This is a genomic window from Caulobacter sp. GW821-FHT05F04 (assembly GCF_059419665.1).
Window position 1 is genome coordinate 272,654 of the sequence record NZ_JBWKSF010000002.1, and the last position, 115,343, is coordinate 387,996.

Genomic DNA, 115,343 nt, shown 5'->3' on the forward strand with positions numbered 1-115,343 from the left:
GTTGAACGCCACCGGCTTCCTCTACGACTATCGTGACTTCCAAGTCACGGCGGTCGGGACCATCGCCGGGCAGAACGCGTCGGTCACGCTAAACGCCGACAAGGCCCGGGTGTACGGCTTTGAGTTCGAGAGCAATCTCGTCGTCACCGAGCACGATCGCATCGACGCCACCCTGGGCTGGCTGCATGCCCGCTACACCGACTTCGTACTGCCGCTGGGCGACGCCTTCGCTAACAACAACGCCAACGCTGGCGGCACGGGCTGCTTCAAGACCAACTTCGCGGCCGCCGCGCCTCGGTCGACCGACTTCTCCGGTTGCCGCATGGCCCGCACCCCGACCTGGAGCGTCAACGTCGGCTACCAACACACCTGGGAGATCGCCTCGGGCGCCAAGGTCGTCGGCCGCGTCCAGACCCATTACGAGAGCGGCAAGAACCTCGAATACCACGGCTTCGCCCAGAACCGGCAGGACAGCTTCACCAAGACCGACGTCAGCCTGACCTACACCAGCGCCGACGATCGCTGGACCCTGCAGGGCTATGTCCGCAACCTCGAGAATGACGACGTGCGCACCGCCTCGTCGCCGAACTCGACCACCGGCCTGGCGACCAACGGCAATGGCGAGTTCTACGCGCCGCCGCGGACCTACGGCCTGCGTCTGGGGGTCAATTTCTAAGCTTCCCAATGACCTTGCGCCCCCGGCGTATCCTGCGCGCCGGGGGGGCCTTCTTTGTATGGAGTTCAACGTGCTCGCCCTTCGAAGTCTCCTGATCTCGACCGCCGTCCTGGCCGCCTTCAGCCCGGCGGCCGCCGCCGCAACCCAGCCTGACCTCGGCGTTCGCGACGGCAAGATCATCAGTGTCGAGGGCTTGCGCTTTCGGGACCTCGATCGCGACGGCAAGCTTTCGCCGTTCGAGGATTGGCGACTGTCGAGCGCCCAGCGCGCGGCTGACCTCGTCGCCCGGATGACGCTGGAGGAAAAGGCTGGCGAGATGATGCACGGCACCTTGCCTGCCTTGGGCGGCATGGTTCCGGGGCGAGGGCAGGGCTATGACCTCGCCAAGCTGAAACCTCTGATCCTGGACCGTTACGTCACCACCTTCATCACCCGCCTTTCCGGCGACCCAGCCTGGCTGGCCGAACAGAACAACGCCGTCCAGGCGATCGCCGAGCGGGGTCGTCTAGGCGTGCCCGTCACGATCAGCACCGATCCGCGCCACCACTTCCAGTTCTTGGCGGGCGCCAGCGTCGCCGCCGCCGGCTTCTCGCAATGGCCCGAAGCCACCGGCCTGGCGGCGATCGGCGACGACAAGCTCGTGCGCCGCTTCGGCGACATCGCTCGCCAGGAATATCGCGCTGTCGGCATTCATCAGGCCCTGTCGCCGATGGCCGACCTCGCCACCGAGCCGCGCTGGTCGCGGATCAACGGCACGTTCGGCGAGGACGCCGACCTCGTCGGCCGCATGGTCAAGGCCTATGTCCAAGGCTTCCAGGGCGGCGATACCAACCTGGCGCCGAACGGCGTCTCGGCGGTGGTCAAGCACTGGGTCGGCTACGGCGCCTCGGCCAAGGGTTTCGACGGCCACAACAGCTACGGCCGCTACGCCGTCTTCCCGGCCGGTCAGTTCGACCTGCACGTCAGGCCGTTCGACGAGGCCTTCGCGGCCGGCGTGGTCGGCGTGATGCCCACCTATGCGATCCTCAAGGACCTGGCGCTGGACGGCCAGCCGGCCGAGCAGGTCGGGTCCGGCTTCTCCAGGCAACTGCTGACCGACCAACTACGGACCAAGCACGGCTTCAAGGGCATCGTCGTCTCGGACTGGGCGATCACCAACGATTGCGGCGAGACCTGTCTGAATGGCTTCCCGGCCGGAGTGAAGCCCAGTTTCGCGGGCCTCTCCACCGCCTGGGGCGTCGAGGGCCTGAGCAAGGTCGACCGCTACGCCAAGGGCGTGAACGCGGGGCTCGACCAGTTCGGCGGCGTCGAGGACACGGCCGAGCTGGTCGCGGCGGTCAAGGCCGGCAAGATTCCGCAGGGCCGCATTGATGACGCGGCGCGCCGCATCCTGGCGATCAAGTTCGAGCAGGGACTGTTCGAGAACCCCTATGTCGATCCCAAGTCCGCGGCCACGGTGGTCGGCTCGAAGGCTTTCGTCGCCGAGGGGCTGGCCGCGCAGAGCGCGGCGTTGACGCTGCTGGAGAACAAGAACGGCCTGTTGCCGCTGAAGGCCAGCGGCAAGAAGGTCTGGCTGAGGGGCGTCTCGGCCGAGGTCGCCCGCGCCCATGGCCTGGTTTCGGTCGAGGATCTGGCCCAGGCCGACTTGGCCATCATCCGGACGGCGGCCCCCTTCGAGACCCTGCATCCAAATTTCGTGTTCGGCGCCATGCAGCACGAGGGCGACCTGTCGTTCAAGGATGGAACGGCCGACTACGAGGCCATCAAGACGGCCTCGGCCAAGGTACCGACCATCGTCGCCGTCTACCTCGATCGGCCGGCGATCCTGACCAATCTGCGCGACAAGGCGACCGCCCTGATCGGCGACTTCGGATCCAGCGACGAAGCCTTCCTGGACGCCCTGACGGGCAAGGCCGCGCCGCGCGGCCGGCTGCCATTCGAGCTGCCCTCGTCGATGGCGGCCGTCGAGGCTCAGGCCGAGGACGCGCCTCACGACTCCAGGGCTCCGCTGTACCCGATCCATTTCGGCCTGACCTACTGAGGACGACCGCATGAACCGCCCCCTGATCGCCGCCGCCAGCCTTGCGGTGCTCGCCGTGGCGTCCGCCGCCGAAGCGCAGGCCCCCTCGCGGCCTTGGATGAACGGCAAGCTTTCTCCGGACGAACGCGCGGCGCTGCTGGAAAAGGAGATGACGCTCGACGAGCGCATCGGTCTGCTACACGGCCCGATGTCGATGCCGATCTTCGGCATCAAGAAGCCCGAGGGCGCGATCGGTTCGGCCGGCTACATTCCCGGCGTTCCGCGCCTGGGCGTGCCGGCCGTCAATGAGAGCGACGCCAGCCTGGGCGTGACCAATCCTCTGAACGTGCGCCCGGGCGACGGGGCCACGGCGCTGCCGTCAGGGCTGTCGCTGGCGGCGACCTTCAGCACCAAGCTGGCCTATGACGGCGGGGCTGTGGTTGGCCGCGAGGCGCGGGCCAAGGGCTTCAACGTCCAGCTGGCCGGCGGCGTCAACCTGGCCCGCGACCCGCGCAACGGCCGGAACTTCGAGTATCTCGGCGAGGATCCCTGGCTGGCCGGCAACCTGGCCGGCGCGGCGATCAAGGGCATCGAGGACCAGGGGATCGTCTCCACGGTCAAGCACTTCTCGCTGAACGGCCAGGAGACCAAGCGCCACTTCGCCAACTCGGTGATCGACGAGGCCGCCCATCGCGAAAGCGACCTGCTGGCCTTCCAGATCGCCATCGAGAAGGGCCAACCCGGGTCGGTGATGTGCGCCTACAACCTGGTCAACGGCGACTACAGCTGCGGTAACCCGCACCTGCTGAACGACGTGCTCAAGCGCGACTGGGGCTACAAGGGCTGGGTGATGTCCGACTGGGGCGCGGTCCACGCCACCGACTACATTCTCAAGGGCCTGGACCAGCAGTCCGGCGAGCAACTGGACGGAACCACCTGGTTTGGCGAACCGCTGAAGGCGGCCGTCCAGAAGGGCGAGGTCCCCGCCGCTCGTATCTCCGACGCCGCGCGCCGCATCCTGCGCTCGATGTTCGCCGCAGGACTGTTTGACAAGCCGGTCGAGCCGGGCGGCGCGATCGACTACGACGCCGGCGCCGCTGTCGCTCAGGCCGCCGCCGCCGAAGGGATCGTCTTGCTCAAGAACCGCGACGGTCTGTTGCCGTTGGCCAAGACCGTCAAGACGATCGCCGTGATCGGCGGACACGCCGACGCCGGCGTGCTGTCGGGCGGCGGCTCCTCCCAGGTCGTGCCGCCCGGCGGCGCCAAGCGCGTCGTGCCGCTGGGCGGGGAGGGCATGATGGGCCCGTTCCGCAGCCAGTACTTCAATGGCTCCTCGCCGCTGGCGGCGCTGCGCAAAGCGCTGCCCGAGGCCAAGGTGACCTTCGACGACGGCCGCTATGTCGCTTCCGCCGTGGCCGCCGCCAAGGCCGCCGACGTGGTCGTGGTGTTCGGTAACCAGTGGATGGGCGAGGGCGAGGACGCGCCGGATCTGTCGCTGCCGGACGGCCAGGACGCCCTGATCGCCGCTGTCACCGCCGCCAATCCGAACGCGATCGTGGTGCTGCAGACCGGCGGTCCGGTGTCGATGCCGTGGCTGGACCAGGCCGGCGCGGTGGTCGAGGCCTGGTACTCGGGCGCGAAGGGCGGCGAGGCGATCGCCAACGTGCTGCTGGGGGTGGTCAATCCGTCGGGCCGCCTGCCGATGACCTTCCCCGCCGCGATCGACCAGTATCCGCGCGCGCAACTGCCGGGCCTGACCGTTCCGGAGAAGACCCGGTTCGACGTCGTCTATTCCGAGGGCGCGGACGTCGGCTACCGCCGCTTCGCCAAGACCGGCGCCAAGCCGCTGTTCCCGTTCGGCTACGGCCTGTCCTACACGACGTTCGCCTACGCCAACCTGAAGGTCACGGGCGGCGAGACCCTGAGCGTCAGCTTCGACGTCACCAACACCGGCCAGCGTCCAGGCAAGGACGCGCCGCAGGTCTATTTGACGGCGGCGGCGGGCAAGGCGACCCAGCGGCTGATCGGCTTCGACAAGATCGACCTCAAGGCTGGCGAGACACGCCGCGTCACGCTGACCGCCGACCCGCGCGTACTGGCCAGCTTCGACGCCAAGGCCAATCGCTGGGCCTTGACCGGCGGCGACTATCAGGTCGCCGTAGGCGCCTCCTCGGCCGACCCGACCCTGAAGGGCGCGGCCAAGGTCAAGGCGCGGACGCTGAAGCCGTGAGCGGGAGGAAAGCCATGAACATCCGTATCGCCAGTCTGGCGGCCATCTTAGTTTTTGGCGCCGGTCTGGGCGCGAGCCAGGCCCTGGCCGCCGACCCGACCGTGGCCACCACCTCGGGCCCGGTCGTGGGCGAAAGCGCCCATGGCGTCGCCGCCTTCAAGGGCGTGCCGTTCGCCGCCCCGCCGCTGGGCGCCCTACGCTGGCGCGCGCCGCAGCCGCCGGCCGCCTGGACCGCGCCGCGGGACGCCAAGGCCTACGGTCCCGACTGCATGCAGAACCCGTTCCCCGGCGACGCCGCCCCCCTGGGCGTCCAGCCGGCGGAGGACTGTCTGTACATGAACGTCTGGGCGCCCGAGGCGGCGTTGAAGAGCAAGACCCAGCGGCCCGTCATGGTTTGGATATACGGCGGCGGCTTCGTCAACGGCGGGAGCTCGCCGGCGGTGTACGCCGGGGACCGGTTCGCTCGCGACGGCGTGGTGCTGGTCAGCTTCAACTATCGCGTCGGCCGGTTCGGCTTCTTCGCCCATCCGGCTCTGACGGCGGTCGGCGCCGATGGCGGGATGCTGGGCAACTACGGGCTGATGGACCAGATCGCGGCGCTGAAATGGGTGCGCGACAACATCGCCGCCTTCGGGGGCGATCCCAACAACGTCACGGTCTTCGGCGAGTCGGCTGGCGGCATGTCGGTCCACGCCCTGCTGACCGCGCCCCAGGCCAAGGGCCTGTTCCACAAGGCCATTATCCAGTCTGGCGGCGGACGCCCGCGCCTGCTGCCGACCCTGCCGCTGACCGCCCCGGCCGGACAGCGCTCGGCCGAGGCCGCAGGTCTGGCCTTCGCGGCCAAGGCGGGGGTCTCCGGGACCGACGCCGCGGCGCTGGAGGCCCTGCGCGCCCTGCCGGCCGAGACCGTGGTCGACGGCCTGAACATGGCGACGTCCAGCACCCCGACGTGGGGCGGCGGACCGATGCTGGACGGCAAGATCATGACCCGCGAGCCATTGCAGGCCTACAAGGCCGGCGCCTGGACGAAGATGCCGGTGATGGTCGGGGCGACCAGCGCCGACGGCTTCTTCTTCGGCGGAAGCCGCGATCAGGTCTTCGCGCCGTTCGGCGCCCGCCGCGCCGAGGCCGAGGCGCTCTACGATCCCAAGGGTGACGGCGATATCAAGGTCTATGGCTGGGCCGCCGCCGGCGACCGCATGTTCATCGAGCCCGCTCGCGCGGTGTCGCGCGTGATGGCGGAGCAGGGCATGCCCGTCTATCAGTTCCGCTTCTCGTACGTGGCCGAGAGCATGAGGAGCCAGTGGTGGGGCGCGCCGCACGCCACCGAGATCCCCTTTGTGTTCGACACGGTCGACGCCCGCTATGGCGCGGCGCTGACCCAGGCCGACGCGGCCGCGGCCAAAGCGGCCCACGCCTACTGGATTGGGTTCGCCAAGAGCGGCGTCCCCAGCGCCTCGGGGCAGCCAGCCTGGCCGCGCTACGAGGCCGCCACCGACCAGATCCTGGACTTCGCCGCGCAAGGGCCGAAGGCGGAAGCCGATCCGCTCCGGGCGCGCCTCGATCTGGTGGAGGCGACCACGCGGTGATGATAGTCGTTGTCGACGCTCACCAGTGTTCCTGGACCCGATCCGACGTCGGCTCCTGGCGCGAGACCATCGGACGCTCGGAAGGTCGTCGAACCGAGCCCTACGAGACGTAGCGACAGCGAGAGTGATCTCGGTCGAGGCCCGCCCTTGCTACTTCGCGCCCGCTCACGTCAAAAAGGGGGATGGTCGGAGTTTCGATGCGGGCATGACCCAGAGACGTTTGAAGGGGGCGGAACGACGCGAACGCTTCTTGGATGCGGCGGCGCAGATCGTCATCGAACACGGGGTCGCGGCCGTCACCATGGATGGCGTCGCAGCGCTCACGGGCGTCACCAAAGCCCTAGGCTACCGCTATTTCAGCGATCGCGACGACCTGCTGACCGCTCTGTTCGACCGCGAAACCAAGATCTATGTCGAGCGCCTGGCAAGCGAGGTCGGCCCGGCCTCCACCTTCGAGGAGTGGGTCCGCGGCGCCCTGAAATACTGGTGCCGGCGCGCCGACGAGCGGGGCGAGCTGTTCCTGCGTCTGGTCAGGGACTGCGGCCCCCTGGCGGAGCGGGCGCGCGCCAACCGCAAGGCCGACGCCGACGCTTGGGCGCTGGGTCTGCAGAAGGCCTTCGGCTTGCCCGCGCGTCAGGCCAAGCAATACGCCTGGTTCATGGTCGCCGGCACCGCGGGCGCGCTGGACGCGCGAGATGGCGACGACGAAGCCATGATCGACGCGATCACCCTGGCGGTGGTCGCCGGCGCCAAGGCCCTGGCCAAGAAGTACGGCGAGCCTCGCCCCGCCAAGACCGCCTGATCCTTTCCGCGCAGACGACGGTTGTCTCCGCCATTAAGTGACGATACCGTTACTTAATGGCGGGCGTTGAGACCCCGCGCACGGCGCAAAGCCGTAGGGGAGGCGACCACATGAAGCTCTATGGCGAAGACAATCCCGCGCCCAATCCGCGCCGGGTCCGCATCTTCCTGGCCGAGAAGGGCCTGACCCTGGAGGAGGAACGCGTGCCGCTGGCCGAGCGCGCTCACAAGGCCGCCGCCTTCCTGGAGAAGAACCCGCTGGGCCAAGTGCCTGTTCTGGAGCTCGACGACGGCGCGTTCCTGAGCGAGAGCGTCAGCATCTGCCGCTACCTGGAGGGCCTGCATCCGCGGCCGCCGCTGTTCGGCGAAACCGCCCTGGAGCAGGCGACCATCGACATGTGGATTCGGCGCATCGAGTTCCAGCTGATGGCGCCCATCGCCCACATCTGGCGGCACACCCATCCGCTGACCGCCGGCCTGCTGACCCAGTACAAGGATTTCGGCGAGTCCAATCGCGCCCATGCCGATCGGATCTACCGCTGGCTGGATGGCGAGCTGGCCGACAAGGCCTTCATCGCCGGTCCCGCCTACAGCATGGCCGACATCGTCGCCCTGACCACGGTGGACTTCGGGCGGATGATCGGCGTCGCCATCCCCGAGGACTGCGGCCACGTCCGCGCCTGGCTCGAACGCGTCGCCCAACGGCCCAGCGCCACGGCCTGACGAACAATCGTTCGAAAGCAGTTGCCAGTCCCATTAAGTGACGATAGCGTTACTTAAGCGTTTCGGGCCCGGACGCTGATCCACATCCCGGCGAACCGCACGGCTCGCCCCGCCCTTCACGACCGCGTCTTGGCGGGCGGCGAGGGCGTGCGCCCGACAGATCACAAAAGAAGCCGCGCAGCGGCTCAAGGAGGAATGCGCCATGCCCTTCCAAACCCGCCGATCGCGAGTCCAGGCGCGAGGTCCGAGGACGGATCTGCTGACGGGGGCGTCGGTCGGCGTCGCCATGATGCTCGCCGCCGGCGGCGCCCTGGCCGAGGACGACGCCTCGCGCACCGCCGGTCCCGTCGTCGACGAGATCATGGTCACCGCCCAGAAACGGGCCGAAAACGTCCAGGACGTGCCGCTGGCCATCACCGCCGTGCGCGGCGAGACGCTGGCCTCGATGAACATCACCCAGCCCCAGCAGCTGTCGCTGATCGATCCCAGCGTCCGCTTCAAGCAGAGCCTCAGCAGCAGCGCCTCGGGCCTGACGATTCGAGGGGTCGGCACCAGCAGCTTCTCGGCGGGGATCGAGCAGAGCATCTCCACGGTCGTCGACGGCGTGGTGCTGGCCGATCCCGCCAGCCTGGCCACCCTGGCCGATGTCGAGCGGGTCGAGATCCTGCGTGGGCCTCAGGGCATGCTGTTCGGCAAAAACGCCTCGGCGGGCCTGGTCCACTTCATCACCAATCGGCCCAAGCTGAACGAAAACAGCGGCCAGCTGCACCTGCAATATGGCGAGCGCGGCGAACAGGTCCTGCAGGCGATCGGCAACCTGGCGGTCAGCGACACCCTGGCCCTGCGCCTGGTGGCCACGCACAATCAGCGTGACGGCCTGATCCGCAATGTCGCCAAGGACAATGTCTTCACCGATCCCCAGGACGTCAGCACCCTGACCCTGAAGGCGCTGTGGCGTCCCAGCGACGACCTGACCGTCTATTTCTCGGCCGACCGCACCGACAACGACGCCTTCTGTTGCTCATCGACCTGGCGCAAGGTCACGCCGGGCTACGCGCCGGCGGTGACGAACGCCCGCTACGGCATCGTCGCGGGGCCGAAGAACCTGCAGGTCGCCGCCAATGGCCCATCGCAAGGCAAGTCAAACGCCCAGGGCGGCACGCTGCAGGTCGACTACGGGCTGGGCGACCTGACCCTCACCTCGATCAGCGCCTACCGCTCGGTCAAGCGCGAGGCGTTCTATGACGGCGACCTGACGCCGGTCAGCTATGTCGACACCAATGGCGGGGCGGGGAAGACCGACTGGCTCAGCCAGGAACTGCGCCTGACCTCGCCGATCGGCGAGCGGTTCGATTATGTCGCCGGCCTCTATCTCTACCACTCCAAGGCCTCGTCGCTGATCCGCCAGCGGGGCCAGCTCAGCTGGATCACGCCCGCGACCAATGGCGTTGTCGCGCCGATCATCCCCGGCGCGCCGCTAGGCACGATCTTCGAGACCTCGACCTACAACGACATCAACTCGACCAGCTTCGCGGGCTTTGGCCAGGTCGGCCTGCACATCACGCCCAAGCTCGATCTGATCGCAGGGGCTCGGATCACGCGCGACGAGATCACCCTGGACTATCACCGCGCCCCGACGCCCGGCGCGGTCTACATCCCAGGCTCGGTCACGCTCGACCTGCACCAGGAGGTGGAAAACACCAACATCTCGTGGCGGATCGGGCCGCGCTATAACTTTAGCGATGACATCATGGCCTATGCGACGGTGTCGCGCGGCTACAAGGGACCTGGCTTCAGCGGCCTGAGCGCGGCCAACAGCCTGGCCGACCAGCGCGTGCAGCCGGAGATTCCCACCAGTTACGAGGTCGGCATGAAGGCCGCGTTCCTCGACCGCCGCCTGATCGTCAACGCCAACGTCTACAGCACCACGGTCAAGAACTTCCAGGCCCAGGTCTCCGACCTGACCAGCGCCACCTATTCCTCGCGGATCACCAATGCCGGCGAGATCAAGACGCGGGGCTTCGAGGCCAACCTGATGGCTCGGCCGGCCAACGGCCTTAGCCTCACGGCCGGTCTGGCCTACACGCACGCCCGCTATGCCGACTTCAACGGCGTGCAGTGCTATTTCGGCCAGCCCAAGATCGCCCAAGGCGGGCCGTGCAGCGCGCCGCCGGCCACCCCTGCCTCGCTGGATGGCTTCTTCAACGCCAAGGGTCTGAGCTTGGCGGGCGTGCCCGACTGGGTCTACGGCGTCAGCGCGGTCTATGAGCGGTCCTTGAGCCCGGGCCTGCGCGGCTTCTTCCAGGCCAACTGGAACTGGCAGAGCGACATCAACTACTCGATCAGCGGCGACCCGGGGACGATCCAGAAGGCCTATGGCCTGCTCGGCGGCCGCGTCGGCGTCTCGGCGCCGGACAAGGCCTGGAGCGTGGCGCTGTACGCGAGCAACCTGCTGGACAAGCGCTACGCCGCCCAGATCACCCCGTCGCCGGTGACCGCCCTGAACCCTGGCGGCTATGTCCAGTATTTCAGCCCGGACTCCGTGCGCCGGGCCGGGATCAGCCTGGACGTGGCCTTCTAGGACCCTTTTCGCGGCGCTCTTGCCGGCGCCGCGAGGGGGCGAGACGACCGGCGCGGACGCCGCGGCTGCAGACGTCTCGCCCCGCCTTCCTCAATCACGTTATCTCTCTGGGAGAGCCCTATGAAACAGTCCATGGGACGCCGCGCCTGGCTGGGCGCTCTGGCCGGCCTGGCCGCCGCGCCGCTGACCGCCTCGAAGGCCAAAGCCAAGCCCGCCACGCCTCTGCCGCCGATCACGATCTACCATCTGGAGGGGCGCCGTTCCGAGCGGATTGTCTGGCTGATGGAAGAGCTGGGCTTTCCCTATGAGCTCAAGTTCAAGCGCGGCGACCTGGCCGGCTCCATGGCCCTGATCCGCGAATTCAGCCCGGTCGTGCCAATGGCGCCGACGGTGAAGTACGGCGACCAGGTCCTGGTCGAGTCCGGCGCGATCATCGAGTTGATCCTCAACCGACACGCTCCGGGGCGCCTGCAACCGGCGCTGGACAGCCGCGACTATCCCGACCACCTGATGTGGATGCACTATGCCGAGGGCAGCCTGGCCGCGCGCCTGTTCTCCGACTATCGCGCCTGGACCGCCCAGCCGCCCAAACAGCGCTCGCGCCTGGTTGACTCCGAGGCCGTGGTGCAGTTCGCCGAGAACTTTCTGGGCCAGCATCCCTGGTTCGGCGGCGCGGCCTTCTCCAGCGCCGACATCATGATGATGTTCCCGCTCAACGCCGCGACCGGCTTGAACCTGGTCGAGGAGTCGCAGTTTTCGAACGTGGCGGCCTGGAAGGCCAGGATCGAAGCGCGTCCCGCCTATCAGCGCATGCTGGCCAAGGCGCGTCCGGACGGCATGATCGGGGGCCTGCCGCGCTTGCCCCAGCACGCGCCCGCCGGCCCGCGGGAGACGCCGAAGGCCCCGGGATAGCTCACGCTGCTGCGCGTCTCGCCGCGTGCGGGCTTTGGAAATGAAGCCTGCCGAGCGTCCGCTTTCAGAGGGCCAGCCGGGCTTCACTCTAGCCTTGTTGGCGGCCTCCTCGCATGACGCGCAGGATTGGCGAGCGTCGTGTTCTCGGAAGGATGTCGATGTCAGAAAATGGCGCACGACCGCACTCACCCAAGATCGGAAACCCGGACCTAGTTGGCCAACTGCCAAGTCCGCGGCGCCATTCCCGTGGAGCGTTTGAAGAGTCTGGTCATGTGACTCTGGTCTGCAAAGCCGCACGCCAGAGCAACGTGCGCCAAGGGAACGCGTTGGCGAACTTCGCTTTGTCCAGGAACAGGTAGCCGTCCACCGGAGGGAGGATCGGCGGAACAGCGGCGCCCGGCGGCGGATTGGCGATCAGCGACGACACAGCCTCCCCTTTGTCGGGCGCGAAGGCGGCGATGTAGACGAGCGCCTTGACCTTGGGATCTAGGCCGGCTTCTGAAATGACGACACCGCCGTAGGAGTGCCCAACCAGCACAACGTCGCCCGACGCCGAGGCGATCGCTCGCGTGGTGACGGCGACGTCGTCAGCCAGTGACGTCGTCGGGTTTTGAACGACCACGACACTGTAGCCGTCCTGCACAAGAATGCGGTGAACGCCCTCCCATCCCGAACCATCAACGAAGCCGCCGTGAACAAGCACCACGGTCTTATCGATATGCGGCGCCTTCGGCGCGGCTCCGGCGGTGGATGCAAGCGCGAGCGCGGCGACACCAACAACCGTCCTGAGTGCCCCAACCATAGAAATTCTCCCGTTCATTCAAGTCGCGGATGCGACGTGGTGTGACGGGTAGGAGGCAGCGGGACCAAGCTATTGAACGATCTTGCACCGCCCCATTGCCGAAGGCGGGTCTGCTTTGGGGTCTAGGTCGACGACGTGCTGGGGTGTCCCAGCAAATCGACCCGGTGCAACGGCTCACCGGCCTCAGCGCGGTCCGAGCACGAGGCGCCTCTATTGCACGTCGCGTTTCTGGAGGGTTGCCGACGTCCACACTTGGCGCGGACCGGCCGCCAGTTTGTGCTGGGCGCAGCCGATCTTCTGTCATCGAACCGTTTCTGTCGCGCGCCATAGACGCGGCATGGCGTCCATCCAACAGCGCTTTCGAGCGAATGGTCCCGCGAACGCGACCCTGCTGCGGGGGGCCTACGGCGCGGGCCATTTCGCCAAGAGCCTAGCCTGGACCTTCACCGACCTGCTGCTGGCCTACTACGCCAACATGCGGCTCGGACTGTCGGCGGCCGAGACGGGCCTGCTGTTGTTCTTCTCGATGGCCTATGGCGCGGTGCTGGACATCGGCGTCGCCTTCGTGCTGCGCCGGGACGAGGGCAGCCGCCGGCGGATTCTCTTGATCCAGTTCGCCGCCGGCCTGGCCACGGCGACGGCGCTGGTGATCGTCTTCAGCCCGGTTCGCGGCGCCTTGCCGCCGTTCGCCTATCTCGTCATCGCGCTGGGCCTGCTGCGCACCGCCTACGCGGTCTACGACGTCGCCCAGAATGCGCTGGTGTCGCTGCTGCCGAGCGACGAGGTCGACGCCCACCGGTACGTGGTGGTGCGCCAGACGCTTAGCGCCGTCGCCAGACTTTGCGTGGCGGCGCTCTCATTTCTGATCATAGACAAGAGCGCGCCAGCCGGGCGAGAGGTCCTGCTGGCGAGCGTGATCGCGATGTCGATCGTCGCGACGGCGAGCTGGATTCTGGCTTGGGCCGGTCCGGTGCGCGCGGTTGACCCGCCACCGGCCGCGGGCGGCCTGCGGCTGCCGGTCGGGGCGGGGCGCCTGCTGTTGGCCGCAGCGTTCCATTCCGGGCCCTTCAACATGACGGCCCGCATGGTGACCTTCGTCGAACGGAGCAGCGGAAGCGATCATACTGGCGCGTCTTTGCTGTTCGCCATGGTGCTGGGAACCCTGATCGGCCCGATCGTCATCGGCCGCCTGCGCGGCGACTTGGGCGGACCTTGGGCGGCGCGGGCCTTCACGGCGCTGGGGATCGCCGCCGGCGCTGGGTTTTTGGTCGATCCCCGGTCGGGCCTAGCCGCCTTGGTCACCTGTTGCGCGTACGGCGTTAGCCTGGGCGCGACCACCACGCTCTTCTGGCGCGGCATGAGCGCGGCGATCCGCGACCATGCGCGTCTCACCGGCGAACGCACCGACCTGACCGCGTTCGCCCTGCTCACCGCCACGCTGAAGTTGGCGTCGGCGGTGTTCGGGGGCGCGGTGGGGCTGGCGCTGGACGGATTCCGGGCGGCTCAGTGGACGACGTCGCTGGGTCTGGGCGTGGTGATGACGCTGGGGGGCGTCTGTTTCATCGCGCTGATCGCGCCGATGCGGCGGGGCCGCGCGCCAGTGCGCGTTTAATAGTTCACGCAAAAGAAATATGTGCGGAAGCCCATCCGCCGGATCTGAAATGCTCATGCGCCCTTCGCCCGCCATCCATCTCTCGGAGGACCAGAAGCGCATCGTCTGGAGGCTGAGGACCGGCGGTCCGGCGTCGCGCACGGAGCTCGCGCGCGATCTGGGGATCCACAACGGCGCGCTCACCCGCCTTAGCCGGGAGTTGATCGCGCTCGGCGTCGTTCAAGAGCAGGATCAGAGCGAGCGCACGGCCCGGGGGCGGCCCACCGTGCCGCTGACGATTTCGGATCGCGCGGGTTACGCCGCCGGCGCCACGGTTCACCCCGGCTGGCTGGAGCTTTCCCTGGTCAATTTCTCCGGGGAGGTCATCGCACGCGATATCGAGCCGATCGAGAGCGACGATCCGGCCGATTTCGCCGAAGCCGTGGGGCGCCGACTGCGGGGTCTGGCGGTGAACCACAACATGCTGCGATCACGGTTCCTGGGTTTGGGGATCGGTATTCCGGGGCCGGCGATCGTCGGTCGCCCGAACCACTGGTGGGCCGTCGACTGGCTGCGGGGATGGCGCGATCTGGATCTCGCCGCCTTTCTCGGCGACCGTCTCGGCCTGCCGGTCTGGCTGCAAAACGACTCCAGCGCCGCGGCCCTGGCGGAATACTACACGGGTCGCCTGATCCGGGTCTGCAACTCGGCGCTGGTGCTGTTCATCGGGCATGGCGTGGGCGGCGGGGTCATCGCCGGCCGCGAGATGTTTGTCGGCGAGTACGGCAATGCCGGCGAGGTCGGGCGGCTCTATCCCGGGGGAGGGCGGCCTCGCCCCTCGGGCATTGACCTGCTGGCCACGCTGCGCGCGGCCGGGGCGGAGGTCTCGTCCTTGCTTGAGGTCGAGGACTGCCTGCGGACCCATCCCGAGGTGATCGCCACATGGATCGACCGGTCGGCGGCGCAGCTGGAGTTGGTGGTCAATGCGGGTCTGGTTTGGATGGACCCCGGAGCCGTGGTGATCTCCGGCGCCCTGCCACTTTCGGTTCTGGACGGCCTGGCGCGGCGTCTTGAGCGCTCAACGCGCGCCTTCATGACGCCAGAAGATCCGCCGCATCTGCCGCCTCCGCTGGTCAAGGCTTCGACATTGGGCAGCAGCGCGGTGTCGATCGGCGCGGCGCTGTTGCCGATCCACGAGATCGGCCGCCCGGGCTCCAACGACTGATCCGATTTATTTCAGAAGAAATAAATAAATGTGTCGCCGGCCCCCCTTACTCGGCCCCCCGTAGCGCCGTCCGGCGCATGAAATATCGGGGTCGGGCCATGAAAAAGCATCTCATCCACAGCGTGGCGCTTTGCACGCTTCTAACCGCTGCGGCGCCCGCCTTGGCGCAAACGCAAGACGATCCCGCCGCTGCGGTCGACGCGATCGTCGTTACCGGCATCCGCCGCGCCAACGTCAAGGCGATCGACAGCAAGCTGAAGGCGGCGGGCGTCGTCGACGTCATCAGCTCCAATGAAGTCCAGGCCCTGCCGGACTTGACGATCGTCGAGGCGCTGCGCCGCGTGCCGGGCCTTTCGGTCCTGCCGGCGACGGACAACGAGCATCCGCGCGACGAAGCGGCGACGCCGGTGATCAGGGGCCTGGGCCCGGCCTATAACAATGTCACGATCGACGGTTCTCCGATCGCCTCGCCCGGCACGCCGAACGGCAATCTGGGCTCGATCGGCCGGGGCGTGCGCCTCGACATCCTGCCCTCTTCGATGATCAGTGAGCTGGCGGTGACCAAGACCTTCACCGCCGACCTCGACCCCAACGCCGTGGGCGGCGCGATCGACCTGCGCACCCGCAGCGCCTTCGCCGGCGGCGGCAAGCCGTTCTTCACGTTCGAGATCGCCGGCGGCGGCGCCAACGACCAGGGCCAGCCGCGCAAGCAGTCGCCGATCGGCGGACGCGTCCAGACCACGGGCAGCTTCACCTTCGGTCCGGACGCCAAGTACGGTCTGACGGCCTCGGCCAACTATCAGAAGCTGGACACCTTCACCGAAACGCATATGACCACCGACACGGTCCATGCGGGCTTCTACAACGACGCGGGCGTCCTTCAGAGCGGTGAGAACCTTGGTAACGGCTTCGCCGTGCCGCAGCAGGACAAGTACTGGTATGTCCAGGATCGCCGCGCCCGCTACGGCCTGACCCTGAAGGGCGAGGCCAACTTCACCGAGGCGCTCTACGGCTTCATCACCGGCGGCCTCTACCGCTTCCAGGACACCATGGAGCGCAACGAGCTGCTGATGGACTCCAATCAGCGCGGAACGGTCCTGAACCAGACCGCCACCAGCGGCCAGTACGCCAAGGGCGACGTCGAGGTCGGCTTCGAACACGCCAACATCATCACCAACACGCAACTGATCCAGGCCGGGCTGGACTGGAAGATCGCCGACGACCAGGTCCTGACCGCTCGCGGCTCGATCTCGCGCGCGACCTATCGCGAGCCGATAACGATGATCAAATATATCACGAACGCCGCCTATGGCGCGCCGGGCACGAGCACGGGCGCCAGCGTCGTTCCCACCGCGGCCTACGCCTTTACCTACGACACCAGCCGTTTCAATCAGCGGTTCAACATGAACCCGGCGGCGTTCTACGACCTGTCGGCCTACAAGGCCTTCTACTATCGTCCCGACTACAAGCGCTCGGCCAGCGACAACATCTATAGCGGCCGGGTCGACTGGCGGAAGAACATCGGACGCGACGCTCGCGGCTGGGGTTTCTCGGCCGGCGCCAGCTACACGCAGGATACGCCCGAATACAATGTCTACCGCGTCGAGTACGCCCCCAACACCAGCGCGACGCCATTCACGCTGGCGACGGCGGCCGGCCCGGCCGGCGCGCCGATGCGCTACTCCGATGGCCTGTTCCTTTTGACCCTGGACCCGGTCAAGGCCTCCGCGCAGTGGGAAGCCGCCCGCGCCGCCGGCGGCCTCAACCGCACCGACCAGAGCGGCTTCAGCAATCAGGACAATTTCGAACACCGCGAGCGGACCCTGGGCGCCTACGGCGTCGTGGCCTACGCCAGCGACAAGCTGCGCGCGCAGTTCGGCCTGCACGAGGACTCGACCCGGCAGGACACCACCGGCCGCGCCCGGGTGGCCAATGTGTGGACCAAGCTGCCGACCAAGTCATCTTACGACTTCCTGCTGCCGTCGGGTCTGATCACCTACGACGTCACGCCCAGCCTCGACATCCGCTTCGGCGCCAGTCAGACGATCGGCCGCCCCAGCTATGACAGCTACGCGGCCCGCACCGCGATCAACTTCACGCAGGTCAGCGACAAGGGTAATCCGAACGCCACCGGCGTCAGCGTCACGGTCGGCAACCCGGACATCAAGCCGCGCCTGTCGACCAATCTCGACCTCGCCGTCGACTGGCGTCTGTCCAACCGTTACGGCGGCCTGGTCTCGCTGGCGGTGTTCGACAAGGACATCAAGGACGAGATCTTCAACGCGTCCTCGCAGGGCTTCACCTATGACGGTGTCACCTATGTCAACGCGGTGGTCACCCGGCCCCTCAACGCCAGCAAGGCCTCGATCCGCGGCGTCGAGGCCAATGTCATCGTCAACTCGCTGGAGTGGGTCCACCCCTGGCTTAAGGACTTCGGCGTCAGCGGCAACTGGAGCCAACTGGACGGCGAACTGAAGGTGCTGCGCGGCAACGGCGCCTCCCGCACCCTGGACCGCCTGACCGGCCAGCCGGACCAGACCCGCAACGCCACCATCTTCTACAGCCACGCAGGTCTGGAAGTGCGGGCGGCCTACAACCACCAGGGCAAGGCGCTGCGCTCGATCACCCCGGACATCGCCTGGCAGGACCTCTACTGGGCCGCGCGCGACCAGGTCGACCTTCAGGCCAGCTATGAGGTGCGTCCCGGCTTCACGGTCTACGGGCAGGCCAGCAACCTGACCCATACGCGCCTGACCAGCTTCTACGGGCCGGACAAGAACCTTTTAAAGGACACCTATTCGGTGCCCACCGTCTACTGGCTGGGCGTGCGCTTCACGCCGCGCTTCTAGTCCGAACGGGGCGCGCGGCCCTGGTCGCGCGCCCTCGCGACCATTGTCGATCCCCGTCCCGGAGAGTGTTCCGCATGCGTATTCACGCCCAAGGTCTCGTCGTCGCCGTGACCCTTCTTCTGGCGGCGTCGCCCGTCGCCGCGTCGCCGCGCGCGAACTCGGCCGAGGCCTTGCGCAAGCTGCGCGACCTGAACGGCGGCGTCTTCGTCGTCGCCCACCGCGGCTGCCACAACCCGGCGCCCTCGCGGGGCCTTTTCGACCCGACCCCGGAGAACTCGCTGCAGGCGCTGGAACGCTGCATCGCGCTGGGCGTGGACATGGTCGAGGTTGACGTGCGCCGCACCAAGGACGGGGTGCTGGTGATCCTTCACGATGCGACGGTCGACCGGACCACCAACGGAACCGGGCGTCTAGCCGACATGACCGCGGCCGAGTTCAAGCGCCTGCGGCTGCGCCAGAATTTCGGCGGGTCGATGTCGCCGATGCTGACCGACGAGGCGCCGTCAACGCTCGACGAGTTCCTGGCCCGGGCCAAGGGTCGGATGATGCTGAACCTCGACATCAAGGAGCCGATCCAGGCCGAGGTCGCCGCCGCCGTAGTCAAGGCCGGCGTCGCCGACGAGATGCTGATCAAGGCCGACGCCGGTCCGGAAGCGCCGCCGATGGCCGACCAGGCGCCGTTCAACGATCTGCCGTTCATGCCCATGCTCCGGTCGTCGCCGATGGGCAAGGCGACAGACGTCGGCGCGATCGTCGCCCGCCAGGCTTCGGCTACCCACAGGATCCCGGCGGTGGAGATGATCTTCCTGCGGCCCGAGGAGTTCCAAGCCGTGCGCGCCTCCGCCCGCCAGGCTGGCGTACGCCTGTGGAACAACGTCCTGACTTCCGTGGGGGTGATCGGCGTGGTGGGTTACGGTGGCGATCTCGACGCGTTGCGGACGCCGGACGGGATCTGGGGGCGGCAGATCTCGGAGGGGATCTCGATCTTCCAGACCGACGAACCGGCCCCGCTGCTCGACTATATCGCGTCCCGGCGCTTCAAGTCCGTTGGGCGCTAAAGCGAGTTTGTGACTGGGTGATGCACAAGGTCCGCTTTCTGGAGGTGCGCCAACGGCGGCAAATGGCGCGACCCGGCCGAAGGCACGACCTTCGGTGCGGTTGGCGGGGGTGGGAAGCTAACTGACATGAGGCGCCTTCATGACGTCATAAGCGACGATGTCGACCGAGGCGTCGGCGCCGTCTCCTACCACCCTCCGCTTCAATGACCGCCGCTCGTATTGATCGGACCTTTCGGCTTAGGCGCCAGCCAGATCAAAGCCCCGGTGAAGGCAAGGCACAACGCCACCACGGCGAACATGTTGAGCGTGGCGAGCATCACGCTCTGGCTTTCGACGACATTGGTCAGCAAGGCGGTCGCCGTTTCGCGCGACAGGCCAGACCCAACCATCGTCTCGATCGTGGCGGGCCCCTGTTGCATCGCGCCAACCAATCCGGACTGATTGACTCGGGCGGCGTTGATCCAACCCGTCTGCACCAGAGACGCGGCGAAGGCGGTGGCGAGCGTGCGCAGAAAATTGGAGATGCCGGCGGCGTCGGCCTGTTCGTTCGGATCGACGCTGGCGATACACAAGCCGGTGATAGGAATGAACAACATCATCAGGAACGGGCCCGTCAGTAGCATCGGCCAGGCCATCTGCAGAAAAGTCATATCGGGCGTGAAGCCGATGCGCCAAACCGAGATGAGCGCCAGCCCTCCTATGCCGGTCGAGATGATCAAGCGCGGGTCGATTTTTGCCGAAGCAGCACCGATGATCGGTGAAGCGAACACCGCGAAAATACCCATTATTCCGGTGGCATAGCCGGCCCAGGTCGCGGTGTAGCCCATGTTCTGCTGCAGCCACAGCGGGATAAGGACGATGGTCGCGAAGAAGGCGCCAAAGCTCATGGCATAGGTGACCGACGCCACGACGAAGCCGCGGTGCCGAAACACCCGCAGGTTAACAATGGGGTGTTTTTCGGTCAGCTCCCAGATCAGGAACGCGATGAAACCGATGGCCGCGACAACGGCCAGGGCGCGGATTTCGGTCGCCGCGAACCAATCGAGATTACGCCCCTCGTCGAGTAAAAGTTGGAGGGAGGTAACCCACGTGACGAGAAGGGCTAGTCCGACCACGTCGATCGGCGATCGGGCTGTTTCCTCGCGTCGCCCACGCAGCAGATATAACAGGCTCGCCGCGCCAAAGGCGGCCAATGGGACGTTGATGAAAAATATCCACGCCCAGCCGGCGTTGTCGGAGATCACGCCGCCCAGGATGGGCCCGGCAATAGGCGCGACCGTGGTGGTCATCGCCCAGATGATCGTCGCGAGCGTCGCTTTCTCCGAGGGAAAGACGCGCAGCAGCAGCGTCAGCGAGAGAGGTCGCATCATTCCGCCGGCAAGGCCCAGCAGGATCCGGCCCGCGATCAGCATCTCGATCGAGCGCGACAGGCCGCACAGCAACGAAATAGCGCCAAAGGCGATAAAAGCCGAAATGAACATCCTCTGTTCGCCGAAGCGCCGGGCCAGCCAGCCCGCCAGTGGGACGGTTATGGCGTCGGCGACGGCATAGAAGGTGATGACCCTGGTCGCCTCCGTCACCGACACGCCGAGCGAACCGGCGATGTGCGGGATGGACACGTTCGCGATGCTCGAGTCGAGAACGACGATGAAATTGCCAAGGCCAATCAGCAACGCCGCGAAAATAAGGGTCGCGCCGGTGAGCGGCTTCGCCATGGCCGGCGCGGCAGCAGTGTCCGTCATGTCCGGGTTCCGCTTAGTTCGAGAGATTCACGGTGGCGTTCATCGACAATCCGACCCGCAGCGGATGTTCGGCCAGTTCCTTCGGATCGAGCGCGATCCGCACGGGCAGGCGCTGAACCACCTTGATCCAGTTGCCCGTGGCGTTCTGGGCGGGGACAACCGCGAAGGCGGCGCCGGTGCCGCCCGAGAAGCCGATGACGCGGCCGTGATACTCAACACCCTCGCCGTAGAGATCGGAGGTGAGGGTGACGCGCTGGCCTGGCTTGACGCGGGCCAGCTGGCCTTCCTTGAAGTTGGCGTCGACGAACGCGGCTTGGACAGGCACCACCATCATCATCGACGCGCCCGCCGGGACACGCTGTCCGACCTGAACCTGGCGACGGGAAACAACGCCGTCGACCGGCGCGCGCACCACCGTGCGATCAAGGTCCACCCGCGCCTGATCGCGCGCGGCGCGCGCGGCCAGAACTTCCGGATTGGCTTCGGGGGCGGCGCCGGCGATCAGGGCGCGATTGGCGTCGCGGCTGCCCACCGCTGAGGTCTGGTTGGCCTGCGCCTGGGCGTTCTCGGCCTGTGCGACCTTCAGGTTCGCGGTGGCCGTGCTGTAGGCGTTGCGCGCGATGGTCAGTTCATCGCCGGAGACGGAACCCGACGCCGCGAGCGTTTCGCGACGGTCAAGATCGATCTTGGCCTTGGCGAGATCGGCGCGCGCCGCGACGATCCGTGCTTCAGCGCGGGCCTGATCGGCGACGCGCGCCGTCACCTGGGCGCCAAGGCCGCTATCGGTCGCGAGGAGCCCGCGAACCCGGCGTTCAGTCAGCGAAAGCTCGGCTTCGGCGCGGGCCAGCGCGAGGCGGGCGTCCGTGTCGTCGAGCCGCACAAGGATGTCGCCGCGCTTCACACGCTGTGCGTCGTCGACCAGCACCTCGCGCACCGGACCGCCGATCAGCGGCGTCACCTGGGCGACATTGGCGCCAACATAGGCGTTGTCGGTCGAGACCCGTCGCGAGGCGATAAAATGGACGTAGGCCCAATAGAGAATGGCGAGGCCGACCACCACCATCGCGAAAATCGCGAACATCTTTCGGCGCTTGGCTTTTGCAGCGGAGGCAGTCGGGGCTTCGGCGGCCAAGGGAGCCGCCGCCAGGTTTTGAGTGGACATCTGGAGATCCTTCAGGAACGGAAGCCGCCGCCGAGCGCGCGGATAAGGCCGACATTGAGGACGAATTTGCGATTGCGGAGCGTGGCGAGGTTGCGCCGCGCATCGATCAGGGCGTCTTCGGCCACGAGCACATCGAGAGACGTGGCAAGCCCGCCCTGGTAGCGATTGTTGGCGACTGTCCAGGCCGCCGCCGCGGCGCGCTCGGCTTCATCGGCCCTGCCGATGCGTTCGGCGAGCGCCCGTTCGCTGGCGGCGGCGTCGGCGACCTCGCGCAGGGCCTGGGCGAGCGCGCCGTCATATTCGGCGACGGCGCCGCGATAGTCGGCTTCAGCGGCGCGATAAGCGCCGGTCAGTCGTCCCCCGTCGAAGATCGGCAGGCTGACGGCCGGTCCGGCCGTGCCGAAGGTCGAGCCCGACTTGACGAGATCGCCAATGCCGATCGACTGAAACCCGATCAGCCCGGCAAGGTTGACGTTCGGATAGAAAGCGGTGCGCGCCTGCTTGATCCGGCTTGCGGCCGCCTGCGCCCTGAGCCGCGCGGCGATCACGTCGGGACGGCGCCCGATAAGGTCGGCCGGCAAGTTGGCGGGGAGACCGAAGTCCTCCGCCGCGCGCGCGGTCGGCCGCTCGATGGAAAGGCCTCTATCGGGCCCCGCACCGAGCAGCACAGCGATCCGATTGCGCGTGAGCGAGACGGTTTCATTCAGCGCGGCAAGCTCTCCCTGAGAGGCGGCGAGCGCCGAACGCGCCCGCTCGACGGCGCCGGCGTTTTCAAGCCCCTGCGCCCGTCGCCCATCCATCAGTTCGACAGTGCGTCGCCGCACCTCGACGGCGCGCCGCGCCGCATCGGCTTGCGCGAAGAGATCGGCGAGATCGGCATAGGCTTGCGCGATACCGGCCGATAAGATCAGGCGGGTCGCGGCCGCCTCGGCCTGGGCCGCCGCGGCATCTGAACGCGCCGCGGCAAGCGCGGCCCGGTTCCGCCCCCAGAAATCCAGCTCCCAATCCAGCCGCGCCGTCGCCTGGCCATAGTCTTGCCAGCCTTGGGGTGCGAGCGCGCGTGGGGTGAGGTAGTTGTAGCTCTGCTTGGTCCCGCCGATCTCCCCATTGGCCTGGATCGATGGCAGCAGTCGGCTGCGTGCTTGCCGTACCAGCGCCTCGGCCCGTTCGAACCGCGCCTGCGCGACGCGCAGATCGGTCGCGGCCAACAGGCCTTCTTCGATCAGCGCCGTCAGTTGCGGATCGCCGAAGCCTTCCCACCAACGATCTGACGGCCAGGATGTCTCGGGCGCCGCCAGACTTGCGGCGCTTGCGAAGGCGCTCGCTGGCCGCATCGCCGGCGCCGCGCCTTGTTTCGGCAGGCCCGCGCAGCCGCCAAGCAGCAAAACCGCCAAAATCGAGGTGGAGCAGATCGGGCTCTTACGCATCGGGCTGCTCCGCCTCGATCTGGGCGGCCAGTTCGCCCGCGAGCAGCCGTGCGGCGACACCTTCGGCTTCCGCTTCGGAAGCGGAGACGAGGATCGGATAGCCCCAGAATTTCTGGAAGACGGGCGCCGAGGTCTTGGCGAGGAAGCGCTTCGCCGGGCTCGGCTCGACATACACCATCGCCCGGACATAGGCGTGGAGCGCCTGGCGGTTGCGCTTCATCCACAGCGTCACCCGCTTTCGTTCCTCGGCCGACTGAACCTGGTCAGGTTCCGCGCCGAGACCGATCAAGACGAAGGGCGTCTTACGCTCGAGGAGATTCTCGAAAAGCTGGAAGCTGACGTCATCGCCTCGGTCATCGGTGCGATTATAGTGCATCCGCACTATCGGAAACTGCGTGTCGTCCACCAGCATGGCCTGAATCCAACAAGTTCATCATTCCAAGCCTTCCTAGGCTCTTGATGTCATTTTGGATTTGGCCGCTCGGGCAGATGATTTATCGAAACCGCCAATCTTCTAGATCCGTGCGGGCGCCTGGCGGTCCGTCGGCCGGATCAAGCAAGGCCGCGCATCAAAGCCCCAGCGCTCTCTGAGCCTCCATCATCGTGGATATGATTTTGGGCTTGCTCTGTTGCGGCGTCGCCGTGGGCGCCGCGCTCCGCCGCGCGGCCAGGAACTGCCCCGGCGGCTGCCCCATGACCTTCTTGAACATCGTGATGAAAGCGCTGGCGCTTTCGTAACCGAGATCGAACGAGACGGTCTGCACGGGCGCGCCTTCGGTCAGACGCTCGATCGCGAACATCACCTGGAACTGCTGGCGCCACCGCCCAAAGCTCATGCCGGTCTGGCTCACGATGAGCCTGAACAGGCTGCGCTCGCTCATGGCGACGATCCGGGCCCATTCCCCGATGGTCGTACGATTGGCGGGATCGGCCGATAGGGTCTTGGCGATGGTTCGCAACCGCGGGTCGGCCGGCATGGGCAGATGGAGCGTTCCCATTGGCGCGCGCTCGAGCTGGTCGAGCATGGCCTGAACAAGACGACCGTCAGCGCCGTCGACATCATAGAGGGACGGGAGGCGGGACACGGCGATCAGCAGCTCGCGCAACAGCGGCCCCGTCGAGAAGGTGCTGCAGGCCGCGGGCAGGTTGCGGGCAAGTTCGGGATCGATGAAGAGCGTGTAGACCTCGAGGTCGCCAGCGCAGCGCACGCTATGCTCCATGTCGCCAGGGATCCACAGCGCGCATTGCCGTGGGACCATCCACAGACCGTGCGCCACTTCGCACGTGATCAGGCCGCGGACCGCCAGGATGAGTTGCGCTTTGCGATGGTGATGCGGCGGTTGCTCGAAACCTTCCGTGAAAAGCTCCATCCCCACCGCCGAAACGGGCCGGGGAATCTCCTCGGGCTCGAAAATTTCGTAGTCGTCGCTTTGCATCGCTCTGCTCCCCAGGGGCAGCCTTCAATCTGCCGGCAAAGCTCCAAAAGTGCGAGCAATTCTCAACTAGGTGGCGGTATTGCGAAACTCTTTGGCGATATCGCTCAATCCGGCAGAGCTACAGGCGCCTGATCACGGTCCGCCATCGCCACGGCGCGGGGGGAACGGCGATGCTTCAGCATCGGCCGGGCGACGAAGAAGGCTGTTAGGAGCAGCGTGGCGTCGACCGCCCAGCTCATCGGGTCGATGGCGGGAAGGCCGCCCGCCGCGCTGATCGCGGCATGGACGAGCGCCAGTCCCGCCAGCGCCACCGCCGTCGCCGCGCGCAAGCCGCCCCCCAGGCGCGCCTGCATCGAGGGCAAACAGGCCAATGCGTAGGCTGCTATCGTGCCCGCGGCCCAGCCGAGCAGCGGCGCGGCCTTCGCGTCCGTCGCCAGCGACGGGACCGCGGCGAGCACGAGGGCTAACGGTTGCCCCCAGATCGTGGCTGTCCACAGCCGCTCCATGACCGGCGCGGGGCGGCCCTTGTCGCGCCGACGCGCCAACCAGATCCGGAAGCCGCTTGCCGTGACGACGCACATCGACAGGCCAAGGACGCCGTAGGCAAGCTTGACGAAGATCCCGCCGAACCAGCCGAAGTGGAGCGGCTGAATGGCGAAGATCATCTGTTGGCCGAGTGACCGCTTGGCGACGTCTGACGCGAAGACCTTCCGACCCTGGCTATCGAAGACGACGCGCTCGCTAAGAACGAGACTGCGCGGGTCGCGCAGGCCGATCCCGATCAACTGACCCTTGGCGCCCGGCTGCTGGATGTCGACCGACTGGAGCGTGAGGCCCGGAGCGGCGGCGGTCGCCGCGGCGATGAATGGCGCGACGGATGGAACCTGATCGTCATGAGACGCGTGAGCCGCCGAGCGTGCGGAAGGACCCGCGAAATCGGTGAAGGCCTTGGCCATGTCGCCCTTGTACGTGGTCGCGGCGACACTGCCGAAAACGATGATGAAGACGCCGAGGAAGGCGGCGGTGAAGGCGATGATGAAGTGGAAAGGCAAGCCCCAGACGCCGATGCGGTTATGGAGGTCAGCCTGACCCAACCGCTCAGACCCGCCGCTGCGAAGCCGGAAAGCATCTTTGATGATGCGCGGATGGGCAAGAACGCCGGAGATCACCAGCGCCAGCAACGCCATCCCCGCCAGCGCCACGATCACCGTGCCGATGCCGAAGGGGAGATGAAGGTTGACATGCAGCCCCACGAGAAAGTCGCTGACATCGTGGCGCACCTTCATGGCCGGGTGACCGGATGCGTCGGCGTACCAGCTCCCGCCACCCGCGCTCTCACGACCTCTCGCCGAGAGCAGAAGATGCGGATTGGAGGGGGAGGGGAGGGTCACCGAAATCGATGGCGCCGCTTCCTTGGGCGCTTTCTCGCGGAGCATTGCTATGCCCCGATCAATCGCGCCGGGTGCGACGGCGACCACCCGAGGAGCCGCGGGCTGTTCCCAGAGTTGCAGCTCCTGCACGAAGACGACGACGCTTCCAGTCAGGCAAATCAGGTAAATGGCGGCGCTGAGCGCGAGGCCCAGTGCGGAATGACCCGCCAGCATGGCGCTGACCCAGCTATTGGAAATCAGCGGTTTGCGCGTGGCGGGGCCGAGGCGATTGTTCATGCGAGCAAGATCCAGGCAATGGCGACGCCGGCGATCGCGGACGCCCCGGTCATGCCGAGGACAGGGCGCAGCAGGACGCGATCGCTCAGCATCCAAATAACGAGGCATGCCCAGAGCAGCGGTACGAGGACGACGGCGACGGCGAAGCGGTCGAGCCGCGCCCCCGGCGCTACGCCGGCCACCGCCGCGCCGATCGCGTTGGCGGTGATCGCGGTGAGAAGGAGCGCGGCCAAGCCTCTCGCCCAGCCCCGCCAGCGTATCCGGGGCCGCTCGTCGGGCTCGATCGACTTTTCGTCAATGGCGCGTAGCGCCGATCGTCGGGCCGGCCGGCGCTCCTCGCCGAGTTTGACGACGGTCATCGCGCACAGGCTGAAGGCGAGGAGAGCCGCGACCAGGCCGACGACCATCCCGAGCCAGAAGGCGTAAAGAGCAACGGCCAGGATCAGCATCAGCCAACCGGCCGCCGCCCAAAGCTTGCGCCGCGTTCCCGCGCCTTTCCATGCTGTCCGCAGCATCAGGACCGACGCAACGCACGCCGCCATCCCAAAGGCCCCCACTATCTGCTCGATCGGGAAATCTCCGTACCTTCAGTTCTGAAAACGCGAATTGATTGCAACAAGGTGATAGGGCGGCTCGCCGGCGAGCGCGTTGCGCGAGTCCGCCAAAGAGTTTCGAGATGCCGCCAAGCCCGCCATGGCTTCGCGCGACGAAGAGGATTGGAGCCCGAGCGGCCCAAATTGGCGGGATTGCAAAAGAAGCTGACGGGCGAGGCGGATGCTCGAAGGCAGGGCCTGGCCTAAGCCTTCACTGCGACTGAGTTGCATGTGCTGCCGAGGCCTTTCGGCGCCTAACAGGACAGGATGTCATGAGCCGAGTTGCTTCGACCCGCATTTCGCTCCGCTATTGGGGTTAACGACAGTGATGCACGCCAAGCCGACCAGCATGAGGGCGCGCCATTGGCATGAGCGTCTGATCATAAAGGCGATGCGCCTGCTGGCGGCGCCGACGCCTGGGCCATCCGCGGGCGAGGAACTGCTCCGTGGCGCTGGCATGGATGAGGATGGAATATCGGCGCTGGCCGCCGTCGTCGCCCTCTTGCCGCGGTTCTTGCCCGCGGCGCGTCTTCACGACATCGACTCGCCCTTCGTCTCGTCGGGCGAGATCCTCCTTCTTGGCGAACTCGCGCGTCGTCAGCGCTCCGAGTTTGCGCGCGGGGCCCTACGCTGGCCGCTCAAGGTCGCGCCGTCGCTCGATCGGCTGCTCGACGCCTCGGCTTGCGCGCTCGCCGCGGCCGACCTCTTCCTATTTTATCGGACCATTTCCGCCGCGCTCGATCACGCCCGGGAAATCCCCCGCCAAGGAACAATTCCGTGACCGATGCCTCGCCATGCTTCCGGCTCGCGCGCCAACTGTCCAGACTATGAATGTGAACCCCACGCGGCGCCCGCTGCTGGCGGCGTGCGTCGACTCCATGACCGACGGCTTCGACCTTCACGAGCATCGGCACCCAGAGTGCGCGCTGATCTATACGGCGAAGGGCGTGCTCAACTGCGAGGCGGACGGCCAGATCTGGACCATTCCGCCCAAGTGCGCGATCTGGATTCCGTCGAACGTCCCTCACCGATCCTGGGCGTTTGGCCGGATCGAGTCTTACGCGTTGTTCGTCGATCCAAAGCTTGATCCTCGCCCAGGCGAAAGCTGCTGCGCCATCGCGGTGTCGCCGCTGTTGCGGGAGTTGCTGTTTCGTGTCGCCGCGTTCCCCGCGCTCTATGCGATGGACGGGCCCGAAGCGCGCTTGCTGCCGGTCGTTCTCGACGAACTCGGCGCGGCGCGCCGGGAGCATCTGCGTTTGCCGCTGCCCGCGGATCCCGAGCTGCGGCGATTGACCGACCTCATCATGTCGGACCCGTCGCGCAAGGCTTCGGTGGCGCAGTGGGCGGCGCTGATGTCCATGACCGAGCGCACCTTGGCCCGGAGGCTCAACCGGGAAATCGGGATGAGCCTGGGACAGTGGCGCCGCCAGTTTCACGTGGCCCGCGCCATGCAATGGATGGCCGATGGACGCAGCATCAAGTCCATAGCCTTCGATCTCGGCTACGAAAGTACGAGCAGTTTCGTGACCATGTTCAGGAAGATGGTAGGGGCGTCTCCCGCCCGCTATTTTTCTGGCCTGGAAGGGGAGGGCGGCGATTAGATCAGGCCGGCTTGACCTGACTTGGCGCACAGGCGTCAACGCAAAAGCGCATGGCGTCTCCACTCGAAGGTTCCCGTGAAGACGCCATGCGGGTGCGGGCCTCAGTACCGGAAGTTCAGCGTCAGCATGGCGTTTCGCGGCGCTCCCACGGCCGCGGTGTCGTAGAAGCCAGCCCGCATCCAATAACGCTTGTCGAGCAGGTTGTTGACGTTCACCGAAGCAGACACACGATCGCTCAGCGCATAGCGCGCCAGGACATTGACCAGCACGTAGCTTCCTTGGACGACGGTTACGCCCCGCTGGAGCCCGCCCTGACCATTCGGCCGGTTGATCCCCGTGAACTGAATGTCGCTTTGCCAGTGGACACCGCCGCCAATCGTCAGCCGGTCCAAGGCTCCCGGCAGGTTATAGCTCGTAAAGAGCTTCAGCGTCCGGCGAGGTTCTTGCGGATTGAGGCGCGCGCCGTCGGGGGTTTCGCTTTTCAGCCAGCTGAAGCCGCCTGACACGTTCCAGCCCGGCAGAATTTCGCCGTTCGCTTCCAGCTCGAAGCCTCTGGTCTTGGTTCCGTCGACCGCGACATAGGCGGTGTTCAGCGGATTGGTCGGATCGAAGAACCCGACATCCTGCTGCGCCAGTTTGTCCAGCCGCGTGTCGAACAGGGTCAGGGAGGTGTTCAGTTTGCCGCCGAAGAACTCGCCTTTGACGCCGGCTTCTCGACTATTGCCTCTGGTGGGGTCCAGGATGTCGCCGTTACGGTCCCGCCGCTCCGGCTGCGGCTTGAATATCTCGGTATAGCTCGCGAACAGCGTGACATTTTTAGTCAGGTCATAGGTCGCGCCGACATAGGGCGTGAACCTGTTTTGCCGATACCTGACGCTTGCGGAACCGACCTCATCGTCATTCAGCTCAAACCGATTGAAACGGCCGCCGAGGATGATCTTGAGGTCATCCGTGGGCGAGAGGCGGGTCGCCGCGTAGACCCCATATCTTCTGGTCCTGACATTCGAGTCCATGGACCAGGGCATCGAGTTGTTCTCGAAGTCGAAGCGAGGAATCGCGCCCACCTGGTCGATTGACGGCGCGGGCGTCGCCGAGAAGGGAAAATACAGGTTGGTCGCAAGGCGAGATCCTGGCGTGTCCTGTTTCGTTCGCGACAGCGTCGTGCCGACAATCAGCTCGTGCCGCTTGCCGAAAAGTTCGACCGGCCCGTTCGTTTGCACGTCCAGCGTATCCTGGCTCGTCTTGCCGCTGAATTTCGTGCCGGCGCCCATCACCGGGACGCTGGAGAAACCCGTCTGCCGATCCGGATAGAAGCCGATAGACCTTCTGGGATTGGCGGGATCGATCCCCGCCAGCGCGAACAACTCCCCGTCATGGTTCAGTTGCGAGTGGGTCAGCGCGCTCTTGAACTTCCAGCCATTGGCGAACTCGTGGGACAGGTTTACGAACGCCGTCTTGGATTCGACCTCATAATAGGTCCATGGCGGCGACAGGCTCGCTGAACGACGCAGATCCGTCGTCAAGGCGCCGTCGCTGTAGAAAAGCGGGGCGGCGCCCCAGGTCGAGCCCTTGGGCTTGTTGTGCTGATATTCGAAGCCCGCGGTCAGGATCGTGTGGTCGGTCAGATCAGCTTCGATCACCCCGTAGCCGATGGCCTTCTTCTGCTGGTAGAAATCGAGATAGGAGTCCTGATCCTGATAGACGCCGATGAGCCGCGCGCGGATGCTGCCGTCGCCGGTGAGCGGCGTGGAGACGTCGAGCGTGCCGCGATAGTTTTCCCAGGATCCCGCCAGCGCCGATGCGCCTATGGCGAAATCGTTCTTTGGACGCTTGCGGATCAGATTGATCGACGCGGACGGATTGCCCGCGCCCGTGAGGAGGCCGGTTGCGCCTCTCACGACCTCGACGCGATCATAAAGAGCGGTGTCGATGAACCCGATGCCGTTATCGAGCGAGCTCACCACGCCGTCATACATGATATTGTCGACGGCAAATCCGCGCGACGAGTAGTTGACGCGTTCGGAATCAATGAAATTCCGGGTCACGCCGGCCGCGCTTTGCAGCACGGAGTCCAGACTCGTGAGGTTCTGGTCCTCCATATTCTGGCTGGTGATGACCGTAACCGCCTGCGGAATTTGTCTCAGTCGGAGCGGCAGGCCGAGCGCGGCGCCGGTTGAACGCGTCGTATAGGAGCCGGTGCGTTCGGTGGTCTCGCCCTCCTGGACGCCGGTAATGATGATTTCGGAGACGCCCGTGACCGCATCCGGACCGTCTCGTCGCGAGGTGCTTTGTTGTTCATCCAGCGGACCAACCGCTTGCGCCTGGGCCGCGCCATTCGCACTGACGATCGCGCATGCGATGAGAGAGCCCACCCCCCGGGCGATTGCCCGCCCACGTCCGCCATGATCGTCTCGCGACCAACTCGAACGATTTCGAACTCCGTCTTTTGTCCCGAACATTGAGACCCCTTTGCGAACTCATGCGAATAACTCGCATTAACAACTGATGGGTCTCATACAGGGCGCCTTGCGATCTGGCGCGTGTCGGGACGGACAATCGATTTCGCAATTCGGACAACGCGCGCGAAAAGCGCGGAGCGAGCGAGCTACAGTGCGCCGGAGGGGCGTGAGCGGTGGTCCCGAACGTCGCATTCCTGGAGGTGCGCCAACGGCGGCAAAAGACTCGCATGCGACCTTTTGACGATCACGACCTCTTGGCGCGAAGCTGCCTCGCGCGGCGGTGGGCGGCTGAATGATCGTCCTGGCGCTGGTTCTCGTGGCGCTGGCCTTCGGCCTGCTGTTGGCCGGGCGGATCGGTCGCCGATAGGCGAGGCCGTAAAGTCTTCCGTGGCGTTCCCCCACCGGAGGCCTCGGAAGAGGTCTGCAAGACAGGGTTGCTAGGCCATCTTCATGGTCCCCCCTGGATCGCCGAGAAAGGTTCGTGGAAGGTTTGCACGCCAGGTGGGCGAGGCGGAAACCCCGCCGTTCCGCGCCGCAAGGAGACTGTTCCTATGCTCGATCGCTCGCCGACCAAGCACAGCCCGACCCGGGAAAGCGGTCGTTCCCTGATCTGGGTGCTGTTTCAATCGGTGGTGCTGGTCACGGTCGTGGTCTTCATGGTCGTGCAGCTGTTCGACCCGAGCAAGGCCGCCATGGCCGACGCCAAGCGCGTGGACCTTGCTCACCTGGCGACCGAGATCAGCGACAACCTGCCCTGGATTCTTACCTTGATGGCGATGATGATGGCGGGCGTCTTCGCGGCGCTCCATCTGGGCCTGAGGCCGCTGAGGCGGATCTCCGAGCGCGCCGGCGAGATCGGGCCGGCCACCGTCAGCCAGCGGCTGCCGCTGGAGGCGACACCGCGCGAGATCGCGCCGCTGGTCATGGCCTTCAACGCCGCGCTTGATCGCCTTGAGGCGGGCCTGCGGGCCCAGCGTGACTTCTCCGCCAACGCCGCGCATGAACTGCGGACGCCCCTGGCGACGCTGCGGGCGCAGGTCGAGAGTCTGCTGGAACCGAGCGAGCGCCGGGAGGCCATGGAGGAGTTCGACCGTCTGTCGCGCTTGATCGCCCAGTTGCTGACGCTGGCCGAGGCCGACGGCGACACGCCGGCCAGTGTCTCCTTTGACCTGGTCGAGACGGCGCGCGAGTTCACGCGGGACATGGCCGGCGCCATCGTGGCGAGCGGCCGCACGATCGCCTTCGACAGTGCTCCCGACCATTGGGAGTGCCGCGGCGCGCCGGGCCTGGTCGAGGTCGCCTTGCGCAATCTGCTCGACAACGCCGTGCGACATACGCCGCGGGGCAGCGAGATTCTCGTCACGATCGACGTCTTCGGCCGCCTGACGGTCAGCGACGACGGGCCCGGCGTGCCCTCCGATTTCCGCGATCGCCTGTTCCAGCGGTTCAGCAAGGCCGATCCGCGTGGGGCCGGCGCGGGCCTGGGCCTCTCGGTCGTCAGCCGGATCATGACGCTGCACGGCGGCGAGGCGCGGCTGGACCCGGGGGAGGCCGGGGCGCGCTTCGTCCTCGACTTCTCCCGGCGCGGTCTCGGCGGCCGGAACACCCGTCCATGAGGGTGCTCTTCATCGAGGACAACACCAAGCTGGGCGAGGCGACCCTGAAGTCTCTCGCCAAGATCGGTTTCGCGGTCGACCTCTTCGAGACGCGCGAGGACGGCTGGCACGCCTGGCGGGTCGCACCCTATGACGTCGTTATCCTGGACATCATGCTGGCCCGCGAGAGCGGCCTGGACCTGTTGGCCAGCGCGCGGGCCGCGGGGCTGTCGACGCCGGTCCTGCTGCTGACGGCGCTAGGCAGCGTCGGCGAGCGGGTGCGCGGCCTCGACGCCGGGGCCGACGACTATCTGGTCAAACCGTTCGCGATCGAGGAACTGGTGGCGCGGCTGCGGGCCCTGAGGCGGCGGCCGTCGCCCCTGGCCGAGTCGGTCATCCGCTATGGCGACGTCGTCTACGACGCCGCCGCCCGCGAGCTGGCCGTGGGCGAGGGGCGCACGAGCCTGTCGCGGGGCGAGAGCATCGTCCTGGAGCGCTTCCTGCGATCGCCCGAGCGGGTGATCACCAAGGCGCAGCTGGGCGAGAGCCTGCATTCCCTGGAGCAGGACTACACGGAAAACTCCATCCAGGTTCACGTCCACAGGGTGCGCCGCAAACTGTCGGACCTGGGGGCGAACGTGTCGATCCGCGCCTTGCGGGGGCTCGGCTACATGGCCGTGATCATATAGCCAAGAGGGCGATGGCGATCGGCTAGCGCCATCGTCAGGCTCTGAAAGGTTGGCGGAAGTTTCGGTTTCCAGGGTGCGCGCGTCGTCACCTGGAGACCGATGAATGACCATCCTCCACCCGGCTCGCCGCCCCGCGGACCGCGCTATTGTCCTCACCGTCAGGATCGCCATGCTCGGCGCGGTCTCGGCGCTCGCCGCCTGTCAGTCGATGCCGACCGAGCGTTCCGGCTATCTTTCGAGCTACAGCGGGCTGGCCGAGGCCAAGCCCGGCAAGCGGCGCGATGAGGCTGCTTCGGAGGCGATCCGGCGGGTCTATATCGAGCCGACGGTCCTGCGGCTCAACGCCCGGACGTCGATTAAGCCGTCGGATCAGGCGATGGTGCGCCAGGAGATCGATCGGCAGCTCTGCTATAAGCTTAGCCGTCGATTCGAGATCGCTCCGCAGCCGGAAGAGGGCGCCGCGCGCGTACGCGCCGCCGTCGCCCACATCGCCCCCACCAACCCCGGCGGATCCGCCGCCACAGCCGCCGCCAGCTTCTTCATTCCGGTGCCGATCCTGAAGGTCAGGCCCCCGGGAATATCCGGCGGACTGGTCGCCGAGGCCGAACTCGTCGCGCCCGACGGTCGCCAGGCGGCCGTGATCACCTGGGCGAAGTCGACTGAGGGGATCAGCAACATGGATCCCTCGTTGTCGCCGGTCGGCGACGCCCTGCAGCTGTCGGAGAAGTTCGCCGACGCCGCAGGCAAGGCCTTCGCCGCCAAGGCGAGCAAGAAACACGCGGTTCCCAGACCCGACCCCTGCGCCCGCTTCGGGCCGCGCATCGGCGCACGCGCCGTGGGTGGGATGATCATGGGCTTCGGCACGGGGCTGTATACCCCGTCCGTGACCGGCGCCGGCCGGCCGCCCGAAGACGAGACGCCCGCCAAAGCCCCCAAGCCCTGAAGCGCCGAACGAGGGCGGCCGGCCGGCCGCCGCGCATCGCCCGGATTGATCCCGACATGAAAAGACTTGCTTGCGGCCTGGCGCTGACGCCCCTGGTCGCGCTGGGCGGCTGCGTCCTGCAGCCGGACTACCAGCGCCCGGTGATCAAGGTCACCGAGGCCTGGAGTAACGCGCCGCCGTCCCCCGCGACCCCGGCCGGAGACGGCTGGTGGACGCTGCTGAACGACCGGGCTGTCGATCGGCTGGTCGCCGCCGGCCTGGATGGCGGTCCCACCCTGGCCGAGGCCGCCGCTCGCCTGGATCAGGCGCGGGCGGCCCTGTCGATCCAGGACGCGGCGCGGGGACCCACGCTTTCCGTCAAAGCCGGCGCACAGCGGGCGCGGGATCGCGCCGGGGGCGGCGAGGCGACGACCAGCCAGAGCACGGGGTCGGTCGGCGTCGGCCTGGCCTGGGAACTGGATCTGTGGGGCCGAGTGCGCGAGGGCGCCACCGCCGCCCGCTATCGCCTTACAGCCAGCGCCGCCGAAGCGGACGCCGCGCGGCTGTCGGTCGTCGGCGAGATCGTCGACGCCACGCTGGCGCTTCGAGCCTGCGACGCCAGGACGACTCTGCGCGACCTCGACATCGCCTCCCGGCAGGCCGAGCTGGCGGTCACGCGCGCGCGCCTGGCGGCCGGCAGCGTCCCGCCGGTGACGCTGGCGACCGCGCTGGGCGACCTGGCCGCCGCGCGCACCGATCGCATCGCCCAGGATGAAGCGTGCCGCCGGCTGGTCAACGCGCTGGCGGCGCTGAGCGGGCTGGAGGGCTCCGAGGTCAGGAGCCTGCTGGCGACCGGCGAGCCCATCGCCGCGCCGCCGCCCTTCACCCCGGCGCTGCCCGCGACCGTGCTGCTCAGCCATCCCACGGTCGTCGCGGCCGAGCGCGAGGTCGCTGCGCGATGGTCGGAGATCGCCGTGGCGCGCGCCGAAAGGCTGCCGCGCGTCGATCTGGCCGCGACGCTGAGCGGTCAGTGGATCCGGGCGCTGGGCGCCACCAGGTCCTATGGCGCGGGGTCGACGGGCCTGAACCTGGCCGGTCCGCTGCTGGACGGCGGCGCCGGGGCGGCCAGGGTGCGCGGCGCGCAGGCCCGCTACCGGGAGGCGGCAGCGCATCTGGACCTCACGGTCAGGACGCTAGCGCGGGACGTCGAGGATGCGCTAACCGCCCAGCAGTCGGCGCTGGAGCGGATCGAAACCTCGCACGACGCCCTGGGGGCGGCCGCCTTCGCGCTGGAGGCCAACGCGGCCCGCTGGCGCATCGGCGCCATCGCCCAGGTGGAGCTGGAAGCCTCCCGCCGCCAATACAACCAGGCCCAGGACAGCGCCGCCGCCGCCGCCGCCGACCGGGCGCGCGCCTGGGTGGCGCTGGTCCGGACGACGGGCGCGCCGAATCCAAGAACAACCCCATGAACAAGGAAGCATCTCTGATGAGCGATCGATCGGCCGTCGCTCCGCCCATCAGGCGGCGTCTCCTCGGCCCGGTCAGCGGTCGGCTCGTCGCGGCGGCGGCGCTGTTGACGGCGGCCGCCGCTGGATTGATCCTCTGGGCGGCGAGGGGCGACGACGCGCCCGTTCCGGTGCGGGCGGTCCCCAGCCTGACGGTCTCCACGACCTCGCCCCAAAAGGTCACCTGGCCGCGAACGGTGTCAGCCTCCGGCGTCATCGCCCCCTGGCGGGAGGCCAGTGTCGGCACGCAGATTGGCAGCTACCAGCTGGTCGAGGTGAACGCCGAGGTCGGCGATCAGGTCCGGCGCGGCCAGGTGCTGGCGCGGATCAATCCGGCCCTGTTGCGCGCCGAGGAGGCTCAGCTGCTCGCGCGCCACGACCAGGCCCAGGTCAACCGTCGTCGGGCGCTGGCGTTGCGCGCGAGCGGCGGCGTCAGCGAGCAGGAAGTGCTCGCCGCCGAGACGGAAGCCAAGGCCGCGTCCGCTCTGCTGGCCGCCAAGCGGCTGGAGCTGCGCTACACCGCCGTGCTGGCGCCCGATGACGGCGTGATCACCGCGCGCGCCGCGACGCTGGGCGCGGTCGCTCCCGCCGGCCAGGAGTTGTTCCGCATGATCCGTCGCAACCGGCTGGAGTGGCGGGGCGAGCTGACGGCCGAGCAACTGCGCGAGGTCGCCGCCGGGCAGGTCGTCACCCTTTCGCTGCCCGATGGAACCCAGGCGAGCGGCGTGGTGAGGCGGCTGGGTCCAACGATGGACGGCGCGTCCCGCCTGGGCGTGATCTACGCCGACGTCGCGGGCGGCGGCCGGGCGCTGGCTGGCATGTACGTCGCCGGAGTCATCACCGTCGGCTTGGCTCCGGCCCTGACCGTGCCGGCGCCGTGCGTCGTGATCCGTGATGGGCGCAGCTACGTGATGGTGCTCGACGAGCGCCCCGGCCGGCCCAGCGTCCGTATGCGGAGCGTCAGGACCGGACGGCGGGACGATTCCGCGATCGAGATTCTGACCGGCCTGACCGGAACCGAGCGCTTGGTGTTCGGTGGCGCGGGCTTCCTCAAAGACGGCGACGTTGTCCGCGTGGCCCACACCGAAGGATACCGCCGATGAATTTCGCCGCCTGGTCGATCCGCAATCCCATTCCGGTCATCCTGCTCTTCGTGGTGCTGTCGATCGCGGGTCTGCGGGCCTTCAATCTGCTGGCCATCCAGGACCTGCCGGACCTGTCGCCGCCGTCCGTCAGCGTCAATGCGAACCTGCCTGGCGCCACCCCCGCCCAGCTCGAGACCGAGATCGCCCGGCCCCTGGAGGACGCTTTGGCCGCGGTCGACGGCGTGCGCCACGTCACGACCGTGATCAATGACGGGGCGGTCCGGATCGAGGCCAGTTTCGCGCTGGACAAGCCGCTGTCCGACGCTCTGATCCAGACCAAGGACGCGGTGGACGGCATCCGCTCGGACCTGCCCACCGACATGCTGCAGCCGACCGTCGAGGCCGTCACGTTCGGCACGGCCCCGGTGCTAATCTACGCCGTCCAGTCCTCGCGCATGGACGAGGCGGAGCTCTCGTGGTTCGTCGATGACACCCTGGGCAAGGCGATCCGCGCCGCGCCCGGCGTCGGCAAGGTCGAGCGGCTGGGCGGGGTCACCCGCGAGGTGCGCGTCACCGTCGATCCCACGCGCATGGCCGCCCTGGGCGTTACCGCCGGCGACGTCTCCCGCGCCCTGCGGCAGGTCCAGCAGCAATCGTCGGGCGGCCGCGGTCAACTGGGCGGCCAGGAGCAATCGATCCGCACCGTGGCGGTCGTCGCCCAGGCGTCCGACCTAGCGGCGCTGCCGATCGTGCTCGCTGACGGCCGCCAAGCGCGGCTCGACCAGTTGGCTAGCATCGAGGACGGCGCGGCCGAGCGCACCCAGGCGGCCTTCCTGGATGGCAAGCCCGTGGTCGCCTTTCAGGTCTATCGGGCTCGGGGCGCGGACGAGACCAAGGTCGCCAAGGGCGTCTACGCCATCCTGAACCAGCAGATGGGCAAGACGCCGGGCCTGGCCCTTCAGCCTGTCGGCGGGTCCGTCGACTACACGCTCGAGCAGTATCACGGCTCGATGTCGATGCTGTATGAAGGCGCGCTACTGGCCGTCATCGTGGTCTGGCTGTTCCTGCGCGACGGGCGGGCCACCCTGATCGTCGCCACGGCGCTGCCGCTGTCGATTCTGCCGACCTTCGCGGCGATGTTGATGTTCGGCTATTCGCTGAACACCCTGACTCTGCTGGCCCTGGCTGTGGTCATCGGCATCCTGGTCGACGACGCTATCGTCGAGGTCGAGAACATCGAGCGCCACAGGCGCATGGGCAAGCCGGTCCGCGAGGCGACAGAGGACGCGGTGGCCGAGATCGCCATGCCGGTGATCGCCACCACCCTCAGCCTGGTCGCCGTCTTCCTGCCGACCGCGATGATGCCCGGTTTCGCGGGGCTGATCTTCAAGCCGTTCGGCTGGACGGCGGTGATCGCGGTGCTGGCCTCGCTGCTGGTCGCGCGCCTGCTGACGCCCATGCTGGCGGCCTACTTCCTGAAGGACACGGTCATGCCCGAGTCAGAGGACGGCTGGGCGATGCGCCGCTACCTGTCGGCCGTCGACTGGTGCCTGTCGCATCCCAAGATCACCGCCGCCGCGACCGTGGCCTTCTTGGCCGGCTCGCTGGCGCTGACTCCCCTGATCCCGACCGGCTTTCTGCCGCCGGACAATCGCAGCCTCACCGAGGTGTCCGTCGAACTGCCGCCGGGCAGCGGGCTGGACGTTACGGTCGCGGTGACGGAGGACGTGCGACAGGCCCTGAGCGGCGTGGAGGGCGTGCGGGGGATCTTCGCCGCGATCGGGCGGGGGGGAGGCGAAGACTCCGGCGGCGTGCCTGAGGTGCGTCGCGCCACCTTGACCCTCAGCCTGGCGCCCCGCGAGCACCGCCCAACCAAGACGGCTATCGAGGCGACGATCGGGGAGCGGCTCAAGGCGGTCCCGGGCGCTCGGTTTGCGGTCGGCGACGGCGGCGGCGGCCGGTTGGACCTGATCCTGGCGGGCGACGACCCACGGGTGCTGCAGGCGACCGTCCAGCGCCTCGAACGCGAGATGCGGACCATCCCCGGTCTGTCGAACATCAACTCGACGGCCAGCCTGGAGCAGCAGGAGATCGTCATCCGGCCCGATCCGCAACGGGCGGCGGAACTCGGCGTCACGGCCGAGGCCGTTGGCGAGACCGTCCGGATCGCGACAAGCGGGGACTTCGACGCCCAGGTCGCGCGGTTGAACCTGGAGACGCGGCAGCTCTTCATCCGTACCCGGATCGCCGACGCGGCGCGGCGCGATCCGACGACCGTCGGCGCGCTGCGGGCAGCCGGGCGGAGCGGACCGGTGTCGCTGGCCAGTATCGCCGACATCTCGGTCGAGAGCGGTCCCTCGCGGATCGACCGCTTCGATCGCCGCCGGCACGTGACCATCACCGCCGACATGAACGGCGTGCCGCTGGGCGAGGCGATGGCGCGGGTCAATGCACTGCCGGCGGTCCAGGCCATGCCCTCGGGCGTATCCCTGATCCCGGCGGGCGGGGCCGAGATGGGCGAGGAGCTGGGCGTCGGGTTCGTCACCGCCCTGATCGCTGGCGTGCTCTGCATCTACTGCGTGCTTGTGCTGCTGTTCCGAGACTTCCTGCAGCCGGTCACCATCCTGTCGGCGCTGCCGCTATCGATCGGCGGGGCCTTCGTGGCGTTGCTGCTGGCGCGCAGCTCGCTCAGCATGCCGGCCATGATCGGCCTCGTGATGCTGATGGGGATCGTGTCGAAGAATTCGATCCTGCTGGTCGAGTACGCGCTGGTCGGCATAAAGGACAAGGGACTGTCGCGACGGGCGGCGCTGGTCGACGCCTGTCACAAACGCGCCCGTCCGATCATCATGACGACCGTTGCGATGGTCGCCGGCATGGCGCCGATCGCGCTGGGCTTCGGCGCCGACGCCAGCTTCCGCCAGCCTATGGCGATCGCGGTGATCGGCGGCCTCCTGACCTCCACCTTCCTCAGCCTGCTGGTCGTGCCGGTGGTCTTCACCTTCGTGGACGGGTTCGAGCGGCGGATGCGCCAATGGTTTATTCAGCCGTCCATACGGGTATTCTCGACACGAGAAGAACGTGAAGCATAGCAGCCGCAAGCGTCCGATTTCGGCCATACCGACTGGGTCCGCTCACGTCCGGCTCGCGGACCGAACTAAGCTCCGCAAGGCGGCGATCTCGGCCGCCGTCGCCCCGACACTGAAGATCGAGTTTCGGGAGGGGCGTCAATGTCCGTTCCTGGCGCGCTTGGACCCTTGGGGTTGCCGGCGAGGAGCGCCAGGGCGTGCTTGTGCCTAGATGCCTTGCGGTGGACGACCGTGGCGTTTCACCTTTTCCAGAAAGTACATGCCCTCGAGCTTGAGCCCGTCCGGGTCAAGGAAGAAGACAGCGTAATAGCCCTCGCCGTAGCTTGGATAGGCGGCTGGTGGGTCAACCACGGTGACGTTCTCCCGCTGGAGAAAGGCTCCGAGCTCGTCCACCTCCTCGCGGGTGCCGAGCTCGAAGGCGTAGTGATGGTAACCGATGTCGCCGGTGCGATGGGGCCGGGCGCGGCCTTCGGCGTCCGCCTCGGTGATCCAGAACATGGTCACGCCGTTGTTCCATCCGACCGTGCGGTCGAACTCCCACTCGCGCACGAAACCCAAGAAGGTCAGCAATCGGTCGTAGAAGCGACGCGAAACCTCCAAGTCGCTCACCCGGATGGCGAGATGGTCGATTCCAACAACTCTGGCCATGGCGCGTTCCTCGACGAGGCGGCAGCATGGACGCCAAAGGGCGGTCCAAACAATCTCCGATCTCTTCGTGAAACGAATGTCGTGTTTCTGGACCGGTAGGAGAGTCCGGTTATGGCGCGACTTAGCCGGCTACGCAGACCTCCGGACCGCCCCGGGCAGGGGCGACCGCCGCCGCCGCCGGCAATCGAACGTCTGGTTGGGCGCCCGCGCTCAGGAAAATGCGTTGGAAACGGCGCGCAGATAGGTGGGGCCGACCGGCACGACGACGTCGTCGGCCAGCAACAGCAAGGCCCCCCCAACGGTGGTCCGCTGCACCGCGACGACGGCGCTGGGGCGCACGAAGGCCGAGCGGTGCACCCGCATCATCTGACCCGGGGGCAGACGATCCTCCAGCGCGGTCATCGTGGCTCGCAGCAGGTGACTGCGTTCGGCGGTGTGCAGCAGCACATAGTCGCGGGCCGCCTCGATCCATTGCACCTGGGCGAGGGGGAGGCGACGCAGGCCATCGCGCGTGTCTATCCAGAAGTCGTGGGCGGTCGGCGGCGGAGGCTCGGCCGACTGGCGCGCGTCCGGCGCGCGGCGGCGGCGCGCGCGCTCCACCGCCTGACGCAGCCGGTCCAATCGCAGAGGCTTGAGAAGGTAGTCGGCGGCCTCGAGATCGAAGGCGTCGACGGCGTGCTTCTCGAACGCCGTCAGGAAGATGATCTGCGGACGATTTTCGGACGGCAGTTCGGCGGCCACGCCGAGGCCCGACCGCCCGGGCATCTGAATGTCCAGCACCACGAGGTCTGGGCGCAGCGCCAGGATCTTCTCAAGCGCCTCGCCGCCATTGCGCGCCAGGCCGACAATCTCCACGTCGCCAAGGTCGCGAAAGGCGAACTCCAGACGCTCGAGGGCCAGGGGCTCGTCGTCGGCCAGCACCACGCGCATCGGACTGGTCATGGGGTCTCCTCGGCTCGCATCCGGGCCATGGGAAATCGAAGCGTGGCGCGATAGCCGCCTTCGTCCTGGGTCACCGTCAGGGCGGCGCGCTCACCGAACAGGAGGGCCAGCCTGTCACGCACGTTCGCCAGGCCCACGCCTAGCCCCGGGGCGACGACGGGACGCCCGGGCGCGAGGTCGCCGTCGTCGGACACGGCAATGACCAGCAGCCCGGCCTCGGCCCGGGCGGCAAGGGTGACCGTGACCGGGCGTTCGGCCGGAGCGACGGCGTGCTTGATGGCGTTCTCGACAAGCGGCTGCAGGATGAAGTCGGGAACCAGGACGTCGCCAAGATCCGGCGGACAGTCATAGGCCACCCTGAGCCGATCGGGAAACCGCACCGCTTCCACCTCCAGATAGGCCTCGATGACCGACAGTTCGTGCTCCAGGGCGCCCAGGCCGGAGGTCGGTTCGGCCAGGGTGGCGCGCAGAAAATCGGCCAGCCTGGTCAGCATCCGCTCGGCTTGCGCCGTTCGCTGGGTGACGATCAGGCTGTTGATCGCGTTCAGCGTATTGAACAGGAAGTGCGGGTTGATCTGGAAGCGCAGAGCCGAGAGCTGGGCCTGGACCGCTTCCATGCGGGCCTCGATCAGCCGGCGCTCCTGCCGGCGCTGTTCGATCGACCACAGCACGGTCAGGGCCGAGGCTCCGAAGGCGCCGTAGAGCAGCAGATAGACGAAGATCCGCGTCTCGACCGCCAGCCGCATGACGAACACCATGTACCAGCGGTTCGAACCCACCACGGCGTGGTTGGCGGGGGCCCGGAGCAGGGCGGTCAGGCCCAGGTCGACGACCAGGTGTATTCCCAGGGCCAGAGCGACCGCCGCCGAAAAGCCCAGCGCGCCCGAGGCCCGTCCGCCCAGCGTCCATCGCGCGCCCAGCCGCCAGAGTCCCACGCAGGCCAGGGCGCCCCAGGTCGACGAAAGGAGAATGTTGAGGGCGGCTGCGGCGCCGTGCTGGGACTCCAGCGCGTTGACGGCCAGCATGGTCCCCGCGCCCACGCCCCAGACGGTCCCGGACAGGACAAGCCCTCCGGAGGGCGGGTTCGGCGAGGTCGGCGTCATGCTTCATCCTAGCGCGGCGCACAGGCGGGGGACCTGGTGTTCGTCGAGATTTCGTCGCCCGGACGATTGATCGTCGCCGCTTGGCCGATTGGTCGAACGCCCCGCGACGTCGGGAGCGGGCGACGCCCAGGATCCGGAAGTCCTAAGACTTCCCGGAGCCTGACCATGCGTGTTCCCAGTGTTCTCGCCGCCGTGTGCGTCGCCTTTCACGCCTTCGCGCCCGCCATTGCCCTGGCCGACGGGAAGGCGGTCGTGGCGACGCTGCCCTCGACGCCTCATCGCGGCATGCCCCGCGTGAACATCATGCTGAACGGCAGGGGGCCTTACGCCTTCGCCATTGACACCGGCGCTCCGGGCCGAGTGATCATCGACCCAAAGGTGGTCGCCGAGCTGAGCCTGCAGAAGGTCGGCGAAGAGATGATGAGCGACGGCTCCGAGAACAATCAGTACCCAACGCCGATCTATGGGATCGACTCCCTGACCTTTGGAGCCAAGACCTTCTCGTCGCTGGCGGGCGTTGTCGTCGACATGGGGCGCTGGGGTTCGACGGTGTCGGGCATGTTCGGCATGGAGGTCTTCAAGGACCATGTCCTGGTGCTGGACTACGCCGCCGATCAGGTGTCGATCGAAGAGGGGCCCCTGCCGCCGGCGGACGGGGTTTCCCGGTTCGACGTGGTCATCCGTCCCGATGGCATGATCGAGCTGCCGCTCACCGTGGCGGGCCAGGCCGTGAACGCGGTCCTGGATACGGGCAACACGATCAAGTCGGGTTTCTCGGCGCCGGACGGACTGGCCGCCAAGCTGCGCCGCGACGAGGGTGTGGTCTCGGGAACCGCCCGCACGGTGACCAACAACATCACCCTGCGCACCGCCGAGCTGGCCGGTCCGGTCACGCTGGGGCCGAACACGCTGCCGGTGACCCATGTCAACTATCCGACTCCCGGCGGCTACGAGGCGATCCTGGGATCGGCCGCCTTGCGCGGGGCGCGGCTGAAGGTCGACCAGACCTCGCGGCGCATCGAGATCACCTGGCCGAGCGCAAAGCCGGCGAACTAAGGAAGGCGCTCTAGATCACAGACCCATAAACGGGATTCCCCCAAAAAACGGCGGGGCTGATTCAAATCTCTTGCGACTGGATTTGAATGGTGTGGTCCGATCTGGCGGATTTCGAAGCGGTCGCTGAGGCGCTAGCGCATCAGCCCGCCAGCTTTAGCACTGTCCGAGTGCCACGCGCGCCTCCACCGAACGTCCGGCTCCTGGAGGCGCGCCAACGGCAGCAAATGGCGCGTCTCGGAAATTCCTGACTAGCCTCGTCGCACGATCTGAAGACGAGCGTGAACTCCGCCGAAGATGGAAGCGGAAAGACCTGCCGGCAGATCCGCCGGCAACTCAGCTTCCACAGCTTCAAACGCTGCAGGAATTCGCTCGCTCAGCTCTTCGAAAATCGCCTTCACCGTCCTCTCTCCTATCCCTGCCCGCCGCGCGGTCTGGACGAAATGACGAGGCATGATCGAGCCCACGCCGTAGTGGCGGTTGTCGCCGACAGCCATCGAGAGCTTGTACTGGTTGCGGCGCACCTGGCCAGCATCGACCAAGGGCTGAACGGACAGGATGTCGTAGAGCGGCGTCAGCCGGTAGCGGCCGCCAGGGCCGAGTGCGACGCTGAAGTTCTTGGCGTGGCCGTCCGTGGCGCCGAGGAGCCAGAACCAGATGTTGGCCTTCAGAAAGGTTGCCTGGTCAGCGGCGGGATCATCGCTGCCGGACAGGAGGCGCAGAATCTTCTCGATGCCTGGACCGCCGTGCGCCTCGTACTTGATAGCCGGCGGCGTGGAGAGGGCCTGGCACATGTCCTCTTGAGGCAAGCGCAGCAGGCGACCATCCTGCGCCCATCGGCGGTCGAAGCGCTCGACGACCAAGGCGCGGCGATCATCGAAATCGGCGATCTCGACGTCGGCGACCGGCAGGCCGATCGCCTTGGTCAGCTTCATGCAGAGATATTCGTTCTCGATGCCGTTGGTCGGGCCGATCTGCGGCTTGAGGATATGGGTCGTCGGCGTCGTGCCGGTCGGCGCCCACCAGGCGCCGTCTTTGAAGAGTAGTGCGGTTTTCTCCTGTGCGCCGGCCAGCGAGATCCGGAAGCTGGCGTCCTCGGTCAGGCCGAGCGGCGCGCGGGCCAAGTCGCCGAGCAGGGCGCCGACCTGCGTGGCGTCGAGCCGGACGCCGTCGACGACGCCGGCGGGGCCGGGGTCCATGTCGGCTGTCAGGAACTGGAGGGCGCCGACGCAGTCGCGCCCGATCGCGCCAAGCAGGCTGAAAGCGTCGATGCCGTCTGCTCGCACCCGAGCGGCCAGGGTGCGCCGAATGTCTTCATTATCGGGAAGCAGATTGTCGAACACCGCCACGACTGGCGAGCCGATATAGCGCTCCTCGCGCAGCGGAAGCGACAGCGAGACGGGGATGGCCGGCGCCCAGGCCAACCATTCGGGGTCGTAGGTGAAGTCGATGGCGCCAGAAGCTTCCTGGCGCAGCCGACCGACGAGCCGGCTGTTGAGGAAGACGTTGAGCGGGGCGTGGCGGGCGCGACGGGCCATCAGAACAACGCCTCAATGTCTGCGCTGCTGCCACTGGAGCGAGGGCGGACCACGAGTTCCAGGTTGAGGGCCGCCAGGGCGTCGAGCAGCGTCGTCAGCTTGGTATCGACCTCGCCGCTTTCGAGCGCGGAAACTGTCGCCTGGCGCAGATTGATCCGCTGGCCAAGCTCGGCTTGCGAAAGGCCAAGATGTTTCCGCCTCCGACGCAGAGCTGCGCCAAGCTGTGTGGAGGTTCGGGCGATCTGGTCCATCACATGCGCTCCAGCGTATGAAGTCTGCATATACGCCAGGGCGAATAAAACGGCAATATGCGTCTTGGCGTATGAAATCGTTTTATGCGCTAAGGCGTATGTGGGGACTTATTGAGGCCGGTGAATGTTCGATCGCTACACCGAGTTCAGCCAAGAAAGCTCCGGCTCCAGCGCGCAGGCGATCGGCTGAAAACTGGAGGGGGCAGACGATCGTCTTGTCGCTCTCCCGCCAGGAAGCGGGATCGAGGTAGCTCCTCGCGCCTTCCTCGCCAATTGCTCTCACAACCGCCGCTCTCACGTCGCTATCTGCCAATCCTCGCCAACGCGCGAAAGCGCTCGGGTCGGTTGTCTTGCCGCAGAGCCGGGTGTGGTTCGTGATGGGGCGATCGGATGTTCGCCGCCTCGGACGGGGCCTGACTGGAGGCGCCGCTTGGGGGGAAGGGGGGGTAATAGGGTTCAAGAAGGGTTGGGCGGACACGGTTGTCCGGTTTTACGGCCTCGTTCGTCCGGTTTTCGTTCTCATAGGCGGACACGGGCGTCCGCTTTTCCAGCTCGCCATTGCCAGCTTCTGTACGAATGGGGCGGACTTCATGCGCGTCGGTGGCGACCTCGGCGCCCGTGGAGGGCTGGGCAGGTTCCTTCAGAAGCGCGCGGTAGAAGTTCGCCTTACCGCGTCCTCGCGAGACCTCGACCACGAGGTGGCCCAAGCTCACCAGCTCGGTGGTTGCGCGCCATTTTCTCAAAATAATTTCAAATAGATAGTTTAGACTGACCAGCGATTGCCTGCTGCGGACGGCTGTATCCCGCGTGGGATTGAAGGCGGCCGATCCCACCCTACGCGGGTATGGGCGGCTCCCGTTCTTCGTCAAAGCGGCTTCGCGCGATCTTTTCGGCGCCGCCTTATGTCGGGCGCCCGGATGAGGGCATGGCTACGCGAAGCCGGGCATGCCGGATGGGTCGCGTCGACTTTTGCGCAGTACGCAAAGAAGAACGGCGAATTGGTTCAATTATCTTCTTCCGGATCGGCGCTAGATAGTTCCGCAGGCCTCATGCTGGAGATTTTTGCCGTGCCCAACCTCCTCGACGCACCGGCCCGTAAAGGCCTGTCATCCTTGATGACCTTCGCGATGTCCGCCGCCGCCGGCGTCGCGGTCGCCAACATCTATTACAACCAGCCCATGCTGGGGCTGATCGAGCAGGATCTTCCCGGCCCTCTGACCGGCCTGATCCCGACCGCCACGCAGCTGGGTTACGCCGCCGGACTTTTCCTGCTGGTCCCGCTGGGCGACATCATCGACCGGCGCAAGCAGATCGGCGTCCAGTTCGTCGTCCTGGCCCTGGCCCTGGTGCTGGCGGCCCTCGCCCCCAGCGCGGCCCTGGTCGTGCTCGCGTCCCTGGCGGTGGGCCTGGCCTCGACGGTCGCCCAGCAGATCGTGCCCTTCGCCGCGCATCTGTCCTCGCCCGAAAAGCGCGGGGCGACGGTGGGAACGGTGCTCTCGGGCATCCTCACCGGCATCCTGCTCAGCCGCACGCTCGCCGGCTTCGTGGCCACGCATTTTGGCTGGCGCGAGATGTTCTGGCTCGGCGCGCCGATGGCCCTGATCGCCGGAGCGGTCATGTTCATGACGCTGCCCCGCGTGGCGCCCGACTCCAAGCTCGGCTACGGCAAGCTCCTGGCCTCGATCGGCGACCTCTGGAAAGAGTTTCCCGCCCTGCGGCTGGCCGCCTTCACCCAGGCCCTGATCTTCGCGGCGTTCACGGTGTTCTGGACGGTTCTGGCCTTCCGGCTGCAGTCGCCCGCCTACCATCTGGGCGCGGATGTGGCCGGCCTTTTCGGCGTCGTCGGGGCGGTGGGCATCTTCGCCGCGCCCCTGGCCGGCCGGTTCGCCGACAGGCGCGGCCCCAAGCCCGTGGTGGCGCTCGCCTCGATCCTGATCCTGGTCTCCTGGGTGCTGTTTGGCGTCTGGACCTCGGTGGCGGGTCTGATCGTCGGCGTCATCGTGCTCGACTTCGCCATGCAGTCGGCCCTGGTCTCCAATCAGCACATCGCCTTCGCGCTGCGTCCCGAGGCGCGGGCGCGTCTCAACACCGTGCTGATGGGCTCGATGTTCCTGGGCGGCGCCTTCGGCTCCGCGGCCGGTTCCGCGGCCTGGCAAGCCGGCGGCTGGACCGCCGTGACGGCGCTGGGCGTGGCTCTGGGCGTCCTCAGCACCGCCCTGCAGGCGCTCGGCTTCAGCCGTCGCGTCCGCGCGGCGCGCTCCTAGCTGGAGAGGGCGTCTTCGGCGCTGGACGCCGGAACGCCCCGATCCCAATAGGCCGGCGCGCCGATGTGGCGCGCCAGGGCGTCCAGGAAGCAGGCGACCTTCTTGACGCCGCGACGGTTCGGCGGATAGGCGGCCCAGATCGCGCCTTCCTCGGCGTTCGGGCTGGCGGTCCATCCGTCCAGGACCGGAACCAGAGCCCCCGTGGCGATATCGCCGCCGATCAGCCAGGTCGGGAGGAGGGCCAGGCCGACGCCGCCGAGCGCGGCTTCCCGCAGGACCTCCGAGCCGCTGGAGCGCAGCGTCCCCCTGACCGCCACCTTCTCGCGCCTGCCGCCCCGCGCCACGGTCCAGGTGCTGTCGCCGTTGAAGTACTCGTAGATCAGGCAGCTGTGACTCATCAGGTCGGCTGGCGTGCGCGGCGCTGCATGTTCGGCGAGATAGGCGGGGCTGGCGCAGACCGCCCGCCGATGCGGCGCGAGCTTGCGGGCGATCAGACTGGAGGTGCTCATCGCACCGAGCCGCACGGCCACGTCAATGCGATCCTCGACGAGATTGCTGACGGCGTCGGTGGCCAGCACCTCCAGGCGTAGCTCGGGATATCGCCGCAGGAAGGCCGGCAGCATCGGGGCGACGTGGAGCCGCCCGAACGCGACGGGCAGTGTCAGCCGCAGAAGCCCGCTCGGCGGCCCGCCGCGCTCGCTCACCGTCCGGTCGGCGTTGTCGAGTTCATCGAGGATCCGGCGGGCCTCGTTGAGATAGAGGGCGCCGGCGTCGGTCAGGGTGACGTTGCGGGTCGACCGGTTGAGGAGAAGCGTCCCCAGGTGCGCCTCAAGCGCGTTGACCTGCCGTGTCAGGGACGAGGGCGCAACGCCCAATCGTCGGGCGGCCGGCGCGAAGCCGCCATGTTCGACGACCGTGACGAAGGCGCTGAGGGTCGCGAACCTGTCCATGTCTCACCTTTGCGTCAGTCGCAAGCAAGGTCCCGATATTGACCGGATCGCGCGGGAAACTGTCTATAATGATCAGGGTCCGTTCGGGAAGGCGCTGGCCTCTCGGTCGGAAGAAGGTTTCAGGCGCTCATGGCTTCGTTGGCGCTGCGACATGCGCGAAATGCGGCGGCTCTCGCGCGAAGACGTCGGTCGTCCTCCCGGCAAAGCTCCGAACGGGTGTCCCCCCGATGACCCTTTCGATATCGCCAAGGCCCGGGACCCGGCTAAATGGATGCGGGCGTTTTCGGCGAAAGGCGGGGTGATGGCGATCGGCGAGAAGATCTCGGTCCTCATCGTGGATGATCACCCCATGCTGCGCGAAGGCGTCGCCGCCGTGCTTGGCGGTGAAGAGGACATGGCCGTCGCCGGGGAGGCCACGAACGGGGTCGAAGCCGTGGCGCGGTTTGCTGAACTGCGACCCGACATCGTGCTGATGGACCTGCAGATGTCCGGCCTCGACGGGGTGGCCGCGATCAAGGCGATCCGCGCGGAAGCGTCCGACGCCAGGATCATCGTGTTGACGACCTATTCAGGCGACGCTCAGGCGCTCCGGGCGCTGAAGGCTGGCGCGAGCGGCTACCTCCTCAAGAGCAGCCTGCGCCGCGAGCTGATCGACACCATCCGCACTGTCCACGCCGGTCGCCGCCACATCCAGTCCGAAGTGGCGCAGGAGATCGCCGTTAACGCGGCGGGCGATGCGCTGAGCGAACGCGAGATCGACGTTCTGCAGTGCGTGGCGGCGGGACAGGCCAACAAGGAGATCGCCCGCGCGCTCTCGCTCTCCGAGGATACCGTCAAGGGGCATCTGCGCAGCATCTTCAACAAGCTCGACGTCGATGACCGCACCCAGGCCGTCACGGTCGGACATCGCCGCGGGATCATCCAGATCTGAGCCGGCCGCCCGTCATTTCGACGGGCGAATGACCCGAAGCCCGTCAGGGCGCCGTCGATCGAACAGGCGTCGTCACCGATGAGGCAAAGCGCCAGGATGCGCTTGCGGAACGAGCAATGGCCAGGCGCCTGCGGCGTCCACGGCGCGATCAAGGGCGCCACGGACGCGAACCTCGTCTATTTGTCGTCCGGCGAGCGTCGATTCACAAGGTCGTCGCGGGAGCTAGGATTGCATCGCGCCTGGGGACGTTCGACGTGGGGCTGGGTTCAAAACGCATCGGACTGATCGCCGCCACGGCGTTGATCGCCCAAGCCGCGAGCCCGGCTCGCGCGCTCGATCCCGCGCGCGGCCTGGGCCAGTACACCCATACGCGATGGACCTCGGACAACGGCGCGCCCACCGAGGTGCGCGTCGTCACCCAGACGCCCGACGGCTTTCTCTGGATGGGCGCCGACGATGGCCTCTATCGCTACGACGGCGTCGCCTTCGAACGCGTCGTCCTCCCCAATCCCAAGCATGGGCACGGGTCGGGCGTGAACGCCTTGCTGGTGACCAGGGCGGGGGCGCTGGTCGTGGGTTTCGACCTTGGGGGTGTCGGACTCTACGACAAGGGACGGTTTTCCTATCTTGAGCATCGTCGCATCCGCGCGACCGTCCGTGCGCTGGCCGAGGACCGTCAGGGCGCGATCTGGGTGGCGACGGGAAGCTCCGGGACCCAGTTGGCGCGTTATCGGAACGGGGCTTGGCGGTTCGTTGGTCGCGACGAGGGCCTACCCTCGGGAATCGTCACCGGTCTCCATGTGGATCGCGCCGGCATGCTTTGGCTCAGCATGGACCATTGGCTGGGCTATCTGCCGCCGGCCGAACGCGGAATTCGCACCGTCGCCACCCAGGTCGGGCTTGGGCCGGGCCTGGCCGAGGACGGGGACGGCAAGCTGTGGATTTCCGATTCCCTCGGCGTGCGCCGCTTTTCCGATCCGCGCGCCGGCCGTATCGCGTCCGGCGCGCGCTTCGCGATCGGCACGGCCTCGCGCTGGAACCATGTCATCTTCGACAGAGACCAGAACCTTTGGGGCGGCGGGTTCGGCGCCGGGCTCTTTCGTGTCCGCGCCTTGGCGGCCGGCAAGGACGTCGAGGCCGATTCGAAGCCGACCGAAGCCTTTCCGGCCAAGGCGGGCCTCACGGGCGATGTGGCCTGGTCGGTGTTCGAAGACCGGGAAGGCAATATCTGGGTCGGCACCAACGGCGGACTCGATCGCTTTCGCCACGCCAATGTCATCCGCCAGCCGCGCGTCGGCGCCGACTCGCCCGACGGCTACAACGTGGCGGCGACGCGCGGCGGCGCGGTCCTGGTCAGCGATCGCGGCGTCCTTCTGAAGGCCGAACCGGGTCAAAGCCTCAAGCCCTGGCTGGAAGACATCGACCCAGGGGCCGTTTGCGAGTCGCCGGACGGGACGCTGTGGGTCATCGGCGCGCGAGGGGAGGGCCGGTCCGGACAGATCTATCGCGTCAAGGACGGGCGACGCTCCGAGCTCAGGCCGCCCTCGCCGGTGTCCAGGTCATCGACCTGTTCGGTGGACGACAGCGGCGACTTTTGGGTCACGGCCTACGACCAGCCCGCCCAGCGCTTCGATGGGCGTGGCTGGCGCGCCTACGCGACCGAAGAAGCGCCGGGCTTCAGTTCGGTGGTCGCGACCGGGGCGGGTCGGGTGGTGCTTGTGCGGGGGCGACGGCTCTTCGAAGCGGACGCCTCGGGTTTCAAGCCCCTGGACTACGGCGCCGATCGGTTCTTCCCGGGCAACATGGTCCAGGTCTGGCGGGATCACGCGTCCACCGTCGTCGTTTCCAGCAACGGCCTCACCCGACGGGACGCGGGCAGACTCCGGTTCCTCAGTGACGATCGCTTCCCGTGGCTGGAAGACGTCAACGGTCTGGCGCGCCAGACGGCTGGCTCGACCTGGATCATGGCCAAGGGCGGTGTGACGCGCGTGGGGTCCCTGGACCTGGATCGCGCCTTCACTGATCCTGGATTCACGCCGGCGACCCGAACCTTCACGCGCCTGGACGGCCTGGTCGGCTCTGGAACGGGAGCGCTGGACCGGGCGGTCGCGGTCGGCGGGGACGGTCGTGTCTGGCTGGCGACGACCTCGGGCGTCTTCGCCATCGACGCCAACCATCTCTATCGAAACCTTCTCCCGCCGCCGGTCAGCATCACCGCCCTGACGGTGGACGGCAAGACGATCAAGGATCCCAGGGACGTCGTGCTGGCGAAGGGCGCGCGGTCTCTCCAGATCGACTACGCCGCCTTGAGTTTGACCATGCCCGAACGGGTGAGATTCAAATACAGGCTGGAGGGCGTCGACCGTGGCTGGATCGACCCCGGCGCGCGCCGGCAAGCCTTCTACACGAACCTGAAGCCAGGCCGGTACCGCTTCCTGGTCAAGGCGGCCAACAACGACGGGGTCTGGAACGAGGACGGCGCGATGCTCAAAGTTGAGCTTCCGCCGACCTTCCTGCAGAGCAGGCTCTTCCTGGCGCTCTCGGCGCTCTTGCTCCTGAGCCTCGCCTGGCTCGGCTACAGGCTGCGCCTGCGCCAGGTGTCCGAACGCATCCGACTGCGCCTGCAGGACCGCCTGGCCGAGCGCGAGCGCATCGCCCGCGAACTCCACGACACCCTGTTGCAGGGCGTTCAGGGCCTGATGCTGAAGTTCCAGGCCGCCAGTCGGCAAGTGCCCATGGATCTGCCGGCGCGCGGACAGCTCGAGACGGCGCTGGACCGGGCCGAGGACATCATGGTCGAGGCCCGCGAGCGTGTAAGAAGCCTGCGTTCCGCGTCGGGCGACAACCTGGCCATGACGCTGGCCGCGGTCGCCGAGCGCACCGATCCCGATCGCTCGGTGGAGACCACCGTCATCACCGCGGGCGCCGAGCGAGCTCTGCATCCGGTGGTCGCCGACGAGATCGAGAAGATCGTCGGCGAAGCCCTGTTCAACGCCTATCGCCACGCCGACGCCAAGACGGTGGTTGTGGAGATCGCCTACGGCGCGCGCGAACTCAGCGTGCGCGTCCGTGACGACGGCGTGGGGATCGACCAGGCCGTGCTCGACGCGGGCGGTCGCGACGGCCACTACGGCCTGACCGGCATGCAAGAGCGGGCCGCGAAGATCCAGGGAACCCTGGCGGTCCGCGGCCGCGCCGGCGTGGGCGCGATGGTGGAGCTGGCCGTCCCGAGCTCGGTCGCCTATGCGGCCGGGCGGCGCGCCTGGAGAGATTTCTGGAGGCCCGGCCGGTCCAACGGCGTCGAGCCCTGAGAGACAGTGGTCCCAAGCCCGGCGCCCGGGTCGACCAGCGCCGGGGCGTCTCCAAAGACGAGGTCTGGATCGTGAGGCGTCGTCCGCCCCGCATCGGGCCGACAGCGCGGTCGGCGCGCGATTCCGGCCCCTTTGACCTCCCGCCGAGGGCCGTAAGCGATCCATACGGAAGTCGGGCGGTTTGGCGGGATCGGCATAAGGCTAGCGCAAGTCCCCGGCCCGACCTTTATGCGGCGCTTACGTACAGCTCCTAATTCCCGAATGGAGCCCTTACGCGCCTCCATGGTCTGTTCCGCGCAACTTAGCAGGAGGCTGTCCATGGCCGATCTTATTTTCCTGGTGCTGGGGACGGGGCTGTTCGTGGCCTTCGCCGCCTTCGCCACCGCGTTGAGGCGCCTGTGACCATGCTGGTGAGCGCGCTTTGGGGAGCCGGGGCGATCGTCGTCGCGGTCTACATGGTCGTGGCGATGCTGCGACCGGACAAGTTCTGACGGATCACATCCCATGAATTGGCAAGGTTGGGCGGAAATCGCCCTGACGCTGGGCCTGGCGGTCGCCATCGGCTGGCCGCTGGGCTCGTACATGTCTCGCGTCTGGAACGGCGAGCGCACCTGGCTTGACCCGGTGCTCAGGCCATTCGAGGCGTTCTTCTATACCGCCTGCGGCGTGGACTCCAAGAAGAGCCAGAGCTGGTGGAGCTACGCCGGCGCGCTGCTGGCGTTCAATTTCACCGGCTTTCTGTTCGTCTACGCGGTGCTGCGCCTGCAGGGCGTGCTGCCGATGAATCCGCAGGGTTTCGCCGGACTTTCCGAGCATCTGTCGTTCAACACGGCGATCAGCTTCGTCACCAACACCAACTGGCAGAGCTATGGGGGCGAGACGACGATGTCGACGCTCAGTCAGATGCTGGTGCTGACCACCCAGAACTTCGTCTCGGCCGCGACCGGCGCGACGGTGGCCGCCGCCCTGGCGCGGGCCTTCACGGCCAACCGCGGCGAGGGCGTCGGCAATTTCTGGGCCGACTTGGTCCGCACCACGCTCTATGTGCTGCTGCCGATCTCGTTCGTCGTGGCCGTGCTGCTGGTCGCCCTGGGTCTCCCCCAGACCCTGTCGGCGGGCGTGACCGCCCACACGATGGAAGGCGCCGAGCAGAAGATCTCGCTCTACGCCGTGGCTTCGCAGGAAGCCATCAAGATGCTGGGCATCAACGGCGGCGGCGTCTTCAACGTCAACTCGGCGCACCCGTTCGAGAACCCGACGCCGCTGACCAACCTGATCACGGCGATCTCCATCAACGTGCTGGGCTGGGCGGCCTTCTTCGCTTTCGGCCGCTCGGTCCTGGCCAAGAAGGACGTCCGCGCCCTGGTCCTGGCGGCCGCCGTGCTGCTGTTCGCCGGCGCGGCGACCATCTACGCCACCGAGACCATGACTCCGCCGGCTCAGCAGGCCGCCGGCGTCGAGACGGCCGTCAACATGGAAGGCAAGGAAGTGCGCTTCGGCGCGCCGGCCACAGCCGCCTGGGCCGCCGCCACGACCGGCGCCTCGAACGGCTCGGTCAACGGCATGCACTCCAGCCTGATGCCGCTGGGCGGCGGCATGGCGATGTTCCTGATGCACCTGGGCGAGATCCTGCCCGGCGGCATCGGCTCGGGCATCGCGGTCATGGTGGTCATGGCCATCCTGTCGGTCTTCGTCGCCGGTCTGATGGTTGGTCGCACGCCGGAATACCTGGGCAAGAAGATCGAAGCCCGCGAAGTGCAGTTGTCGATCCTGGCCGTCCTGGCCATCCCGGTCGCCACCTTGGGCTTCTCAGCCATCGCCGCGGTGCTGCCCGAGGCGCTGAAGGGCCTGATGCACAGCGGTCCCCACGGGATGTCGGAGATCCTCTACGCCTACACCTCGGCCACGGCCAACAACGGCTCGGCCTTCGCCGGTCTGACCGCCAACGCGCCCTGGTGGGACGCCACCCTCGGCGTGGCCATGGCCCTGGGCCGCTTCCTGCCGATCGTGGCCATCCTGGCCATGGCGGGCTCGCTGGTCGCCAAGCCCAAGCTGGCGCCGTCGGCCGGGACCCTGCCGACGCACGGCGGCCTGTTCGTCGGCCTGCTGGCCGGGGTGATCCTGATCCTGGGCGGCCTGCAATTCTTCCCTGCTTTGGCCCTCGGTCCGATCGTCGAGCACTTCCAAGTGCTCGCCGTGACCGCCGGCCACTAATCGCAAAGGCGATTACATCATGACCACCATCGAATCCCACGCCGGGGAGGGCCGGCGTAAGGCCGGCGCCCTGGCGGGCGGGCTCTCTCCGGCCATCATGACCCGGGCGGCCAAGGACGCCTTCGTCAAGCTGGACCCGCGCAAGCTCACCGGCAATCCGGTGATCTTCGCCACCTGGATCGTGGCTCTGCTGTCGACGGTTTCGGCCGTCGCGGCGATCGCCAGCCACCAACCGGCCGGCTTCGCTATGCAGATCGCCGGCTGGCTCTGGGCCACCGTGCTGTTCGCCAACCTGGCCGAAAGCGTCGCCGAAGGGCGGGGCAAGGCCGCGGCCGACAGCCTGCGCGCCACCCGGGTCACCACCAACGCCAAGCTGATCACCGACGAGGCCACCGGCGCCGTCACCCCGACCCCGGCCCACAAGCTGGTCCCCGGTTCGCTGATCCTGATCGAGGCCGGCGACGTCGTCCCGACCGATGGCGAGATCGTCGAAGGCATGGCCAGCGTCAACGAGGCCGCCATCACCGGCGAGAGCGCGCCGGTCATCCGCGAAAGCGGCGGCGACCGCTCGGCCGTCACCGGCGGCACCACGGTGGTCTCGGACTGGATCAAGGTCCGTGTCACGGCCCAGCCGGGCTCGACGTTCCTGGACCGCATGATCGCCATGGTCGAGGGCGCGGACCGTCGCAAGACGCCGAACGAGATCGCCCTGGCCGTGCTGCTGGCGGGCCTGACCCTGATCTTCCTGATCGCGGTGGTCACCCTGCTGGGCCTGGGCAAGTTCTCGGGCGTCAATCTGGACCCCATCGTGCTGGGCGCGCTGTTCATCACGCTGATCCCGACCACGATCGGCGGTCTGCTGTCCGCCGTCGGTATCGCCGGCATGGACCGGCTGATGAAGCACAACGTGCTGGCCACCTCGGGCCGAGCCGTGGAAGCCGCCGGCGACGTCGACACCCTGCTGCTGGACAAGACCGGCACCATCACCTTCGGCAACCGCATGGCCACCGAAGTGATCGCCGCCCCCGGCGTGCGTCCCGAAGCAGCGCTGCGCGCCGCCATCAGCGCCTCGTTGGCCGACGAAACCCCGGAAGGCCGCTCGATCGTCGAACTGGGCCGCAACCAGGGGATCGTCATCGAAGAGCCGCAGAACGCCACGTCGATCGCCTTCAGCGCCACCACCCGCCAGTCGGGCCTGGACGCCAATGGCATGTCCTGGCGCAAGGGCGCGGTCGACGCGGTCTATCGCACCCTGGCCCTGGATCCGAAGATGGTTCCGGCGGAGGTCACCGCCGCCGTCGATCGCATCGCCCGCTCGGGCGGCACGCCGCTGGCCGTCAGCGAGAATGGCGTCCTCGTCGGGGTCATCCACCTGAAGGACGTGGTCAAGCCGAACGTCAAGGAACGCTTCGCCGACCTGCGCCGCATGGGCCTGCGCACCGTGATGATCACCGGCGACAACCCGGTCACCGCGGCGGCCATCGCCTCCGAGGCTGGCGTCGACGATTTCCTCGCCGAAGCCACGCCGGAGGACAAGCTGCGGCTGATCCGCGAGGAGCAGGGCAAGGGACGCCTGGTGGCCATGTGCGGCGACGGCGCCAACGACGCGCCCGCCCTGGCCCAGGCCGATGTCGGCGTGGCCATGCAGACCGGCGCCCAGGCCGCTCGCGAGGCCGGCAACATGGTCGATCTCGACAGCGACCCGACCAAGGTCATCGAGATCGTCGAGGTCGGCAAGCAGATGCTGATCACCCGGGGCGCGCTGACGACCTTCTCGATCGCCAACGACGTGGCCAAGTACTTCGCCATCATCCCGGCGATGTTCGTGGTGGCCCTTCCTGCCCTGGGCGCGCTGAACGTCATGCATCTGCACAGCCCGCAGAGCGCGATCCTGTCGGCGGTGATCTTCAACGCCCTGGTGATCGTCGCCCTGATCCCGCTGGCCCTGAAGGGCGTCAAGTATCGCGCCATCGGCGCGGGCAAGCTCCTGTCGCGCAACCTGATGGTCTACGGCCTGGGCGGCCTGGTCGCCCCGTTCGCCGGCATCAAGCTGATCGACCTGATCGTCTCGAGCCTGGGATGGGCCTGATGCGCGGCCCGATCGTCCCAAATCCGATGGTCAGGGATCTGATCTTCGGGGTCGTGGCGATCGTGCTGGTCTTCCTGGTGGCCTTCACCGCCGCCTGATCCGCCAAAACACCCTCTATTCTGTTCTGAAAGAACGACCGCCATGACTAAGCTTGCTCTCCCCGCCCTGATCGCCGCCGCCGGCGTCCTGACCCTCTCGGCCGGAGCCGCCTCCGCCCAAGACGCGGCTCAGAAGCCCTTCACGCTCAGCTACAATGTCGGCGTCGCCTCGGACTACGTGTTCCGCGGCGTTTCCCAGACCCAGGAAGACCCGCAGGTGTTCGGCGGCGTCGATCTGGCCGCCGGCAAATTCTACGCCGGGACCTGGGCGTCCAATGTCGATTTCGGCGACAAGACCGACGCCGAGATCGACCTCTACGCCGGCTACAAGCCGACCCTGGGCGCGGCCTCTCTGGACTTCGGCGTGATCTACTACGGCTACGCCGGCGCGCCGAAGGGCGCTGACTACGGCAATGTCGAGTTCAAGGCCGCCGGCTCGATCCCGGCTGGCAAGGGCGCCCTGGGCGCGGCCGTGTTCTACAGCCCCGACAGCTTCGGCGCCGCCGACGAGGCCGTCTATTACGAGCTCAACGGCAGCTATCCGGTCATCGATAAGCTGTCGGTCTCGGCCGCCGTCGGCCGCCAGACCTACAAGGGTTCGGGCGACTACACGACCTGGAACGTCGGCGCGGCCTACGCCCTGAACAGCACGCTGACGCTCGACCTGCGCTACCACGACACCGACGAACACAGCTTCGGCAAGATCTACGGCAGCCGCGCCGTGATCTCGCTGAAGGCCGCCTTCTAAGGAGACGCCATCATGCTCTCGCATCTTCGTCCGGCCATCGTCTCCAGCGTCCTGTTCATGGGACTGCTGGGCCTGGCCTATCCCCTGGCCGTGACCGGGGTGGCCCAGGCGGCGTTCCCGGCCCAGGCCAACGGCAGCCTGGTCAAGGACGCCAAGGGGACGGTCATCGGTTCGTCCCTGATCGCCCAGGCCTTCAGCAAGCCGGAATACCTGCACCCGCGTCCCTCCGCGGCCGGCAACGGCTATGACGCCTCGGCGTCCAGCGGCTCCAACATGGGCCCGCTGAACGACAAGCTGATCGAGCGCGAGAAGACCGACGCCGCGGCGCTGCGGGCCGAGAACCCCGGCGTGGCGATCCCGGCCGACGCGGTCACCACCTCGGGCTCGGGTCTGGATCCGGACGTCTCGCCGGCCAACGCCCGCTTCCAGGCGCCGCGTGTGGCCAAGGCCCGCGGCGTGCCCGTCGGCGAGGTCCTGGCCGTGATTGACGCCCACACCAAGGCGCCGCTACTGGGCTTCATCGGCCAGCCGGCGGTGAACGTCCTGGCCGTCAACCGGGCGCTCGACGCGCGTTTCCCGAAGGACGGTTAGTTGCCGACCGAGGATCGCTCCCACACCGAACCCGGGCGTCCCGATCCCGAGGCGCTCCTGGCCGCCGCCAACAAGGCGGGCCGGGGGCGCCTCAAGGTGTTTCTGGGCATGGCCCCGGGCGTGGGCAAGACCTACGAGATGCTGCGCGCCGCGCGACGCCGCAAGGCCGAGGGCGTCGACGTGCTGATCGGCGTGGTCGAGACCCACGGCCGGCGCGAAACCGAGAGCCTATTGCGCGGCATGGACGTGCTGCCGCGCAGGCCGATCGAGCATCGCGGCCGCGCCTATCTGGAGTTCGACATCGACGCGGCCCTGGCTCGCAAGCCCAAGGTGCTGCTGGTCGACGAGTACGCCCATTCCAATGCGCCGGGCTCGCGTCATCCCAAGCGCTGGCAGGATGTCGAGGAACTGCTGGCCGCGGGGATCGATGTCTGGACCACCCTGAATGTCCAGCACCTGGAAAGTCTGGTCGACGTCGTTCTGCGCATCACCGGCGTGCATCAGCGCGAGACGGTGCCCGACAGCGCCTTGTCGCGGGCCGACGATATCGAATTCGTGGACATCACGCCCGACGAACTGCGCGAGCGGATGGCGGCGGGCAAGGTCTACGTGCCCGAGACCGCGCGCCTGGCGGCCGACAACTTCTTCAAGGTCGAGAACCTCACCGCCCTGCGCGAGCTGGCCCTGCGCCGCGCCGCCCAGACCGTCGACGACCAGCTGGTCGCCGCCATGCGCGAGAAGGGCGTCGAGGGCCCCTGGGCGGCGGGCGAGCGGATCCTCGTCTTGGTCAGCGGCGACCCGATGTCCAACACGCTCGTGCGGGCCGGCCGCCGGCTCTCCGACATGATGATGGACGCGCCGTGGACGGTGGCTCATGTCGAGCGCACCGATCGCGCCCCGCCGCCGGCCCGTTGGAGCGCGCGCCTGCGTGAGGCGCTCAAGCTCGCGGAGCAGCTTGGCGGCCTCACGGTGGCGCTGAACGGCCATGACATCGTCGCCACGGTGATGGCCTACGCGCGGCGCAACAACGTCACCCAGATCGTCATCGGCAAATCTGTCGAGCGCAACTGGCGCGAACGATTGGGGCGCTCCCTGGCCGTCGCCCTGCTGCGCGAGGCCAGGGGCGCGGCGATCCACGTCGTCACCGAGGCCGCCCGCGACACGACGGACGTCCCCGTGGTCAAGAGCGAGCCTTTCGCCCGGAACAATTGGAAAGCCTACCTGACCGGCGCGGGTTTCGTGGCGATCGCCACGCTCGCGGCCTGGGGATTGGACACGGCGTTCGACCGGGTGGACCTGGGGATGATCTTCCTGGCCGCCGTCCTGGCGGCGGGCGTGCAGCATGGCCTGCGGCCGGCTCTGGCGGCGGCGACGGTGGCGTTCCTCGTCTACAACTATCTCTTCCTCGCGCCGCGCTACAGCTTCCAGATCGGATCGCCGACGGATTTCCTGACGCTTTTCGTGTTCTGGGCCGTGGCCCTGGCGACCGGCGGCTTGGCGGGGCGGGTGCGGGATCAGGCGCGAGGCTCGCAGCGCCGCGCCGCGGCGGTCTCCACCCTCCTCGCCGCCGCCCGCACCCTGTCGGGCGCTTCCGCGCGTGAGCCCGTGGCGCGCGCGCTCGCTGAACAGGTCGCCGCCGCCGCTGGCGCGCGCGCCATCGTCCTGCTGTCGCGCGACGGCGAACTGGAGCCCGCCGCCGGAGCGCCGAGCCTCGAGCCGCTGCAGGCCGCGCCCATGGCCGCGGCGCGCTGGGCATGGGAGAAGGGCGAGGCCGCCGGCGCCGGCACCAGCACCCTGCCGCACACGGCCTGGACCTTCTGGCCCATGCAGGGCGCGCGCGGCCGGATCGGTGTCGCCGGTGTCGAGGCGGGCGCGATGGCTTCGGGATCCGACGAGGAGCGCCTGGTCCTGGGCCTGCTCGACCAGGGCGCCACCGCCTTGGAGCGCGCCGAACTCGCCGCCGAGGCCGTCGAGACCGAAAGCCTTCGGCGCGCCGATCGCTTCCGCTCGGCCTTGCTGAGCTCGATAAGCCACGATCTTCGCACGCCGCTCTCGACCGTGCTGGGCGCGTCCTCGACCTTGCTGAGCTATGGCAAGGCGATGGATTCCGATACGCGCGACGACCTCCTGGTCAGCATCGGCGAGGAGGCCGAACGTCTCAATCGTTATGTCGGCAACCTTCTCGACATGACGCGGCTCGAGGGCGGCGCCCTGCGCCTGCGGACCGACTGGATCGACGTGCGCGACGTCCTGGCGGCCGCCGCCGAACGGGTCTCGCGACGTCTTGGCGGCCGCGCCCTTACCCGGGACTTTCCGACCGACCTGACATTGGTCCAGGCGGACGCCAGCCTGCTCGAGCAGGTGGTGGTCAATATCCTCGAGAACGCCATCGCCTACAGCCCGCCAGGGGCGGCGATCGAGATGGCCGCCTACGAGGACCGGGGCAATGTCGTGATCAGCATTGAGGACGAGGGCAGGGGCATCCCGCCGGCCGAGCTCGAACGCGTCTTCGACAAGTTTCAACGCCTGGAAGAACCCACCGATCGCACCCAGGGGGTGGGTCTGGGGCTCTCCATCGCCAAGGGGTTCATTGACGCGATGGGGGGCCGCATCGCCGCCGCCAGCCCCATTCACGACGGGAAGGGCACGCGGATGCTGATCAGTCTGCCCAAGGCCATTCCCACCCATCACAATCTGCTGTGAGACCATGCGTCCGCGTATTCTGATCGTCGACGACGAGCCGCAAATCCATCGCTTCCTGGCGCCGGCGCTGACCGCCGCCGGCTACGATCCTCTTCGCGCCGACGACGGCGCCTCGGGCTTGAAGGGCATCGCGGTCTGGTCGCCGGACGCGGTCGTGCTCGACCTTGGCTTGCCTGACATGGACGGCAAGACGGTGCTGGAACAGGCGAGGGCGTTCTACGACGGGCCGATCATCATCCTCTCGGCCCGCGATCGCGAGATCGAGAAGATCGACTCGCTCGATCGTGGCGCCAATGACTATGTGGAAAAGCCCTTCGGGGTGGGCGAACTGCTGGCGCGCCTGCGCGTGGCGCTGCGCCAGCGCCAGCGTTTCCCCGGCGGCGAGGCCGTGATCCGGGCGGGCGGGGTCGAGATCGACCTGGAGCGGCGGCTGGTCACGCGGGATGGCGAGATCGTCAAGGTGTCGCCGCGCGAATACGACCTGCTGTCGAGGCTGGCGCAGGGCCACGGCAAGGTATTGACCCACAAGGAGCTGCTGGTCTCCGTCTGGGGACCCGCGCATATGCACGACACGCAATATCTGCGGGTGTTCATCGGCCAGCTGCGTCAGAAGCTCGAAGCGGACCCGGCCCATCCCAAGCTGATCCTGACCGAAGCGGGCGTGGGTTACCGCTTCTACAGCCCGTGACCTGTGCCCCGCAAAGCCAACACCGAGCACAATCTAGCCACGTCACCGAGGCGCACGCGCGTCGGACTCGGCTCGACCCGCTGGATGATCGGGGTCGGGTTCGCGCGCCGCGAGCGGCTTGCGCGCCTGCCGGGTGGACGCTTTAAGGCCCGTGTGGTTCGCCTCCAAGCAAGTTTCGCGGTCAGCGAGCGGCTTTTACGAGCGCTGACGGCTCAACATCCATGCGAGCGCGACATTTTCAGTGAAATGTCACGCGCCAAACCTCGATGCCGGCCGGGACCGGCGGATGATCGTTTCGAGGCGTCGACCTGGGGATAACCGCCGCAGGCGGTGGGCGCGACGACCTCGAATGAGGACCGCATGTCGACCTATCGGCTACTGATGGCGGGTTGTTCCGCCCTAGTCCTGCTGGCGCAGACGCAGGCTGCTTTCGCTGACGAAACCACCACGCCGTCCGACACCGTCGACGAGGTGATCGTCAAGGCGCGTGACAAGGCCGGGTTGCTCGAGAAGCAGCCCAACAACACCGTCTTCGGCATCGACAAGCCGTTGCTGGAAACGCCGCGCTCGGCCAGCTTCGTCAGCGACGTGACGCTGCAGCGCTATGGCATCGAGACGATCGACGGCCTGACCGCCGTGTCGCCGGGCACCTACACGGCCAGCTTCTACGGCGTGCCTGGCGCGCTGAACATTCGCGGCACCCTGGCCGAGAACTATTTCCGCGGCTTCAAGCGCATCGAGAACCGCGGGACCTACTCGACCCCGATCGGCGCGGCCGACCAGATCCAGATCGTGCGCGGCCCGCCGACGCCGATCTACGGCTCGGGCAAGGTGGGCGGGATGCTCAACTTCATTCCGAAGTCGGGCCGCAACGAGGGCGGCTATCTGACCGAGCCGACCGGCGAGGTCACCCTGACCTATGGCTCGTACAACAAGAAGAACGCGACCGCCCAGCTGGGCCTGCCGGCCAATTTCGGCGCGGTCACCGGCGGAATCTACTTCTATGGCGAGGTCGAGGACTCCCACAGCTATTACAAGGGGATCTATCCGCGCCGGCAGACCGGCGAGGTCTCGGCCGACTTCGACCTGGGCAACGGCTGGACGACGGCCTTTGGCGGGATGCTCTACCACTCCGACGGCGACGTTCAGACGCCCGGCTGGAACCGCCTGACCCAGAACCTGATCGACAACCAGACCTATGTCACCGGCCGCGACACCACGCTGAAGGACACGGACGGCAACGGCCGGCTGACGCCGAACGAGATCGGCTTCTATCCGTACTCCAGCGCCCTGTACCAGGCCTATTACGGGTTCCCGTCGACCGACGCCCTGCACACCCTGGACACCGGCGTCGGCACGACCCAGCTCGATCCGCGCACGGTCTATATCAGCGGGGCCGACTTCTCGAAGACCCGCACCAACACCTTCTACTACGACCTGGCCAAGGAACTGACGCCGGACAGCGCGATCAAGCTGCAGCTGTTCTACGACGACCAGGAGAACAAGCGCTTCGTCAGCTACGGCTATCCGGCCTGGTTCGACAGCAAGGTGTGGGAAGCGCGCGCGACCTACAACTTCGCCTACGATACCGGGATCATCACCTCCAAGTCGTTCGTCGGCGCTTCCTATCGCAGCTTCGAGGGCCGCCGCCGGGAAAGCTACAACAGCGGCCTGATCGCCCTCGACCGTCGCGACATCAGCTTCGGCGCGACGCCCACAGACATCATCGACAGCCCGTTCTCGACCGAGACCGGCGCCGGGGTGCAGGGCCTGCTCTGGGAGAATGACAACAAGAGCGAGTGGCAGCAGGCGGGCGTCTTCGCGATGACCGACATCATGGTCGGCGAGAAGCTGAACCTGATGCTGGGCGGCCGTTACGACGACTACGACGTCAAGTCGAACGACACGGGCTATCTCAGCTACCAGATCGCCGGCCAGCAGAAGGCCAGCAAGGGCAAGTTCACCTATAGCGCCAGCGCGACCTACAAGGCTCCGGCCGGGATCATGCCCTATATCACCTACGCCAAGGCTTCGGCCCTGGAGATGAGCCAGGCGGGCGACATCGCGCCGGGCCTGGTGGCCGATCCCAGCGACGCCTGGCTGTCCAACAGCGACCTGGCCGAGGCCGGTTTCAAGTTCCAGTGGCTGCGCGGCACGCTGGTCGGCTCACTGGCGGGGTATCGCCAGAACCGCACCCAGCTGACCGGCATCACCGGCACCCCGACCGGCACGCGCGCCAAGGGCGTGGAGCTGGAAGTGCGCTGGCTGGCCAGCGAGAACTTCAGCTTCACCTTCTCGGGCAACACCCAGCACACGACCGTCAAGGGGCCCGACAACTCGTTCCAGTACATCCCGGCCTATACCGCCGGCGTGCCGGGCGCCCAGGCCTATGGCGGCACCTATGTCGTCTGGGCGTTCAGCAGTCTGCCGGGCCGCGCGGGCGACTACGACTACACCCTGATCCCCAAGTCGGTGGTCAGCCTCTATGGCGCCTACACCAGCGATGACCACGACTGGGGCAAGGTCGGCGGAACGCTGGGCGTGACCCACGTGACCAAGACCGCGGGCACCGTCCAGAACGCCGTGACCTATCCCGCCTACTGGCTGGCCAGCGGCAGCGTCTATTACGAATACGGTCCGTACACGGCCACGCTCAATGTCGATAACCTGTTCGACAAGCTCTACTTCACGCCCGACGCGGACAGCTACGCCAACCTTGGCGCGCTGCCCAGCAAAGGCCGCGAGTGGCGCGTGACCCTGTCCCGGAAATTCTAGTTCCCCCCGCGCGGCGCGCCCCGGCAGGGACGCGCCGCGAGCTTTGCATGGAGGCTCGATGGCGATGTCGACGATCCAATGGCGTTCCTGGACCCTCCTGGGCGCTCTTTCCCTTCTGCTGTTCCTGATCACCGCCTCGACGTTCTCGTCGCTGGGCGTGGTGCTGCCGGCCATGATCAAGGAGCAGCACTGGAGCTTCGCCTCGGCCTTCCTGGGCTTCACCTTACTTGGCGCCTTCTGTGGCGGCTCGTCTTGGTTGCCGGCCCTGCTGATCCGCAAGATCGGCGTGAGGGCCACGATCATCGCCGGCTCGGCCGTGATGATCGCCGGCTTCGTCTGCCTGACCCTGGCCCATGGGCTGCCGGTCTATCTGACCGGCACGGCCCTGCTGGGCGTTGGCTACCAGATGATGGCCTTGATCCCAGGCACGCACCTGCTGTCGATGCTGTTCAAGAAGCGCGCCCTGCCGTTCGGAATCTATTTCACGATCGGTTCGCTGGGCGGCGTCGTCGGACCCTGGATGGCCCTGGCCGGCATGGAGATGGCCGGCGGCGCCTGGCGGCCGTACTGGGCCTGGCAGGCTGTCGCCTCGGCGGTCGTCGGCGTCCTGGCCGCGGCCCTGGTCGGCGGCCGAGCCTGGCTGGAGAACGCGGCGGTCGAGACCGACAAGGCCGTGGCCGAAGAGGCCGCCGCCCAGCCCGCCAACGCCCGCGTCTACCGCACCACGGTCGACTGGACGGTGAAGGAAGCGATCCGCACCCCGCAGTTCTACGTCATCCTGGCGGCCTATTTCGCCCACCTGCTGGGCGGGGTCACCGCCGTCAGCCTGGCTCCCAGCCACTTCGGCGAGCTGGGCGTGGCCTCGACCGTGGCCGTGGCGGCGCTGAGCCTGGAATCCCTGATGCAGGTCGTGGCCCGGATGAGCGGCGGCTTGCTGGGGGATCGCGTCGATCCGCGCTGGCTGCTGGCCGGCGCGCAGGGGATGATGGCCGTCGGCCTGCTGGCCCTGGCCGGGGCCACGACCGGGCCGATGATGGTGGTCTTCGCCCTTGGAGTCGGCGTCGGCTTCGGCATGACCGTGCTGGCCGTCAGCATCCTTCTGCTGAACTACTATGGCCGTAAGAACAATCTGGAGCTCTTCTCGATGGTCTGCCTGGTCGGCGCGGTGTCGGCCCTGGGTCCCTTCATCGGAGGCTTCATGCGAGACCGTCTCGGCGGCTTCGCCCCGACCTTCCAAGTGTTCGCCGCCGTGATCGGCGTGATCTTCGTGGCCGCGCTGTTCATGCGTCCGCCGCGCAAGAGCGTCGAAGAAACCACGGTCGCGCCCGTTCCGGCTCCCGCGCCCGTCCTGCTGCGCGACGCCGCCTAGAGTTTCGAGGATCAGGAGAGAAGCGTCATGTTCCACCGTCCATCCCAGCACAAGGATTTCGGGGTTTTCCTGCCGGTCGCCAACGGCGGCTGGATCATCTCCAAGACCGCCCCGACGCTCGACGGCCTCTATGCGCAGAACCGCGCGGCGGCCGTGAAGGCCGACGAGGTCGGCATGGATTTCGTCATGTCGATGGGCAAGTTCCGCGGCTTCGGCGGCGAGACCGACCACTGGGGCACGGCCCTGGAGTCCGTCACCATGATGGCCGGCATCGCCGAGGCCACCAAGACCGTGAAGATCTGGGCGACCATCCATCCGCTGCTCCAGAACCCGGCGGTGGCGGCCAAGATGATCGCCACCCTCGACCACATCAGCGGCGGCCGCGCGGGCCTCAACATCGTCGCCGGCGCCTATAAGGGCGAGTTCGACCAGATGGGGGCGTGGGACGACTCCATGACCCACGACGACCGCTACGCCCTGACCGAGGAATGGACCGCCATCGTCAAGCGCCTGTGGTCGGAGGACAGCGTCGACTTCCAGGGCAAGTACTTCACGATGAAGGACTGCCAGTCCAAGCCCAAGCCGCTGTCCAAGCCGCGCCCGGACCTGGTCTGCGCCGGCATGAGCGACCGGGGCTTCCAGTTCTCGGTGCGCGAGGCCGACATCTGCTTCATCGGCGGTCGCACGCCGGACGAGCGCCGTGACGCCTCGCTGCGGGCCAAGAAGGCGGCCGAGAGCATGGGCAAGACCATCAAGACCTTCGCCATGTGCACGGTGATCCACGGCGGCACCGACGCCGAGGCGGAGGCCAAGGTCGAGTACTACAAGAGCGGCGCCGACATGGGCGCCATCCTGGCCATGCTGGAAAGCTGGGGCGTGCCGGCCGAGAAGCTCTCGACCGTGGCCGCCGCCCAGGGCGCGTTCATGACCCAAACCGTGGTCGGTTCGCCCAAGACCTGCGGCGACCAGATCGAGGAGTTCCTGCGCTATTGCGAGCTGGACGGCCTGATGATGATCTTCCCCGACTATGTCGAGGGGCTGACCATGTTCGGCGCCGAGATCCTGCCGGGCCTGCGGGCGGTGTTCTCGTGAATGCGGTGACGACTGGCGCTGGAGTCGTTGAAGGACTGGCCGCCTGGATCGCGCCGTCGCGCACGGCGGTGCTGGTGATCGACATCCAGGTCGACTTCGCCTCGCCCGACGGGGCCCTGGGCGCCTATGTCGACATGGCGGTCGTCCAGCCGGCGGTCGCGGCGGCCGAGCGGCTGGTCGAGGCCGCGCGCGGGGCAGGGACTCCCGTGGTGTTCGTGGGCCTTTTCACGTCGCCGGAGACCGACTCCTCCAGCTGGAAGGAACGCATGCGGCGTCGGGGCGGCGATCCTGACAACGAGAGCGCCCTGTGCCGCGAGGGCGAGGTTGGCTCGGACTTCTACGGCCCCAAGCCCTTGCCGGGGGAGACGGTGGTGAAGAAGGCCCGCTACAGCGGCTTCGGCGGTACGGATCTCGACGCGCGGCTCAAGGCCCTGGGCGTCGACACCCTGGTCGTGGCGGGCCTGACCACCGAGTGCTGCGTCGACAGCACCGTCCGCGACGCCTTCAGCCTGGACTACCATGTGTTCGTCGCCGCCGACGCCTGCGCCGCCTACGAGGCCGATATCCACGCCGCTTCGCTGAAGGTGATGGACCTGAACAGCGCGATCCTGACCGACACGGCGGCGATCGCGCACGCCTGGAGCGCCTGACCCATGGCCGATGGATTTCCGAACCTGGGCGCCAGCGCCCCTTACCAGGTCACCGAGGCCGACCGCGCGGCGATCGCCGCCGCCATCGACGAGGCCGAGATCGTCGAGCTGGCCCTGACCCTGGGCAATATTCCCGCGCCGTCCGGCAAGGAACTGGAGGTCGCCAACTACGTCCACGACTGGATGGCGCGCGAGGGCTTCTCGCCGCGCAAGGTCGGGGCGACGCCCGAGCGGCCCAACATCATCGGCACGCACGGCGGCAAGGGTGTGGGCAAGAACCTGCTGTTCACCGCTCACCTCGACACCGAGGCGCCGACCTGGAACCCCGACCTCGACGCCTACAAGTACAGCCCCGACACCCTGGCCAATCCCGAGTGGGAGAAGTGCTGGCTGGAGGACGGCAAGCTCTACGGCTATCCGATCGCCAATGATCGTGGGCCGATGAGCTGCTTTCTCATCGCGGCCAAGGCGCTGAAGAAGGCCGGCTACGAGCTGGCCGGCAAGATGTACCTGACGGCCTGTCCCGGCGAGATCGGCCCCGAGCCGATCGAGGAACATCGGGGCGTGGCCTATATGGGCAAGGACATCGGGGCCCACTACCTGTTCCATCACGGCGGCGTCGCGCCCGACTACGCCATCGCCGCCGAGGGCTGCGACTTCGGCCTGACCTGGGTCGGCTGCGGCTATGCGGTGTTCCGGTTCCAGGTCTGGGGCGAGGGGGTCTTCACGCCGCTCCTGGAGCATCCGGCCACGGCGGCCCAGCACCCCAACCCGATCTACAAGATCGGCAAGCTGACCGAGGCGATCCACGCCTGGAGCGGCGAGTACGAGAAGAAGAGCCGCTACGACAGCCCCGGCGGCGTGGCCCAGCCCAAGTCGCAGATCGCCTCGATCCGGGGCGGCATTCCCTATGCCTTCGGGGCGGGGACCGAGCTGGTGAACCTCTATCTGGAGGTGGGCCTGACGCCCAAGCAGCGCATCGCCGACGTCCAGCACTCGCTGGAGGCCATGGTCCGCGAGGCCGGCCTGGGCCGGATCGACATCGAGCCGGTCGTCGTGCGCCACGGCTTCGAGGCCGACGCCGCCGAGGTGGCCCCTCTGGTCGGCGCCGTGGACGTGGCCACCCAGCTGAGCCTCGGTCATCCCGTCGCCCTGGCCAACCCGGTCTATTCCAGCATGTGGCGCGACCACAACGTGTTCAACATGCACCGGATTCCGGCCATCACCACCGGCTTCCGGCGCTGGCGGCCGACGCCGAAGGACCTGGTCGACAGCGCCTTGATCTACGCCCTGACGGCCCTGGCGATCTGCGGCCGCGCCAGTCCCGATGAGGCCGCCAAGCGCCCGGCCTCGGCGGTCTATCCCGACAACCCGTTCGGGGACGCGTGATGAACGCCGCGCCTCGACACCACGCGCCGGAGCCGGCCGATTTCCGCAAGGCCATGGGCAGTTTCGCGGCGGGCGTGACGGTGGTCACCGCCTGCCACGAAGGCTGGCTGGTCGGCACGACGGTCAGCGCCTTCAGCTCGGTGTCGATGGACCCGCCGCTGATCATGGTCTGCCTCAAGCGCGACAGCCGCACCCTGGCGGCGCTGAGCCAGGCCGGGACCTTCTGCGTCAACATCCTGGCCCGGGAGCAGGGCGACCTGGCCTACCGTTTCGCCAAGAGCGGGGCCGACGACCGCTTCGCCCTCACGGCCGTCGAGGCCGGGATGTGCGGCGCGCCGCTGCTGGCCGGCTGCGTGACGGCCATCGAGTGCGAACTGCGCGACGCCCACGACGGCGGCGATCACGAGATTCTGGTCGGACGCGTGCTGCGCGTGGTCACCGACGAAACCAAGACGCCGCTCGTCTATGTGCGCGGCGGCTTTCTGAACGCATAGTTGGAGTTGCGCCGCATGGCCTACGACGTGCTCGACGTGAAACCCATGACCCGCCGGATCGGCGCGGAGATCTTCGGCGTCGACCTGGGCAAGCCGCTCTCGAACCGTCAGTTCGAAGAGATCCACCAGGCCCTGACCCAGCACCAGGTGATCTTCTTCCGCGACCAGGAGATGTCGCACGAGGCCCACAAGGACTTCGGCCGCAAGTTCGGCGACCTGGCCATCCACTCGGGCGTGCCGGGCCTGCCCGACCACCCCGAGATCGTCGCCATCCACGCCGACGCCAATTCCAAGTTCGTGGCCGGCGAGAACTGGCACTCCGACCTGACCTGCGATCCCGAACCGCCGCTGGGCAGCATCCTCTACATGAAGGTCCTGCCCGACGATGGCGGCGACACCTGCTTCGCCAGCATGTACTGGGCCTATGACACCCTGTCGGACAAGATGAAGGCCTATCTGGAAGGCCTTTCCGCGGTGCACGACGCCAACCCGGTCTACAAGGCGATCTTTCCGGACATCGACCGCAAGTACAATTGCTCGACCCATCCGATCGTCCGCACCCACCCGGTCAGCGGCCGCAAGAGCCTGTTCGTCAATCCGTCCTACACGACCCACATCGAGGGCGTGTCCAAGGCCGAGAGTAGCGCGATCCTGAACTTCCTCTACCAGCACGCCAGCAATCCGGACTTTCAGGTGCGGTTCCGCTGGAAGAAGAACTCGGTGGCCTTCTGGGACAACCGTTGCACCTGGCACCAGGCGATCTGGGACTATTTCCCCGACACCCGCACGGGCTATCGGGTGACGATCGCTGGCGACAAGCCGTTCTGATCACATCGTGTGTAGCGCCGCCGTGCGAAACGGCGGCGCTTGGCGGCTTTGGAGCGGAACGCCGCGCCCAGGACGAGCGCGGCGGTTTGGCTATTCGCGGGTGAAGTCCGCCGGCACCTGCGGATCCGGACCCGCCTTGCCCCACAGGACGATCTCGTTGCCCCACGGGTCGCGGAAGGCGTGGTTGTAGCCGTTGAATTCCTTCCAGTAGTGGTTCTTCCACAGCACGGTCGCGCCCAGGTCCTCGGCGGTCCCCAGGATGCGGTCGGCGCTGTCGTCGTCGCTGATCAGCACCCACACGCGTGGCTTGCGGCCGTCGGCGCTGAGCGTGCGCGGTTCGACGCCCTCGGGCTCCGGGTGGGGACGGGCGTTGGCGGCCTTGAAGATCCCCAGGTGCAGGTTGCCGATCTCGCTGTCGGTCCCGTCGGGCTTCTTGAAGAAGCCGCCTGGCACCATGCGGTGATAGACGCCCTCGGGGCGGGCGTCGTTCTGCCAGCCGAACACCTTGGCGTAGAAGTCGCCGGCTTCGGACGGGTCTTCGGAGGCCAGGTCGACGAAGATCAGGGTGTTGGTCAAGGCGTGCGCTCGCGTTCGGGGTTCAGGCGTCAAAGCCGGTGGAGAGGCTCAGGGTCTTCCAGGCGTCGATATCGGCGGCCAGGCCCTGGGCGGCGTAGCCGGCGTACTTCAGGGCGTCCTCGCCCAGCAGCAGGTGCATCGGCGGGGCCTCGGCGTCGGCGATGATCAGGATCGCCCGGGCCGCCTTGGCCGGGTCGCCGGGTTCCTGGCCGGCGTGGTCGGCCATGATCCGCTCGGCGTCGCGGGCCAGGCCGTCATAGTCGGAGAGCTTGTCGGCCACGATGACCTTGGAGCCCGTGGCGAAGTCCGTGCGCAGCCCGCCGGGTGCGACGTTGACGACCCGGATCCCGAGCTCGGCGACCTCCTGGGCCAGGGTCTGGGTCAGGCCCTCCAGCGCCCATTTGCTGGCGCAGTAGACGCCGGTGCCGGCCCAGACGGCCAGGCCCGAGACCGAGGTGATGTTGATGATCCGCCCCGCGCGACGTGCGCGCATGGCGGGCAGGACGGCCTTCAGGACCGCGAGGGGCCCGAAGACATTGACCTCGAACTGGGCGCGAACCTCGTCCAGCGACGCCTCTTCGACCGCGCCGACCAGGCCATAGCCGGCGTTGTTGACCAGGACGTCGATGGTCCCGGTCACGCCTTCGGCCTTGGCGACGGCGGCGGCGACGGCCGCCGTATCGGTGACGTCCATGACGACGCCGTGGGCGCGGCTGGGCGCCAGCGCTTCGAGGGCGGCGACGGCCTCGGGCTTGCGCACCGTGCCGACGACGATGTCGCCCCGCTCCAGGGCGGCGCGGGCGATCTCGCGGCCCAGGCCGCCGGAGACGCCGGTGATCATCCAGGTCTTGGTCATGCCAACTCCACCGAAAGGGGGATCAGTAAGGCTTGTCGCCCTTCACCCAAAGGCGGTGCATGGTCCGGATGTACTTGGTGTCGTCGTACAGCGTGCCGGTGTGCAGGGTGCAGCGGTTGTCCCACATCAGCAGGTCGCCGACCCGCCACTTGTGGCGATAGACGAACCGCTCCTCGGTCATGAACTCGACCAACTCGTCCAGCAGGGCCAGGCCCGCTGGGCCGGGCATGCCGATCACCTCGGTCACCGTGCCGGTCGAGGGCCACAGCGCCTTGCGGCCGTCGGCGGGGTGGGTGCGGATCAGCGGGTGCTCGACGTCGGGATTGGCCGCTTCCAGTTCGGGCGACAGGGTCTGCTGCTGGCCGAACTGGCGGGTGGCCATGAAGTGCTTGTAGCTGTGGTGCAGCCGCAGGCCCTCCAGCATAGCCTGCTTGTCGGCGGGCAGGGCGTTCCAGGCCGCGCAGCCGTCCGCCAGCAGGGTGTCGGAGCCTTCGTCAGGCACCTCCACCGCATAGAGCATGGTCAGCATGACCGGCTCGGGCTTGTAGCTGTAGTCGGTGTGCCAGCCCACGCCGTCGTTGTGGGCGCCGATCGGCTGGCCGTCCACGAGGCGGTTGCTGAGGATGAAGATCTTCGGATAGCCCGGCAGGGTGAAGCGGGTCTGGGTGTGGTCCTCGGGATCGCCGAACCGGCCGATGAAGCGCATCAGGTCGTCCGGCGTCATCTTCTGGTCGCGCAGGGCGATGGCGCCATGGCGGTGGAAGGTGTCGACGACCTGGTCCAGGGCCGCGTCCGGGGCGGAGGCTAGGTCGATGCCGGAGATCTCGGCCCCGAAGCCCGGCTTCAGATCCTTGATGGCGATGTCTGCGGTCGGCGTCATGGCGTCCTCCGTGGGCGATGTCCACGACATGACCCTAGGCGCGGCGAGGGTGGCGGTCTTGTCTCAGCGCGCACGACAGCTTTCTCGGCGGCGCCGGGTGTGGTTCCGGATTAGGCGCCGGAAGCGTCGCCGGGGCGCCGAGCGCCCGCAAACCCGGCGTCGCGCCGTGGAGGACGGTTGCTGACCAACTCTTCGTGCGCGCTGAGGCAAGACCGGCTCACGGTGCGGTCCTAGCGTGATGGTCGACTTCCGCCCTTGCAGAGCGCTTCACAATGAGCCCGCGGCCGCCCCTTCTCAGCGACGTCTTCTTCGAGGGCCTTTCCCGCTCGATGCGGAACGTCGACACCGCCGAGACCCTGCCACCCGCCTGCTATGTCGACGCCGACTTCTACGAGTTCGAGAAGGAGGCGCTGTTCAATCACGAATGGCTGTGCGTGGGCCGCGTCGACTGGGTGAAAGAGCCCGGCGACTTCTTCACCACCCGCATCATCGGCGAGCCGATCATCGTCACGCGTAACCGCGACAACCAGATCAAGGCGATGTCGGCCGTGTGCCAGCACCGGGCCATGTTGGTGGCCGAGGGCCGGGGCAATACACGCGGCTTCGTCTGCCCCTATCACCACTGGGTCTATTCGCTGAACGGCGACCTGGTGAACGCCCCGGCCATGGAGCGGACCTGCGAGTTCGACAAGAAGGCCATCAAGCTCCCGACCTTCAAGGTCGAGGTCTGGCTGGGCTTCATCTTCATCAACTTCGACGCCGAGGCCCCGCCGTTGGCGCCGCGCCTGGCGACCGTCGAGGCGGCCGTGGCCAACTACGATCTTTCGAACGCCGACGGCCTTTCGCCGCCGATGACCGGCCAGTTCGCCTGGAACTGGAAGGTGATGTTCGAGAACAACAACGACGGCTACCACGCCAGCAAGCTGCATCGCGGGCCGCTGCACGACTTCATTCCGAGCGAGCTGTGCAGCTTCCCCGAGGCGGGCGAGGGCGACGCCGGCTTCCTGCGCTACAACGGCACCCTGCACGCCGACGCCAGCTTCAACCCGACGCAGAAGGCGGTGTTGCCGGTCTTCCCGAACCTGACCGACGAGGACCGCAACCGCGCCACCTTCGCCAATATCCCGCCGACGCTGTCGCTGGTGATGACCAGCGACATGGTCATCTATCTGATCCTGCGCCCGACCGGTCCCGAGACCATGGAGCAGGACACGGGAATCCTCGTGGCGCCCGGCGCCACGGAGAGCCCCGGCTTCGAAGAGCGCCTCGAGATGATCATGACCTCGGCCGGCAAGATCATCGCCCAGGACATGCATGTCGACGAACTGGTCCAGCAGGGCCTGCGCTCGCGCTTCGCCATCCGGGGCCGCTACTCCTGGCAGGAGGGGGCGCAGGTGCAGTTCAACCGCTGGCTGACGCCGCGCTACCAGAAAACCTGGGCCGCCCTGAAAGCCGGCGACGCGCCCGCCCCCGCCAGTACGGAGGCCGCCGCATGAGCCGTCTGCCCGTCATCTTCTTCGGTCATGGCAGCCCGATGATCGCGCTGGAGACCAACGACACCACGCGGGCCTGGAAGGCCATGGGCGACGCCGTCGGCAAGCCCAAGGCGATCCTCTGCGTCTCGGCCCACTGGCTGACGCGCGGGGTCGCGGTGACGGCCATGACCAGGCCGCGCACCATCCACGACTTCGGGGCGTCCTTTCCCAAGGCGCTGTTCGACCAGCAATACCCGGCGCCCGGCTCGCCCGAACTGGCCGCGCGGGTGCGCGAGGTCCTTAGCCCGACGCCTGTAGCCCTGGACGAGAGTGGCTGGGGCCTGGACCACGGGACCTGGTCGGTTCTGGGCAAGGCGTTCCCGGACGCCGACGTGCCGGTGGTGCAGCTCAGCATGGACGCGAGCAAACCGCCCGCCTGGCATTACGAGATCGGCCAGCGCCTGGCGCCCCTGCGCGACGAGGGCGTGCTGATCGTCGGCACGGGCAACATCGTCCACAACCTGCCAGCCATGGACTGGGGCGACCGGAACTGCGCGCCCTACGACTGGTCGCGGCGTTTCAACGACTACATCAAGACCGCCATCGTCGAGGACGCCCCGCAGCGCGCCGTCGACTTCGAGAGCCAGGGCCAGGACGCCAAGCGCTCCGTGCCGACGCCCGACCATTACTGGCCGCTGCTCTACGTGCTGGGCGCGCGCCTGCCCGGCGACATCCCGACCTTCGCCCCCGACCATATCGAGCACGGCTCGCTGAGCATGACCAGCGTGACGCTCGGCGCCGCAGCCTGACCCGGAGATCCCGATGCCCTTTATCTGCGAACCCGGCCAGACCCGCCCGGACGTCGTTCCCGGCGCCCTGCACACCCTGAAGGCCACGCCCACGAGCGTGCACTGGGGCTATTTCGATCCTTCGACGCCGCCGTCGCTGCGGATCAAGAGCGGCGACCTGGTCCAGGCCGAGGCGATCACCCACCATGCCGGCGACGCGCCCGAGCTGATGATGGACGAAGGCGTCACCCGGATCTTCAAGGAGATCCCGGAGGACGACCGCAACCCGGGCGTCCACATCATGACCGGCCCGATCCATGTCGAGGGCGCCAAGCCTGGCGACGTGCTGGAGGTGCGCTACCTGCGCATGGTCCCGCGCAACAACTACGGCTCCAACCTCGCGGCCAACTGGGGCTATCTCTACAAGGAGTTCGGCGAGAAGGAGCGGGTGACGATCTACGAGCTGGATCCGAACACCAACACCGCCAGCGCCCTCTACGCCTACGACTTCGAGGGCAAGTACCTGATCCCGGGCACGATCACCCATTGTCCCGAATGCGACCGCCAGCCGGCCCTGAAGGGGATCCGGATTCCGGCCCGGCCGCACCTGGGCACCGCGGGCGTGGCGCCCGCCGTCGACGGTCGCGTCAGCACCATCCCGCCCGGCGAGCACGGCGGCAACATCGACAACTGGCGCATCGGGGCCGGCGCCACGATGTACTACACGGTGCAGGTCGACGGCGGCTTGTTCTCGATCGGCGACCCGCATGTCAGCCAGGGTGACGGCGAGCTGTCGGGCACGGCCATCGAGAGCTCGCTGAACGTCCTGATGCAGATCGTGCTGCGCAAGGATATCCAGACGCCCGGCCCGCTGCTGGAGACGCCCAAGTGGTGGATCGTCCACGGCTTCAACGAGGACCTGAACCTGGCCATGCGCGACGCCTCGACCAAGATGCTGAGCCTGCTCAGCGACCAGGTCGGCCTGTCCAAGAACGACGCCTATTCGCTGATGAGCGTGGCGGCCGACTTCGGGGTCACCCAGGTGGTCGACGGCACCCAGGGCTGTCACGTCAGGATCCCGCGCGACATCTTTCCAAAGCTCAAGGCATAGACCCATGAAGGCCTGGTCGTTCAGCACCGAAAGCCACCCCCGCGCCGAGCGCGCGGAGGCCTGGCGCGAGGCGATGAGCCGCCTGGGCCTGCCGATCGAGGGATTGTCGGACAACGAGCCGGCGGCCGCGTCGGTCGTCTGCCTGACCTCGCCGCTGGGGATCGAATTCGCTCTGGTCGAGGCCGGCGCCCAGACGATCGCCGGCCGCCTCACGGCGCAACCGGCGGCGATTTGGCTGGCGGTCCTGCTGAATGGCGAAGCCACCCTAGTCACCGACGAACTGGCGGTCAGCGTCGGGGCGGGCGACATCGCCTTCGGCCCGACGGGACAGGCGGCGGCCTTGCGGCTCGACACCCGCTCGCGGCTTCTGTTCGTCCGCGCGCCGCGCGTGGCGCTGGACCACCGGCTGATCCGGCCTTTCAACCTGCGGGTCGGCTGGCTGGATGGCTCCAAGGGCGTGCCGCGCATTCTCTCGGACCTGCTGCGCGCGACCGCCGAGGAGCTGGAGAACCTCTCCGTCGACCAACTGCGGCCGGTGGACCTGGCCTTCACGGAGTTTCTCGCGCAATGCCTGCTCGAGCAGGGGGCGGCGGTCTCCGACGCCTATGAGACGACGACCCCGACCGCGCACCTGCAGCGACTTTGCCAGACCATAGAGACCCTGTTGCCCGACGCCGAGCTGTCGCTGCGGCGCGTCGCGGACGAGGAGGGGGTCTCGCCGCGCTACGTGCAAAAGCTGTTCGCCTCGGCCAACGAGACCTTCAGCCACTATCTGCGCTCGCGTCGGCTGGAGCGGTGCCGGATCGATCTCGCCAGCCCCCAGCACGCCCGGCTGTCGATTTCGGAGATCTGTTTCCGCTGGGGCTTCAACGGCTCGGCCCACTTCAGCCGGGCCTTTCGCGAGCAGTACGGCCTGTCGCCCCGCGAGTTCAGGCAGGGCCGCGGCCACGCCGACGCCGAGGCCTTGAGCTGAGGCCGCCACCATCAAAGTGCTCCCGCTTTGACCTTGATCAAGTGATGCGCGCATAAGGTTGGGTTTCATCATTCCCGGGCGATGAAGCTTCGCTCTTGGACGCTCAAGGCGAGGCTGCGGTGTCGGATCACAAGTTTGATTGGCCGCAGTTTGACGAACTCTGGTCTCGCCGCCTGCCCGCGCCGTCATCGCCGCTGGCCCAACCCACCGGCTTCGCGGGCGTGCGACTGAGCTTCGAGGAAGCGGAAGTTTCGCTCCAGGCCGCCGCCGAACGCCTGGCGCTTCCCCATCCTCGGCTGGGCAGCGACGAGTTCAACGTGCTCGCGATCTCTGGCGGCGCCGCGGGCGGAGCCTATGGCGCCGGGGCCCTCGTGGGCCTTGGCCTGGCCGGCTACCGTCCCCGGTTCGATATCGTAACCGGGGTGAGCACGGGCGCCCTGATCGCGCCGTTCGCCTTTCTGGGCCCGGCGTGGGACGAGCGGTTGAAGGAGGCCTACACGGGGGGGCGCGCGGCCGAGCAGTTCCGGTGGACGGCGCTCGCGGGCGTGCTCCAGGGGGGGCTTATGACCGCCGAGAGCCTTGATGGCTTGATCGCTCCGTTCATCGACGAGGCCTTGGTCGCCGCCGTCGCCGTCGAGCATCGCCGCGACCGCCGCCTGCTGATCGCCACCACCGATCTTGACAGCCAACGCCCGGCCATATGGGACATGGGCGAGATCGCGTGCCGGGGCGGATCCTCGGCCGTGGAGATGTTCCGGCTGGTTCTCGCCGCCTCGGCCAGCATGCCAGGCCTGTTTCCGCCGCGGCTGATCCGCTGCGAAGCGGACGGCGAGCCCTTCGACGAACTGCATGTCGACGGCGGCGTCACCACGCCGCTGTTCATCCTGCCCGAGGCCCTGCTGCACTGGCTGCGGGTCGGCCGGCGACTGCGGCGCGGTCGCGTCTACGTCCTCATCAACACGGTGATCGACCCGTCGCCGCGCACGACATCACCGAGTTTGCCGGGTGTCCTGATCCGCAGCTTCGACACGATGCTGCGGGTCTCCTACCGTCAGGCGTTGAATGTCGTGACCACGTTCTGCATAGGCAACAACATCCCCTTGAGCGTCGCTTCGATCCCCGCCCGCCCGGCCACGACCGCCAACGGCGCCATGCTCGACTTCGACACTGAAGCCATGAAAGCCTCGTTCGAGGCCGGTCGCGCGGCCGCCGCGAAGGCGGGTTTCTGGGACACACCGGCGGTGCGCCTGGAGCCCTGGGAAAAGTTCTTGAACTCGCTATGACACCCCTCCGCCCGGGCGAAATTGCCGGCGACCGGTGACGAGGGGACCAGACTCGTCCCGAAGGCTACATCCCCGGCTTTCCGTTGAGGCTTGCCTCCGATCGGATTTTCCCCGCCTGTTGAACGGTGATTAGAGAAGCTTGGCCTCTGGGGAGGAAATCTCCATTTCAATTCCCATTGTTTCAGTAGGAATTTTGGTCCCGCAGAACCGGCGCATTCTCCCGGCGTCGACAAGGGGATAGAGCAGTGATCAAGCGTCTTCTTATCGGAACCGCCGCCGGGGCCTTGGGCGTGGCTTTCGCGGGCGCCGCGTGGGCCCAGGCCGGCGTCCAGGCTTCCGGCGACGCCGCCGTCGAGCAGGTGATCGTCACCGCCCAGCGCCGCGAGCAATCGGCCCAGGACGTTGGCGTCGCCCTGTCGGTGATCTCCGGCGAACAGCTGGTCGCGCGCGGCGTGGCCACGGTCAACCAGCTGCAGTACGCCACGCCGAGCCTGGAGATCACGCCCCAGTTCGGCAGCGGCCAGCCCAGCTTCCGCCTGCGCGGCGTCGGTTTCGACGACTACGCGTCCAACAACTCCTCGACCGTCGGCGTCAGCGTCGACGAGGTAGCCTATCCGATCCAGGCCCAGACCCAGGGCCTGCTGTTCGACATCGCCCGCGTGGAAGTGCTGCGCGGCCCGCAGGGCACGCTGTACGGCCGCAACACCACCGGCGGCGCGATCAACTTCATCACCAACCGGCCGACCAACAGCCTGGCCGGCGGCGTGACCGCCGAATACGACAACAACGACGCGTTCAAGGCCGAGGGCTACGTGTCCGGACCGCTCGGCGACACGCTCAGTGGCCGCCTGGCCTTTGTCACCGACCACGGCGGCGCCTGGCAGAAGAACCGCGCCACGGGTCAGAAGCTGGGCGACAAGGACACCAGCTCGGTGCGCGGCCAACTGGCCTGGACGCCGAACGACAAGGCCGACGTCCTGCTCAGCGTCCATGCCGGCTACGACAAGTCCGAGCCGACCGGACTCTATCTGTTCAATCCTCTGGGCTATAACGCCAGCCTGCCGACCATCCCCGCCGATGCCAGCCGCAAGAACACCGGCTGGGGCGGCTCGGCCGCCTTCGCGACGCTGACCGGCATCGCCGCGAACGCCAAGCCATTCCATGACACCAAGAGCAGCGGCGTCTCCCTGCGCGCCCACGGCGAGACCGGCGGCGTCGACCTGGTGTCGATCACGTCCTACGAAAAGCTGCACCGCAAGGAATACAACGACTGGGACGCCTCCCAGTACGCCTATGCCGGGACCTATTTCGACACCGACGCCAAGGTGTTCTCACAGGAGCTGCGGGCCTCGTCGAAGACCGAAGGCCCGCTGCAATGGCTGGTCGGCGGCTACTATTCGCGCGAAACCATCGATGAGGCCTTCTATTCGGACTTCTACCAGTCGCTGCTGTTCGACACCCGCACGACCTACAGCCAGAAGGTCCGCTCGGCCTCGTTGTTCGGCCAGGTGGAATACGCGCTCAGCGATAGGCTGAAACTGGTGGCCGGCCTGCGCGGCGAGGATGAAAAGCGCCAGCAGTTCGACTTCGTCACCGCCGGCGTCTTCGCCCCCGGCGCGCCGCCGACCAACTTCAGTCCGACCGACGACAAGTCGCTGAAGAACAAGTCGGTGACCGGCAAGCTGGCCCTTGAGTACAAGCCGGTCGACGGCGTGCTGCTCTATGCCAGCGTCAGCAAGGGCACGAAGTCCGGCGGTTTCACCTCTTACAATCGTGGCGACGCCGCGGCCGTCGACGGCTTCAAGCCCGAGACCCTCTGGGCCTACGAGACCGGGTTCAAGTCCAGCTTCGCGGCCAACACCGTGCAGCTGAACGGCTCGGTGTTCTACTACGACTACAAGGACCAGCAGGTTCAGTCGGCGATCTACGACATCAACAACGGTCCGATCGGGGCCATCGTCAACGCTCAGAAGTCGCACATCTACGGCGGTGAGCTGGAGCTGACCTGGCGCCCGGTCCCGGATCTCCGGATCGGCCAGTCGCTGGGCTACAAGACCGGCAAGTTCGACAAATACACGAACGATCTGGATATCCCGGCCAGCGTCGCGTCAGGCCACGCCGTTTATATCTCGCGCAGCGGGGCCAAGGTCGGCTTTCCTCCGCTCAGCTACGGCGGCGACGTGTCCTATACCTGGGCCGTCGGCGACTACGAGGTCGAGGCGCAGGGCGACTACGCCTTCCACGACAAGACCAAGCCGCTGCTGCTGGGGTCGCGCTACGATGTTGACTCGTACTGGCTGGCCAACGCCAGCGTGACCCTGTCGCCCGCCAAGGGGCCGTGGGCGCTGACCGCCTTCGCCAAGAACGTCTTCAACACCAAGTACGACCTGACGCGGAACTTCTTCCTGCCGCTGATCGACATCGCCGCGCCCGGCCAGCCCGCCACCTATGGCGTTCGCGTCAACTACGCTTTCTAGTCAGGCAACGACCGCCCTGGAGCGTTGAACATGTTGAAGACCTTGTTGCTGATCCTGGGCGGCCTCGTTGGCCTGGTCGTCCTCGCGGGCCTCGTCGGCTGGCTGCTGCTGCGCGGCCCCGACATTCCCTACGAAACCCTGGAAGCCAAGTACGCCACCAAGGCCTCGCGCTATGCCGATCTGCCCGGCGGCGTGCGGTTGCACTACAAGGACGAGGGCAAGGCCGATGGGCCGCTGCTCGTCTTGGTCCACGGCTTCGGCGACTCGCATTTCTCGTGGGAGGGCTGGGTCGCCCGGCTCGGCGATCGCTATCGGATCATCACCATCGACCTGCCGGGTCACGGCCTGACGCGCGCCCCCGTGGGCTATGTCGCCTCGGCCGATGGCTTCGCCGACCTGGTCGACGCCCTGGCGGCCAAGGAGGACCTTCCCAAGTTCGCCATCGCCGGCAATTCGATGGGCGGCGGCGTGGCCTGGCAGGTGGCGGCGCGCCATCCGGACCGCGTGAACGGCCTGATCCTGGTCGACGCCGCCGGCTGGCCCTCCACGAGCCTGAAGAAGCCGCCCCTGGCCTTCAAGCTGCTGAAGTATTCGTGGGGCCGCGCCTTCCTGCGCTCGATCGACAACAAGCCGCTGATCCGCTCGGGCCTGCGCGGCGAGGTCGGCGATCCGGCGGTGATCACCGACGCCTTTATCGATCGCTGGGCCGAGCTGCAGCGCGCCCCGGGCCACCGCGCCATCCTGATGTCGATCCAGCCCGGCAAGCACAGCCAGGCGACCAAGGAGGTCCTCTCGACCATCAAGGCTCCGACCCTGGTCTTGTGGGGCGAGATTGATCCGCTGATCGAGGTCTCCGGCGCCCACAAGTTCGCCGAGGCCATCCCCGGCGCAAGGCTGATCGTCTATCCGAAGGTCGGGCACCTGCCGCAGGTTGAGATCCCGCAACGCTCGGCTGACGATACGGCCGCCTTCCTCGCCGAGGCTGGCGTCAGCTAGAGTACCCTCATGCGTAGCGACTATCTCGGCAATCCGATCAGCGCGTCGTCAGACGCGGCCCTGGCGGCCGTCGACACCTTCGTCGACGGCTTTCTCAGCTATGAGACGCGGGCGGCCGAGGTGATCGGCGCGGCCGAGGCGTATCCGGAGAGCGTGCTGCTGAACGCCTATGCCGCGACGCTGTGGCTGCTCCTGGAGGCGCCGGAAGCCGCCGAACGCGCCGGACCCTACCTGGCCCGCGCCCGAGCGGCGGTGGGCCAGGCCCATCCGCGCGAACAGGCCTTCGTCGACTTCGTCACGGTCTGGTCGACCGACGACATCCCCGCCGCCCTGGCCATCGCCGACACGATCCTGGCGGCCTGGCCGCGCGACCTGCTGGTGCTGAAGCTCGCGCAGTATCACGCGTTCAATCGCGGCGACTTCCCGGCCATGCTGCGGGCGGCCAGCGCCGTCCTGCCGGCCGCCGAGGACGTGGCCCAACTGCACGGCATGCTGGCCTTCGCCTATGAGCAATGCCACCTGCTGGACGACGCCGAAGTCGCCGCGCGGCGCGCCCTGGCCCTCAAGCGCCAGGAGCCCTGGGCCCAGCACGCCCTGGCCCACGTGATGCTGACCCAAGGCCGCGTCGCCGAGGGCGTCGCGTTCCTGGAAGGCGTGCGCGATACTTGGACCGGCCTCAACTCGTTCATGGATACCCACCTCTGGTGGCACCTGGCGCTATTCTATCTGAGCCAGGGCCGGTTCGACGCCGCCCTCGCCCTCTATGACGGCCACGTCTGGGGGCAGGAGAAGGACTATTCCCAGGACCAGATCGGGGCGGTGTCGTTGCTGGCCCGACTGGAGCTGGCCGGCGTCGACGTTGGCGACCGCTGGGACGACGTGGCCGATCGCCTGGCCGCGCGCGCTGACGACGTGGTCCAGCCGTTCCTAACCTTGCAGTACCTCTACGGCCTGGCCCGCGCCGGTCGGCCGCAGGCCGATGCCCTGCTGGCCGCCGTGCGCCGCGCGGCGCTGGACGCCCCCGACCACGTCCGCGAAACCTGGCGGGAGGTGGCCTTGCCCGCCGCCGAGGGGCTGGTCGCCCACGCGCGGGGCGACTATCAGAGCGCCCTGCGTGGCCTGCGCGCCGCCCTGCCGCGCCTGGCCGAGATCGGCGGCAGCCACGCCCAGCGGGACCTCTTCGAGCAACTGATCCTGGACGCACTGATCCGCGACGACCGGTTGTCGGAAGCCCAGCAGGCGCTGGAGCTGCGGCGTGGCTTCGATCCCGACGGCGTCCCGCTCAATCGCGCCCTGGCGAGAGTCTATGACCGCCTGGGCCTGCCCGCCGAGGCCGCCAAGGCCCGGGCGCGCATCGCGTGAAGCTCCGCGCCCTTCTCGGTCTGGCGGCGGCCTGCCTGTTGGCGTTCGCGCCCGTCGCCCATGCCGCGCCCAAGGACACGCTGACGGTCGCGCTGCAGTTGGAGCCGCCCAACCTCGACCCCACATCCGGCGCGGCGGTGGCGACCGACGAGGTGGTCTACGGCAACGTCTTCGAAGGCCTCGTCCGCCTCGACGCGCAAGGCGCGGTCAAGCCGTTGCTGGCGACCTGGTGGGAGGTGTCGCCCGACGGCCTGACCTACACCTTCCACCTCCGCGACGGCGTGCGGTTCCAGGACGGAACGCCCTTCGACGCCGGCATCGTCAAGTTCAGCCTGGAGCGCGCGCTCGGCCCGGCCTCGACCAATGTCCAGAAACAGGCGCTGAGCGTTATCCGTCAGGTCGAGGTCGTCGACCCGCGCACGGTGCGCCTGCGTCTCTCAAGCCCCGACAGCAACCTGCTCTACACCCTGGCCTGGGGCGACAGCGTGATGGTCTCGCCCAAGTCGGCAGGGAGTCTCGCCACCGCCCCGGTGGGCACCGGCCCGTTCAGGTTCGCCAGCTGGCGACGCGGCGACACCGTGACCCTGGTCCGCGACGAGGACTACTGGGGCCAGCCCGCCAAGCTGCGCCAGGTGAAGTTCAAGTTCATCGCCGATCCGGCGGCGGCCTACGCGGCGATCAAGACCCACGAGGTCGACGCCTTCCCTGACTATCCAGCCCCGGAAAACCTGGCCCAGCTGCGCGCCGACCCGGCCCTGAAGGTGGTCACCGCCTCCAGCGAGGGCGAGGTGATCCTGGCGATCAACAATCGCGCCGGCCCGCTGTCCGACGTGCGGGTGCGCCGCACCCTGCAATACGCCCTGGACCGGCGGGCGATCATCGACGGGGCGATGTACGGCTATGGGACGCCGATCGGCAGCCACTTTCCGCCGCAGAACGCGGCCTATGTCGACCTGACCGGCCTCTATCCGCACGACATCGCCAAGGCCAAGGCGCTGCTGGCGCAGGCCGGCTACCCCAACGGCCTCGACCTGAGCCTCAAACTGCCGCCGCCCAACTACGCGCGCCGCGGCGGCGAGATCGTCGCCGCCCAACTGGCCCAGGCCGGGGTCCGCGTGAAGATCGAGAATATCGAGTGGGCCCAGTGGCTGGACCAGGTCTATGGCCGCCACGCGTTCGACCTGACCATCGTCAGCCATGCCGAGCCGATGGACTACGCCATCTATGACAAGGCCGACTACTATTTCGGCTATCACAGCGAGGCCTTCCACGGGCTGATGGAAGCCCTGAAGGGCGCGACCGACGAGGCCCAGCGGGCGGCGATCCTCGGCCAGATCCAGCGCCGGATCGCCGAGGACGCGGTCAACGGTTTCCTGTTCCAGTTCCCGCGCCTGGGCGTGTTCGACGCGCGGCTGAAGGATTTCTGGGTCAATTCGCCGACCCAGACCATCGACCTGCGCGCGGCCTCGTTCGACGGCGCCGGCGGGGCGGAAGCCATCGCCAGCGACAAGGCCGGTCCGGCCGGCGCGATCGTCGGCGCCGTCCTGACGCTCGCCGCGGTCGCGGGTCTGGCCTTGCTCGCCGCCCGCTTCGGGGCGGCCTATCTGGGCGGTCGGGCGGTGGTGATGGTCCTGACCCTGCTGGCCGCCAGTGTCGTGGTCTTCGCCATCATCCAGGTCGCGCCGGGAGATCCGGCCGCCTACATGCTGGGCCTCAACGCCAGTCCCGAGGCCGTGGCCAACCTGCGCCAGCAGATGGGGCTCGAAGGCCCTCCGGCGCAGCGCTATCTCGCCTGGCTGCTGGGCATGCTGCGCGGCGACCTGGGCGTCAGCTACACCTACCAGACCCCGGTCGCGGCCCTGGTCGCCGAACGGATCGGCGTTTCGCTGCCTCTGGCCCTGTTGGCCCTGATCCTGTCGGTCGTGGTCGGCGCGTCGGTCGGCGCCCTGGCGGCGGCGCGGCGGGGCAAGGGGACCGATACGATCGTCATGGGCCTGACCCAGGTGGGCGTCGCCGTGCCGAACTTCTGGTTCGCCGTGCTGCTGGTCATGGTGTTCTCGATCGGTCTGCGCTGGGTGTCCGCCGGCGGCTTTCCCGGCTGGGACGCGGGCCTAGTCCCGGCGCTCAAGGCCCTGGCCCTGCCAGCCATCGCCCTGGCCGCGCCGCAAGCCGCGATCATCGCCCGCGTCACCCGCTCGGCCCTGATCGACACCCTGGCCGAGGACTACATGCGCACCGCCCGCGCCAAGGGGCTGACGGCGAGCCAAGCCCTGTGGCGGCACGGCCTGCCCAACGCCCTGATCCCGCTGCTCACCATCCTGGGCCTGCAGTTCCCCTTCCTCTTGGCCGGCGGGGTGATCATCGAGAACGTGTTCTTCCTGCCGGGGCTGGGGCGTCTGGTGCTGCAGGCCATCGCCCAGCGCGACCTGATCGTGGTGCAGGGCGTGGTCATGCTGCTGGTCTTCGCCGTGGTGGCCACCAACTTCCTGGTCGACGTGGCCTATGTGCTGGTCGATCCCCGCCTGCGGAGGCGCGGATCATGAGCCGGTCCCGCCTTTCGCCAACCCTGATCGTCGGCGGCGTGATCAGCATCGCTTTCGTCGTGGCCGCGCTGCTGTCGCTGGTCTGGACGCCCTATGACGTCGCCAGCTTCGACATCGACCACCGGTTGCAGGGGCCGTCGGCCGCCCACTGGCTGGGCCTGGATCACTTCGGCCGCGACGTGGCCTCGATGATCCTGCTGGGCGCTCGCAACGCCCTGTCGGTCTCGCTGGTGGCCGTGCTGCTGGGCGCGGGTGTCGGCGTGCCGCTGGGCCTGCTGGCCGCGGCCCGTCGGGGCTGGGTCGACGAGCTGGTCATGCGCGCCTCGGACGTGGTCTTCGCCTTCCCGGCCCTGATCCTGGCCATTCTGATCACCGCCGTCCTGGGTACCGGCGCGATCAACGCCGTGATCGCCATCGGCGTCTTCAACGTTCCGGTCTTCGCCCGCCTGACCCGAGGCTCGGCCCTAAGCCTCTGGACCCGCGACTACGTTCTGGCCGCCCGCGCGGCCGGCAAGGGCGCGACGCGGATCTCGATCGAGCACATCGCGCCAGGGTTATTCAGTATACTGATCGTCCAGGCGACCTTGCAGTTCTCGCTGGGCGTCATCGCCGAGGCGGGGCTTTCGTACGTCGGTCTCGGCGCCCAGCCGCCCGCCGCCAGCTGGGGCAAGATGCTGGCCGACGCCCAGACCCTGGTCGCGGTCGCGCCGCTGCAGGCGATCTTCCCGGGCCTGGCCATCGTCATCACCGTGCTGGGCCTGAACCTGCTGGGCGACGGCCTGCGCGACCGCCTCGACCCGCGCCTGGACGAGGACCGCTAGATGGCCTTGCTCGAGATCCAGGACCTGAAGCTGGCGCTGGGCGACCAGCCGATCCTGCGCGGCCTGTCGCTGACGCTTGAGGCCGGTCAGGTGCTGGGCGTGGTCGGCGAGTCCGGTTCGGGCAAGTCGATCACGGCCCTCTCGATCGTGGGCCTGCCGCCGCGCGGGGCGCGGGTCGAGGGCGCGATCCGGTTCGAGGGCCGCGACCTCGTCGGCCTGTCCAACGCGGAACTGTCGCGCCTGCGCGGCGACCGCATCGGCATCGTGTTCCAGGAGCCGATGACGGCCCTGAACCCGGTCATGACCATCGGCGCCCAGGTGGCCGAGGTCGTGCGCCTGCACCGCAAGGCCTCGCGCGCCGAGGCCAACGCCGCCGCCCGCGAGACGCTGGATCGCGTGGGCCTCGCCGACATCCCCCTGACCCGCTATCCGCATGAGCTGTCGGGCGGCCAGCGCCAGCGGGCAGCCATCGCCATCGCAGTTGTTTTGTCGCCCCGCCTGCTGATCGCCGATGAGCCGACCACGGCGCTGGACGTCACCACCCAGGCCGAGATCCTCAAGCTGCTGCGCCATCTGGTGCGCGAGGACGGCGCGGCCCTGATCCTGATCAGCCACGACCTGGCCCTGGTCGCCGAGGCCGCCGACCACGTGGCGGTGATGAAGGACGGCCAGATCGTCGAGCAGGGCGAGACCGGCGCCGTCTTCAAGGCCCTGACCCATCCCTACACCCGGGCCCTGGCCGCCGACGCCGAGCGAATGCCGGTCCGGACCCGGAGGCCGGACGCCGGGGCCGCCCCGATCCTGGAAGCGCGCGGGGTGGTCCGCGACTATCCCGGCCAGCGCGGCTTCCTCCGCGCCGGCCCGCCGGTCCGCGCTCTACGGGGCGTCTCCCTGGAGATCCGTCCGGGCGAGATCGTCGGGCTGGTCGGCGAGTCCGGCAGCGGCAAGTCGACCCTGCTGCGGACCCTTCTGGCCCTGGATCCCGTGCAGGGCGGCGAGGTGCGTCTGGCTGGCGAGCCCTTCACGCCAGCCTCGCCGCGCCGCCGCCGCCGCGCGATCCAGCTGGTCTTTCAGGACCCGAACGGCAGTCTCGACCCGCGCTGGACGGTCGAGCGGCTGGTGGCCGAGCCGTTGCACCTTCTGGACGCCAGGCTCTCGCCGACGGAGCGCCGGGCCAGGGTCGAGGCCGTGTTGGCCAAGGTCGGGCTGCCGGCCGAGGCCGCCGATCGCTATCCGCACCAGTTCAGCGGCGGCCAACGCCAGCGCATCGCCATCGCCCGCGCCCTGATCGTCGAGCCCGAGGTCATCGCCCTAGACGAAGCGGTGTCGGCCCTCGACGTCACCGTTCGCGCCGAGGTGCTGGACCTGCTGGCCCGGCTCTCCGACGACCTGGGCGTGGCCTATCTGTTCGTGACCCACGACATGGGCGTGGCGCGCGGCCTGACCGACCGGGTGCTGGTCATGCGCGAGGGCGAGATTGTCGAGGCCGGCCCGACCGCCGAGCTCTTCGCCGCGCCGAAGCATCCGTACACGGCGCAGCTGATCGCCGCCACGCCGAGTCTGGCCCGAGCGCTAGCCGCCCGCGGCTAGCCGCGCGCCGCGTGGACCCCTCGGGCGATGGCCCGGGCCAGGCAGTCGCCCGCCGCCGAGCCCAGTCGGGCCAGGCGATGGGCGCGCGCCTCCGTCCCGAGCGCCACCGCTCCCGAAGCGGCCGCGAACACCACGTCGCCGTCGAATGGCGTGTGGGCCGGGCGCACGGCGCGCGACAGGCCGTCCTGGGCCATCATCGCCAGGCGCTTGCACTCGCCGGCGGTGAGGTCGGCGTTCACCGCCACGACGGCCAGGGTGGTGTTCGCGCCTGGCGTCAGGCGGCCTTGGCCGGCCAGTCGCGACTCGTCCGGCATGGGCTCGACCGCCCCCGCCGGTCCCGTGGGAACACGGCCGCCGAACTCGCCGTCGATCTCGAACGGCCAGGCCCAGAAGGTCTCGCCGTCGGGCATGAGCACCGAGCCCACCGGGTTGGCGGCGACCAGCGCCCCGACCTTCAGGCCGTCTCCCAGGTCCAGCGAGGCTGAGCCCAGGCCGCCCTGGACCAGGCCAGCCCGCGCACCGCGTCCGGCCCCGACCGCGCCCAACGCGAAGGCTTCGCCGGCCGCCTCGAAGGCCGCCAGGCCCAGACGCCGATAGGGCGGATCCATCTCCCAGGCCTTGTCGCCCCCATTGGCCAGGTCGTAGAGCACCGCGCCGGCCACGATCGGGGTCCGGGGCGTATCCGGTCTCAGCAAGAAGCCCTCGCCCGCTTGCGACAGGGCGGCGGTCACGCTGTCGGCGGCGGCCAGGCCGAAGACCGATCCGCCGCTGAAGGTCAGGGCGTGCAGCCGGGAGTAACCGTTCTCGGGCGACAGGGCCGCGGTCTCGCGCACGCCCGGCCCGCCGCCGCGCACGTCGACGCCGGCTATCCAGCCGCCCGGAAAGCGCACGACGGTCACGCCGCTGCGCGCCGCCTCGTCCGTGGCGTTGCCGACCGTCAGGCCAGGCACATCGGTGAGCAGATTGCGCGGACCGGGTCGAAGCAAGGCGATGTCCTTCCAAGGATTCGCCCGCACTCTAGCGAAGCCGCCCCCGCCGGGCCTAGTCTTCCCGCATGAGCGAGCTTCCTGATCTGACCGCCGTCGAACTCTCCCGGCTCTATGGCGACGAGAGCCTCTCGCCGGTCGAGGTGACGACGGCGGTGCTGGCGCGGATCGAGGCCTGGGAACCGGACCTCGCGGCGACCTGGGCGCTGGACGCGAAAGGCGCGCTGGCGGCGGCGCGCGCGTCCGAGGACCGCTGGCGGCGTGGAGAGGCGCTGGGGCCGCTGGACGGCGCGCCCTTGACGATCAAGGAACTGATCGCCACCCAAGGCGTACCCAAGCCGATTGGCTCGGCCGCGTCCGACCTAGTCCCCGAGCCCGTCGACGCCCCGCCGGCCGCCCGCCTGCGCGAAGCCGGCGCGGTGATCCTGGCCAAGACCACCAATCCCGACTTCGGCATGCTGTCGTCGGGCCTGTCGAGCTTCCACGCCCTGTCGCGCAATCCCTGGGACCTGGCCAAGACCCCCGGCGGGTCCAGCGCGGGCGCCGGAGCGGCGGCGGCGGCGGGCTACGGGCCGTTGCACCTCGGCACCGACATCGGCGGCTCTATTCGCCTGCCCGCCGGCTGGTGCGGAATCTTCGGCTTCAAGCCCAGCAACGGCCGGATCCCGATCGACCCGCCCTATATCGGCCGTTGCGCCGGCCCGATGACCCGCACGGTCGAGGACGCGGCCCTGGCCATGTGCTCGCTCAGCGCACCAGACTGGCGCGATCACATGAGCCTGCCGCCGGCGGCGATCGCCTGGGACAATCTCGACCTCGACCTGAAGGGCCTACGGATCGGCCTGATGCTGGACGCCGGCGTCGGCCTGCCGGTCGAGCCGGAAGTCGCCGAGGCAGTGACCGCCGCCGCCCGGACCTTTGAAGCCGCCGGCGCGATCGTCGAGCCGTTCGCGCCGTACCTGACCCGCGAAATGCTGGACGGCCTGGACCTCTTCTGGCGCACGCGTTCACTGAGCGACCTGGACGCCCTGCCGCCGGAGCGGGCCGAGCGCTGCCTGCCGTATATCCTGGACTGGGCCCGCGCGGCGCGTGGGGCCGACGGGCTGTCGGTCTATCGTGGCTTCAACCAGATCCAGCGCATGCGCGAGGCGGGCGCCAAGGCCTTCCAGCCGTTCGACTTCCTGCTCTCGCCGACCGCGCCCATGCCGGCCTTCGACGCGCATCTGCCGTCGCCGACCAACGACCCGGCACGGCCGTTCGAGCACATCGGCTTCACCGTCGCCTTCAACATGACCGAGCAGCCCGCGGCCTCGATCAACTGCGGCTACACCGCCCAGGGCCTGCCGATCGGGCTGCAGATCGTGGGGCGGCGCTTCGACGACCTGGGGGTCCTGCGCCTGTCGCGCGCCTATGAGCGGCTGCGGCCGGTGCAGAGCCCCTGGCCGACTAGGCCGTTCAATGACAGCCGGCCTGGGTCGACGCCAAGCGCCTGAGTCCCGCCAGCACGCAGACTTCGCCGCCGAGGGCTGTGCTCTCCACCCGTTGTGCGCCCAGGGCGACGCCATAGCGGTCGCTGAGGCCGCTGGCTCCGACCAGGATCACGCGCTTTGCCTCGAAGGCCGCGGCGCCTTCGGCCACCTCGGTTCCGATCGTCAAGCCCGACAGGAAACCCCGCGCCCAGGCGCCGGTGCGGCCCTCGCGCAGCTGGGCGCTTCGGGCTTCGAACAGGGCGCTCAGCAGATGGCCCGCGCGGGCGCGCTCCAGGCCATGGGCGAAGCCGGCCGCCTCGTGCTCGGCGTTCTCGACGGCGTCCGCGCCCAGCAGCAGGCTGGAGCGGGTCGAGAGCAGGGCGAAGAGCTCGCCCGTCAGGAAGGTCTGGAAGCGCACGATGCGGCCGTCCCGCGCCTGGCACCACTTGCCGTGGGTTCCAGGCAGCACGAACACCTGCTCGCCCTCGGCGAGCTCGGGATACAGAGCCATGGCCCCGAACACCTGGGTCTCCTCGCCGCGCATCACGTCCGGCGCGCCGCTGGGGGCGATCCCGGCCACCCCTGGCGCGACCTCGACCAGGAGGCCGTCCAGGGTCACGGTCGCGGCTTGGCGGACCCAGTCATCGACGCCGGCGGGACATTCGGCATAGGGAGCCTCGACCACGCCGGTGCGCGAGCCGGCCATGCCGGCCAGCACGACGCGCGACAGGCCGCGCCGCGCGCGCCAGCTGGCGACCGCGCCCAGCAGGGTCTCGGCGGGCGAGGCGCTGAGCGCGCCGATGCCGGGGCCCTCCACCGACTCTAGCTGGGTGTCGCCGTCGTAGAGGCCCAGACGCAGGCGGCTGGTGCCCCAGTCACCAAAAGCGATGAGGTCAGCCATCAGGCGCTGGCCTTCCAGGCGGCGACGAAGGCGTCCGCGGCGATGCGCACCTCGGCCGCCGTCTTCCCCGGCTTGTAGAGCGCCGAGCCCAGGCCAAAGCCGTTGGCTCCGGCCGCGCGCCAGGTCGCCACATTGCCGGGTTCGACTCCGCCCACCGGGAAGACCGGCGTCGTCCTCGGCAGCACCGCCTTCATCGCCTTCAGCATGGCCGGACCCGCGGCCTCGGCCGGGAACAACTTCAGGGCGTCGGCCCCGGCGGCGATGGCCGTGAAGGCCTCGCTGGGCGTGTAGAAGGCCGGGAACGAGATCAGGCCCGCGGCCTTGGCCTCGGCGATCACGGCGACGTCGGTGTTGGGCGAGATGATGATCTGGCCGCCGGCCCCCGCGACATCGCGCACGGCCTGGGCGGTCAGCACGGTGCCGGCCCCGACGATGGCGCGGTCGCCGAGCGCGTCACGCAGGCGACGGATGCTGTCCAGCGGCGAGGGCGAGTTCAGCGGCACCTCCAGGCAGAGAAAGCCGGCGGCGACCAGGGCCTCACCGACCTCGACCGACTCGTCGGGCGTCAGGCCGCGCAGGATCGCCACCAGGGGAAGGGTCGTCAGGACGTCGGTCCAGGCGCTCATGCGCTCAGCCTCCAAAAGGGCCGGGGCGTCAGGCCGCGCACCCCGGCGTCAACTTCAAGCAGGGCCCTGGCCCTGGGCCGGCTCAGCCGAACGTGAAAGCATAGGCCTGGGCGCCGGCGTCGAGGAACTGAATCTCGAAGGTGCGGTCGCCGATCGCACCCTTCTGCCGGACCAGCTGATAGAGCCGCTGGCCGGTGATCACGCCATTGCCGGCCGCGTCGGTGTCCATGCCGTGGTTCGCGCCGGGCGGCTTGCCGTCGATCGTGACCCGGTAGCGGACCTTCGAGCCATTGGCCGCCGGGCCCAGCACCAGGTGCAGGTCGCGGGCGTGGAAGCGATAGGCGATCTTGCCGCCCGGCGCGTTCAGGCCGGCTTGCTCGGCGCCGATGGCCCAGTCGCCGGTCAGGCCCCAGGCGTTGAGCTTCAGCGGCCCGGCCAGGGCGTAGACGTGGCGCGCGTCGCGCACCGCCCCGCCGGCCGAGGCGAAGTTTTCGGCGCGATCATAGCCGACATAGGTCTCCGGCGAGCCGACGTCCTTGCCGTCCGAGGCCGCCTGGGCGCCGGTGGCCTTGACCGCCACCAGGCCGCCTTCGACCTCGACCTTACTACCCTTGGCGCGGCCGGCCTCGGCCAGCAACTGCTGGATCACCCGCTCGGACTGGTCGTAGCCGCCTTCGCCGAAGTGGTGGTGGCGCACCCGGCCCTGGGCGTCGATGAAGTAGTGGGCCGGCCAGTACTGGTTCCCGAACGCGCGCCAGATCGCGTAGTTGTTGTCGACCGCCACGGGGTAGCCGATCTTCAGGTCGGCGACGGCCTTGCGGACGTTCTTGACGTCCTTCTCGAAGGCGAACTCCGGCGCGTGGACGCCGATCACCACCAGGCCCTGGTCCTTGTACTTCTCGGCCCAGGCGCGGACGTAGGGGATCGAGCGCAGGCAGTTGATGCAGGAATAGGTCCAGAAGTCGACGACCACGACCTTGCCCTTCAGCTGGGCCTTGGTCAGGGGCGGGGAGTTCAGCCAGGTCACCGCGCCGTCCAGCGGCGGGGCTGCGCCTTCGACCGGCAGGGCCTCGTCCTGGCCGGGCTTGGCGCGCATCATCATCGCGCCGCCGGGAGCGCCGGACATCATGGCCGGATTGGCGGCCATCATGGCGGGGCTGCCGCTCATCGCGTCGCCGCTGGCGGGCAGCAGGACCGACTCCTGCTGCGGATGCAGCTTGTTGACCAGGCCCTGCTCCAGCGCGGCTGTGCTGGTCTGCGAGACGCGGGTCAGGAAGCCGGTGTCGACGCCCAGGGCGATGGCCGCGACGGCGACCAGGATCACCGCCCCGACGCCGCGCCGGATCCACTCGCTGGCGCCGAGCGAGCGCTTCATGGCCGTGAAGACCTTGCCGCCGACCAGCAGGGCCAGGCCCAGCGAGGTGGCCGCGCCGGCCGCGAAGGCGACCAGGAGCAGGGTCGTCTGGGCGTTGGCGCCCTGCAGCGCCGCGCCGGTCAGGATCAGGCCCAGCACCGGACCCGCGCACGGCGCCCACAGCAGGCCGGTGGCGACGCCGAGCAGGGCCGAGGCCAGGACGGTCGAGCCGCCGGCGGCCTCTTGCGCGTCGGCGCGCTGGGACAGCCGTCCGCCCAGGGCGACCAGCGGCCGGGTCAGGCGGTCGGCCAGGCTCGGGACCAGCAGGGTCAGGCCGAAGAAGGCCATCAGGGCCAAGGCGGCCCAGCGGCCGTACTGATTGACGCGCACCGCCCAGCCGCCGCCGACCGCCGCCAGGGTGGCGATCAGGGCGAAGGTCACGGCCATGCCGGCCAGCATTGGCAGGCCGCTGCGGACGAAGGGCTTGTCGGCGCGCGCGAACACGAACGGCAGGATCGGCAGGATGCACGGGCTGACGATGGTCAGCACGCCGCCCAGATAGGCCAGCAGGAACAGGATCATGGGAACGCGGACCTTTAGGCGGCGCGGAAGGTCAGGGCGACGCCGTTCATGCAGTAGCGCAGGCCGGTGGGCTTGGGACCGTCGTTGAACACGTGGCCCAGGTGACCGCCACAGCGCCGGCAATGGATCTCCGTGCCCCACATGATGCTGCCGCCGGCGCTCTTGGCCGTGGCGTTCGGCAGGGGCTGCCAGAAGCTGGGCCAGCCGGTGCCGCTGTCGAACTTGGTCGTCGACGAGAATAGCGGCAGGTCGCAGCCGCGGCAGCTGTACGTGCCCTTCCTGTAGTTCTTGTCGAGCGGGCTGGTCCCGGCGCGCTCCGTGCGGGCGTGGCGCAGCACCTCGTAGGCGTCCGGCGGCAGCATGCGCTTCCACTCGGCGTCGCTGCGGGTGACCTCGAACGTCTCGGCCCGCGCGCCGAAGCCGGCCAGGCCGAAAGTGGCGAGGGCTCCGGTCGCCAGAAGGTGTCGTCGCGTCGTCATCGCAGATCTCCGTTTCGCCGCCCCGCGATCAGATACGTCGCGGCGAGCGGAAAGGTTACGCGCCGCTCGCTGCTTTCGCCGCGCCTCGCTTCAGCCGGGCTTGCCGTAGACCTTGGCCAGATAGGCCTGCGCCTGCTTGGCGTCGTCCTCGCTCAGCTCGGCGCCGTTGGCGCGCATGCGGTCGATGACGCTCGTCCACTCCTTCGCGGTGTGACGGGCTTCGGTGACCATGCCCAGGTCGTGGCACGACTGGCAGGTCTTGCTGACGATGGTCTTGCCAGGATCCACGCCCGCGTTGGCGGAGGGCGGGCTGGCCGACGTGTCGGCGGGCGTCGACGCGCCGGCGGTCGTAAATCCGCACGCCAGGGCGGTTCCGATCAGGAGCGCGTTTTTCAGAGACTTGCTGAACATGGTCTAACGGGCCTTCGCGTGTTGGCCTGCGCGGGACGGGGCGCCGGATTCGACCTCCGCCACGCCCAAATTGCTCAGGCCAGCATAGGGCGATCGTGTCGCAAATCCATGGCATTCAATGAGGACCCGATACGCGCCGCGAGCCCTTCCTCCATAGTCAAAGCTCGGCGACCAGCAGGTTGGGAACCCAGGCCAGGAACGAGATCGCGCGATACCAGGGCAGGAACGGCGGCGAGCCCAGCAAGAGGCCGGCTGGTTTTAGGCCCGGCGGGCAGCGGCGCGGCGCTCCGAATTCAAGGCTCTTGACTAAAGTTTTTACGCAACACGTGGTCCATCGACCTTCCAAAGCAATTGTCGGCCGGCTCGGGGCTCTGTAAGCAGGCCCCTTGCTGGTCGTCCCTCTCGGGCGCCCCCCGTGCGCGGCGTGCCGCGCTCGATTCTTTGGAAGACGGCCTGTTTATCCGGTTGGGATGGTAATCCGAACCGGACAGGCCTTGTGGAAGGTTACGGATGCCGAGTCCCTTGATGGCGGCGCTTAAGGATGTGGGAGACGGCGTTCGTCTCGCACCCCTGTGGTGGCGGCTCGGCCTGGACCAGACGGCCTCGCGCTTCCAGCGGTCGATCCTGGGTCCATTCTGGATGGCCTGCAACCTGCTGGTCGTCGCCTTCGCCCTGGCCTTCCTGGTCAGCGCCCTGATGGGCGTGGACATGTCGAAGAGTTATCCGCAGGTGGTGGCCGGCCTGCTGGCCTGGTCGCTGGTCGGTACGACCATCGCCGAGGCCCAGGCGATCTTCCTCTACAACGCCGGCCTGATGCAGAGCCAACGCCTGCCGCTGACCTTCTATGTCTTCCTGCACGCCCAGAAGGCGGCGACGAATTTCCTGTTCCAGGCGATCGCGTTCTGGGTGGTGATGCTGGTCATCGGTCGGTTCGCCATGCCGCACTGGACGCTGATCCCGGCGGTCGCCCTGATGCTGGTCATCGTCTGCCTGCAGGGCTTCATCATCGCCGTGCCGTCGACCCGCTTCCGCGACGTGGCCTACATGATGAGCTACGTGGTCCAGCTGCTGTTCTACGTGACGCCGGTATTTTGGATGACCGCCAATGTCAGCGCCAAGCACCGTTGGGTGGTCGAGCTGAACCCGCTGGCCCACCAGGTCGAGCTGCTGCGCGCGCCGCTGACCGGCCACGCGCCCGCCGCGGTCGACTGGTACTGGACGCTGGGAACCACCGGCGTCCTCTTCGTGGTCGCCTTCGCGCTGCTGGCCATGTTCCGCAAGCGCGTGGTCTTCTGGCTGTAGGAGACGGCGATGACGCACCAGATCAAGCTGACGAACGTCGACCTCGACTATTTCGTCTACAGCCTGCGCTCGCAGTCGCTGCGCAGCGCCGTGTTCAACCTCGCGGTCGGCGGCAAGATGTACAAGGCCGCCGGCGACGTCGCCGCGGTCAAGGCGCTGCACGACATCAATCTCGAGATCAACGAGGGCGACCGCATCGCCCTGGTGGGCCACAACGGCTCGGGCAAGACGACCCTGCTCAAGGTCATCGCCGGAATCTATCACCCGACGCGCGGCGAGCTGTCGATCGACGGAGACATCACCTCGATGATCGCCATCAACGCCGGCCTCGACATGGAGGCGACCGGCCTTCGCAACATCCACAAGCTGGGTCTGATGCGCCGGTTGTCGCGCAAGGTGATCGACAGCCGCATCGACGCCATCGCCGAGTTCTCGGGGCTGGGCGACTTTCTGCATCTGCCGGTGCGCACCTATTCGGCCGGCATGCAGGCGCGCCTGATGTTCGCCGTGGCCACGGAGTTCGAAGCCGACATCCTGGTGCTGGACGAGTGGCTCAGCGCCGGCGACGCCGCCTTCGTGCAGAAGGCCGCCGACCGCATGCAGCGCATGGTCGAGGACGCCAAGATCGTCGTCCTGGCCACCCACGACCACGACCTGGTCCGCCGGGTCTGCAATCGGGTCTGCGAACTGCAAGCCGGCAAGATCGTCTTCCTCGGCTCGACCGAGGACTGGCTTGTCCACCGCGAGGCCAGCGTCGCATGACCGCCCGTCGCCTCGACGCCCGTCTTCTGGCCCCCCGTCTTCTGGCTCACGAGGATCTTCGCGGCCTCGCGCCCGAGGTCTGGCTGGCGCGCCTGAAGCGCTCGGTCGTCGAGCGCGTCCAAGGCGGTCTGACCTATCCTGACTTCCCGTCGGCCGAGATCCAGCGCCAGTTCGTCGGCTCGGCCTATGAGGACGCGCTGGACGAGGCTGGCAAGTTCTACGCCTTCGCCCAGGAGGCCATGGCCGACCGCGCCTACAAGGGCTCGACGGGGCAAGGCTATCTGGACTTCGGCTGCGGCTGGGGCCGGATCGGCCGGTTCTTCCTGCGCGACTTCGACGCCAAGGACATGGTCGGGGTCGATATCGATCCGGACATGGTCGCCTTCTGCGCCGGGGCCGATCTGCCGGGCCGCTTCGAGACCATCGCCAACGGCCAGCCGCTGCCGTTCGCCGACGGCCAGTTCCGGCTGATCACGGCCTATTCGGTGTTCACCCACCTGCCGCCGCACCTGTTCCGCGCCTGGCTGGGCGAGCTGCTGCGCGTGCTGGCCCCCGGTGGCCAGTTGGTGTTCACGGTCGAGCCGCCGCGTTTCCTGGACATGGTCCAGGCCATCGAGCCCGACGCCGACAACGCCTGGATGGCGGCCCTGTCGGTCTACAAGGACCAGCTGCCCAAGCTGCGCGCCGACCTCGCCAACGAGGGCATCGCCTATCTGGCCTCGGGCGGCGGCGACTATCGCGGGCCGGACGTCTATGGCGAGGCGGTGGTGACGACCAAGTTCGTGGCCAGGCAAGCCGCCCCGCACGGCGGCGAGGTGGTGCGCTATATCGACGATCCGACCCAGTTCTGGCAGGCGGCGGTGGTCATCCGCAAGCGCGACCCGAACGCGCCGCGAGGCTTCATCGCGCGGATGATCGCGCGGCTCACGGGCAAGGCATGAGCGCCCTGCCGGCAGGTCTAAAGCCCGGCCGCGACGTCACGGTCCAGGGCCTGGACGCCCAGGGGCGGACGATCCTGGCGGCGGCCGGCGGCGATCCGCAGATGGTCTGGACCCCGACCCGCGAGCAGCGCTCGGGCCTGCGCGCGGCCAAGGCCGTGCGGATCGACCTGAAGCTGGAGGCCACCGACGGCCAGTTGGTCGGCCCGGCCCTCTATGCCGACTGGGGCGACGGCTTTTCCGAGGACTCCTACACGCGGCTGAAGGCCGGCCCGGACGGCTGGTTCGCCTCGCTGCCGGCGCGCAGCTTCCAGCTGATCGGCGTGCGGCTCGACCCGTCCGAGGGCGAATGCCGGTTCACCGTGTCCGACTTCAAGGTTACGCGCATCGGCGACCTGGGCAAGGATCCCCGCGGCCTGCGCGGGGCGGCGATCCAGGCGGTCAAGCCGCTGCTGGGTCCGCTGCGCGGACCGGCCGGCGCGGCTTGGCGGCGCGGCCGAGCGCTGCTGCAAGGCTCGCGGGTCCCCCGTTTCGCTGGCGACGCCGGACCCGTGCAGGCGACCTATGCCCACGCGATCGCGGTTTCGAAGAACCTGCGCAGCCCGCACTTCGCGGCCCCGATCACCGCCCCGATCACCTTGCCGGCCGACGCGCCGAAGCTCATCGCTTTCTACCTGCCTCAGTTTCATCCGTTCCCGGAGAATGACCTCTGGTGGGGCAAGGGCTTCACCGAGTGGACCAACGTCTCCAAGGCCCAGCCGCAGTTCCTGGGCCACTACCAGCCGCGCCTGCCGGCCGATCTGGGCTTCTACGACCTGCGCCAGCGCGAGGTGTTGGCCCAGCAGATCGACCTGGCCAAGGGCGCCGGCGTCTCGGCCTTCTGCTTCCACTACTACTGGTTCGCCGGCAAACGCCTGCTGGAACGGCCGATCGAGCTCTATCTGGCCGATCCGACCCTGGATCTGCCGTTCGCCCTCTGCTGGGCCAACGAGAACTGGACTCGGCGTTGGGACGGCGACGAAAGCGACGTCCTGATGGGCCAGGACCACTCGCCCGAGGACGACCGCGCCGTGTTCGAGGACATGGCGCGCTACATCCGCGACCCGCGCTACCTGAAGGTCGGCGGCAAACCGGTGCTGGTGCTGTATCGCCCGGAAATCCTGCCCGACAGCAAGGCCACCACCGACCGCTGGCGCGACCAGGCGCGGGCCATGGGGCTGGGCGAACTGCACCTGCTCTGCACGACGGCGTTCGGCTTCCAGGACTATGCCTCGCACGGCTTCGATGGGATCATCGACTTCCCGCCGCACGCCATCGTCGAAGGCGAGATCACCCGGCAGGTGACGCCCCTGCACGCGAACTTCACCGGCAAGGTCTATGACTATCCGGTGGTCGCGCAGTCCAAGCTGGACGAGCTGGCGGCGGTTCCGGACGCCTTCGTGCCGGGCGTCATGCCGGGCTGGGACAACCAGGCGCGCAAGCCCTGGGCCGGCCACGCCTTCCACAACGCCGATCCGGAAAGCTACCTGACGTGGCTGTCGGGCGCGCTGAAGCATGCGGAGGCCAGGCATCCGCAAGGCCAGGCGATGGTCTTCGTCAACGCCTGGAACGAGTGGGGCGAGGGTGCCTATCTCGAGCCCGACCGCTGGTTCGGCCACGGCTATCTGCACGCCACCCGCACCGCGCTGGCCGCCTACGCGCCGCGCCTGACCGACGCCCATCCGCTGGTCGCCCAGGCGCAGGCCGGGTTCGCCAAGCGGGCCGAGGCGGTGACCCTGCTGCACCTGTTCTATCCGGAACTGATCGACTGGTTCGCCGAGCGCCTGGCCGCGAGCGTCGACGTGCTGGACCTGATGATCACCGTGCCGGAGACCTGGGACGCGGCCGACCTGGCCCGCGTTCGCAAGGCGTTTCCGGCCGCGCACCTGGCCATCGCCGAGAACCGCGGTCGCGACATCCGGCCGTTCGTCGAGACGCTGCGCCGCGCCAAGGTTCTGGGCTATTCGGTGTTCTGCAAGCTGCACTCCAAGCGCTCGCCGCATCGGGCCAAGGGCGACCGGTGGCGGGCCGAGCTGGTAGACGGCCTGCTGGGCGGCGAGGCGGCGGCCTTGGCGCTGCGCGCCTTCGCCCTGGACCCGCAACTGGGCCTGCTGGCGTCGTCAGAGGCGCGGATGCGGATCGGCGATCCGGACGTGATGGACAATAACCGCGCGACCGTCGAACGCTTGGCCGCCCGCATGGGCCTGAAGCCCCGGCCCGAGACGCCGTTCGCGGCCGGCTCGATGTTCTGGGGACGGACGGAGGCCTTCGCGCCGCTGTCCGACCTGACCGACGCCGAGATCGGTTTCGAGCCCGAGCTGGGGCGTGTCGACGGCACCACGGCGCACGCGATCGAGCGCCTGACCGCCGCTATCGTCGCCCGCGCCGGCTATCGCGCGAGCTTCGAACTGTGAGCCCGATCAAGCGTCTGGTCCGCCGGGTCGGCCGCAAGCTGAAGGCTCTGGTTCCTGAACCGCCGCCGCCGTCAGGCCTGCTGCTCACCACGGTCGAGGAGGGCGAGGCCCTGTCGCGTGTCGCCGATCCCCTGAACGGACGACCCGGAACGATCGGCGCGGCGGGCGATGGCTTCGACCTGGCGCGGGTCGAGACCGCCTGGTGCGCGCCGGCCTTCGGCGTGGTGCTCGACGAGGCCGGACGCGTCTTCGCCGGCACGGCTCGCGAGGCGCGTCGATTGACCCCGACTCTGGACCGCATCCCAAGCGCCCGGCGCGAGGACGGCGAGACGCGGCTGGTCCCGCCGGACGACGCCCAGAGTCTGTCCGCCGCCACGGTTTTCATGGGGTGGGGCGCGGCCCATAACTACGCCCAGTTCCTGCTGAGCGCGCTGCCGACCCTGCTGGCGGCCGAGCGCGCGGGCGCCTTGGCGCGCTTCCCGGCCATCGCCCCGCCGCTGTCGCCTTGGCACACCGATCTCCTGGCCCTCGCCGACGCCCCTTCACCGACCGTGGTCGACGCGCCGCTGGTCAAGCTGAGCGAGGCCGTGTTCCTGACACCGACCGCGCCGCGCCCTGGGCTGGACGCCGTCCGCACCCGGATTCTGGCCCAGGTCGCGCCGGCCGCCGACGCGCGCCGGATCTATGTCAGCCGCCAGGGCTCCCTGAAGGCGCCGCACGAGACCGAGGCCTGGCTGGAAGAGGGCCTGGCCGCGCGCGGCTTTACGATCGTCCGACCCGAGACGGCTTCAGTCCGCGAGCTGGTCGCCCTGTTCCGCGGGGCGGAGGTCATCGTCGCTGCGTCGGGCACGATCCTGGCCAATGTCCTGTTCTGCGCGCCCGGCTCCAAGGTCATCGAGATCCAGCCCACCCCGCCGGCCGAGCCCTGGGCTCGCGACCTGGCCGTTCAGGTCGGCGCCGTGTGGCATGGCTTCGTGTCCGGGACAGGGATCATCCCGCCCGAAATCCCGCTGGAGCCACGCCTGCGCCCGGCCTCGGCCTATGGCTGGCGGCTGGACGTGACCGCCTTCCTGGCCTTCCTCGACGGGCTGATCTAGGACTCCAGGGTGGCCTCTTCGATCGATCTTTCCGGCGGCGAGCAGGTTCCCCTGGCCCAGGCCCTGCACGGCCCCGACCGGGTGGCGCGCACGCTGCTGATGCGGGGCGGCGCGCCGATCCCGCCGCGTCCGATGCTGTGGCCCTGCGCCGGCGACATGCTGAATGGCCTGCACGCGCTGGGCGACCTGGTCTCGCCCGACGTCGATCTGTTGGTCGCCAAGCGCGTCGTGGCCGGCGGCACCGGCGCCCACCTGAAGCTGGACGGCCAGCTGATCTACGCGGAGGGCGCGTACCCCTACTACATCAAGCACTGGTACGATCACGACATCACGCGGCCGGCCTGGGACTTCGACGCGCCGGTGCGGATCAGGCTGGACCGGGCCTTCGTGATCACACACTTCAACTTCGTCTGGGGTCACTGGCTGACCGAGATGTATCCGAAGCTGTTCGTGATCCGGGCGCTGAACGCCGCCGGTATCGCCGCGCCTCTGGTGCTGCCACGCACCGCGCCGGGCTATGTCTTCAAGATCATCCGGATGATGCTGCCGGCGCAGGAGATCGTCACCTACGACCATCGCGACGAGGCGGTCGAGATCGGCGCGGCCCTGCTGCCGCACATGCTGCACCACAATTACAGCTTCCACGACTTTCTGCGCTGGAGCCTGGAGCGCGAGGCGCTGGCCTGGCCGCGCGGGACGGGCGACGACATGATCTTCGTCAGCCGGGGCGGGGTGCGCACCAGCCAGTCTTTCCGCGAATTGGCCAACGAGGACGAGATCGAGGGCATCGCCCAGGATCTCGGCCTTATCCTGCTTCGCCCCGAGACCAAGAGCTGGGCCGAGCAGGCGCAGATCTTCTCACGGGCGCGGCTGGTGGCGGGGGAGTTCGGCTCGGGCCTGCATAATGCGCTCCTGTCGCCCGAAGGCTGTCAGGTGGTGTCGATGAACTGGCTGGTCGAGGTGCAGTCGCGGATCGCCAACTTCCGCCGCCACGATGTCGGCTACATCCTGCCCGCCGACGGCGAGGCGCGCCTCTACACGATCGCGCCGCAGGAGAACCAGCCGTTCACAATCGACCCCGTCGAGTTCCGCCGCAAGTTGAGCATCGCGGTCGAGCGGGCCGAGGCCCGCAAGGCCATGGCCGGCTGGGATGACGGCCCGCCGCCTGGCGAGCCGGAGTTCCTGCTGTGAAGGCGCTGATCCTCGCCGCTTTGCTGGCCGCCACGCCCGCCGTGGCGGCCGAGCGCGTGTCGCTGCTCAAGGCCTGCGAGACCCCGAAGGGGATCGAATTCCAGGGCGGCGGCTATGGCGGCGTCTCGGGTGTCGACTATGATCCGCGCACCAAGCTCTGGGCCTTCATCAGCGACGATAAGTCCGAGCACGGGCCGTCGCATTTCTTCCTGGGCCGGCTCGACGTCCGGCCGGGGAAGGATTGCGGGCCGGCGCTGACGGCGATGGTTCCGCTGCGCCGCGAGGACGGCGAGACCTTCCCCGACCGCAAGGCCGGGACGGAGGCGGCGGACGGCGAGGCGATCCGCTTCGATCCGCTGGGCGCCGACTTGGTCTGGTCGACCGAGGGCGACTTCGATCACGGCTATCCGCCGGCCATCCGGCGGATGAAGGTCGACGGGACGCCGGTCGAGCGGTGGGCGGCGCCGGACGCCCTGACCTTCCACGACGGCGGCAAGACCGGCGCGCGCAAGAACGCCACCACCGAGGGGATCAGCTGGTCCGCTGACGGACGATCCTTGTGGATGTCGATGGAGGGGCCGCTGGTCCAGGACGGCCCGATCCCGTCGGTGACCGAGGGAGGGTTGACCCGGCTGAGCCGCCTGGACCGGTCGGGCAAGCTCGTCGCCCAGTACGCCTATCGCATCGATCCTGTGCAGGTCGCCTCCCCGGTCGGCGTCGGCGACAACGGGATCAGCGAGATCCTGACCCTCGACGATCACCGCCTGCTGGTGCTGGAGCGCTCGGGGATCAAGCATGCCGACGGTCACTACAGTTACCACGTCCGCCTCTACCTCGCCGATGTGGGCGGGGCGCGGGACGTCTCGAAGGTGGACAGCCTGTTGGCGACGCCGGTCCGGCCGGTGGAGAAGCGGCTGCTGCTGAACTTCGACCGGCTCGGGATCCGGATCGACAATCTGGAGGCCATGGCGTGGGGGCCACGCCAGGCGGACGGGGCTCGGACCCTCGTCCTGGCCTCGGACGACAACTACGACGCCAGGCAGATCAATCAGATCCTGGTGCTGCGGTTCACGCGGTAGGGCGGGGCGGCCTCTCGACCGCCACGAGAGCGGCCGCCGAGCGGCCGCCTAGTTCGCCCGGAACTTGCGGACGGCCTGGCGCAGGGCGCCGACATTGATCGGCTTGGCCAGCACCTCGACGCCCTCGAAGCCCTTGCGCGGCAGGTCGCCATAGCCGGTGGCGAACACGAACGGCACGCCTTGCTCGCGCAACGCCTCGGCGACGGGAAAGACCATCTCGCCGCCGATGTTGACGTCCAGCACCGCGCCATCGGGTTGCGGCTGGCCACTGCCCAGAAAGGCCAGGGCGTCGTGCACCGCGCCGAACGAGCCGGCGATCTCGTAGCCCAGGTCGCCGAGCATGTCCTCGACCATCATGGCCACCAGGGCCTCGTCCTCGACGATCATCACCTTGGAGGGTTTCATGCGGCCAGGCTCACCCGCTCCGACAAGGGCGCGCGTAAAGTATAGACGAAGCCCGACGTGGCGAAGTCGACGGTGGCCGCGCCGCCCAGATCGCGGGCCAGACCGCGTTGGATCATCTGCGAGCCGAAGCCGCGGCGTTCGGGTAGGCCGGCCACCGGCGGGCCGCCGACCTCGCGCCAGGTCAGGGTGAGCATCGGCGGCGCGGCGGCCTCGTCGACCAACCAGCGGATCACCACCCGACCTTCGGATGTCGACAGAGCGCCATACTTCGCCGCGTTCACGGCCAACTCGTGCAGGGTCATGTGGACCGAGACCGAGGTCTCGGCGCTGAAAGTAATGGCCGGGCCGACGATGTCGAAGCGCTCGGCCCGATCGACCCTGAACGGGGCCAGGGCCTTGTCCAGGATCTCGTGCATCTGGGCGCGGCCCCAGGCGCGGCGGGTCAGCAGCTCGTGGGCCTGGGACAGCGCCAGGAGGCGATCCTCGAACACCTCGGCGAAGGCTTCGGGCGAGGGGGTGGCGCGGAGGGTCTGACGGGAGATCGACTGAACGATGGCCAGGGTGTTCTTCACCCGGTGATCCAATTCCTGCAGCAGGAACGTGCCATGGTGGCGGGCGTCGACCAGGCTGTCATGCAGCCGGCCGCTTTCCAGGGCCGAGGCGGTGGCGCGGGCGATGACCTGCAGCTTCTGCACGGTCTCCGGCGAGGGCGTATGCGATTCGGCCCAGTAGGCGCCGATCGCGGCCACGGGCTCCTCCATCCGCACCGGCGTCATCACCAGGCTTTTGACAAAGGTCGGGCGGTAGGCGTCGTGCGGGACGCGGTCGTCCAGATAGATGTCGGGGATCACCACCGTCTGGCGGTTAAGCATCGCCCAGCCGGAGATGCAGGCGGTCAGGGGAAAGCGCTTGCCCTTCCACAGCGGGCCGATCGCATCCTCGTCGAAGTACCAGCACTGCTCGTTGTCACGCAGGACGAAGGCCACACCGTCGGCGCCCGAGATGCGTCGGGCCGCCTTGCGAACGACGTCCGCCACCTCGGCGAGCGTGCGCGTCGCCGACAGGGCTTCGATCGTTTCGATGAGCGTCATCAGGCCCGTATCGGGCGCCGCAACCTCGTCTCGGAGCGCTAAGTCCAGCATGTCTCCAGCGTTGCACGTTGATTGTGGTTGAAACCCTAACATGCGGACGGCGCCGGACAAGCCGAGCCGCTAGCCGGCGATGCGCGCGATCGCACATGCGTGTGAGTCGAGCCCACGTTCAAAGGCCTTCGGAGTGAGGGCGAACGGGGCGCGGGCCTTTGCAGAAGGCTTACGCGGCAAGGCTTTGGCGAGTATTTGCGCCTTTCTCGGGTGCGGAGAAGCGGGGCGAGAGCGGCCCGGAACGACCGATTTCACCCCGCATGTCGCGCGTCAAACGGCCGCGGCGGACAGCGATCGTTTCACGACGGCGTCGTGGAGGCGACCCTGGAGGCCTCCGCGCCCGCAACGTGTCGCCACGCGGGCGTCGAGCAGCATGCCCCCGTGGGTCTTCGTCAGGACGCGGCTGTCCAGCGCATCTCGCGATAGACGCCGTCGTCCGCGATCGTCTTGAAGCCCAGGCGGTCATAGAGCGCCGCGGCCCGCGCATTGTCGCACGCCACCTGCAGCGCGAGCGGCGCCCCGGCCGCGCGGGCCTCGTCCATCAGCGCGCCGATCAGGATCGAGCCCAGGCCCTTGCTCCGCCAGGCCGGCGCCAGGGCGATATCGACGAGACGCACACGGTCGCTCGTCCGGTCACTGAGCAGGTGTCCGACGGATACGCCGTCCACCTCGATGATCTCGCGGCGCGCGTCGGGATACTGGGCGGCGTAGCTGGCGCTCTGGGCCAGGAACTGCTGGCGCATCAGCGTGTCCAGCATCGGGGCGGGCAGGTTCAACGGCGCGAAGTGCGGGGCGCGGGCGGCAATGAACAGGTTCAGCAGCAGCGTCTGATCGGACGCGGCTTCGGCGCGACGGACGGGCGGCGCTGCTTTGCCTTCCAGGTGGTTAGACGTCATAGTTGAGTCTCAAAAAAGCAGAGCCCGTAACGAGCGCCCATTCGATGTCAGATGCTTTCGTCGTTCTCACCGCTGACCATTTCTCACCGCACGTCGGCGCGCTTTTCCAGTTGGGCGACACCGAGCTGTCGCTGACCCTGGTCGAGGTTGACGTCCAGGACGCGCCAGCCGGCGAGCGCGCGCCCTTCACCCTGGTTTTCCGGGGCCCCAAGTCGCCGTGGGCGCCGGAGAATATGTGGAGGCTGAAGGGGCCGGACGGCGCGGCGCACGAACTCTATATCGCGCCGATCCACACCCCGGAGCCCGGCTGGCAGGACTATCAGGCCGTGTTCAACTGAGCCGTCTTCAGACGAGATCGTCCGCGCTCCTCCTTGGGAGGAAGAGCGCGGATCCCCTTGTTGTCGAGATCAGTTGCGCGACGGGAAGATGCCGTTGAGCGCGATACAGACGGTCAGCGCCAGGAAGGGCTGGCGGTTCTCGTGCGGCTGCGAGCCGCCTTGGGAGCCCAGCGTGCGCGGGTCCATGGGCGTCAGGCTCGCGGTGTTGGCGCTATAGGGCAGGAAGGGCGGCGTCGAGCCGGAGCTGGCCTTGCCCGCGGCGTTGCCGAGGATCGTATTGTTCGTCGGCAGAGAGACGTTGCTCGTCCCGGCGACGCTGGTGTTGGCGTTGAGGACGTGGAGATGCTGTGGCATCTCGTTGCTGATCAGCGTGTGCGAATACTCGCCGAGCACCGCGCCCAGAACCAGGTCCTGGCTCGTGTGCAGGGGGGTGCGGGTGCGCAGGTCGGGAAGGGCGAAGTTGTTGACGCCGTTGCCCCCGTAGGTCGTTCCCAGAAGCGAAAATAGCGCCTGGTTCTGCTGGATGGACAGTAGCTGACCGTTGCACAGCGCCCAGTTCTTGGGCGCGAAGTTGAAACTCATGATGCGAAGTTCGCCCATGTAAGGTTGGCTCATGGCGATGCGCTCCGAAAGTTTGAGGGCGGCTAGTTGCGCGCCGGGAAGACGCCACGCAGCGCGATGCAGTAGTTCAGCACCAGCGAAGGCATCATGTTGTTGTGGGGCAGGCTTCCGCCGGCGACCCCGATCGACTGCGGGGGCATCTGCACGTCGGGCGCGCCGGTGCTGTACATCAGGCCCTGGCTGTTAGACTGGAAGTTGCCCGAAAAGGCGCGCGCCAGCTGGTTGTTGGTCGGCGTCAGCGTCGTGCCGTTGGCGCTGGAGACCGACAGGCCGTGCGTGTGCAGCGGCATTTCGCTCTGCAGCAGGGTCACGTTTTCCGACCCGCCGGTCTGGCCAAGGTCGTAGACGCTGAGCCCCGGGCCCGGCTGGTTGCGGCCGGTATGGAGCGCCGCCAGGCCCATCAGGTTGGGCAGCGCGAAGTTGCTGGTGCCGTTGCCGCCATAGGTCGTGCCCAGCAATGAGAAGAGCGCGGTGTTCTGCTGGATCGGCAACAGCTGGCCGTTGCAGAGCGCCCAGTTTGCCGGCGCGAAATTGAAGGCGAAGATGCGGATTTCCGCGACGAACTGATCGGACATGAAGATTTCCTCGAGCTGGCGCGGTCAGTTCTGCGACGGATAGATGCCGTACAGCGAGATGATGAAGTTCACCGCCAGGTACGGTTGCATGTTCTCGTGCGGTTGCGAGCCGCCGCTGGAAAGCGTGCTGGCGCCGGAGGTGACGACCTGGGTCCCGCCGTAAGTCCCATAGGGATAAAGGGTGCTTCCGCCGGGGCCGCCCGCCGCGAGCATCGTGCTGGCCGTGGGCGCGCCCGTATCGCCCGTGGCCGTGGTGGCCGTGACCGGGTGCGTGTGCTGCGGAATCTGGCTGGTCGTCAGGGTGACGGTTTCCACGCCGCCCTGCTGGCCGATGACGTAGGTGTTGCCCTGCGACGCGCCCCAGTGGGTCACGACCCGTCCGCGCAGGTCGGGAATGCCGAACGTGTTCTGGCCGTCACCGCCGTACGTCGTGCCGATCAGGTTGTAGAGCGTGTCGTTCTCGGCGATCGACATCAGTTGTCCATCGCAGAAGGCCCAGCCGACCGGAGGAAAGTTGCCTCCGAACATGCGGATTTCGCCAATATAGGGCTGACTCAAGACGGGCCTCCTCCAGGATCCAGCGAACGCTGATTTTTGGTCAGGATAGGGGCTGCGCGCAGATAGTACAGAGAAAGAGATCGCCCTATGGGCGCATTTTCTCGGCGGGGGCGGCGATCAGGGCGCGGCGGCTCCCGGAGTCGCGGTCTCGCCGTGCAGAACCTGCCTGAGACGCTCCCGATCCAGGGCGCCCTCCCACCGCGCGACGACCAGGGTCGCCACGCCGTTGCCGACCAGATTGGTCAGAGCCCGGCACTCGCTCATGAAGCGGTCGACGCCGACCAGCACGGCCAGCGCCGCGATCGGGATGTCGGGCACGACCGCCAGGGTCGCGGCCAGGGTGATGAAGCCCGCGCCCGTGACGCCGCTGGCGCCCTTCGAGGTCAGCATGGCCACGCCCAGCAGGGCCAGCTCCTGGCCCAGGCCGATGTGGGTGTTGGTCGCCTGGGCCAGGAACAGGGTGGCCAGGGTCATGTAGATGTTGGTGCCGTCCAGATTGAAGCTGTAGCCCGTCGGGATCACCAGGCCGACCACCGAACGGCGCGCGCCGGCGTTCTCCAGCTTCATCATCATCTGCGGCAGCACCGACTCCGACGAGCTGGTGCCCAGCACGATCAGCAGTTCCTCGCGGATATAGGCCAGGAACCGCAGGATCGAGAAGCCGCAGGCCCAGGCGATCAGGCCCAGCACCACCAGCACGAACAGCAGCGAGGTGACGTAGAAGGTCGCCACCAGCGCCCCCAGCTGGATCAGGGCGCCGATCCCGTACTTGCCGATCGTGAAGCCCATGGCCCCGAACGCGCCCAGCGGCGCCAGGCGCACCACCACCTGGATAATGCCGAAGAACAGCTTGGCCGCGTCCTCCAGCACATTGGCCACCTTGTCGCCGAAGTCGCCCAGCCGCGTGCAGGCGAAGCCCGTCAGGATGGCGATCAGCAGCACCTGCAGCAGATTGCCCTCGGAGAAGGCCCCGAAGAAGGTGTCGGGGATCAGGTGCAGCAGATAGGCGACCAGGCCCTCGCCGTGCTTGGCCTTCTCAAGATAGCCGGCGGCGATCGACGGATCGAGCGTCTTGGGATCGATGTTGAAGCCGGCGCCCGGCTTCAGGGTGCGCCCGACCAGCAGGCCCAACACCAGGGCCAGGGTCGAGACGACCTCGAAATAGAGCAGGGCTTTGACGCCCACCCGGCCGAACGCCTTGATGTCCCCCATCCGCGCGATGCCGCCGGCCACCGTGCAGAAGATCACCGGCGCGATGACCAACTTGATCAGCTTGATGAAGCCGTCGCCCAGCGGTTTGACCGCCACCCCGATCTTCGGCCACAGCGCGCCGACCAGTATGCCCAAGGCGATGGCGATCAGGACCTGGACATAGATCGATTTCAGATGTCGCACCGCGTTCGTCCCCCGGGAGCTCCGCCCAAGCCATTCGGACGGGCTTCGCATGCCCGCCATCTTGCGCTATTGACCCTGCGCCTCGCACGCGAAGGCCCAGTAGCTCAGCAGGATAGAGCAGCGCTTTCCTAAAGCGAAGGTCGGGGGTTCGAGTCCCTCCTGGGCCGCCAGCGCTTTTGTCGTTGCACACTAAGACGTACCCATTTCCAACTTAAGGCCGTCAATAATGCGAGGCGGTCGCAAGATGGGCCGTTGAAGAGTGTCGCTAGCCTGTCGTCGATGCGCCTGGAGCGGACACTGGAACAGCTCCAGAAAGGCGACGCTCGGCTAGGGTGTGGTGCGACTGGAAGTCAACTAGGTTAATTTTGTAAGGTTGATAGCGCCTTGCGCAGATCTGCCCCCTTACCGCCATGGCTCGCCCGCCTTCCGATAAACGGCCTCCTGATGGAGCTCGGCAAATTCGCTGGACCCTCAGCCGACTAAATGCGGGCGACGCTTTAGAAGGCGTATCGGCGGACGATCGGGCCCAAAGCCTGGTAAACGCCGAGATTGAAGCTGTCGGGGTTGGCGCTGATGAGGTTCCATCGAGGGCGGCTCTAGTGACGGCGCAGCAGCGATCCGGCCACGGTCACGGTTTATCTTTTCGAGTACGGTGCAGAGGCGGGCGTAGGCGTCCGTGATCGACCAACGCCGGCTGGACCAATACCAAAGCGCGGCCTGGCGAACTTCGGCTCTGATCTCGGGGCAAAGACGTGCGCGGCGCTTCACCCGCCCTGACATCGAGACCATTTGGGAGAGCGTCCGATCGCCGGGAGCGCCGCGTTCTTCCATCCAGCGCCGCGCCGCGCGTGGAGAGGGCATTCGGGGCAGCTTTGCGGCTTCGGCTGGTATTGATATTGTTCAATTGTGGATTTTCGACAACTTAAGCGAAACAACTTAACGCAGTCCCTAGAACGTCTATTCCAACCTAAGACCGCCCCTATTCATGAGCCTGGCCTTGCTCCCTAAGCAGTCGATCCCGTTGCTCTGGAGGTAGCTCCAGCCTTGCGTCGATCGTGAGCTCCCAAAAGACGAAGTCCACGATTAGCGAGCGCGAGACAGAACCCGTGGTCGACAGCAACCACGGGTTCCGCTTCGCGAGGCGGCGCACCAGCCAGAATGGCAAGTTGATGTTCATAAGGCGCCTCCACTTATCGAACCTCGCAGCGCGCCACGACAGGACCGGACGCAGCGAGCGCCGAGATTTAGACCGGCCTGCCCGCCGGAAACACTTCCGCGAAGTACCGTTCCACCTCCGCGCGCTCCCAGAACGGGCCTAGGATCCTCTTGATGCCTCGGCCCCTCACCATCGCTTCCCGGAACGAGGGCGAGACACGCCAACGCCAGCTGATCTCGCGTGAGCTGATCAATTTGCTACCCAGCTCTTCAACCTCTTCCCGGCGCGGCCGAGGATGCAGATGCCCCTCTGCAATAAGCCAGGACAGGTCGCGCGGGAAACAGTTGAGGTAACGCTCAGCATCCGCCCGCGTCACGTCTAGCTCCCAGAGAGGCACTGAACTCTCGGGCGTCCGAAGAAGCTCAGGGCGCGCACGTGCCAGGATTTCGTGAGCTAGGCTTTGGGCGATCCGCAGGCGACCGATGTGTAACCGCTCCAAAGACTGATCATCGCAGTAGAGGATGATCTCCCGCTTCAAAGCGGCCTGGACGATGGCGCCCCAAGGCTTCTCCTGCCCGCCTATTCCGTGAAAGACGTCCTCCAACGTCCATAGAGCCACTGTGGGCGACGGCACGTGGGGTAGCGCGAGAAGCCGATCCGCCAACCCCACAGCGACACCGCGACTAAGCTGAAGACCGGAATGAAGCGCCTGCACAATCGGATCTCGATTGAGGGTCAGCAACCCCAGGCTGATCAACTGTGCGACGCCGAAAGCTGGAATTCGGTAGGCCTGAGAGAACTCCAGAACAGACATCCGCTCGTTCAGTCGGCGCCCCGCATCATGAACACTCGCGGGATCCAGCCACTGAATCTTACGGAGAACGCCGCGCCCCGCCGGTGCGCCTACCAGACCCTGATCTATCAAGTCACGCAGGGCGCCGTTTTCGAGCTTTAGCTCGCGAGCAGCCTCGCGAAGGGTGAGTTGTCCAGCCCCTTCCCGCTGAACACGGAGGCGCGCTAGGCCGTGGCTACAGGGCTCCCAATCGGAGATAAGGTTCTTGACGATAGCGACACAACGGTTCCCCGCTCGACTTCGCGCCAGCTTGAAGAAGTCCGGCAGGATACTGTTGCCCGACGTCATCCGCTCATCGAAGGATTCTGGATATCTAGCTACGACCTCCATGCGTACGATCTGCATGCCCTGACGCTTTTGAAGCTGGGCAAGGCGCAGAATCAGCTCCGAACTGCGCAGGTTCGCGGTCATCAGCACCGCGTTTCCCTCCGCGACGAATTTCGAGAACATCGCGCCAGCCTGAGCCTCATATGCGATATCCAGGGACCCCTCAGGCGTGTCGATTAGGAGTGTCGCAGGTCCGGTACCGGATAGCTCTGTCGTCACTTTGGGCTTCCCTATTTTATGTCGTCAGCCTTAGTGTGGAACGACAGCAACTTAACGCTGATGATAGTGCGAGGCGGTCGCATTTATGGCTCTAGATCGGCCATCCGTGCAGTGCTGCCGTAGAGCCGGCCCCTTGATGAGCGACAGCAGCCAAATGGCTTAGGCGTAAGCGCCGCTCTACATCTGAGTGAGGAGGCGGGAAATCACGATGCGACCATCCCAGGTGTCTAGGTAGTCGATGGGGCGCTCAGAGTTCGCTCAGGCTGGCGTCTGCCGCCGCCGATGATCAGAGAGCCGAATCGGGAGATTGAGCGCCGGGCACTCGACTTCGCCACCGGGCGCATCCGCCAGGGGCGCCACCATCGGTCCGCTGAGAAAGGGCGCTCGCAATCGCCGGCAGAGATCTAGCTCGCGTAGACTGGCGAGCCCCGCGACTCCCTGCCAAACGCGCTTTGCACGATAGGCCTCCGCGGCCTTCAGGAAGCGGGTGATCAAGTCCAGGCGGGCCCGCTCATCTTGACCGGTCAGCACCAAGGTGACGCTGTTTACAGCCCCGGCCGGCAGGCTTTCGATCCTAAACCCCGGGTCGCGAACCTGTAGGTCGATCAGGGAAAAGCGAGGCTGTAAAAATGCGCGCAACTGGCTGATGGCGCCGTAGGAAGGCTCGCGCGGCACATCATACACATTGGCGGCCAGCCTGGGGCGGGCGGCGAGAGGGAGCTTCTCGACCAGGGGGCGATAGGTTTCCCGCAGGGTGGGTTTGATCATCGAGGAGAAACTGAACGGGACGAACATGTAGCCGCCCACATTCGCGCCCCGCAGCGCCTCGTTTGCGGCGTTCAGGCAGATCATGTCTCGCGTCGATGCATCGGAGTCTTCGACAGAGCTGAACGGATCGCCGTCCCAAGCCGCGCGACAATCGACGCCGCTCCCAACGAACCGCTCCCTTAGGAGGTAATAGATTCCCCACCACCCCGTGGTCGCCACCGGCACCCCCAGCAAGCTGCTGGGGCCACCTTTCGGCGGGTCTGGCTCGATCGCCTCCAACTCCTCCGCGGGTGGCGAGCCCTCCACGGGACCATCGCGAGGAACAAGACTGGTCACGCCCTGCGGGGTGATCTTGCAAATCCGGCCTGCGAAGTCTCCGTCGCCCTCACCGGCCATGAGGGCCCTAAGGGCTTCATTCGAGGTTCCGGCAAAGCGCATTACGTCGCTCTGGTCGCCTTCAAACATCAGCAGGGCGATTTCCCCGGCGCCCTTGTCGCCAAACAGCTTGTGCTGCAAGTCGACCGCAAGCTGGCGCATCTCCCGAGCATCGAGCCGGGTCGCGCGAGGGTCAGCCAAGACGAAGGAGAAGGGCGCGACGAGGCCGTGACGGCGTGGCCACGTCCAAACGGATTCGAGATAGGCTCCGGCCACCTTGGCCACCAGGCCCGCCATGGCTTCCGTGTCGGCGAATTGTAGGTCGTCCCCGACGAATATCTTAAGGCAGGCGATTGCGGTCATGACGCGCGCTCAAACTCTTGATGGCGAGGCGGTGGACGGGGCGGTGGCAGGCTCGTCATCGCCCGATGGCTTGGGCGTATGAGGCGACATTTGCGCCGAGCCTTCCGGCGACTACGCTATCTTCGGTGGGATCAAAGATCGCTAAGCGAACAAGTGTCTGATTAAGCAGGATGTAGGCGAACTCGCCGAACGTTACTGGACCGACAAAGCCCCCCGCGGAGCGCCCTTCCAGGCCGGCGTGCAGGTAGTTGAGTATGCAATTGCAGGATAGCATGCCTGGGGCCTCATCTGGTGGCGCGGCATAGGCATAGGGCAGAGTATGTTCCTGGACCGATCGCGCCAAGCGGTAGGAGACGCCGGGGACGACCGGTGCGTAGAGGCGCACGATCCCCGCCTCCCGATCCACCGTTTGGAATGAGACGTTGATCACGGCTCCGCCATAGTCGGCCACCATGGGCGAGCGCGTATCGAACCCGCCGGCGACAAGATATTCCGCGAAGTTGGCCGCCTGTCCATCGACGAGACAATCGCTCACCGAAAACCCGGCCTCCGGGAAACAAATGACGTCCCCGTCGCCCTCTTCAAACAGATTGACGATGTCGAGATCTGCTTCGAGGTGAGGAGGCAACTCCAGCCAGAGCGTGGCCAGGCCATCACAGGCCGCCAGGCCGGTGGCGCCATCGAACACCTTCGGAAGCTGTTGCTGCGCCAGATCCAGCCGAACGCCAGCGACCCAGCCGAAGACGGGTTGATCATACAGCCCGGGCAGGGCGGGCCCTTCCAACGCGTATCGCTGGTGCGCCTCGGCAAAAGCTGGCGTGATGATGCAAGTCACGCCGTGGCTGAAGCGGCCCTCCGTTACAGCCTCCAACCGGCTTGCCGGCAGGATGGCGGTTCGGGCTCGCAGAGCCTCGTCAAAAACGGTGCAAAAAAGCCGGTCCTCACGCGCTACCCCGCCCGCTTCCGTGACAAAGTATGCGGTTGTGCCGCCAATCCATCGCCCGCGCGGCAAGCCGCGAAGCAGCACCTCGGATCCCGAGATGAACGCCACCGCGCCGGTTGCGATCAGCTCTGCCGTCGCCTCTGGTGTCAGAAACAGATTTCTCATGGCGCGGATCCTGGGTCTCTGTTTCAACAACCTACAAGTCAGGATCGATCAATTCACTAACTTCGCGCAGACCGATTGTCGCAGCCACGCCGCGCGCGAGAACCCTGGCGTAACGCGTCGGAGACGCGCCTCACG

The 115,343-nt window shown here is 67.8% G+C and carries 93 protein-coding genes, 1 tRNA gene and 1 pseudogene (1 of these 95 cut by a window edge); 59 read left to right on the forward strand and 36 right to left on the reverse strand.

Going from position 1 to position 115,343, the window contains the following annotated elements; all coding sequences use genetic code 11:
- The 8 genes from AC07R7_RS05835 to AC07R7_RS05870 form a co-directional block, all read left to right on the forward strand.
- Nucleotides 1–676, forward strand: the end of a protein-coding gene (locus tag AC07R7_RS05835; RefSeq protein ID WP_494634470.1) for a TonB-dependent receptor. 1,514 nt of this gene lie to the left of the window's left edge; only the last 676 of its 2,190 coding nucleotides appear in the window; its start codon lies off the left edge, out of view; it ends in the stop codon at nt 674–676.
- 70 nt (nt 677–746) lie between these two features.
- Nucleotides 747–2,717, forward strand: coding sequence for a glycoside hydrolase family 3 protein (locus AC07R7_RS05840; protein WP_494634471.1), 1,971 nt, complete (start codon nt 747–749; stop codon nt 2,715–2,717).
- A 10-nt stretch (nt 2,718–2,727) separates the two neighbouring features.
- Entirely contained in the window at nt 2,728–4,926 is a 2,199-nt protein-coding gene (locus AC07R7_RS05845; protein ID WP_494634472.1) for a beta-glucosidase family protein, read from the forward strand.
- A 14-nt stretch (nt 4,927–4,940) separates the two neighbouring features.
- On the forward strand, nt 4,941–6,515 hold the full coding sequence (locus AC07R7_RS05850) for a carboxylesterase/lipase family protein (protein WP_494634473.1): 1,575 nt from the start codon (nt 4,941–4,943) through the stop codon (nt 6,513–6,515).
- Between the two features lie 205 nt (nt 6,516–6,720).
- Nucleotides 6,721–7,317: a TetR/AcrR family transcriptional regulator gene (locus AC07R7_RS05855; protein ID WP_492888045.1), complete on the forward strand. Its 597-nt coding sequence runs from the start codon at nt 6,721–6,723 to the stop codon at nt 7,315–7,317.
- A 110-nt stretch (nt 7,318–7,427) separates the two neighbouring features.
- Nucleotides 7,428–8,039 carry a glutathione S-transferase family protein gene (locus tag AC07R7_RS05860; RefSeq protein ID WP_125156790.1) on the forward strand — a complete coding sequence of 204 codons (612 nt, stop codon included), beginning with the start codon at nt 7,428–7,430 and terminating at the stop codon, nt 8,037–8,039.
- 202 nt (nt 8,040–8,241) lie between these two features.
- On the forward strand, nt 8,242–10,620 hold the full coding sequence (locus AC07R7_RS05865; RefSeq protein WP_494634474.1) for a TonB-dependent receptor: 2,379 nt from the start codon (nt 8,242–8,244) through the stop codon (nt 10,618–10,620).
- Nucleotides 10,621–10,740: 120 nt separating this feature from the next.
- Nucleotides 10,741–11,532, forward strand: coding sequence for a glutathione S-transferase family protein (locus tag AC07R7_RS05870; protein WP_125156788.1), 792 nt, complete (start codon nt 10,741–10,743; stop codon nt 11,530–11,532).
- Between the two features lie 209 nt (nt 11,533–11,741).
- Here AC07R7_RS05870 and AC07R7_RS05875 read toward each other — a convergent pair whose 3' ends face one another.
- Together AC07R7_RS05875 and AC07R7_RS05880 are read right to left on the reverse strand one after the other, a co-directional pair.
- Nucleotides 11,742–11,849: a helix-turn-helix domain-containing protein gene (locus AC07R7_RS05875; RefSeq protein ID WP_494634475.1), complete on the reverse strand. Its 108-nt coding sequence runs from the start codon at nt 11,847–11,849 to the stop codon at nt 11,742–11,744.
- Nucleotides 11,801–12,334 (reverse strand): esterase/lipase family protein, encoded by a 534-nt coding sequence (locus tag AC07R7_RS05880; protein WP_494634476.1) that lies wholly within the window; start codon nt 12,332–12,334, stop codon nt 11,801–11,803. Before AC07R7_RS05880 ends, AC07R7_RS05875 begins: the two co-directional genes overlap by 49 nt.
- Nucleotides 12,335–12,671: 337 nt before the next feature.
- Between AC07R7_RS05880 and AC07R7_RS05885 the strand changes: the two genes are divergently transcribed.
- The 4 genes from AC07R7_RS05885 to AC07R7_RS05900 all read left to right on the forward strand — a co-directional run bounded on the left by AC07R7_RS05885 (nt 12,672) and on the right by AC07R7_RS05900 (nt 19,057).
- Nucleotides 12,672–13,946: an MFS transporter gene (locus tag AC07R7_RS05885; RefSeq protein ID WP_494634477.1), complete on the forward strand. Its 1,275-nt coding sequence runs from the start codon at nt 12,672–12,674 to the stop codon at nt 13,944–13,946.
- A 55-nt stretch (nt 13,947–14,001) separates the two neighbouring features.
- Nucleotides 14,002–15,150, forward strand: coding sequence for an ROK family protein (locus tag AC07R7_RS05890; protein WP_492888038.1), 1,149 nt, complete (start codon nt 14,002–14,004; stop codon nt 15,148–15,150).
- Nucleotides 15,151–15,248: 98 nt separating this feature from the next.
- Nucleotides 15,249–17,999: a TonB-dependent receptor gene (locus AC07R7_RS05895; RefSeq protein WP_494634478.1), complete on the forward strand. Its 2,751-nt coding sequence runs from the start codon at nt 15,249–15,251 to the stop codon at nt 17,997–17,999.
- A 74-nt stretch (nt 18,000–18,073) separates the two neighbouring features.
- Nucleotides 18,074–19,057, forward strand: a complete 984-nt coding sequence (locus AC07R7_RS05900) for a glycerophosphodiester phosphodiesterase family protein (protein WP_492888036.1) — start codon at nt 18,074–18,076, stop codon at nt 19,055–19,057.
- 200 nt (nt 19,058–19,257) lie between these two features.
- Here the strand turns inward: AC07R7_RS05900 and AC07R7_RS05905 are convergent, their stop codons facing one another.
- From AC07R7_RS05905 to AC07R7_RS05935, 7 genes are all read right to left on the reverse strand, one after another.
- A complete protein-coding gene (locus AC07R7_RS05905) occupies nt 19,258–20,799 on the reverse strand; it encodes a DHA2 family efflux MFS transporter permease subunit (protein ID WP_494634479.1) in 1,542 nt (513 codons plus the stop codon).
- Between the two features lie 13 nt (nt 20,800–20,812).
- Nucleotides 20,813–21,931: an HlyD family secretion protein gene (locus AC07R7_RS05910; protein ID WP_494634480.1), complete on the reverse strand. Its 1,119-nt coding sequence runs from the start codon at nt 21,929–21,931 to the stop codon at nt 20,813–20,815.
- Nucleotides 21,932–21,972: 41 nt separating this feature from the next.
- Nucleotides 21,973–23,388 (reverse strand): efflux transporter outer membrane subunit, encoded by a 1,416-nt coding sequence (locus AC07R7_RS05915; protein WP_494634481.1) that lies wholly within the window; start codon nt 23,386–23,388, stop codon nt 21,973–21,975.
- Nucleotides 23,381–23,800, reverse strand: a complete 420-nt coding sequence (locus tag AC07R7_RS05920) for a hypothetical protein (RefSeq protein ID WP_494634482.1) — start codon at nt 23,798–23,800, stop codon at nt 23,381–23,383. The genes AC07R7_RS05915 and AC07R7_RS05920 overlap by 8 nt, the downstream gene beginning before the upstream one ends.
- A 157-nt stretch (nt 23,801–23,957) precedes the next feature.
- Nucleotides 23,958–24,824: an AraC family transcriptional regulator gene (locus tag AC07R7_RS05925; protein WP_494634483.1), complete on the reverse strand. Its 867-nt coding sequence runs from the start codon at nt 24,822–24,824 to the stop codon at nt 23,958–23,960.
- Between the two features lie 104 nt (nt 24,825–24,928).
- Nucleotides 24,929–26,491 (reverse strand): PepSY-associated TM helix domain-containing protein, encoded by a 1,563-nt coding sequence (locus tag AC07R7_RS05930; protein ID WP_494634484.1) that lies wholly within the window; start codon nt 26,489–26,491, stop codon nt 24,929–24,931.
- Nucleotides 26,488–26,940, reverse strand: a complete 453-nt coding sequence (locus AC07R7_RS05935) for a hypothetical protein (protein ID WP_494634485.1) — start codon at nt 26,938–26,940, stop codon at nt 26,488–26,490. Before AC07R7_RS05935 ends, AC07R7_RS05930 begins: the two co-directional genes overlap by 4 nt.
- Nucleotides 26,941–27,412: 472 nt before the next feature.
- Between AC07R7_RS05935 and AC07R7_RS05940 the strand changes: the two genes are divergently transcribed.
- Together AC07R7_RS05940 and AC07R7_RS05945 are read left to right on the forward strand one after the other, a co-directional pair.
- Nucleotides 27,413–27,865 carry a hypothetical protein gene (locus AC07R7_RS05940; protein WP_494634486.1) on the forward strand — a complete coding sequence of 151 codons (453 nt, stop codon included), beginning with the start codon at nt 27,413–27,415 and terminating at the stop codon, nt 27,863–27,865.
- Nucleotides 27,866–27,962: 97 nt separating this feature from the next.
- A complete protein-coding gene (locus AC07R7_RS05945) occupies nt 27,963–28,685 on the forward strand; it encodes an AraC family transcriptional regulator (protein WP_494634487.1) in 723 nt (240 codons plus the stop codon).
- Nucleotides 28,686–28,786: 101 nt separating this feature from the next.
- On the opposite strand, the gene AC07R7_RS05950 is transcribed toward AC07R7_RS05945, so the two are convergent.
- A complete protein-coding gene (locus AC07R7_RS05950; protein WP_494634488.1) occupies nt 28,787–31,057 on the reverse strand; it encodes a TonB-dependent siderophore receptor in 2,271 nt (756 codons plus the stop codon).
- 638 nt (nt 31,058–31,695) lie between these two features.
- On the opposite strand from AC07R7_RS05950, the gene AC07R7_RS05955 reads away from it, so the two are divergent.
- The 6 genes from AC07R7_RS05955 to AC07R7_RS05980 all read left to right on the forward strand — a co-directional run bounded on the left by AC07R7_RS05955 (nt 31,696) and on the right by AC07R7_RS05980 (nt 40,032).
- Nucleotides 31,696–32,760 carry a sensor histidine kinase gene (locus AC07R7_RS05955; RefSeq protein WP_494634489.1) on the forward strand — a complete coding sequence of 355 codons (1,065 nt, stop codon included), beginning with the start codon at nt 31,696–31,698 and terminating at the stop codon, nt 32,758–32,760.
- Nucleotides 32,757–33,428: a response regulator transcription factor gene (locus AC07R7_RS05960; RefSeq protein ID WP_492888023.1), complete on the forward strand. Its 672-nt coding sequence runs from the start codon at nt 32,757–32,759 to the stop codon at nt 33,426–33,428. The genes AC07R7_RS05955 and AC07R7_RS05960 overlap by 4 nt, the downstream gene beginning before the upstream one ends.
- Before the next feature lie 169 nt (nt 33,429–33,597).
- A complete protein-coding gene (locus AC07R7_RS05965) occupies nt 33,598–34,371 on the forward strand; it encodes a DUF3313 family protein (protein WP_494634490.1) in 774 nt (257 codons plus the stop codon).
- Between the two features lie 56 nt (nt 34,372–34,427).
- Entirely contained in the window at nt 34,428–35,819 is a 1,392-nt protein-coding gene (locus AC07R7_RS05970; protein ID WP_494634491.1) for an efflux transporter outer membrane subunit, read from the forward strand.
- A 17-nt stretch (nt 35,820–35,836) separates the two neighbouring features.
- A complete protein-coding gene (locus AC07R7_RS05975; RefSeq protein ID WP_494634492.1) occupies nt 35,837–36,958 on the forward strand; it encodes an efflux RND transporter periplasmic adaptor subunit in 1,122 nt (373 codons plus the stop codon).
- Complete coding sequence (locus AC07R7_RS05980) at nt 36,955–40,032, forward strand: efflux RND transporter permease subunit (RefSeq protein WP_494634493.1); 3,078 nt, start codon at nt 36,955–36,957, stop codon at nt 40,030–40,032. The genes AC07R7_RS05975 and AC07R7_RS05980 overlap by 4 nt, the downstream gene beginning before the upstream one ends.
- Before the next feature lie 204 nt (nt 40,033–40,236).
- Here AC07R7_RS05980 and AC07R7_RS05985 read toward each other — a convergent pair whose 3' ends face one another.
- The 3 genes from AC07R7_RS05985 to AC07R7_RS05995 form a co-directional block, all read right to left on the reverse strand.
- Nucleotides 40,237–40,677: a VOC family protein gene (locus AC07R7_RS05985; RefSeq protein WP_494634494.1), complete on the reverse strand. Its 441-nt coding sequence runs from the start codon at nt 40,675–40,677 to the stop codon at nt 40,237–40,239.
- A gap of 210 nt (nt 40,678–40,887) precedes the next feature.
- Nucleotides 40,888–41,619: a LytR/AlgR family response regulator transcription factor gene (locus tag AC07R7_RS05990; protein ID WP_494634495.1), complete on the reverse strand. Its 732-nt coding sequence runs from the start codon at nt 41,617–41,619 to the stop codon at nt 40,888–40,890.
- Nucleotides 41,616–42,722: a sensor histidine kinase gene (locus tag AC07R7_RS05995; protein ID WP_494634496.1), complete on the reverse strand. Its 1,107-nt coding sequence runs from the start codon at nt 42,720–42,722 to the stop codon at nt 41,616–41,618. The genes AC07R7_RS05990 and AC07R7_RS05995 overlap by 4 nt, the downstream gene beginning before the upstream one ends.
- A gap of 165 nt (nt 42,723–42,887) precedes the next feature.
- Here AC07R7_RS05995 and AC07R7_RS06000 point away from each other — a divergent pair, with 165 nt between their 5' ends.
- The gene (locus AC07R7_RS06000; protein ID WP_494634497.1) at nt 42,888–43,778 is read left to right on the forward strand and encodes an aspartyl protease family protein; all 891 of its coding nucleotides are present in this window, start codon (nt 42,888–42,890) and stop codon (nt 43,776–43,778) included.
- Between the two features lie 248 nt (nt 43,779–44,026).
- Here the strand turns inward: AC07R7_RS06000 and AC07R7_RS06005 are convergent, their stop codons facing one another.
- The 3 genes and pseudogenes from AC07R7_RS06005 to AC07R7_RS06015 all read right to left on the reverse strand — a co-directional run bounded on the left by AC07R7_RS06005 (nt 44,027) and on the right by AC07R7_RS06015 (nt 45,564).
- Nucleotides 44,027–44,974, reverse strand: coding sequence for a HipA domain-containing protein (locus AC07R7_RS06005; protein ID WP_494634854.1), 948 nt, complete (start codon nt 44,972–44,974; stop codon nt 44,027–44,029).
- Between the two features lie 24 nt (nt 44,975–44,998).
- A pseudogene (locus AC07R7_RS06010) lies at nt 44,999–45,313 on the reverse strand (HipA N-terminal domain-containing protein); the annotation flags it as partial.
- On the reverse strand, nt 45,313–45,564 hold the full coding sequence (locus AC07R7_RS06015) for a helix-turn-helix transcriptional regulator (protein WP_494634498.1): 252 nt from the start codon (nt 45,562–45,564) through the stop codon (nt 45,313–45,315). The gene AC07R7_RS06015 and the pseudogene AC07R7_RS06010, both read right to left, overlap by 1 nt.
- 1,067 nt (nt 45,565–46,631) lie before the next feature.
- Here AC07R7_RS06015 and AC07R7_RS06020 point away from each other — a divergent pair.
- Nucleotides 46,632–47,828, forward strand: coding sequence for an MFS transporter (locus AC07R7_RS06020; RefSeq protein WP_494634499.1), 1,197 nt, complete (start codon nt 46,632–46,634; stop codon nt 47,826–47,828).
- Here the strand turns inward: AC07R7_RS06020 and AC07R7_RS06025 are convergent.
- The gene (locus AC07R7_RS06025) at nt 47,825–48,778 is read right to left on the reverse strand and encodes a LysR family transcriptional regulator (RefSeq protein WP_494634500.1); all 954 of its coding nucleotides are present in this window, start codon (nt 48,776–48,778) and stop codon (nt 47,825–47,827) included. The two genes, AC07R7_RS06020 and AC07R7_RS06025, sit on opposite strands and share 4 nt — an antisense overlap.
- Before the next feature lie 151 nt (nt 48,779–48,929).
- On the opposite strand from AC07R7_RS06025, the gene AC07R7_RS06030 reads away from it, so the two are divergent.
- From AC07R7_RS06030 to AC07R7_RS06105, 16 genes are all read left to right on the forward strand, one after another.
- The gene (locus AC07R7_RS06030; RefSeq protein ID WP_494634501.1) at nt 48,930–49,709 is read left to right on the forward strand and encodes a response regulator transcription factor; all 780 of its coding nucleotides are present in this window, start codon (nt 48,930–48,932) and stop codon (nt 49,707–49,709) included.
- A gap of 254 nt (nt 49,710–49,963) precedes the next feature.
- Nucleotides 49,964–53,020, forward strand: coding sequence for a sensor histidine kinase (locus AC07R7_RS06035; protein WP_494634502.1), 3,057 nt, complete (start codon nt 49,964–49,966; stop codon nt 53,018–53,020).
- A gap of 404 nt (nt 53,021–53,424) precedes the next feature.
- The gene (locus tag AC07R7_RS06040; protein ID WP_492837570.1) at nt 53,425–53,511 is read left to right on the forward strand and encodes a potassium-transporting ATPase subunit F; all 87 of its coding nucleotides are present in this window, start codon (nt 53,425–53,427) and stop codon (nt 53,509–53,511) included.
- A 13-nt stretch (nt 53,512–53,524) separates the two neighbouring features.
- Nucleotides 53,525–55,234 (forward strand): potassium-transporting ATPase subunit KdpA, encoded by a 1,710-nt coding sequence (kdpA, locus tag AC07R7_RS06045; protein ID WP_494634503.1) that lies wholly within the window; start codon nt 53,525–53,527, stop codon nt 55,232–55,234.
- A gap of 19 nt (nt 55,235–55,253) precedes the next feature.
- Entirely contained in the window at nt 55,254–57,323 is a 2,070-nt protein-coding gene (kdpB, locus tag AC07R7_RS06050; protein ID WP_494634504.1) for a potassium-transporting ATPase subunit KdpB, read from the forward strand.
- A gap of 141 nt (nt 57,324–57,464) precedes the next feature.
- Nucleotides 57,465–58,169: a TorF family putative porin gene (locus AC07R7_RS06055; protein ID WP_492888007.1), complete on the forward strand. Its 705-nt coding sequence runs from the start codon at nt 57,465–57,467 to the stop codon at nt 58,167–58,169.
- 12 nt (nt 58,170–58,181) lie between these two features.
- Entirely contained in the window at nt 58,182–58,760 is a 579-nt protein-coding gene (gene kdpC / locus AC07R7_RS06060; protein ID WP_492888006.1) for a potassium-transporting ATPase subunit KdpC, read from the forward strand.
- Nucleotides 58,761–61,463, forward strand: a complete 2,703-nt coding sequence (locus AC07R7_RS06065; protein ID WP_494634505.1) for a DUF4118 domain-containing protein — start codon at nt 58,761–58,763, stop codon at nt 61,461–61,463.
- A 4-nt stretch (nt 61,464–61,467) separates the two neighbouring features.
- The gene (locus tag AC07R7_RS06070; RefSeq protein ID WP_492888004.1) at nt 61,468–62,151 is read left to right on the forward strand and encodes a response regulator; all 684 of its coding nucleotides are present in this window, start codon (nt 61,468–61,470) and stop codon (nt 62,149–62,151) included.
- Between the two features lie 360 nt (nt 62,152–62,511).
- Nucleotides 62,512–64,926 carry a TonB-dependent siderophore receptor gene (locus tag AC07R7_RS06075; protein ID WP_494634506.1) on the forward strand — a complete coding sequence of 805 codons (2,415 nt, stop codon included), beginning with the start codon at nt 62,512–62,514 and terminating at the stop codon, nt 64,924–64,926.
- Nucleotides 64,927–64,990: 64 nt separating this feature from the next.
- Nucleotides 64,991–66,295 carry an MFS transporter gene (locus AC07R7_RS06080; protein WP_494634507.1) on the forward strand — a complete coding sequence of 435 codons (1,305 nt, stop codon included), beginning with the start codon at nt 64,991–64,993 and terminating at the stop codon, nt 66,293–66,295.
- A 27-nt stretch (nt 66,296–66,322) separates the two neighbouring features.
- Complete coding sequence (locus tag AC07R7_RS06085) at nt 66,323–67,387, forward strand: LLM class flavin-dependent oxidoreductase (RefSeq protein ID WP_494634508.1); 1,065 nt, start codon at nt 66,323–66,325, stop codon at nt 67,385–67,387.
- Complete coding sequence (locus AC07R7_RS06090) at nt 67,384–68,037, forward strand: cysteine hydrolase family protein (protein WP_494634509.1); 654 nt, start codon at nt 67,384–67,386, stop codon at nt 68,035–68,037. The genes AC07R7_RS06085 and AC07R7_RS06090 overlap by 4 nt, the downstream gene beginning before the upstream one ends.
- Before the next feature lie 3 nt (nt 68,038–68,040).
- Nucleotides 68,041–69,426, forward strand: a complete 1,386-nt coding sequence (locus AC07R7_RS06095) for a zinc-binding metallopeptidase family protein (protein ID WP_494634510.1) — start codon at nt 68,041–68,043, stop codon at nt 69,424–69,426.
- Nucleotides 69,426–69,920, forward strand: coding sequence for a flavin reductase family protein (locus tag AC07R7_RS06100; protein ID WP_494634511.1), 495 nt, complete (start codon nt 69,426–69,428; stop codon nt 69,918–69,920). Before AC07R7_RS06095 ends, AC07R7_RS06100 begins: the two co-directional genes overlap by 1 nt.
- Before the next feature lie 15 nt (nt 69,921–69,935).
- Complete coding sequence (locus tag AC07R7_RS06105) at nt 69,936–70,748, forward strand: TauD/TfdA dioxygenase family protein (RefSeq protein ID WP_494634512.1); 813 nt, start codon at nt 69,936–69,938, stop codon at nt 70,746–70,748.
- A gap of 90 nt (nt 70,749–70,838) precedes the next feature.
- Here AC07R7_RS06105 and AC07R7_RS06110 read toward each other — a convergent pair whose 3' ends face one another.
- From AC07R7_RS06110 to AC07R7_RS06120, 3 genes are read right to left on the reverse strand one after another with little or no spacing between them, the layout of a single operon-like run.
- Nucleotides 70,839–71,324 carry a VOC family protein gene (locus tag AC07R7_RS06110; RefSeq protein ID WP_494634513.1) on the reverse strand — a complete coding sequence of 162 codons (486 nt, stop codon included), beginning with the start codon at nt 71,322–71,324 and terminating at the stop codon, nt 70,839–70,841.
- Between the two features lie 22 nt (nt 71,325–71,346).
- A complete protein-coding gene (locus tag AC07R7_RS06115) occupies nt 71,347–72,180 on the reverse strand; it encodes an oxidoreductase (protein ID WP_494634514.1) in 834 nt (277 codons plus the stop codon).
- A 22-nt stretch (nt 72,181–72,202) separates the two neighbouring features.
- Nucleotides 72,203–73,060 (reverse strand): TauD/TfdA dioxygenase family protein, encoded by an 858-nt coding sequence (locus tag AC07R7_RS06120; protein ID WP_125156891.1) that lies wholly within the window; start codon nt 73,058–73,060, stop codon nt 72,203–72,205.
- A 272-nt stretch (nt 73,061–73,332) separates the two neighbouring features.
- Between AC07R7_RS06120 and AC07R7_RS06125 the strand changes: the two genes are divergently transcribed.
- The 11 genes from AC07R7_RS06125 to AC07R7_RS06175 all read left to right on the forward strand — a co-directional run bounded on the left by AC07R7_RS06125 (nt 73,333) and on the right by AC07R7_RS06175 (nt 88,479).
- Nucleotides 73,333–74,556, forward strand: a complete 1,224-nt coding sequence (locus AC07R7_RS06125; protein WP_494634515.1) for an aromatic ring-hydroxylating oxygenase subunit alpha — start codon at nt 73,333–73,335, stop codon at nt 74,554–74,556.
- On the forward strand, nt 74,553–75,344 hold the full coding sequence (gene ygiD, locus AC07R7_RS06130) for a 4,5-DOPA-extradiol-dioxygenase (RefSeq protein WP_494634516.1): 792 nt from the start codon (nt 74,553–74,555) through the stop codon (nt 75,342–75,344). Before AC07R7_RS06125 ends, ygiD begins: the two co-directional genes overlap by 4 nt.
- Nucleotides 75,345–75,357: 13 nt before the next feature.
- Nucleotides 75,358–76,434, forward strand: a complete 1,077-nt coding sequence (locus AC07R7_RS06135) for an acetamidase/formamidase family protein (RefSeq protein ID WP_494634517.1) — start codon at nt 75,358–75,360, stop codon at nt 76,432–76,434.
- 4 nt (nt 76,435–76,438) lie between these two features.
- A complete protein-coding gene (locus AC07R7_RS06140) occupies nt 76,439–77,407 on the forward strand; it encodes an AraC family transcriptional regulator (RefSeq protein ID WP_492887991.1) in 969 nt (322 codons plus the stop codon).
- A 119-nt stretch (nt 77,408–77,526) separates the two neighbouring features.
- On the forward strand, nt 77,527–78,690 hold the full coding sequence (locus tag AC07R7_RS06145) for a patatin-like phospholipase family protein (protein WP_494634518.1): 1,164 nt from the start codon (nt 77,527–77,529) through the stop codon (nt 78,688–78,690).
- Nucleotides 78,691–78,935: 245 nt separating this feature from the next.
- Nucleotides 78,936–81,167 carry a TonB-dependent receptor gene (locus AC07R7_RS06150; protein ID WP_494634519.1) on the forward strand — a complete coding sequence of 744 codons (2,232 nt, stop codon included), beginning with the start codon at nt 78,936–78,938 and terminating at the stop codon, nt 81,165–81,167.
- Nucleotides 81,168–81,197: 30 nt separating this feature from the next.
- Entirely contained in the window at nt 81,198–82,163 is a 966-nt protein-coding gene (locus AC07R7_RS06155) for an alpha/beta fold hydrolase (RefSeq protein WP_494634520.1), read from the forward strand.
- Between the two features lie 9 nt (nt 82,164–82,172).
- Nucleotides 82,173–83,525 (forward strand): tetratricopeptide repeat protein, encoded by a 1,353-nt coding sequence (locus AC07R7_RS06160; protein ID WP_494634521.1) that lies wholly within the window; start codon nt 82,173–82,175, stop codon nt 83,523–83,525.
- Nucleotides 83,522–86,068, forward strand: coding sequence for an ABC transporter substrate-binding protein (locus AC07R7_RS06165; protein ID WP_494634522.1), 2,547 nt, complete (start codon nt 83,522–83,524; stop codon nt 86,066–86,068). Before AC07R7_RS06160 ends, AC07R7_RS06165 begins: the two co-directional genes overlap by 4 nt.
- Entirely contained in the window at nt 86,065–86,889 is an 825-nt protein-coding gene (locus AC07R7_RS06170; protein WP_494634523.1) for an ABC transporter permease, read from the forward strand. Before AC07R7_RS06165 ends, AC07R7_RS06170 begins: the two co-directional genes overlap by 4 nt.
- Nucleotides 86,890–88,479 carry a dipeptide ABC transporter ATP-binding protein gene (locus AC07R7_RS06175; protein WP_494634524.1) on the forward strand — a complete coding sequence of 530 codons (1,590 nt, stop codon included), beginning with the start codon at nt 86,890–86,892 and terminating at the stop codon, nt 88,477–88,479.
- Here AC07R7_RS06175 and AC07R7_RS06180 read toward each other — a convergent pair.
- A complete protein-coding gene (locus AC07R7_RS06180; RefSeq protein ID WP_494634525.1) occupies nt 88,476–89,465 on the reverse strand; it encodes a P1 family peptidase in 990 nt (329 codons plus the stop codon). The two genes, AC07R7_RS06175 and AC07R7_RS06180, sit on opposite strands and share 4 nt — an antisense overlap.
- A gap of 68 nt (nt 89,466–89,533) precedes the next feature.
- Between AC07R7_RS06180 and AC07R7_RS06185 the strand changes: the two genes are divergently transcribed.
- On the forward strand, nt 89,534–90,958 hold the full coding sequence (locus AC07R7_RS06185; RefSeq protein WP_494634526.1) for an amidase: 1,425 nt from the start codon (nt 89,534–89,536) through the stop codon (nt 90,956–90,958).
- On the opposite strand, the gene AC07R7_RS06190 is transcribed toward AC07R7_RS06185, so the two are convergent.
- From AC07R7_RS06190 to AC07R7_RS06210, 5 genes are all read right to left on the reverse strand, one after another.
- On the reverse strand, nt 90,921–91,835 hold the full coding sequence (locus AC07R7_RS06190) for a 2-dehydro-3-deoxygalactonokinase (protein ID WP_494634527.1): 915 nt from the start codon (nt 91,833–91,835) through the stop codon (nt 90,921–90,923). The two genes, AC07R7_RS06185 and AC07R7_RS06190, sit on opposite strands and share 38 nt — an antisense overlap.
- Nucleotides 91,835–92,461, reverse strand: a complete 627-nt coding sequence (locus AC07R7_RS06195; protein WP_494634528.1) for a 2-dehydro-3-deoxy-6-phosphogalactonate aldolase — start codon at nt 92,459–92,461, stop codon at nt 91,835–91,837. Before AC07R7_RS06195 ends, AC07R7_RS06190 begins: the two co-directional genes overlap by 1 nt.
- An 82-nt stretch (nt 92,462–92,543) precedes the next feature.
- Complete coding sequence (locus tag AC07R7_RS06200; RefSeq protein WP_494634529.1) at nt 92,544–94,397, reverse strand: cytochrome c biogenesis protein DipZ; 1,854 nt, start codon at nt 94,395–94,397, stop codon at nt 92,544–92,546.
- Between the two features lie 14 nt (nt 94,398–94,411).
- Entirely contained in the window at nt 94,412–94,876 is a 465-nt protein-coding gene (gene msrB / locus AC07R7_RS06205) for a peptide-methionine (R)-S-oxide reductase MsrB (RefSeq protein WP_494634530.1), read from the reverse strand.
- A 90-nt stretch (nt 94,877–94,966) separates the two neighbouring features.
- A complete protein-coding gene (locus tag AC07R7_RS06210) occupies nt 94,967–95,287 on the reverse strand; it encodes a c-type cytochrome (protein WP_494634531.1) in 321 nt (106 codons plus the stop codon).
- A gap of 510 nt (nt 95,288–95,797) precedes the next feature.
- Between AC07R7_RS06210 and AC07R7_RS06215 the strand changes: the two genes are divergently transcribed.
- From AC07R7_RS06215 to AC07R7_RS06245, 7 genes are read left to right on the forward strand one after another with little or no spacing between them, the layout of a single operon-like run.
- Nucleotides 95,798–96,589: an ABC transporter permease gene (locus AC07R7_RS06215; protein ID WP_494634532.1), complete on the forward strand. Its 792-nt coding sequence runs from the start codon at nt 95,798–95,800 to the stop codon at nt 96,587–96,589.
- Nucleotides 96,590–96,598: 9 nt separating this feature from the next.
- Entirely contained in the window at nt 96,599–97,351 is a 753-nt protein-coding gene (locus AC07R7_RS06220) for an ABC transporter ATP-binding protein (RefSeq protein WP_492887975.1), read from the forward strand.
- On the forward strand, nt 97,348–98,292 hold the full coding sequence (locus AC07R7_RS06225) for a class I SAM-dependent methyltransferase (RefSeq protein ID WP_494634533.1): 945 nt from the start codon (nt 97,348–97,350) through the stop codon (nt 98,290–98,292). Before AC07R7_RS06220 ends, AC07R7_RS06225 begins: the two co-directional genes overlap by 4 nt.
- Entirely contained in the window at nt 98,289–100,742 is a 2,454-nt protein-coding gene (locus AC07R7_RS06230; protein ID WP_494634534.1) for a glycoside hydrolase family 99-like domain-containing protein, read from the forward strand. The genes AC07R7_RS06225 and AC07R7_RS06230 overlap by 4 nt, the downstream gene beginning before the upstream one ends.
- Complete coding sequence (locus AC07R7_RS06235; protein WP_494634535.1) at nt 100,739–101,839, forward strand: glycosyltransferase family 61 protein; 1,101 nt, start codon at nt 100,739–100,741, stop codon at nt 101,837–101,839. The genes AC07R7_RS06230 and AC07R7_RS06235 overlap by 4 nt, the downstream gene beginning before the upstream one ends.
- Nucleotides 101,840–101,848: 9 nt before the next feature.
- Nucleotides 101,849–103,030 carry a glycosyltransferase family 61 protein gene (locus AC07R7_RS06240; RefSeq protein WP_494634536.1) on the forward strand — a complete coding sequence of 394 codons (1,182 nt, stop codon included), beginning with the start codon at nt 101,849–101,851 and terminating at the stop codon, nt 103,028–103,030.
- A complete protein-coding gene (locus AC07R7_RS06245; RefSeq protein ID WP_494634537.1) occupies nt 103,027–104,109 on the forward strand; it encodes an esterase-like activity of phytase family protein in 1,083 nt (360 codons plus the stop codon). The genes AC07R7_RS06240 and AC07R7_RS06245 overlap by 4 nt, the downstream gene beginning before the upstream one ends.
- Before the next feature lie 48 nt (nt 104,110–104,157).
- Here AC07R7_RS06245 and AC07R7_RS06250 read toward each other — a convergent pair whose 3' ends face one another.
- The 3 genes from AC07R7_RS06250 to AC07R7_RS06260 form a co-directional block, all read right to left on the reverse strand.
- Entirely contained in the window at nt 104,158–104,514 is a 357-nt protein-coding gene (locus AC07R7_RS06250; RefSeq protein ID WP_492837265.1) for a response regulator, read from the reverse strand.
- Nucleotides 104,511–105,605, reverse strand: a complete 1,095-nt coding sequence (locus AC07R7_RS06255) for a sensor histidine kinase (protein WP_492887969.1) — start codon at nt 105,603–105,605, stop codon at nt 104,511–104,513. The genes AC07R7_RS06250 and AC07R7_RS06255 overlap by 4 nt, the downstream gene beginning before the upstream one ends.
- Nucleotides 105,606–106,048: 443 nt before the next feature.
- Nucleotides 106,049–106,552: a GNAT family N-acetyltransferase gene (locus tag AC07R7_RS06260; protein ID WP_494634538.1), complete on the reverse strand. Its 504-nt coding sequence runs from the start codon at nt 106,550–106,552 to the stop codon at nt 106,049–106,051.
- Between the two features lie 44 nt (nt 106,553–106,596).
- Between AC07R7_RS06260 and AC07R7_RS06265 the strand changes: the two genes are divergently transcribed.
- The gene (locus AC07R7_RS06265; RefSeq protein WP_494634539.1) at nt 106,597–106,890 is read left to right on the forward strand and encodes a DUF6916 family protein; all 294 of its coding nucleotides are present in this window, start codon (nt 106,597–106,599) and stop codon (nt 106,888–106,890) included.
- A gap of 69 nt (nt 106,891–106,959) precedes the next feature.
- On the opposite strand, the gene AC07R7_RS06270 is transcribed toward AC07R7_RS06265, so the two are convergent.
- The 4 genes from AC07R7_RS06270 to AC07R7_RS06285 form a co-directional block, all read right to left on the reverse strand.
- Complete coding sequence (locus tag AC07R7_RS06270; protein WP_494634540.1) at nt 106,960–107,505, reverse strand: phage tail protein; 546 nt, start codon at nt 107,503–107,505, stop codon at nt 106,960–106,962.
- 29 nt (nt 107,506–107,534) lie between these two features.
- Complete coding sequence (locus AC07R7_RS06275; RefSeq protein WP_492887965.1) at nt 107,535–108,086, reverse strand: phage tail protein; 552 nt, start codon at nt 108,084–108,086, stop codon at nt 107,535–107,537.
- A gap of 24 nt (nt 108,087–108,110) precedes the next feature.
- Entirely contained in the window at nt 108,111–108,644 is a 534-nt protein-coding gene (locus tag AC07R7_RS06280) for a phage tail protein (protein ID WP_492837259.1), read from the reverse strand.
- Nucleotides 108,645–108,761: 117 nt separating this feature from the next.
- Nucleotides 108,762–110,030 carry a dicarboxylate/amino acid:cation symporter gene (locus AC07R7_RS06285; protein WP_494634855.1) on the reverse strand — a complete coding sequence of 423 codons (1,269 nt, stop codon included), beginning with the start codon at nt 110,028–110,030 and terminating at the stop codon, nt 108,762–108,764.
- Nucleotides 110,031–110,132: 102 nt separating this feature from the next.
- On the opposite strand from AC07R7_RS06285, the gene AC07R7_RS06290 reads away from it, so the two are divergent.
- A tRNA-Arg gene (locus tag AC07R7_RS06290) sits at nt 110,133–110,209 on the forward strand.
- Between the two features lie 1,074 nt (nt 110,210–111,283).
- Here the strand turns inward: AC07R7_RS06290 and AC07R7_RS06295 are convergent.
- The 3 genes from AC07R7_RS06295 to AC07R7_RS06305 all read right to left on the reverse strand — a co-directional run bounded on the left by AC07R7_RS06295 (nt 111,284) and on the right by AC07R7_RS06305 (nt 115,208).
- Nucleotides 111,284–112,498 carry a hypothetical protein gene (locus AC07R7_RS06295; RefSeq protein WP_494634541.1) on the reverse strand — a complete coding sequence of 405 codons (1,215 nt, stop codon included), beginning with the start codon at nt 112,496–112,498 and terminating at the stop codon, nt 111,284–111,286.
- A gap of 354 nt (nt 112,499–112,852) precedes the next feature.
- Nucleotides 112,853–114,100, reverse strand: a complete 1,248-nt coding sequence (locus AC07R7_RS06300; protein ID WP_494634542.1) for a hypothetical protein — start codon at nt 114,098–114,100, stop codon at nt 112,853–112,855.
- A gap of 55 nt (nt 114,101–114,155) precedes the next feature.
- A complete protein-coding gene (locus tag AC07R7_RS06305; protein ID WP_494634543.1) occupies nt 114,156–115,208 on the reverse strand; it encodes a DUF6976 family protein in 1,053 nt (350 codons plus the stop codon).
- Nucleotides 115,209–115,343 lie beyond the last annotated feature (135 nt).

What these genes read in the sequence shown, in the direction of transcription:
- AC07R7_RS06260 (WP_494634538.1), bottom strand. Translation starts at nt 106,552, where the DNA reads ATGACGTCTAACCACCTGGAAGGCAAAGCAGCGCCGCCCGTCCGTCGC.
- AC07R7_RS05870 (WP_125156788.1), top strand. Translation starts at nt 10,741, where the DNA reads ATGAAACAGTCCATGGGACGCCGCGCCTGGCTGGGCGCTCTGGCCGGC.
- AC07R7_RS06040 (WP_492837570.1), top strand. Translation starts at nt 53,425, where the DNA reads ATGCTGGTGAGCGCGCTTTGGGGAGCCGGGGCGATCGTCGTCGCGGTC.
- AC07R7_RS05885 (WP_494634477.1), top strand. Translation starts at nt 12,672, where the DNA reads ATGGCGTCCATCCAACAGCGCTTTCGAGCGAATGGTCCCGCGAACGCG.
- AC07R7_RS06210 (WP_494634531.1), bottom strand. Translation starts at nt 95,287, where the DNA reads ATGTTCAGCAAGTCTCTGAAAAACGCGCTCCTGATCGGAACCGCCCTG.
- AC07R7_RS06075 (WP_494634506.1), top strand. Translation starts at nt 62,512, where the DNA reads ATGTCGACCTATCGGCTACTGATGGCGGGTTGTTCCGCCCTAGTCCTG.
- AC07R7_RS05945 (WP_494634487.1), top strand. Translation starts at nt 27,963, where the DNA reads ATGACCGACGGCTTCGACCTTCACGAGCATCGGCACCCAGAGTGCGCG.
- AC07R7_RS05975 (WP_494634492.1), top strand. Translation starts at nt 35,837, where the DNA reads ATGAGCGATCGATCGGCCGTCGCTCCGCCCATCAGGCGGCGTCTCCTC.
- AC07R7_RS05895 (WP_494634478.1), top strand. Translation starts at nt 15,249, where the DNA reads ATGAAAAAGCATCTCATCCACAGCGTGGCGCTTTGCACGCTTCTAACC.
- ygiD (WP_494634516.1), top strand. Translation starts at nt 74,553, where the DNA reads ATGAGCCGTCTGCCCGTCATCTTCTTCGGTCATGGCAGCCCGATGATC.
- AC07R7_RS05980 (WP_494634493.1), top strand. Translation starts at nt 36,955, where the DNA reads ATGAATTTCGCCGCCTGGTCGATCCGCAATCCCATTCCGGTCATCCTG.
- kdpC (WP_492888006.1), top strand. Translation starts at nt 58,182, where the DNA reads ATGCTCTCGCATCTTCGTCCGGCCATCGTCTCCAGCGTCCTGTTCATG.
- AC07R7_RS06175 (WP_494634524.1), top strand. Translation starts at nt 86,890, where the DNA reads ATGGCCTTGCTCGAGATCCAGGACCTGAAGCTGGCGCTGGGCGACCAG.
- AC07R7_RS05925 (WP_494634483.1), bottom strand. Translation starts at nt 24,824, where the DNA reads ATGCAAAGCGACGACTACGAAATTTTCGAGCCCGAGGAGATTCCCCGG.
- AC07R7_RS05995 (WP_494634496.1), bottom strand. Translation starts at nt 42,722, where the DNA reads ATGACGCCGACCTCGCCGAACCCGCCCTCCGGAGGGCTTGTCCTGTCC.
- AC07R7_RS06125 (WP_494634515.1), top strand. Translation starts at nt 73,333, where the DNA reads ATGAGCCCGCGGCCGCCCCTTCTCAGCGACGTCTTCTTCGAGGGCCTT.
- AC07R7_RS06100 (WP_494634511.1), top strand. Translation starts at nt 69,426, where the DNA reads ATGAACGCCGCGCCTCGACACCACGCGCCGGAGCCGGCCGATTTCCGC.
- AC07R7_RS05905 (WP_494634479.1), bottom strand. Translation starts at nt 20,799, where the DNA reads ATGACGGACACTGCTGCCGCGCCGGCCATGGCGAAGCCGCTCACCGGC.
- AC07R7_RS06070 (WP_492888004.1), top strand. Translation starts at nt 61,468, where the DNA reads ATGCGTCCGCGTATTCTGATCGTCGACGACGAGCCGCAAATCCATCGC.
- AC07R7_RS06105 (WP_494634512.1), top strand. Translation starts at nt 69,936, where the DNA reads ATGGCCTACGACGTGCTCGACGTGAAACCCATGACCCGCCGGATCGGC.
- AC07R7_RS06015 (WP_494634498.1), bottom strand. Translation starts at nt 45,564, where the DNA reads ATGGACCAGATCGCCCGAACCTCCACACAGCTTGGCGCAGCTCTGCGT.
- AC07R7_RS06295 (WP_494634541.1), bottom strand. Translation starts at nt 112,498, where the DNA reads ATGTTCTCGAAATTCGTCGCGGAGGGAAACGCGGTGCTGATGACCGCG.
- AC07R7_RS06135 (WP_494634517.1), top strand. Translation starts at nt 75,358, where the DNA reads ATGCCCTTTATCTGCGAACCCGGCCAGACCCGCCCGGACGTCGTTCCC.
- AC07R7_RS05915 (WP_494634481.1), bottom strand. Translation starts at nt 23,388, where the DNA reads ATGCGTAAGAGCCCGATCTGCTCCACCTCGATTTTGGCGGTTTTGCTG.
- AC07R7_RS06255 (WP_492887969.1), bottom strand. Translation starts at nt 105,605, where the DNA reads ATGACGCTCATCGAAACGATCGAAGCCCTGTCGGCGACGCGCACGCTC.
- AC07R7_RS05930 (WP_494634484.1), bottom strand. Translation starts at nt 26,491, where the DNA reads ATGAACAATCGCCTCGGCCCCGCCACGCGCAAACCGCTGATTTCCAAT.
- AC07R7_RS06140 (WP_492887991.1), top strand. Translation starts at nt 76,439, where the DNA reads ATGAAGGCCTGGTCGTTCAGCACCGAAAGCCACCCCCGCGCCGAGCGC.
- AC07R7_RS05900 (WP_492888036.1), top strand. Translation starts at nt 18,074, where the DNA reads ATGCGTATTCACGCCCAAGGTCTCGTCGTCGCCGTGACCCTTCTTCTG.
- AC07R7_RS05965 (WP_494634490.1), top strand. Translation starts at nt 33,598, where the DNA reads ATGCTCGGCGCGGTCTCGGCGCTCGCCGCCTGTCAGTCGATGCCGACC.
- kdpB (WP_494634504.1), top strand. Translation starts at nt 55,254, where the DNA reads ATGACCACCATCGAATCCCACGCCGGGGAGGGCCGGCGTAAGGCCGGC.
- AC07R7_RS06170 (WP_494634523.1), top strand. Translation starts at nt 86,065, where the DNA reads ATGAGCCGGTCCCGCCTTTCGCCAACCCTGATCGTCGGCGGCGTGATC.
- AC07R7_RS06250 (WP_492837265.1), bottom strand. Translation starts at nt 104,514, where the DNA reads ATGAAACCCTCCAAGGTGATGATCGTCGAGGACGAGGCCCTGGTGGCC.
- AC07R7_RS06300 (WP_494634542.1), bottom strand. Translation starts at nt 114,100, where the DNA reads ATGACCGCAATCGCCTGCCTTAAGATATTCGTCGGGGACGACCTACAA.
- AC07R7_RS05970 (WP_494634491.1), top strand. Translation starts at nt 34,428, where the DNA reads ATGAAAAGACTTGCTTGCGGCCTGGCGCTGACGCCCCTGGTCGCGCTG.
- AC07R7_RS06000 (WP_494634497.1), top strand. Translation starts at nt 42,888, where the DNA reads ATGCGTGTTCCCAGTGTTCTCGCCGCCGTGTGCGTCGCCTTTCACGCC.
- AC07R7_RS06225 (WP_494634533.1), top strand. Translation starts at nt 97,348, where the DNA reads ATGACCGCCCGTCGCCTCGACGCCCGTCTTCTGGCCCCCCGTCTTCTG.
- AC07R7_RS06085 (WP_494634508.1), top strand. Translation starts at nt 66,323, where the DNA reads ATGTTCCACCGTCCATCCCAGCACAAGGATTTCGGGGTTTTCCTGCCG.
- AC07R7_RS06265 (WP_494634539.1), top strand. Translation starts at nt 106,597, where the DNA reads ATGTCAGATGCTTTCGTCGTTCTCACCGCTGACCATTTCTCACCGCAC.
- AC07R7_RS06230 (WP_494634534.1), top strand. Translation starts at nt 98,289, where the DNA reads ATGAGCGCCCTGCCGGCAGGTCTAAAGCCCGGCCGCGACGTCACGGTC.
- AC07R7_RS06185 (WP_494634526.1), top strand. Translation starts at nt 89,534, where the DNA reads ATGAGCGAGCTTCCTGATCTGACCGCCGTCGAACTCTCCCGGCTCTAT.
- AC07R7_RS06270 (WP_494634540.1), bottom strand. Translation starts at nt 107,505, where the DNA reads ATGAGCCAACCTTACATGGGCGAACTTCGCATCATGAGTTTCAACTTC.
- AC07R7_RS06190 (WP_494634527.1), bottom strand. Translation starts at nt 91,835, where the DNA reads ATGGCTGACCTCATCGCTTTTGGTGACTGGGGCACCAGCCGCCTGCGT.
- AC07R7_RS06305 (WP_494634543.1), bottom strand. Translation starts at nt 115,208, where the DNA reads ATGAGAAATCTGTTTCTGACACCAGAGGCGACGGCAGAGCTGATCGCA.
- AC07R7_RS06215 (WP_494634532.1), top strand. Translation starts at nt 95,798, where the DNA reads ATGCCGAGTCCCTTGATGGCGGCGCTTAAGGATGTGGGAGACGGCGTT.
- AC07R7_RS05860 (WP_125156790.1), top strand. Translation starts at nt 7,428, where the DNA reads ATGAAGCTCTATGGCGAAGACAATCCCGCGCCCAATCCGCGCCGGGTC.
- AC07R7_RS05935 (WP_494634485.1), bottom strand. Translation starts at nt 26,940, where the DNA reads ATGCTGATCCTGGCCGTTGCTCTTTACGCCTTCTGGCTCGGGATGGTC.
- AC07R7_RS06095 (WP_494634510.1), top strand. Translation starts at nt 68,041, where the DNA reads ATGGCCGATGGATTTCCGAACCTGGGCGCCAGCGCCCCTTACCAGGTC.
- AC07R7_RS06155 (WP_494634520.1), top strand. Translation starts at nt 81,198, where the DNA reads ATGTTGAAGACCTTGTTGCTGATCCTGGGCGGCCTCGTTGGCCTGGTC.
- AC07R7_RS06220 (WP_492887975.1), top strand. Translation starts at nt 96,599, where the DNA reads ATGACGCACCAGATCAAGCTGACGAACGTCGACCTCGACTATTTCGTC.
- AC07R7_RS06055 (WP_492888007.1), top strand. Translation starts at nt 57,465, where the DNA reads ATGACTAAGCTTGCTCTCCCCGCCCTGATCGCCGCCGCCGGCGTCCTG.
- AC07R7_RS05845 (WP_494634472.1), top strand. Translation starts at nt 2,728, where the DNA reads ATGAACCGCCCCCTGATCGCCGCCGCCAGCCTTGCGGTGCTCGCCGTG.
- AC07R7_RS05940 (WP_494634486.1), top strand. Translation starts at nt 27,413, where the DNA reads ATGCACGCCAAGCCGACCAGCATGAGGGCGCGCCATTGGCATGAGCGT.
- AC07R7_RS05985 (WP_494634494.1), bottom strand. Translation starts at nt 40,677, where the DNA reads ATGGCCAGAGTTGTTGGAATCGACCATCTCGCCATCCGGGTGAGCGAC.
- AC07R7_RS06080 (WP_494634507.1), top strand. Translation starts at nt 64,991, where the DNA reads ATGTCGACGATCCAATGGCGTTCCTGGACCCTCCTGGGCGCTCTTTCC.
- AC07R7_RS05960 (WP_492888023.1), top strand. Translation starts at nt 32,757, where the DNA reads ATGAGGGTGCTCTTCATCGAGGACAACACCAAGCTGGGCGAGGCGACC.
- AC07R7_RS06115 (WP_494634514.1), bottom strand. Translation starts at nt 72,180, where the DNA reads ATGACCAAGACCTGGATGATCACCGGCGTCTCCGGCGGCCTGGGCCGC.
- AC07R7_RS06195 (WP_494634528.1), bottom strand. Translation starts at nt 92,461, where the DNA reads ATGAGCGCCTGGACCGACGTCCTGACGACCCTTCCCCTGGTGGCGATC.
- AC07R7_RS06030 (WP_494634501.1), top strand. Translation starts at nt 48,930, where the DNA reads ATGCGCGAAATGCGGCGGCTCTCGCGCGAAGACGTCGGTCGTCCTCCC.
- AC07R7_RS06120 (WP_125156891.1), bottom strand. Translation starts at nt 73,060, where the DNA reads ATGACGCCGACCGCAGACATCGCCATCAAGGATCTGAAGCCGGGCTTC.
- AC07R7_RS05920 (WP_494634482.1), bottom strand. Translation starts at nt 23,800, where the DNA reads ATGCTGGTGGACGACACGCAGTTTCCGATAGTGCGGATGCACTATAAT.
- AC07R7_RS05850 (WP_494634473.1), top strand. Translation starts at nt 4,941, where the DNA reads ATGAACATCCGTATCGCCAGTCTGGCGGCCATCTTAGTTTTTGGCGCC.
- AC07R7_RS06160 (WP_494634521.1), top strand. Translation starts at nt 82,173, where the DNA reads ATGCGTAGCGACTATCTCGGCAATCCGATCAGCGCGTCGTCAGACGCG.
- AC07R7_RS06025 (WP_494634500.1), bottom strand. Translation starts at nt 48,778, where the DNA reads ATGGACAGGTTCGCGACCCTCAGCGCCTTCGTCACGGTCGTCGAACAT.
- kdpA (WP_494634503.1), top strand. Translation starts at nt 53,525, where the DNA reads ATGAATTGGCAAGGTTGGGCGGAAATCGCCCTGACGCTGGGCCTGGCG.
- AC07R7_RS05855 (WP_492888045.1), top strand. Translation starts at nt 6,721, where the DNA reads ATGACCCAGAGACGTTTGAAGGGGGCGGAACGACGCGAACGCTTCTTG.
- AC07R7_RS06005 (WP_494634854.1), bottom strand. Translation starts at nt 44,974, where the DNA reads ATGGACCCCGGCCCCGCCGGCGTCGTCGACGGCGTCCGGCTCGACGCC.
- AC07R7_RS05865 (WP_494634474.1), top strand. Translation starts at nt 8,242, where the DNA reads ATGCCCTTCCAAACCCGCCGATCGCGAGTCCAGGCGCGAGGTCCGAGG.
- AC07R7_RS05880 (WP_494634476.1), bottom strand. Translation starts at nt 12,334, where the DNA reads ATGGTTGGGGCACTCAGGACGGTTGTTGGTGTCGCCGCGCTCGCGCTT.
- AC07R7_RS05990 (WP_494634495.1), bottom strand. Translation starts at nt 41,619, where the DNA reads ATGACCAGTCCGATGCGCGTGGTGCTGGCCGACGACGAGCCCCTGGCC.
- AC07R7_RS05890 (WP_492888038.1), top strand. Translation starts at nt 14,002, where the DNA reads ATGCGCCCTTCGCCCGCCATCCATCTCTCGGAGGACCAGAAGCGCATC.
- msrB (WP_494634530.1), bottom strand. Translation starts at nt 94,876, where the DNA reads ATGACGACGCGACGACACCTTCTGGCGACCGGAGCCCTCGCCACTTTC.
- AC07R7_RS06275 (WP_492887965.1), bottom strand. Translation starts at nt 108,086, where the DNA reads ATGTCCGATCAGTTCGTCGCGGAAATCCGCATCTTCGCCTTCAATTTC.
- AC07R7_RS06200 (WP_494634529.1), bottom strand. Translation starts at nt 94,397, where the DNA reads ATGATCCTGTTCCTGCTGGCCTATCTGGGCGGCGTGCTGACCATCGTC.
- AC07R7_RS05955 (WP_494634489.1), top strand. Translation starts at nt 31,696, where the DNA reads ATGCTCGATCGCTCGCCGACCAAGCACAGCCCGACCCGGGAAAGCGGT.